This window comes from Serratia sp. PF-27 (assembly GCF_030053255.1).
In the GTDB taxonomy this organism is placed as follows: domain Bacteria; phylum Pseudomonadota; class Gammaproteobacteria; order Enterobacterales; family Enterobacteriaceae; genus Serratia; species Serratia bockelmannii.
Genome location: NZ_JASGBT010000023.1, coordinates 253,359 through 338,779 on the forward strand (window position 1 = coordinate 253,359; position 85,421 = coordinate 338,779).

At 57.4% G+C, this 85,421-nt stretch carries 100 protein-coding genes and 1 tRNA gene; 41 read left to right on the forward strand and 60 right to left on the reverse strand.

Annotation, left to right across the window (positions count from 1 at the left end; translation table 11 throughout):
* Nucleotides 1-394 precede the first annotated feature (394 nt).
* The 3 genes from mdtG to QMZ29_RS24355 all read right to left on the reverse strand — a co-directional run bounded on the left by mdtG (nt 395) and on the right by QMZ29_RS24355 (nt 3,139).
* On the reverse strand, nt 395-1,633 hold the full coding sequence (gene mdtG / locus QMZ29_RS24345) for a multidrug efflux MFS transporter MdtG (protein ID WP_025302395.1): 1,239 nt from the start codon (nt 1,631-1,633) through the stop codon (nt 395-397).
* Between the two features lie 199 nt (nt 1,634-1,832).
* Complete coding sequence (locus QMZ29_RS24350) at nt 1,833-2,117, reverse strand: YciI family protein (RefSeq protein ID WP_089180764.1); 285 nt, start codon at nt 2,115-2,117, stop codon at nt 1,833-1,835.
* Between the two features lie 101 nt (nt 2,118-2,218).
* Nucleotides 2,219-3,139 (reverse strand): Kdo(2)-lipid IV(A) acyltransferase, encoded by a 921-nt coding sequence (locus QMZ29_RS24355; protein WP_025302397.1) that lies wholly within the window; start codon nt 3,137-3,139, stop codon nt 2,219-2,221.
* A gap of 264 nt (nt 3,140-3,403) precedes the next feature.
* Between QMZ29_RS24355 and QMZ29_RS24360 the strand changes: the two genes are divergently transcribed.
* Together QMZ29_RS24360 and trhO are read left to right on the forward strand one after the other, a co-directional pair.
* Nucleotides 3,404-3,559: a histidine kinase gene (locus QMZ29_RS24360; protein ID WP_225735595.1), complete on the forward strand. Its 156-nt coding sequence runs from the start codon at nt 3,404-3,406 to the stop codon at nt 3,557-3,559.
* A gap of 119 nt (nt 3,560-3,678) precedes the next feature.
* Nucleotides 3,679-4,746: an oxygen-dependent tRNA uridine(34) hydroxylase TrhO gene (gene trhO / locus QMZ29_RS24365; RefSeq protein ID WP_025302399.1), complete on the forward strand. Its 1,068-nt coding sequence runs from the start codon at nt 3,679-3,681 to the stop codon at nt 4,744-4,746.
* 47 nt (nt 4,747-4,793) lie between these two features.
* Here trhO and QMZ29_RS24370 read toward each other — a convergent pair whose 3' ends face one another.
* Both QMZ29_RS24370 and QMZ29_RS24375 read right to left on the reverse strand, forming a co-directional pair.
* A complete protein-coding gene (locus QMZ29_RS24370; protein WP_016928208.1) occupies nt 4,794-5,372 on the reverse strand; it encodes a YceI family protein in 579 nt (192 codons plus the stop codon).
* 23 nt (nt 5,373-5,395) lie between these two features.
* Nucleotides 5,396-5,950 carry a cytochrome b gene (locus QMZ29_RS24375; RefSeq protein WP_004927830.1) on the reverse strand — a complete coding sequence of 185 codons (555 nt, stop codon included), beginning with the start codon at nt 5,948-5,950 and terminating at the stop codon, nt 5,396-5,398.
* A 442-nt stretch (nt 5,951-6,392) separates the two neighbouring features.
* Here QMZ29_RS24375 and QMZ29_RS24380 point away from each other — a divergent pair, with 442 nt between their 5' ends.
* Nucleotides 6,393-7,451, forward strand: a complete 1,059-nt coding sequence (locus tag QMZ29_RS24380) for an AI-2E family transporter (protein ID WP_049205122.1) — start codon at nt 6,393-6,395, stop codon at nt 7,449-7,451.
* Here the strand turns inward: QMZ29_RS24380 and QMZ29_RS24385 are convergent.
* From QMZ29_RS24385 to pyrC, 8 genes are all read right to left on the reverse strand, one after another.
* The gene (locus tag QMZ29_RS24385) at nt 7,399-8,403 is read right to left on the reverse strand and encodes a zinc-dependent alcohol dehydrogenase family protein (RefSeq protein WP_173889893.1); all 1,005 of its coding nucleotides are present in this window, start codon (nt 8,401-8,403) and stop codon (nt 7,399-7,401) included. The genes QMZ29_RS24380 and QMZ29_RS24385 overlap by 53 nt on opposite strands.
* A 3-nt stretch (nt 8,404-8,406) precedes the next feature.
* On the reverse strand, nt 8,407-8,523 hold the full coding sequence (locus QMZ29_RS24390) for a DUF2770 family protein (RefSeq protein ID WP_004927822.1): 117 nt from the start codon (nt 8,521-8,523) through the stop codon (nt 8,407-8,409).
* A 122-nt stretch (nt 8,524-8,645) separates the two neighbouring features.
* Complete coding sequence (locus QMZ29_RS24395) at nt 8,646-9,272, reverse strand: LuxR C-terminal-related transcriptional regulator (RefSeq protein ID WP_025302402.1); 627 nt, start codon at nt 9,270-9,272, stop codon at nt 8,646-8,648.
* A 216-nt stretch (nt 9,273-9,488) separates the two neighbouring features.
* A complete protein-coding gene (gene solA / locus QMZ29_RS24400) occupies nt 9,489-10,604 on the reverse strand; it encodes an N-methyl-L-tryptophan oxidase (RefSeq protein ID WP_049205124.1) in 1,116 nt (371 codons plus the stop codon).
* A gap of 140 nt (nt 10,605-10,744) precedes the next feature.
* A complete protein-coding gene (bssS, locus tag QMZ29_RS24405) occupies nt 10,745-10,999 on the reverse strand; it encodes a biofilm formation regulator BssS (RefSeq protein WP_004927812.1) in 255 nt (84 codons plus the stop codon).
* Between the two features lie 201 nt (nt 11,000-11,200).
* Nucleotides 11,201-11,479 carry a hypothetical protein gene (locus QMZ29_RS24410; protein WP_004927809.1) on the reverse strand — a complete coding sequence of 93 codons (279 nt, stop codon included), beginning with the start codon at nt 11,477-11,479 and terminating at the stop codon, nt 11,201-11,203.
* A 130-nt stretch (nt 11,480-11,609) separates the two neighbouring features.
* Nucleotides 11,610-11,849, reverse strand: a complete 240-nt coding sequence (gene dinI, locus QMZ29_RS24415; RefSeq protein ID WP_043141722.1) for a DNA damage-inducible protein I — start codon at nt 11,847-11,849, stop codon at nt 11,610-11,612.
* Between the two features lie 75 nt (nt 11,850-11,924).
* Nucleotides 11,925-12,971 (reverse strand): dihydroorotase, encoded by a 1,047-nt coding sequence (gene pyrC, locus QMZ29_RS24420; protein WP_043141719.1) that lies wholly within the window; start codon nt 12,969-12,971, stop codon nt 11,925-11,927.
* 213 nt (nt 12,972-13,184) lie between these two features.
* On the opposite strand from pyrC, the gene QMZ29_RS24425 reads away from it, so the two are divergent.
* On the forward strand, nt 13,185-13,472 hold the full coding sequence (locus QMZ29_RS24425; protein WP_025302406.1) for a putative quinol monooxygenase: 288 nt from the start codon (nt 13,185-13,187) through the stop codon (nt 13,470-13,472).
* 60 nt (nt 13,473-13,532) lie between these two features.
* Here the strand turns inward: QMZ29_RS24425 and rne are convergent, their stop codons facing one another.
* Nucleotides 13,533-16,946, reverse strand: a complete 3,414-nt coding sequence (rne, locus tag QMZ29_RS24430) for a ribonuclease E (protein ID WP_173890342.1) — start codon at nt 16,944-16,946, stop codon at nt 13,533-13,535.
* A 552-nt stretch (nt 16,947-17,498) separates the two neighbouring features.
* On the opposite strand from rne, the gene rluC reads away from it, so the two are divergent.
* A complete protein-coding gene (gene rluC / locus QMZ29_RS24435; protein ID WP_261423659.1) occupies nt 17,499-18,458 on the forward strand; it encodes a 23S rRNA pseudouridine(955/2504/2580) synthase RluC in 960 nt (319 codons plus the stop codon).
* Nucleotides 18,459-18,464: 6 nt separating this feature from the next.
* On the opposite strand, the gene QMZ29_RS24440 is transcribed toward rluC, so the two are convergent.
* Entirely contained in the window at nt 18,465-19,046 is a 582-nt protein-coding gene (locus tag QMZ29_RS24440) for a Maf family protein (RefSeq protein ID WP_062826731.1), read from the reverse strand.
* Nucleotides 19,047-19,187: 141 nt separating this feature from the next.
* Here QMZ29_RS24440 and yceD point away from each other — a divergent pair, with 141 nt between their 5' ends.
* The 14 genes from yceD (at nt 19,188) to ptsG (ending at nt 31,499) form a co-directional block, all read left to right on the forward strand.
* Nucleotides 19,188-19,709: a 23S rRNA accumulation protein YceD gene (gene yceD / locus QMZ29_RS24445; RefSeq protein ID WP_004927780.1), complete on the forward strand. Its 522-nt coding sequence runs from the start codon at nt 19,188-19,190 to the stop codon at nt 19,707-19,709.
* 16 nt (nt 19,710-19,725) lie between these two features.
* Nucleotides 19,726-19,893, forward strand: coding sequence for a 50S ribosomal protein L32 (rpmF, locus tag QMZ29_RS24450; protein WP_004927778.1), 168 nt, complete (start codon nt 19,726-19,728; stop codon nt 19,891-19,893).
* 11 nt (nt 19,894-19,904) lie between these two features.
* Nucleotides 19,905-20,939 carry a phosphate acyltransferase PlsX gene (gene plsX / locus QMZ29_RS24455; protein ID WP_025302410.1) on the forward strand — a complete coding sequence of 345 codons (1,035 nt, stop codon included), beginning with the start codon at nt 19,905-19,907 and terminating at the stop codon, nt 20,937-20,939.
* A 6-nt stretch (nt 20,940-20,945) separates the two neighbouring features.
* Nucleotides 20,946-21,899, forward strand: coding sequence for a beta-ketoacyl-ACP synthase III (locus QMZ29_RS24460; RefSeq protein WP_043141705.1), 954 nt, complete (start codon nt 20,946-20,948; stop codon nt 21,897-21,899).
* 18 nt (nt 21,900-21,917) lie between these two features.
* The gene (gene fabD, locus QMZ29_RS24465) at nt 21,918-22,847 is read left to right on the forward strand and encodes an ACP S-malonyltransferase (protein ID WP_015377451.1); all 930 of its coding nucleotides are present in this window, start codon (nt 21,918-21,920) and stop codon (nt 22,845-22,847) included.
* 11 nt (nt 22,848-22,858) lie between these two features.
* Entirely contained in the window at nt 22,859-23,593 is a 735-nt protein-coding gene (fabG, locus tag QMZ29_RS24470; protein WP_016928193.1) for a 3-oxoacyl-ACP reductase FabG, read from the forward strand.
* Between the two features lie 154 nt (nt 23,594-23,747).
* Nucleotides 23,748-23,984 (forward strand): acyl carrier protein, encoded by a 237-nt coding sequence (acpP, locus tag QMZ29_RS24475; RefSeq protein WP_004719003.1) that lies wholly within the window; start codon nt 23,748-23,750, stop codon nt 23,982-23,984.
* An 82-nt stretch (nt 23,985-24,066) separates the two neighbouring features.
* Nucleotides 24,067-25,308, forward strand: coding sequence for a beta-ketoacyl-ACP synthase II (gene fabF / locus QMZ29_RS24480; RefSeq protein WP_261423658.1), 1,242 nt, complete (start codon nt 24,067-24,069; stop codon nt 25,306-25,308).
* A 145-nt stretch (nt 25,309-25,453) separates the two neighbouring features.
* The gene (gene pabC / locus QMZ29_RS24485; RefSeq protein ID WP_049208453.1) at nt 25,454-26,251 is read left to right on the forward strand and encodes an aminodeoxychorismate lyase; all 798 of its coding nucleotides are present in this window, start codon (nt 25,454-25,456) and stop codon (nt 26,249-26,251) included.
* Between the two features lie 13 nt (nt 26,252-26,264).
* Nucleotides 26,265-27,290 carry an endolytic transglycosylase MltG gene (gene mltG / locus QMZ29_RS24490; protein WP_025302414.1) on the forward strand — a complete coding sequence of 342 codons (1,026 nt, stop codon included), beginning with the start codon at nt 26,265-26,267 and terminating at the stop codon, nt 27,288-27,290.
* Nucleotides 27,280-27,918: a dTMP kinase gene (gene tmk, locus QMZ29_RS24495; protein WP_025302415.1), complete on the forward strand. Its 639-nt coding sequence runs from the start codon at nt 27,280-27,282 to the stop codon at nt 27,916-27,918. The genes mltG and tmk overlap by 11 nt, the downstream gene beginning before the upstream one ends.
* A complete protein-coding gene (gene holB / locus QMZ29_RS24500; RefSeq protein WP_261423657.1) occupies nt 27,918-28,925 on the forward strand; it encodes a DNA polymerase III subunit delta' in 1,008 nt (335 codons plus the stop codon). The genes tmk and holB overlap by 1 nt, the downstream gene beginning before the upstream one ends.
* A gap of 19 nt (nt 28,926-28,944) precedes the next feature.
* The gene (locus tag QMZ29_RS24505) at nt 28,945-29,721 is read left to right on the forward strand and encodes a metal-dependent hydrolase (RefSeq protein ID WP_043141693.1); all 777 of its coding nucleotides are present in this window, start codon (nt 28,945-28,947) and stop codon (nt 29,719-29,721) included.
* Between the two features lie 344 nt (nt 29,722-30,065).
* A complete protein-coding gene (gene ptsG, locus QMZ29_RS24510) occupies nt 30,066-31,499 on the forward strand; it encodes a PTS glucose transporter subunit IIBC (RefSeq protein WP_049205136.1) in 1,434 nt (477 codons plus the stop codon).
* A gap of 658 nt (nt 31,500-32,157) precedes the next feature.
* Here ptsG and QMZ29_RS24515 read toward each other — a convergent pair.
* The 22 genes from QMZ29_RS24515 to QMZ29_RS24615 all read right to left on the reverse strand — a co-directional run bounded on the left by QMZ29_RS24515 (nt 32,158) and on the right by QMZ29_RS24615 (nt 48,912).
* Complete coding sequence (locus tag QMZ29_RS24515; protein ID WP_261423656.1) at nt 32,158-33,825, reverse strand: hypothetical protein; 1,668 nt, start codon at nt 33,823-33,825, stop codon at nt 32,158-32,160.
* Nucleotides 33,822-34,376, reverse strand: coding sequence for a baseplate complex protein (locus tag QMZ29_RS24520; RefSeq protein ID WP_261423655.1), 555 nt, complete (start codon nt 34,374-34,376; stop codon nt 33,822-33,824). The genes QMZ29_RS24515 and QMZ29_RS24520 overlap by 4 nt, the downstream gene beginning before the upstream one ends.
* Nucleotides 34,373-35,074, reverse strand: coding sequence for a hypothetical protein (locus tag QMZ29_RS24525; RefSeq protein ID WP_261423654.1), 702 nt, complete (start codon nt 35,072-35,074; stop codon nt 34,373-34,375). Before QMZ29_RS24525 ends, QMZ29_RS24520 begins: the two co-directional genes overlap by 4 nt.
* Entirely contained in the window at nt 35,074-35,574 is a 501-nt protein-coding gene (locus QMZ29_RS24530; protein WP_261423653.1) for a tail fiber assembly protein, read from the reverse strand. Before QMZ29_RS24530 ends, QMZ29_RS24525 begins: the two co-directional genes overlap by 1 nt.
* Nucleotides 35,575-35,576: 2 nt before the next feature.
* Nucleotides 35,577-37,148, reverse strand: coding sequence for a phage tail-collar fiber domain-containing protein (locus QMZ29_RS24535; RefSeq protein ID WP_261423652.1), 1,572 nt, complete (start codon nt 37,146-37,148; stop codon nt 35,577-35,579).
* 90 nt (nt 37,149-37,238) lie between these two features.
* Nucleotides 37,239-37,841 carry a hypothetical protein gene (locus QMZ29_RS24540; protein WP_060433223.1) on the reverse strand — a complete coding sequence of 201 codons (603 nt, stop codon included), beginning with the start codon at nt 37,839-37,841 and terminating at the stop codon, nt 37,239-37,241.
* Complete coding sequence (locus QMZ29_RS24545; RefSeq protein WP_261423651.1) at nt 37,834-39,018, reverse strand: baseplate J/gp47 family protein; 1,185 nt, start codon at nt 39,016-39,018, stop codon at nt 37,834-37,836. The genes QMZ29_RS24540 and QMZ29_RS24545 overlap by 8 nt, the downstream gene beginning before the upstream one ends.
* Entirely contained in the window at nt 39,008-39,346 is a 339-nt protein-coding gene (locus QMZ29_RS24550) for a DUF2590 family protein (protein ID WP_261423650.1), read from the reverse strand. Before QMZ29_RS24550 ends, QMZ29_RS24545 begins: the two co-directional genes overlap by 11 nt.
* Entirely contained in the window at nt 39,339-41,252 is a 1,914-nt protein-coding gene (locus QMZ29_RS24555) for a phage tail tape measure protein (RefSeq protein WP_261423649.1), read from the reverse strand. Before QMZ29_RS24555 ends, QMZ29_RS24550 begins: the two co-directional genes overlap by 8 nt.
* Nucleotides 41,252-41,422, reverse strand: coding sequence for a DUF6890 family protein (locus tag QMZ29_RS25900; protein WP_372913229.1), 171 nt, complete (start codon nt 41,420-41,422; stop codon nt 41,252-41,254). The genes QMZ29_RS24555 and QMZ29_RS25900 overlap by 1 nt, the downstream gene beginning before the upstream one ends.
* A 17-nt stretch (nt 41,423-41,439) precedes the next feature.
* Nucleotides 41,440-41,706: a putative phage tail assembly chaperone gene (locus QMZ29_RS24560; protein ID WP_261423648.1), complete on the reverse strand. Its 267-nt coding sequence runs from the start codon at nt 41,704-41,706 to the stop codon at nt 41,440-41,442.
* Between the two features lie 116 nt (nt 41,707-41,822).
* Nucleotides 41,823-42,212: a hypothetical protein gene (locus QMZ29_RS24565; RefSeq protein WP_261423647.1), complete on the reverse strand. Its 390-nt coding sequence runs from the start codon at nt 42,210-42,212 to the stop codon at nt 41,823-41,825.
* Complete coding sequence (locus QMZ29_RS24570; protein WP_060422324.1) at nt 42,212-42,553, reverse strand: M15 family metallopeptidase; 342 nt, start codon at nt 42,551-42,553, stop codon at nt 42,212-42,214. Before QMZ29_RS24570 ends, QMZ29_RS24565 begins: the two co-directional genes overlap by 1 nt.
* A complete protein-coding gene (locus QMZ29_RS24575) occupies nt 42,540-42,839 on the reverse strand; it encodes a phage holin family protein (protein ID WP_060387966.1) in 300 nt (99 codons plus the stop codon). Before QMZ29_RS24575 ends, QMZ29_RS24570 begins: the two co-directional genes overlap by 14 nt.
* 9 nt (nt 42,840-42,848) lie before the next feature.
* Nucleotides 42,849-43,304 carry a phage protein gene (locus tag QMZ29_RS24580; RefSeq protein ID WP_060387965.1) on the reverse strand — a complete coding sequence of 152 codons (456 nt, stop codon included), beginning with the start codon at nt 43,302-43,304 and terminating at the stop codon, nt 42,849-42,851.
* Between the two features lie 6 nt (nt 43,305-43,310).
* Nucleotides 43,311-44,432 (reverse strand): DUF2586 domain-containing protein, encoded by a 1,122-nt coding sequence (locus QMZ29_RS24585; protein WP_261423646.1) that lies wholly within the window; start codon nt 44,430-44,432, stop codon nt 43,311-43,313.
* Nucleotides 44,429-45,142, reverse strand: coding sequence for a phage virion morphogenesis family protein (locus QMZ29_RS24590; RefSeq protein ID WP_060422317.1), 714 nt, complete (start codon nt 45,140-45,142; stop codon nt 44,429-44,431). Before QMZ29_RS24590 ends, QMZ29_RS24585 begins: the two co-directional genes overlap by 4 nt.
* Nucleotides 45,126-45,623 (reverse strand): phage tail protein, encoded by a 498-nt coding sequence (locus QMZ29_RS24595; protein ID WP_261423645.1) that lies wholly within the window; start codon nt 45,621-45,623, stop codon nt 45,126-45,128. Before QMZ29_RS24595 ends, QMZ29_RS24590 begins: the two co-directional genes overlap by 17 nt.
* Nucleotides 45,620-46,111, reverse strand: coding sequence for a head completion/stabilization protein (locus QMZ29_RS24600; RefSeq protein ID WP_261423644.1), 492 nt, complete (start codon nt 46,109-46,111; stop codon nt 45,620-45,622). Before QMZ29_RS24600 ends, QMZ29_RS24595 begins: the two co-directional genes overlap by 4 nt.
* Nucleotides 46,108-46,911 (reverse strand): phage terminase small subunit, encoded by an 804-nt coding sequence (gene gpM / locus QMZ29_RS24605; protein ID WP_147881855.1) that lies wholly within the window; start codon nt 46,909-46,911, stop codon nt 46,108-46,110. The genes QMZ29_RS24600 and gpM overlap by 4 nt, the downstream gene beginning before the upstream one ends.
* A gap of 2 nt (nt 46,912-46,913) precedes the next feature.
* Complete coding sequence (locus QMZ29_RS24610) at nt 46,914-47,966, reverse strand: phage major capsid protein, P2 family (protein WP_392396784.1); 1,053 nt, start codon at nt 47,964-47,966, stop codon at nt 46,914-46,916.
* Nucleotides 47,967-48,024: 58 nt separating this feature from the next.
* Entirely contained in the window at nt 48,025-48,912 is an 888-nt protein-coding gene (locus QMZ29_RS24615; RefSeq protein ID WP_261423643.1) for a GPO family capsid scaffolding protein, read from the reverse strand.
* A gap of 172 nt (nt 48,913-49,084) precedes the next feature.
* Here QMZ29_RS24615 and QMZ29_RS24620 point away from each other — a divergent pair, with 172 nt between their 5' ends.
* From QMZ29_RS24620 to QMZ29_RS24640, 5 genes are read left to right on the forward strand one after another with little or no spacing between them, the layout of a single operon-like run.
* Entirely contained in the window at nt 49,085-50,884 is a 1,800-nt protein-coding gene (locus QMZ29_RS24620) for a terminase large subunit domain-containing protein (protein WP_261423642.1), read from the forward strand.
* Nucleotides 50,881-51,930 (forward strand): phage portal protein, encoded by a 1,050-nt coding sequence (locus tag QMZ29_RS24625; RefSeq protein WP_261423641.1) that lies wholly within the window; start codon nt 50,881-50,883, stop codon nt 51,928-51,930. The genes QMZ29_RS24620 and QMZ29_RS24625 overlap by 4 nt, the downstream gene beginning before the upstream one ends.
* A gap of 2 nt (nt 51,931-51,932) precedes the next feature.
* The gene (locus QMZ29_RS24630; protein WP_060460983.1) at nt 51,933-53,774 is read left to right on the forward strand and encodes a hypothetical protein; all 1,842 of its coding nucleotides are present in this window, start codon (nt 51,933-51,935) and stop codon (nt 53,772-53,774) included.
* Entirely contained in the window at nt 53,771-54,559 is a 789-nt protein-coding gene (locus tag QMZ29_RS24635; RefSeq protein ID WP_261423640.1) for a hypothetical protein, read from the forward strand. The genes QMZ29_RS24630 and QMZ29_RS24635 overlap by 4 nt, the downstream gene beginning before the upstream one ends.
* 55 nt (nt 54,560-54,614) lie before the next feature.
* Complete coding sequence (locus QMZ29_RS24640) at nt 54,615-54,884, forward strand: Ogr/Delta-like zinc finger protein (RefSeq protein WP_261423639.1); 270 nt, start codon at nt 54,615-54,617, stop codon at nt 54,882-54,884.
* A 30-nt stretch (nt 54,885-54,914) separates the two neighbouring features.
* Here the strand turns inward: QMZ29_RS24640 and QMZ29_RS24645 are convergent, their stop codons facing one another.
* The 14 genes from QMZ29_RS24645 to QMZ29_RS24715 form a co-directional block, all read right to left on the reverse strand.
* Nucleotides 54,915-55,940, reverse strand: coding sequence for a hypothetical protein (locus QMZ29_RS24645; RefSeq protein WP_261423638.1), 1,026 nt, complete (start codon nt 55,938-55,940; stop codon nt 54,915-54,917).
* 48 nt (nt 55,941-55,988) lie between these two features.
* Nucleotides 55,989-56,678 (reverse strand): hypothetical protein, encoded by a 690-nt coding sequence (locus QMZ29_RS24650; protein ID WP_261423637.1) that lies wholly within the window; start codon nt 56,676-56,678, stop codon nt 55,989-55,991.
* Between the two features lie 68 nt (nt 56,679-56,746).
* Nucleotides 56,747-59,110 carry a replication endonuclease gene (locus QMZ29_RS24660; protein ID WP_315901847.1) on the reverse strand — a complete coding sequence of 788 codons (2,364 nt, stop codon included), beginning with the start codon at nt 59,108-59,110 and terminating at the stop codon, nt 56,747-56,749.
* Nucleotides 59,111-59,123: 13 nt separating this feature from the next.
* Complete coding sequence (locus tag QMZ29_RS24665) at nt 59,124-59,411, reverse strand: hypothetical protein (RefSeq protein WP_086579638.1); 288 nt, start codon at nt 59,409-59,411, stop codon at nt 59,124-59,126.
* Nucleotides 59,408-60,217 carry a Dam family site-specific DNA-(adenine-N6)-methyltransferase gene (locus QMZ29_RS24670; protein WP_234722206.1) on the reverse strand — a complete coding sequence of 270 codons (810 nt, stop codon included), beginning with the start codon at nt 60,215-60,217 and terminating at the stop codon, nt 59,408-59,410. Before QMZ29_RS24670 ends, QMZ29_RS24665 begins: the two co-directional genes overlap by 4 nt.
* Nucleotides 60,214-60,780, reverse strand: coding sequence for a 3'-5' exonuclease family protein (locus tag QMZ29_RS24675; RefSeq protein ID WP_261423635.1), 567 nt, complete (start codon nt 60,778-60,780; stop codon nt 60,214-60,216). Before QMZ29_RS24675 ends, QMZ29_RS24670 begins: the two co-directional genes overlap by 4 nt.
* 18 nt (nt 60,781-60,798) lie before the next feature.
* On the reverse strand, nt 60,799-60,948 hold the full coding sequence (locus QMZ29_RS24680) for a hypothetical protein (RefSeq protein WP_234722208.1): 150 nt from the start codon (nt 60,946-60,948) through the stop codon (nt 60,799-60,801).
* Nucleotides 60,945-61,178: a hypothetical protein gene (locus QMZ29_RS24685; RefSeq protein WP_234722209.1), complete on the reverse strand. Its 234-nt coding sequence runs from the start codon at nt 61,176-61,178 to the stop codon at nt 60,945-60,947. Before QMZ29_RS24685 ends, QMZ29_RS24680 begins: the two co-directional genes overlap by 4 nt.
* A 90-nt stretch (nt 61,179-61,268) precedes the next feature.
* On the reverse strand, nt 61,269-61,580 hold the full coding sequence (locus tag QMZ29_RS24690) for a hypothetical protein (protein ID WP_283225794.1): 312 nt from the start codon (nt 61,578-61,580) through the stop codon (nt 61,269-61,271).
* Between the two features lie 102 nt (nt 61,581-61,682).
* Nucleotides 61,683-61,856, reverse strand: coding sequence for a DUF3927 family protein (locus tag QMZ29_RS24695; RefSeq protein WP_072265536.1), 174 nt, complete (start codon nt 61,854-61,856; stop codon nt 61,683-61,685).
* Nucleotides 61,856-62,314, reverse strand: a complete 459-nt coding sequence (locus tag QMZ29_RS24700) for a tellurite resistance TerB family protein (protein WP_373275218.1) — start codon at nt 62,312-62,314, stop codon at nt 61,856-61,858. Before QMZ29_RS24700 ends, QMZ29_RS24695 begins: the two co-directional genes overlap by 1 nt.
* Nucleotides 62,315-62,398: 84 nt before the next feature.
* On the reverse strand, nt 62,399-62,617 hold the full coding sequence (locus tag QMZ29_RS24705) for a phage filamentation protein Fil family protein (protein ID WP_072270979.1): 219 nt from the start codon (nt 62,615-62,617) through the stop codon (nt 62,399-62,401).
* Between the two features lie 3 nt (nt 62,618-62,620).
* On the reverse strand, nt 62,621-62,875 hold the full coding sequence (locus QMZ29_RS24710; RefSeq protein WP_234722211.1) for a hypothetical protein: 255 nt from the start codon (nt 62,873-62,875) through the stop codon (nt 62,621-62,623).
* Nucleotides 62,876-62,877: 2 nt separating this feature from the next.
* Complete coding sequence (locus tag QMZ29_RS24715; RefSeq protein ID WP_234722212.1) at nt 62,878-63,144, reverse strand: DNA-binding protein; 267 nt, start codon at nt 63,142-63,144, stop codon at nt 62,878-62,880.
* Nucleotides 63,145-63,231: 87 nt separating this feature from the next.
* Here QMZ29_RS24715 and QMZ29_RS24720 point away from each other — a divergent pair, with 87 nt between their 5' ends.
* The 4 genes from QMZ29_RS24720 to QMZ29_RS24735 all read left to right on the forward strand — a co-directional run bounded on the left by QMZ29_RS24720 (nt 63,232) and on the right by QMZ29_RS24735 (nt 65,485).
* The gene (locus QMZ29_RS24720; RefSeq protein ID WP_049300610.1) at nt 63,232-63,531 is read left to right on the forward strand and encodes a helix-turn-helix domain-containing protein; all 300 of its coding nucleotides are present in this window, start codon (nt 63,232-63,234) and stop codon (nt 63,529-63,531) included.
* Nucleotides 63,532-63,595: 64 nt separating this feature from the next.
* On the forward strand, nt 63,596-64,585 hold the full coding sequence (locus tag QMZ29_RS24725; protein ID WP_261423634.1) for a phage integrase: 990 nt from the start codon (nt 63,596-63,598) through the stop codon (nt 64,583-64,585).
* Complete coding sequence (locus QMZ29_RS24730; RefSeq protein ID WP_234722214.1) at nt 64,582-65,049, forward strand: hypothetical protein; 468 nt, start codon at nt 64,582-64,584, stop codon at nt 65,047-65,049. The genes QMZ29_RS24725 and QMZ29_RS24730 overlap by 4 nt, the downstream gene beginning before the upstream one ends.
* Nucleotides 65,042-65,485 (forward strand): hypothetical protein, encoded by a 444-nt coding sequence (locus QMZ29_RS24735; protein WP_234722215.1) that lies wholly within the window; start codon nt 65,042-65,044, stop codon nt 65,483-65,485. Before QMZ29_RS24730 ends, QMZ29_RS24735 begins: the two co-directional genes overlap by 8 nt.
* A 133-nt stretch (nt 65,486-65,618) precedes the next feature.
* Here QMZ29_RS24735 and QMZ29_RS24740 read toward each other — a convergent pair whose 3' ends face one another.
* A complete protein-coding gene (locus tag QMZ29_RS24740) occupies nt 65,619-65,933 on the reverse strand; it encodes a DUF4180 domain-containing protein (protein WP_238476095.1) in 315 nt (104 codons plus the stop codon).
* 14 nt (nt 65,934-65,947) lie between these two features.
* Entirely contained in the window at nt 65,948-66,418 is a 471-nt protein-coding gene (mntR, locus tag QMZ29_RS24745; protein WP_025302421.1) for a manganese-binding transcriptional regulator MntR, read from the reverse strand.
* Nucleotides 66,419-66,648: 230 nt separating this feature from the next.
* Between mntR and QMZ29_RS24750 the strand changes: the two genes are divergently transcribed.
* Complete coding sequence (locus QMZ29_RS24750) at nt 66,649-67,953, forward strand: Nramp family divalent metal transporter (protein WP_033642695.1); 1,305 nt, start codon at nt 66,649-66,651, stop codon at nt 67,951-67,953.
* On the opposite strand, the gene QMZ29_RS24755 is transcribed toward QMZ29_RS24750, so the two are convergent.
* On the reverse strand, nt 67,945-68,868 hold the full coding sequence (locus QMZ29_RS24755; protein WP_025302423.1) for a LysR family transcriptional regulator: 924 nt from the start codon (nt 68,866-68,868) through the stop codon (nt 67,945-67,947). The two genes, QMZ29_RS24750 and QMZ29_RS24755, sit on opposite strands and share 9 nt — an antisense overlap.
* Nucleotides 68,869-69,026: 158 nt before the next feature.
* On the opposite strand from QMZ29_RS24755, the gene QMZ29_RS24760 reads away from it, so the two are divergent.
* Nucleotides 69,027-69,545 (forward strand): YybH family protein, encoded by a 519-nt coding sequence (locus tag QMZ29_RS24760; protein ID WP_197769800.1) that lies wholly within the window; start codon nt 69,027-69,029, stop codon nt 69,543-69,545.
* 51 nt (nt 69,546-69,596) lie between these two features.
* On the opposite strand, the gene QMZ29_RS24765 is transcribed toward QMZ29_RS24760, so the two are convergent.
* Nucleotides 69,597-70,346 (reverse strand): SDR family oxidoreductase, encoded by a 750-nt coding sequence (locus QMZ29_RS24765; RefSeq protein ID WP_261127601.1) that lies wholly within the window; start codon nt 70,344-70,346, stop codon nt 69,597-69,599.
* Nucleotides 70,347-70,445: 99 nt separating this feature from the next.
* On the opposite strand from QMZ29_RS24765, the gene QMZ29_RS24770 reads away from it, so the two are divergent.
* On the forward strand, nt 70,446-70,823 hold the full coding sequence (locus tag QMZ29_RS24770) for a winged helix-turn-helix transcriptional regulator (protein ID WP_072271517.1): 378 nt from the start codon (nt 70,446-70,448) through the stop codon (nt 70,821-70,823).
* Here the strand turns inward: QMZ29_RS24770 and QMZ29_RS24775 are convergent.
* Nucleotides 70,820-71,725, reverse strand: coding sequence for a transporter substrate-binding domain-containing protein (locus QMZ29_RS24775; protein WP_025302427.1), 906 nt, complete (start codon nt 71,723-71,725; stop codon nt 70,820-70,822). The two genes, QMZ29_RS24770 and QMZ29_RS24775, sit on opposite strands and share 4 nt — an antisense overlap.
* Nucleotides 71,726-71,946: 221 nt before the next feature.
* On the opposite strand from QMZ29_RS24775, the gene hinT reads away from it, so the two are divergent.
* The 9 genes from hinT to QMZ29_RS24820 all read left to right on the forward strand — a co-directional run bounded on the left by hinT (nt 71,947) and on the right by QMZ29_RS24820 (nt 79,117).
* A complete protein-coding gene (gene hinT / locus QMZ29_RS24780; RefSeq protein ID WP_004928776.1) occupies nt 71,947-72,297 on the forward strand; it encodes a purine nucleoside phosphoramidase in 351 nt (116 codons plus the stop codon).
* 11 nt (nt 72,298-72,308) lie between these two features.
* A complete protein-coding gene (locus tag QMZ29_RS24785; protein ID WP_025302428.1) occupies nt 72,309-72,698 on the forward strand; it encodes a YcfL family putative periplasmic lipoprotein in 390 nt (129 codons plus the stop codon).
* A 26-nt stretch (nt 72,699-72,724) separates the two neighbouring features.
* The gene (gene lpoB, locus QMZ29_RS24790) at nt 72,725-73,315 is read left to right on the forward strand and encodes a penicillin-binding protein activator LpoB (RefSeq protein WP_261423633.1); all 591 of its coding nucleotides are present in this window, start codon (nt 72,725-72,727) and stop codon (nt 73,313-73,315) included.
* Nucleotides 73,296-74,162, forward strand: coding sequence for a thiamine kinase (gene thiK, locus QMZ29_RS24795; protein WP_261423632.1), 867 nt, complete (start codon nt 73,296-73,298; stop codon nt 74,160-74,162). The genes lpoB and thiK overlap by 20 nt, the downstream gene beginning before the upstream one ends.
* 38 nt (nt 74,163-74,200) lie before the next feature.
* Nucleotides 74,201-75,220, forward strand: a complete 1,020-nt coding sequence (gene nagZ, locus QMZ29_RS24800) for a beta-N-acetylhexosaminidase (RefSeq protein WP_049207136.1) — start codon at nt 74,201-74,203, stop codon at nt 75,218-75,220.
* Between the two features lie 79 nt (nt 75,221-75,299).
* Nucleotides 75,300-75,842, forward strand: coding sequence for an alpha/beta hydrolase YcfP (gene ycfP / locus QMZ29_RS24805; protein WP_049207138.1), 543 nt, complete (start codon nt 75,300-75,302; stop codon nt 75,840-75,842).
* Nucleotides 75,843-76,174: 332 nt separating this feature from the next.
* Nucleotides 76,175-77,479 (forward strand): NAD(P)/FAD-dependent oxidoreductase, encoded by a 1,305-nt coding sequence (locus QMZ29_RS24810; protein ID WP_004928794.1) that lies wholly within the window; start codon nt 76,175-76,177, stop codon nt 77,477-77,479.
* Nucleotides 77,480-77,836: 357 nt separating this feature from the next.
* Nucleotides 77,837-78,373, forward strand: a complete 537-nt coding sequence (locus tag QMZ29_RS24815; RefSeq protein ID WP_167325016.1) for a glycine zipper 2TM domain-containing protein — start codon at nt 77,837-77,839, stop codon at nt 78,371-78,373.
* A 264-nt stretch (nt 78,374-78,637) separates the two neighbouring features.
* Nucleotides 78,638-79,117: an RrF2 family transcriptional regulator gene (locus QMZ29_RS24820; RefSeq protein ID WP_025302433.1), complete on the forward strand. Its 480-nt coding sequence runs from the start codon at nt 78,638-78,640 to the stop codon at nt 79,115-79,117.
* 65 nt (nt 79,118-79,182) lie between these two features.
* On the opposite strand, the gene sdeB is transcribed toward QMZ29_RS24820, so the two are convergent.
* Together sdeB and sdeA are read right to left on the reverse strand one after the other, a co-directional pair.
* Entirely contained in the window at nt 79,183-82,326 is a 3,144-nt protein-coding gene (gene sdeB / locus QMZ29_RS24825) for a multidrug efflux RND transporter permease subunit SdeB (protein ID WP_043141659.1), read from the reverse strand.
* Between the two features lie 24 nt (nt 82,327-82,350).
* Nucleotides 82,351-83,538, reverse strand: coding sequence for a multidrug efflux RND transporter periplasmic adaptor subunit SdeA (sdeA, locus tag QMZ29_RS24830; protein ID WP_043141656.1), 1,188 nt, complete (start codon nt 83,536-83,538; stop codon nt 82,351-82,353).
* Nucleotides 83,539-83,837: 299 nt separating this feature from the next.
* Here sdeA and QMZ29_RS24835 point away from each other — a divergent pair, with 299 nt between their 5' ends.
* Nucleotides 83,838-84,194: a helix-turn-helix domain-containing protein gene (locus QMZ29_RS24835; RefSeq protein ID WP_025302436.1), complete on the forward strand. Its 357-nt coding sequence runs from the start codon at nt 83,838-83,840 to the stop codon at nt 84,192-84,194.
* Between the two features lie 70 nt (nt 84,195-84,264).
* On the opposite strand, the gene QMZ29_RS24840 is transcribed toward QMZ29_RS24835, so the two are convergent.
* Together QMZ29_RS24840 and QMZ29_RS24845 are read right to left on the reverse strand one after the other, a co-directional pair.
* The gene (locus tag QMZ29_RS24840) at nt 84,265-84,960 is read right to left on the reverse strand and encodes a hypothetical protein (protein WP_127146234.1); all 696 of its coding nucleotides are present in this window, start codon (nt 84,958-84,960) and stop codon (nt 84,265-84,267) included.
* Nucleotides 84,961-85,105: 145 nt separating this feature from the next.
* Nucleotides 85,106-85,195: transfer RNA gene (locus tag QMZ29_RS24845), tRNA-Ser, on the reverse strand.
* Between the last annotated feature and the right edge of the window lie 226 nt (nt 85,196-85,421).

The following is an 85,421-nucleotide window of genomic DNA, read 5'->3' on the forward strand; positions in this document are numbered from 1 at the left end:
AATGCGGATTACCCGACAAACACCGCGGCTGCAACGCTGATAAACCGTGGAAAGCGTGCTGACCTTTTCTTCACTTGGCCGATGCTTCACATCTGGCGTGATATTATTTAACCATTTGATAACTGGTCGTTGGTTTTGTCTAGTACCTGTATCCCATTTTTTAGACGAAAAGTCGACAAGCATCTCCTTTTCTGGTTTTTCTGTTGGTTATGACAGGAATATGATTGACAGCGGGTTTTATGCGCTGAAAGTTAATTAATTGTTGATAAACAAGATGTTGAGATAAGAATGTTCTGAGCGGGGCGAAAGTTCACAGGCCTGAAGGAAGCATTATTAAAAGTAGGGGAAACGCGCCGTTGATCTGAGCAACGGCGGAAAGTGGCGATAAATGCAGCTATGACTCTTCCTGCAGCGTGTCTTCCCGCCTATAGCCCGGCCGTCGCCGCAGACACCACCAGGAATAACCGGCGTTGAACAGCACCACCAGCGCGGTGACCGCGAAGACCGCGCGAAAACCGTAGCCGGCGGAGATTGCGGCGCCGAGCAGTGGGCCGCTGACGTTGCCAACATCGCGGAACGACTGGTTGTAGCTGAAAATACGGCCGGCCACCTGATTGGTGCAGTTGTAAATCAACAACGTCTGTACCGCCGGCAGCAGCGCGCCGTCGGCTGCCCCCAGCAGAAAACGCAGTACCCCGAGCTGCCACGGCGTCTGCACGAACGCCATCGGGATCAGCAACAGCACCGAGACGATCAGCATAAAGACCAGAATGCGCTCCGGGCCAATGCGATCGCCCAGCTTGCCCAGCCGCGGGGCGCTCATCAATGCCGCGACGCCGGGCACTGAGGCGATAAGCCCGCTGATAAACGCCAGATTGTGGGTGGCGCCGGCCAGATCGCGCACATACAGCGTCAGGATCGGCGCAATCGAGCCGGTGGCGATCTGGATGATCATGGTGGTCACAAACAGGCTGAGCACCAGTTTCGGGTTCTTCAGCGAGGCGAACACCTGTTTTGCGTGCAACATGTCGCGTTTTTGCACCGGGGTAAATTGTTCTTTGACATACAGCAGCGTCAGTACGAAGCAGACGAATAACACTGCGGCGGTGATATAAAACACCGGGCGCAGGCCGTACAGATCGGCTAACAAACCGCCGATCAATGGGCCTATCAGCGCACCGCCGACGCCGCCGGTAGACAGGGTGCCGAGCGCCCAGCCGCTGCGGTTGCGCGGCACCTGGGTGGCGATCAGCGCGTTGGCGTTGGGAATGAACCCGCCGAGCAGCCCCAGCACCGCACGCAGCGCGAGAAACTCCCAGACCGTTTGCGCCATGCCCATCAGCGCCATGACGATCGCCATACCGAGCGCTGAACGCAGCAGCATCAGTTTGCGGCCGCGTCGGTCTGCCAGGGCGCCCCAGAACGGCGCGGCGATAGCGGAAAACAGGAAGGTGATGCTGAACAGCAGACCGGACCACATGTTGAGCGCCTGATGGCCGGTAACGCCCAGCGTCTCTACGTACAGCGGCAGAAACGGCATCACCAGGCTGAAGGCGGCGCCGGTGAGAAAACATCCCAGCCAGGCGACGAAAAGGTTGCGTTTCCAGTTAACGGGTTCTGCTGCCGAAGCCATAAATGTCCACTGCCGAAAGGTGACGCGTTTTGCCAGCGGCAAGATGAAGGGGCAAAACGTGAAAGTTAGCCTGGTAAGTATGCGCCGCAAGCGCGGCGACGGCAAACGAGGGGACAAAGATTGGGCGAAAAATGAAATAAAGTTTTAAAAATGACGTTTAAACCTTATTCCGCGCTTAGCGCGCGGAATTTACAGCGTTTTATAGTCCGGTCAGCGCCTCGAAACCGGCGGCGGTGGTGGTGGCGCTAAAGTCGGTGACCTCGTAGTGGGCTACGGCGTTGAAGGGATCTTCGGCCAGGATGGCGTCTAACTGCGCACGGTCAATGCCCTTGGCCAGGATCACGCCGCCGGTGCGGGGATTCTTGCGGCCGGAGGCGACGAAGGTGCCATCCTGAAAATATTTCTTAAGCCAGGCGATGTGCCCGTCAAGGTGGCTGTCGACGTCGGCGATCGGGCGATGGTAGGTCAGGCTGACAATGTACATAACGGCTCCAGGGTGGGCGGCAAAGGCTTTACCATCCCACCCTCGCCGTCGATTCTCAAGAGGCGCGCAATAAAAAACCCGCCGGTGGCGGGTTGGCTTGATCAGTAGAGCGAAGGCTCGCCTTCCGGGCGGGTCTTGAAGCGGCGATGCAGCCACATGTATTGGTCCGGCGCCATCAGGATCTCTTTCTCCACCACTTTGTTCATAAAGGCGGCGGCCTCGAGTTCGTTATCCAGCGGGAAGTTTTCCACCGCCGGTTGCATAATCAGCTCATACCCTTTGCCGTCCGGCAGGCGGCGCGGGGTGAACGGAACGATCGCCGGTTTACCCATCCGCACCAGCACGTAGCTGCCGGTGGTGGTGGCAGCCTTGTCCACCGCGAACAGCGGCACGAAAACGCTGCTGCGCGGGCCGTAGTCGTGATCCGGCGCATACCAGATGATATCACCCTGTTTCAGGGCGCGGATCATGCCTTTGATGTCTTTGCGGTCCAGCATCGATTTGTTGGAACGCATGCGGCCCCAGGTTTGCAGCCAGTCCATCAGCTTGTTGTCGTGCGGGCGGTAAACGCCGATGCCCGGGTTGTGAATGCCGAAGATGCGCGCGCCCAGCTCCAGCGTCAAAAAGTGCAGGCCAATCAGCAACACGCCCTGCTGGTTGTCGCGCGCTTGTTGGATGTGCTCCAGGCCACTGACCTTGAACCAGCGCTCGATGCGCCAGTTGGGCCAGAACCACGCCATGCCGGTTTCAAACAGCCCCATGCCGACCGATTCGAAATTCTTTACCACCAGCGCATCGCGTTCGGCCTGCGGCATGTCGGGAAAACAGAGCTCGAGGTTGCGTTGGGCGATAGCGACGCGTCGCTTGAGAAAGCGCATGGAAAATCGCCCAATCGAGGTGCCGAGCCAGTAGATGACGGGGTAAGGCAGCAACACCAGCAGGTACAGCAAGCCGATGCCGACCCAGGTCAGCCAATAGCGCGGATGCAATAAGGAACGATTGAAAGTAGGAACTTGAGTCATGGGTTCTCTGTTTGAATACGGTTGTTTAAGTGTAATGACAGAGTCATCGCATGGTCTGGCAGCCGGGTGAGCTCGGCGGCAAGGTTCGTTTCTGCCGTTTGTTTGCGACTATTGTGGCATTTTTCTGGCGATCCGGGAAAACACAACGCATTAAAATCCCTCTTTGGGCGTTAAATATGCATCGAATGCCGAATTTTTCCACAATCTTTCCTGCCAAAGATAATGGCGATATTATTACTGGTAATTATTCAGAGGGTAAATATTTTGGCACCATGGATCAGTGCGGGGCTGCTGGTTTTGGGCGCGACGGTCGGCAGCGTTGGCGCGCATCTGCAGGTGAACGCGATATTGGCGCTCGCCGGCGTGATGATGGCGCTCGGCATAGTGGCTTCTGCGTTTACCGAAGGCGACGGACACTGAACGGGGCGCTGGCGCCAGGGCTGCGCGGCGGCGGTTTTTCGGGTATGATATGCGCCGCGCGCGGGCCGGCAGGCGGCGCGCGATAATCAGTCACCTCCCGAAAGACAGGAAAGTACACCATGCCAGTGTTACATAACCGAATTTCTAATGAGGAACTGAAGGCGCGCATGCTGGCGGAAACCGAGCCGCGCACCACAGTTTCTTTTTACAAATACTTCTCCATCGACGATCCCAAAGCGTTTCGCGACAGCCTGTACGTTCAGTTCGAAAAACTGAAGGTGTTCGGCCGCATCTACGTGGCGAAAGAGGGCATCAACGCGCAGATCAGCGTGCCGCAGCATCACTTCGACGCGTTCAAAGCCGCGCTGTTCGCCTCGCACCCGGCGCTGGATCAGGTACGCCTGAATATTGCGCTCGAAGACGATGGCAAATCCTTCTGGGTACTACGCCTCAAGGTGCGTGAGCGCATCGTGGCCGACGGCATCGATGACGAGAGCTTCGACCCAAGCAACGTCGGCGAGTATCTGCAGGCCGATCGCGTCAATCAGATGATAGACGATCCGAATACGGTATTCGTCGATATGCGCAACCACTATGAGTACGAAGTCGGCCATTTCGAAAACGCCATTGAGGTGCCGTCGGATACTTTCCGCGATCAGCTGCCGATGGCGGTGGAGATGCTGCAGGACAGTAAAGACAAGAATATTGTCATGTATTGCACCGGCGGCATTCGCTGTGAAAAAGCCAGCGCCTATATGCTGCACAAAGGCTTTAAAAACATCTACCACGTGGAAGGCGGGATTATCGAGTACACCCGCAAAGCGAAAGAACAGGGGTTGCCGCTGAAGTTTATCGGCAAAAACTTCGTGTTCGATGAGCGTATGGGTGAGCGCATCTCCGACGATGTGATCGCCAACTGCCACCAGTGTGGAGCGCCGTGCGACACCCATACCAACTGCAAGAACGACGGTTGCCATCTGCTGTTCATTCAGTGCCCGAGCTGCGCCGCTAAATTTGAAGGGTGCTGTAGCGAGATTTGCCGCGAAGAGCTGAAGCTGCCGCGCGAAGAGCAACGCGCGCGCCGTGCCGGCCGTGAAAACGGCGTCAAGATCTTCAATAAGTCAAAAGGCTTGTTGCAGACTACGATGCACATTCCGGCACCGGAAGAAGAAGGCCCAGCCCGCTGAGCCTGAGGAAATGAGAAGCCCGGCCGCCAAACCGGGCTTTTTTTTATTTATTTCTCGCGTACGCCTTCTACGGAGATGATCAGCTCAACGTCTTGCGACGCCGGGCCCAGATCGGTGGTGATGCCGAAATCTTTCAGCTTGATCTTACCGTTGGCCTCAAAGCCGGCGCGGTAGCCGCCCCACGGATCGTTGCCCTGGCCAATCAGTTTGGCGTCCAGCGTAACGGGCTTGGTCACGCCGTTCAGCGTCAGGTTGCCGACCACCGCATAACCGTCGCCGCTTTTTTTCACTTCGGTGGATTCAAACTTGGCTTGCTTGTTCTTCTCCACGTTGAGGAACTCGGCGCTGCGCAGGTGCTTGTCGCGCTCGGCGTGGTTGGTGTCGACGCTGGCGGTATTGATGGTCACGTTGACCTTGTCCTTGGACGGATCTTTTTCGTCGAAGGTGAAGCCGCCGTCGAAGTCTTTAAAGCTGCCATACAGCCAGCTGTAGCCCAGGTGCTGGATGCGGAACTCGATAAAGGCGTGCTGGCCCTGTTTGTCGATCTTGTAGTCCGCCGCCAGTGCGGAACCGGCGCTCAGCAGCAGGGCGCCTGCGGTCAGGCCCAATACGGTCTTTTTCAACATAGCAATCTCCATAAATCCAAAGGTTAATCGGCGCTGCTACCCAGCATCCGTTTCAAAGTGACATCACGATCGATAAAGTGATGTTTAAGCGCGGCCAGCCCGTGCAGTACCGAAAGCACTACCACGGCCCAGGCCAGGTAAAGGTGTATGGCGCCGGCGGTGTCGGCCTGTTCCGCCATGCCGGTGACGGTGGCGGGCACGTCGAACCAGCCGAATACGCTGATCGGTTGGCCGTCGGCGGTCGAGATCAGATAGCCGCTGATCAGAATGCCGAACAGCACGGCATACAGCGCCAGATGCGCGAGAATAGCGCTGACGCGAGTGAGGCGACCATAGCTGGCCAGCGGCTTGGGTGGCGGCGAGACAAAGCGCCAGATCACGCGGATCACCATCACGATGAACAGCAGCGTGCCAATGCTTTTGTGGATCTCCGGCGCCTGATGGTACCAGACGTCGTAATAGCCCAGCGTAACCATCCACAGACCGAGTGCGAACATGCCGTACACCGTCAGCGCCACCAGCCAGTGGATTAACACTGACACATGGCCGAAACGATCGGCGGTATTTTTCCAGAGCATCCTGTTTCCTTCGATTACCGATTGGCTGGCTGCAATAATTAAACTTTAGGAAACATAAAATCAATAATAAATTTAACTATGTTACTTCTTAGAAATATTAGTCAGTGAATTTGTTTGAGATGTTCGGGCTTCATCAGATAAATCGTTGAAGATGATATTATTTCCCTCATGGGGCGGTTGTGCTAGTTGTTGAAAATTAGGCTTATTATCTATTAATGTCAGCTTTTGTCATTTTACGTAAATCGTCCATGAGTTGCTCGGTGGAATTATTTGTTGGCAAACGTTATGACTATTTCTTGCGGCAAAGAGCAGGGCGGAAAGATTAATTTTTTCGAACGGTTAGGCGAAATCCTCTGCGGCGTGACGGTGGACTTTGCTACCATTAGCGCCAAGAGTCGGCTCTTGGTGGCCGGTTAACCCAGTGAAATAACAAGGAAACGTCATGGGCCGAACCCGTGTGACCGACAGTAGCCTGCGTCTGGCCGTCCTGCTGGCGATGTTGGTGATCATTTTGGCCGGGGTGAAAGCCGCCGCCGACATCGTGGTGCCGTTTTTGCTGGCGGTGTTCCTCGCCATGGTGCTGAACCCGCTGGTGGCGATGCTGGAACGCCGACGAGTGCCGCGTATCGTCGGGGTGACGCTGCTGGTGACGGCGGTGATCGTGGTCGTGATGCTGTTTATCGGCATGCTGGGTGCTTCGCTGAACGAGTTCGCCCGCTCGCTGCCCCAGTACCGCGGCATGATGATCGAGAAGCTGCGCGAGCTGCAGCATTACGCCGATCGCTTCAATATCAGTCTCTCCAGCGAAGCGATGCTGCAGTATGTCGATCCCAGCGCGGCGATGAATCTGGTCACCCGCATGCTGGGGCACCTGTCTGGCGCCATGACCAACGTCTTCCTGCTGCTGATGACCGTGGTGTTTATGCTGTTCGAAGTGCAACTGCTGCCGTATAAGCTGCAGCAGGCGCTGGATAAGCCGAACGAGGGGCTCGCCGCGGTGCGGCGGGCGCTGGACGGCGTGACACGTTATCTGGTGATTAAAACCATCATCAGCCTGGCCACTGGGGTGATCGTCTGGATCTTCCTGGCGGCGGTCGGCGTGCGTTTTGCCTTTATCTGGGGGCTGCTGGCGTTTCTGCTTAACTACATTCCCAACATTGGCTCGGTATTGGCCGCCATTCCGCCGCTGATTCAGGCGCTGTTGTTCAACGGATTGGGTGATGCGCTGGTGGTGGCGGGTGGCTTTATCGCTGTCAACATGGTGATCGGCAATATCCTCGAGCCGCGCGTGATGGGGCGCGGGCTGGGGCTGTCGACGCTGGTGGTGTTCCTGTCGCTGATCTTCTGGGGCTGGCTGCTCGGCCCGGTGGGCATGCTGCTGTCGGTGCCGCTGACGATCGTGGCGCGCATCGCGCTGGAGACCACCGAAGACGGCTATCGGCTGGCGGTTATCCTGGGGGACGGTCGCCCGCCGCGCCAGCCTCCAGCGGCGCCGGAGTGAGGAATATTTTGCCATTCACGCCGGGCTGGGCGGCGTGGTGCAGCGCCGCTGCGTACTGACGCAAAGGATAAATCGCGGCGGGTGGGCGCAGCGCCAGCTGGCCGCGTCGCAACAGCTGGAATAACTGATAAAACGCCGTCTGCCATTGCGCCGGTGCCGCCTGTGCGTTCCATTTGCGCAAGTGGAACAGCGAAGCCCGCAGCTTTAACTCGTCCACCACGCGCCGCCAGTCTACCTGGCGGCCGCTAAGCAGGCCCAGCGCCACAAAATCGCCGCCGGTGCGGACCGCCCGCGCCAACTGCAATCCGTCTTCGCCGCCGATGCAGTCGATGGCCGCACGGGCGCCAAAATTCGTCATTTCCACCAGCTGCGACGCTTCGATAACGCGCCAGGCGCCGGCGGCCAGTAACGCCTGGCGATGAGCGGTGTTGCGCACCACGACCGCCAGACGAATGCCGCGCAGCGCCGTCATCTGCGCCAACAGCAGGCTAACGGCGGAACCGCCGCCGTTGAGCAGCAGTAAGTCGCCGGCGTTGAGCGGCAGCCATTGCGTCAACAGCACCCAGCAGGTGAGCGGGTTGATATAGATTTGCGCTGCGCAGGCGTCGTCGATGTCGTCCGGCACCCAGATCACCCGATCTTCAGGCAGCGTGACGAACGTTTGCCAACTGCCGTTACCCGCTACCGCCAGCGCGCGGCGGCCCGTTGAATGCCCATTCTGCGGGTTGACGACGACGCCCACGCCTTCATATCCCGGCACCTGAGGAAGGGCGATGCGGTGCGCGTATTGGCCGTGGATCGGGATCAGATCGGAAGGGTTGATCGGGGCATAGCGCATCTGCAATAACCGCTGTCCGGGGCGCAGCAGCGGTCTGCTCATCTGCTGCAATTCCAGCACCTGGGCGGGATCGCCGAAGCGGTTGAAGCTCAATCGGGGAAATAACGGCGGCATGGATTACATGACGAAGAAGAAATAGACATCCAACGCCAGCAGCACTAGCCACAGACACAGGTACAGCACCAGGTGCTCACGCACGTTGTTGACGATAGCCGCCAGTATTCGGTTTAACATTTCAGCTGCCTGAAGAAAGGGACCTTTGATTATAGTCCTTTTCTCGGCGTCTTTTACAGCGCGCCGCGCGTGAGTGCGGGAAGAGAGGCGATAAAAAAGCCTGCGTTATCGCAGGCTTGAGGTTACACGGCCAGCAGCGCCAGCGGCGTCGAATTTGTTGGCGTGCTCGGCGGGTAGAAATAGCGCAGCACGTTATACAGCGAGTAGAACTCCAGCCGGTTGCGCGCGTTGATCTTCTCCGTGATGTGACGCTTGTGCACGTACACCGTATGCGAGCTGATTTGCAGCTTTTTCGCGATGCGGTAGTTGGGCATCTCCGCCATCCAATATTTCATCACCGTCAGTTCCTGCGGACTGAACAAGGAACGCTCTTCGCCGTCATCGGCCAGCGCCAGCGGATTTTCGCGCAGCGTGCGTAAAGTGAGTGGCAGAATGCTTTTATTGAACAGAAAGGCGTTATCGGCGATGCGCATTGGCGTTTCGCTGTAAGGGTAAGGCGTATCGAGATAGATAAACAGCAAGGCAGACTGGCTGGCTTCCATAAACGCCAGCAGCTGCGCGTCCGCTTCGTTATAACGGCACTGGTTGCTGAGGTTCACCAGAATGTGGCTCGGCTGAAAGCTGGCCAACAGCGGCGTAGCGTATTCAATGCTGTGGCAGCACTTGATCGTCGTAATCCCACTATCAGCAAAGTAGCTGGCTATACCGACCCGGGTGAAGCAGCATTCGTCCACGACAAGTAGTTTCATGGTGACGTCCTTGTTGAAAGCCGATGGAGCATATCTTCTGTAAAATAGGACTTACACTGCAAGTGTTCAATTCGGAAATTCAAATGCTGAATATAAGAAATTTCCGTTATCAGGATTTTTACTTGGTATTTAAAAGAGTTAGCAGGTTAATAAATTGTAACCGCTAAATTTTGCTGTCCAGGGCACGACGGCAACCTGGACAGAGAAATCCTTCGCTTAGCTAAATCGTTTCAGACCAAAGCTGGAGACGTCGACCGGCGGCGCTTTGTCCTGCGCGAACAGCGCGGCAATCTCACCCAACGCGCTGGCGAACTTGAAGCCGTGGCCGCTCAATCCGCTGATAACCATCAGGCGATCGCAATCCGGCAGCGTATCGATAATAAAGTCTTCGTCGGGGCTCATATCATAACTGCAGGCTTCGCCGTGTAAACATACGCCTACACCCGGTAAAAATTGCCGCAGGAAGGAGAAAACTTCCGTGCCGTCGCTGGCGTAGCTGCCGAAGGGTTTGCGCTGCTCGGGGGCATCCATCGGCTGGCCGCCGTCGTGCTTGCCTACTTTCAGGCCGTCGTTATCCGCCGGGAAACCGTAATAGTGCGTGCCGTCTTGCGCTTCGACGGTAAAGGCCGGGAAACGATTGTTCACGCTGTAGCGGCCATCTGCCTGATGCCAGGAGAAGACTTTGCGCAGTGGCGCGACGGGTAACTGCGGCAACAGCGCTTTGACCCAGGTACCGGCGGTGATCACCGCTTTTCGCGCCGTGAAACGCCCTTCGCCGGTGATGACCTCAACGCCGCCATCGATAGGCTCCACCGCGCTGACCGGGCAGTTGAACAACTGGCTGCAGCCGGCTTCTTTTGCCAGCTTGATCAGAGTGGCTATCGCCAGCTCAGCATGCAGGAAGCCGGCGTCGGGCTCGAACACGCCGACATAACCTTCCGGGGCCCGGAATTCCGGCCAGCGTTGAGCGATCTGTTCGGCGCTGAGGGTTTGCGCATTCAGACGGAATGTTTGCGCGCTCTGCTGAGCATTGCGAATGAAGTCGGAGTGCTGCGGCCCCAAATTGAGGACGCCGCACGACTGAAACAGTTCCTCGCCGGATTGTTGAATCAGCGCATTCCACAGCGCCTGGGCGCGTAGCACCAGCGGCACGTACTTTTCGCCTTCGCCGTAAGCGTGACGGATGATGCGGGTATCGCCGTGATGGCTGCCGTTGCGGTGCGGGGGAATGGCGCTGTCGATCATCAGCACTTTCAAGCCGGCCCGCGTGGCGTAATAGCCTGCCGCTGCGCCGACGGAACCGCTGCCCACCACAATCAAATCATATTCCACGTACCCACCCTCTCTGATAGCGATTTCTTATCGCCCCATGATAAAAGGTTGGCGGGCGCAATGCACTGATTGAACGATGAAAGGCAAAGAAAAAGGCGCCGGGAATGGTCACGGCGCCTTAGAGGTTAGGAGACGATAAATCAATGTTTTCTGCGATCAAGATCCTGGTAATCCGTAGCTTCAATCTTGGCGATGCCGGCTTCTAAGATATTGATTAATTGACGGGCGACATCTGTAGTCAGCCAAAGCGTTCGGTCTACTTGGGCTTCTTCGGGCGTTTGGTCTAGTGAAGACAGGTAATGAAGGCGTATCATCATGGCGTCGTAAACGTCGACAGTACTGATATCCCAACCGACAAGCGGGTGCGTCTGAATTACTTCATCATTTCTGTCCATAAAGACCCCTTATTGAGTAGTAACTACCGTGAGTGACTAACGAGGATCAATGCGGCTCATCATCATGAGAGCAATTACAGTATACGCATCCGCTTTCATCGGTGGAGGGGGTTGTCACCGAAATTTGCAAAATAAATATTTATTTGAACAATTATTCTACAAATTTGCAGGTGCAGCAGTGGACGAGTCAAGCGCAGCGCGTTATTCCGCGTCGGCAGGTGGCGATGCACCATGCAGACATTTTTCCAGCTCTTCGGCCAAATGGGCGAAATGCTTTTGCGTTTCGGCATCACGATTCTGGCTGTGCGATTCCAGCTTCAGGCTGTGGATCAGCCGTTGGTTGGCTTTGTCATCCAGGCTGAAGGCCAGATAAGAGAAAGCTACTTCCAGTACGTTCAAGCGCCTTTTCTGATCGGCAATCAGCGCCAGCAGTTCGCCAAACGTCATTGCGTCTTCGGATTTCACCTTGTCCGGGGCCATGCTTACTCCTTTGCGTTAAATACAGCGCTGAGGCAGATTTTGTTTCAGAGTAAGGGTAAGCGATGAATGGGCAGGGCGCCAGAAACAAAAAAGCCGGAGAGCGACCCCCGGCAAAAACAGCATTGCAGTGTTATTCTGCGCTAAACCATTCGTCCGCGCTTTCCCAGGTTTCCTGAAGGATTTCCTCGATCAGATCCCGATCGGTTTTGGCGCCCCCCAGCACGGAGAGCCCGTTGGCGCCGGCATAACGTACATGAACGACGGCGTCTGGAAACTGGCGATTGACCCGTTTGCCCAGTTCACCGGTCAGCGCCTCAATGGCGCCCGACGGCAGCGGCCGGGTTTTATCTAGAGTGACTTCAACACGCATAATTGCCCCCGAAGCGATTTACTGTTTATTTATACAGTTAACCGAGTGCGAGGGCAAGAGGGCGATGCAAAAATATCAGTCTTTCAGCGACCAGTTCAGGGTTTCACCCGCCAGGAAGGGGATCACGGATTCATTGCCGAGGGTAATCTCTTCCGGTTGGGTGGTTGGCACGCGCTGCAGTTCGATGAAGTCTTCGTTGAGCGGCAGGCCATAGAAGCGTGGGCCGTTGAGCGAGCAGAAAGCCTCGAAGTGCTCCAGTGCGCCGAGCTGTTCGAAGACCGCTGCGTAAGCCGGGATGGCATTCGGCGCATTGAAGCAGCCGGCACAGCCGCAGCTGGACTCTTTGCGATGCTTGAGGTGCGGCGCGGAGTCGGTGCCGAGGAAGAAACGGTCCGAGCCGCTGGCAACCGCCTGACGCAGCGCTTCCTGATGGACGTTGCGCTTGAGGATCGGTAGGCAGAACAGGTGTGGGCGAATGCCGCCGACCAGCATGTGGTTGCGGTTGAACATCAGGTGTTGCGGCGTGATGGTGGCGCCGAGGAAACGGTTGCCTGCCTGCACGTACTGTGCCGCTTCTTTGGTGGTGATGTGCTCGAAGACGATTTTCAGCTCCGGGAAGTGACGGCGGATAGGCTCCATCACCTGTTCGATAAAGCGCGCCTCGCGGTCGAAAATATCGACGGCAGGATCGGTCACTTCACCGTGGATCAGCAGCGGCATGCCGATTTTTTGCATCTGTTCGAACAGCGGATAAATGCCGGTCACATCGCTGACACCGTGGCTGGAGTTGGTGGTGGCGTTGGCCGGATACAGCTTGGCGGCGGTAAACACCCCTTGCTCGAAACCGCTGACCAGTTCACTGGCCGCCAGAGAGTTAGTCAGGTAACAGGTCATCAGCGGAGTGAAGTTGTGACCCTGCGGCACCGCCGCCAGAATGCGATCGCGGTAGGCGCGCGCGGCGGCCACGGTCGTCACGGGCGGAACCAGGTTCGGCATCACGATCGCCCGGCCAAATACCTGGCTGGTATAGGGCACCACCGTTTTCAGCATCTCATCGTCACGCAGGTGGATATGCCAGTCGTCTGGGCGGCGGATTTTCAGAACTTGAGGTTGTGCGGTCATCTAGCTAGGCTCCGGCGGTCAAATACGTCTAATGAAAAGCGAATAATGGGTTTATTCACGCCGGGGTGTAAGGATAAGCGGAAAGTGCCGCAGATGCATCTGTTTGTTGGCGACAAGTTGAAATCAACGGCGCAGCAGGCGCATAGTGACAAGGATTTCAACGATGCCGACGCCAATACCGTCGACTTTCATCAAGTGGAAAGGGAGAAAACAATGGAAGTACGCGTTATCGCCACCCTGCAAGCGAAAGCGGGATTTGAGGCCGCAGTCAGTGAAGCGGTGCACGACATTCTCGAGCCGAGCCGCCAGGAGCTGGGCAACCTGCAATATGATTTGCATCGCGATCTGGAAAAGCCGGGCACCTTCGTGTTCTTTGAGCGTTGGGCCAGCAGCGAGGCGCTGGATAAGCATAATGAGACGGCGCATTTTCAGCAGTTCGTCAGTCGACTTGACGGCAAGTTGGATGTTCTGGACATCAAGAAACTGAAAAAGATCGCCTGAGCTTTTTACAGGCAAGAAAAAACCCGCCGATGGCGGGTTTTTTTAGGGTTGCAGATTAACTTATTCGTTAACCGGCTGCGGCTTTGTGGCAGGCGCGGTGGCCTGGCTCACTGCCGAGTGACCACCGGCTGAACCTTTGCCTTCAAAGTTGAAGGAAGGGCGCTGCCAGTTGCTGTGCTTGCGTTCTTCCGGCACGTAGGCTGGCGCAGGCGCTTTAGTCATCGGCGCAGTGGCGATGTGTTTGTACAGCGCGTCCTGCACGGCTTTCACCGGCGCCGGCTGCTGCGCAACTGCAGGTGCAGGTTCTGCGGCGATTGGCGCTGGGGCTTTTTCGACCGGAGCAGCTTCCACGGAGGTTGCCGCAGGTGCGGCTTCTACCACTGGCGTTTCTTCCGCTGGCGTGGCTTCTACCACTGGCGTTTCTTCCGCTGGCGTGGCTTCTACAACCGGTACAACTTCGACCACAGGCTCGTCTTCCGTTGGCGCAGGTTCAACCACTGGCTCTACAGCTACGGTTTCAGCTACCGGCTCGGCTTCCACTGCAGGGGCAGTCTCTTCCACTTTCGGCTGTTCAACTGCAACAGCTGCTGGGGCGGTTTCCACCGGCGCCGGGATTTCCTCGGCCGGAGTGGCTACAACCGGTGCTACGACTGCAGCTTCTTCCGTTACGGTAACGCTAGCAGTTTCAACGGCGGCTTCGGGTGCCGGTCCGTTGACGCTGGCCGCGGTCTGAGTGTCTTCCACGGTAACGCTGTGCTGTTCAACCGCTGCGGTGACAACCGGCGCCTGCTCTACGGCTTCGGTTTGCACTTCGGCTTCTTCAACCTGAGCGACCGGGTAGCTTACCCATACTTTGCCTGATGCCATTTCCGGCGAAGCGAACGCGCCCGCCAACGGCATTGGGGATTGCAGCGGGTAACGCTCATCGCGGTAACGACGGCGACGCTGGCCGCTGACGCGCAGGTGACGCGGTGAACGACGGGAACGACGCGGCATGCCTTCGCCGTTGCCGCGGCTTTCGCCCTGGGCATCGTCTTCCTGCTGTGCGGCAACGGTTTCCGGCAACAGCTTGACGCTATCGTCGGCGGTCGGCTGCGCGTCTTCGGCTTTCGCTACCGGCGCTTTCGGCGCCAACAGCTCTTCCGCTGCACGCTGCAGCTCTTCTTCCGCAGACAGGATACGCACTTTCTGCGACAGAGGGCGGCGCTGACGGCGCTGCATGTTCTGCTGCTGGCGCTCTTCCTGCTCTTCGTCGGTACTCTCGACTGCGTCAACGCTTTCCAGCGCTTTCACTTCCTGCTGAGCCTGACGTTTCTCTTCCTGACGACGACGCTGGCGTTCAGCACGCTGCTCACGGCGTTGCTGCTGATCTTCGCGCGGCGCTTTAGCACCTTCTTCCGAAGCGGTTTCCTCCGCTACCGGCGCGTTCTGCTGCTGGTTGCGGCGGTTACGGCGCTGTTCATCGCGGGATTCACGCGATTCACGGCCTTCACGGTTCTCACGCGGTTCACGGTTATCGCGCTCGCGATTGTCACGGCCTTCACCGCGCTCTTTACGCTCGCCGCGTTCCGGGCGATCGCCACGGTCGCTACGCTCACCGCGCTCTTTACGGCCGGTGCCTTGACGGCGCTGACCGCGACGATCCTGACGACGGTTCTCACCGTTGCCTTCCGCCTTCGGCGTTTCGGCCGGTTTGGCTTCTTCGACGGCAGGTTGTTCTTCACCGGCGAACAAGTTCTTCAGACCACCGAACAGGCGGCCCAGGAAGCCCGGTTTAGCGGCGGCCGGCGCTGCGGCTTTAGCCTTGGCGGCTGCAGCGACAGGTTTGGCAACGGCGACGGGTTCTTCAGCCGGCGGCGGCACATCGGCGGACAGGGAGAAGGAAGCCAGGGCCGGTTGCTCCGGACGCTTGCGTTCCATCGGCGCATCTTCCAGCGGACGCTCCATGTCTTCTTCGTGCAGTTTCGGCAGCAGGTAGCTGAGGGTAGAGGTTTCCTCGCCCTTGCGCACGCGCAGCACCGAGTAGTGCGGGGTTTGCATTTCATCGTTCGGCACGATGACGGCTTTCACGCCACCCTGACGTTTTTCGATCGCGCTGACGGATTCGCGCTTTTCGTTCAGCAGGTACGAAGCGACCTGAACCGGCACGATAGCGTGAACTTCTTTGGTGTTTTCCTTCAGCGCTTCTTCTTCGATCAGGCGCAGGATGGACAGCGCCAGCGATTCGTTGTCGCGGATGGTACCGGTGCCGTTACAGCGTGGGCACACGTGGTGGCTGGACTCACCCAGCGACGGGCTGAGGCGCTGGCGTGACATTTCCAGCAGGCCGAAGCGGGAGATGCGGCCGATTTGGATGCGCGCGCGGTCTTGACGCACGGCGTCGCGCAAGCGGTTTTCCACTTCGCGCTGGTGGCGTACCGGCGTCATGTCGATGAAGTCGATGACGATCAGGCCGCCGAGGTCGCGCAGGCGCAGCTGGCGAGCGATCTCGTCCGCCGCTTCCAGGTTGGTGTTGAACGCCGTCTCTTCGATGTCGCCGCCGCGGGTTGCGCGTGCGGAGTTGATGTCGATGGCGGTCAGCGCTTCGGTGCTGTCGATGACGATCGAGCCGCCGGACGGCAGGCGCACTTCGCGCTGGAAGGCGGATTCGATCTGCGATTCGATCTGATAGTGGCTGAACAGAGGAATTTCACCGCTGTACAGTTTGATTTTGCTGCTGAAATCCGGGCGGCCCAGCGCAGCGATGTGCTCTTTGGCCAGATCGAGAATTTTCGGGTTGTCGATCAGGATTTCGCCGATGTCCGGGCGCAGATAATCGCGGAAGGCACGCACGATAACGTTGCTTTCCTGGTGGATCAGGAACGGTGCAGGGCGGCCTTCGGCGGCTTTTTTAATCGCTTCCCAGTGCTTCAGACGGAAGGAGAGATCCCACTGCAGCGCGTCGGCGGATTTGCCTACGCCCGCGGTGCGAACGATCAGGCCCATGCCGTCTGGCAGTTGCAGCGAAGAGAGTGCTTCTTTCAGCTCGGTACGATCGTCACCCTCGATGCGGCGAGAAATACCGCCGGCGCGCGGGTTGTTCGGCATCAGCACCAGATAGCTGCCCGCCAGGCTGATGAAGGTGGTCAAGGCGGCGCCTTTGTTGCCACGTTCTTCTTTGTCTACCTGAACGATGACTTCCTGGCCTTCGCGCAGCACATCTTTGATGTTCGGGCGGCCATGGGAAGAGTAATTGCTAGGGAAGTATTCGCGGGCGATTTCTTTAAGAGGGAGGAAACCATGTCGTTCTGCGCCGTAGTCCACGAACGCTGCTTCAAGACTTGGTTCAATGCGGGTGATTTTGCCTTTGTAAATATTCGCTTTTTTCTGCTCATGACCCGGACTTTCGATATCCAAATCATACAGCCGCTGTCCATCTACGAGGGCAACACGCAACTCTTCCTGCTGAGTTGCGTTAATCAACATTCTTTTCATCTTAACTTACTCGTTATTTTTACATTATCGACAAAGCTGCGGGCAAAATAACCTCATGGCCGGAGTTAAACCGAAAGCCCCGTGTCTTCTCGCAAAGCCGTCAACCTCACGGTTGTCGCCTGCATAGGGGCGCATTATCTCGGTAAGCCTGCTTTTCTTTGTGAAAGACAGCACTTTTACTAGGGGAATAGCCTCTGATTTACGTCGACAGATCTGATTCCATTTGCCGGCCAAGCTGCAACCCGCAGCCCGCTAATTGTTTGATTTCGCATTACGTCTTACGCCATTGCTGCGTTTTTGCGCAATCAGACAAATTTTATAATTCCACCGTTTTCCCTGTTTAACGAGAATCAACGCGGAAAGTGACTGCATTATTCCACTGCTGATGCCGTTATAGCAAGGTGACTTTTCCTTAACTGCGGAAGAAATCGCAAACGTTCAAATCGGCTTGCTGCCTTATTGTCCGCTGGGGTTTCGCCCGCCGTCAGAGAGACAGTTAAGCACAGAAAAAGATGTGGCGCTATTCACGCGCTCTATTTAGAATCCCGCACCATGAAAACGAACAATCCAGCAGTACAATTCATCACGATTTCCGACGACGAAGCCGGTCAGAGAATCGACAACTTTCTGCTCGCTCGCCTGAAAGGCGTGCCGAAGAGCATGATTTATCGCATCGTGCGTAAAGGCGAGGTGCGGGTCAATAAAGGACGCATCAAGGCCGAATACAAATTGGCGGCCGGCGACGTGGTGCGCGTACCGCCGGTGCGCGTAGCCGAGCGCGAAGAGGCGCCGGTGTCGGCGAAGCTGGATAAAGTGGCCGCACTGGCAGACTGCATCCTGTATGAAGACGACCACCTGCTGATCCTCAACAAACCTTCCGGCACCGCGGTGCACGGCGGCAGCGGCCTGAGCTTCGGCGTGATTGAAGGGCTGCGCGCGCTGCGCCCGGAAGCCCGCTTCCTGGAGCTGGTGCATCGCCTGGATCGCGACACCTCCGGCGTGTTGTTGGTCGCCAAAAAACGTTCCGCGCTGCGTTCGCTGCATGAGCAACTGCGCCTGAAAGGCATGCAGAAAGATTATCTGGCGCTGGTGCGCGGCCAATGGCAGTCCCACTGCAAGGCCGTACAGGCGCCGCTGTTGAAAAATATTCTGCAAAGCGGCGAACGTATCGTGCGTGTCAACAGCGAAGGCAAGCCCTCGGAAACCCGCTTCAAGGTGGAAGAGCGTTACGAATTTGCCACCTTGGTGAAGGCCAGCCCGATCACCGGGCGAACTCACCAGATCCGCGTGCACACTCTGCATGCCGGGCACCCGATCGCCTTTGACGATCGCTATGGCGACCGCGAGTTCGATCGCCAACTGGCGGGTACCGGCCTGAAGCGACTGTTCCTGCACGCCGCGGCGCTACGCTTCGAGCATCCGTCCACCGGCGAAACGATGCGCATCGAAGCGCCGATGGATGAAGAACTGCGTCACTGCCTGCAAGTGCTGCGCCGGCAGGCCGCCAAATAATCCGCGTCAGACCAGCGGGTTGATGCCTTCAGCCCGCAACATCTCCAACAGCGCGATCAACGGCAGGCCGATCAGGGCGTTCGGATCCCGGCCTTCCAGCCTGTCGAACAACGCGATCCCCAATCCCTCGCTCTTGAAACTGCCCGCGCAGTTCAGCGGTTGCTCTAGACGCACATAGGCGGCGATCTCCGCCTCGCTCAGCGCGCGAAAATGCACGTGGAAAGGCTCGCACAGGGCCTGCAGCTGCTTGCTGCGGCTGTTGTACAGCGCCAGGCCGGTATAGAAGGTCACGGCCTGGCCGCTGGCCTGGCGCAGCTGCGCCCGGGCGTTCACCTCGGTATGGGGCTTGCCGGTGATGCTGCCATCGATCACGCAGACCTGATCGGAACCGATGATCAGATGCTCGGGGTAGGCGAGGGCCAGCGCCTGAGCCTTCGCTGTCGCCAGGCGCAGCACCAACGCTTCGGCGCTTTCACCCGGCAGTGGGGTTTCATCCACCTGCGGCGCGGCGCAGTCGAACGGCAGTTGCAGCTTCTCCAGCAGCATTTTTCGATAGGGGGAGGTGGAGGCTAAAAGCAATCTCTGCATAATTTTTTTCGCAAACCGTAGCGTAAATGGGTACGGCATTTTAAACTGTCGGCCGCTGTGGAAGCGAATATTGGTGAAAGGAGCCGTTTTACGGCCTTTTTCTTTGACTCTATGTCGTTACAAAGTTAATATGCGCGCCCTATGCAAAAGGTAAAATTACCCTTGACCATTGATGCGGTACGTACCGCTCAGAAACGCCTGGACTATGCTGGTGTCTATGCGCCTGAGCAGGTTACTCGTGTTGCCGACTCCGTGGTCAGTGTGGACAGTGATGTTGAGGTGTCGTTGTCGTTTAATATCGACAATCAGCGCCTCGCGGTGATAACAGGGCATGCGGACGTCACGGTAACGTTGATGTGCCAACGCTGTGGAGTCCCGTTCGAACATCAGGTTCACACAACATATTGTTTTAGCCCGGTCGTCAATGATGAGCAGGCTGAGGCATTACCGGAAGCGTACGAACCGATCGAAGTTGACGAGTTTGGCGAAGTCGATCTGTTGGCAATGATTGAAGACGAAATTATTCTTTCACTGCCTGTCGTTCCGGTACATGAATCTGAACACTGTGAAGTGTCCGAAGCGGACATGGTATTTGGCCAACTGCCTCCCGAGGCGGAGAAACCGAATCCGTTTGCCGTATTAGCCAGTTTAAAGCGTAAGTAATTGAGGAGTAAGGTCCATGGCCGTACAACAGAATAAACCAACCCGTTCCAAGCGTGGCATGCGTCGTTCGCACGATGCTCTGACCACGACTACTCTGTCTGTAGACAAAGTATCCGGTGAAACTCACCGTCGTCACCACATCACTGCCGACGGTTTCTACCGCGGTCGCAAGGTTATCGGCTAAGTAGCGATACCTTGACTCGTCTAACCCTGGCGTTAGATGCAATGGGCGGGGACTTCGGTCCCTGCGTCACAGTGCCTGCTTCGTTGCAGGCACTGGCCTCTAATTTACAGCTTCATCTCCTGCTGGTCGGCAATCCCGACGTCATCTCCCCTTTGCTTGCCCATGCCGATCCGGTTCTTCTGGAGCGTCTGCAAGTCGTGCCCGCCGAGTCTGTGATCGCCGGCGACGCCAAACCTTCACAAGCGATACGCGCCAGCCGCGGCACGTCGATGCGCATTGCGCTCGAACAGCTCAGCAGCGGCAATGCGCAGGGTTGCGTCAGCGCCGGTAATACCGGTGCGCTGATGGGATTGGCGAAGCTGTTGGTCAAGCCGCTGGACGGCATCGAGCGCCCGGCGCTGATGACGGCGATCCCGAATCAGCAACGCAGTAAAACCGTGGTGCTGGATCTGGGCGCCAACGTCGAGTGCGACAGCACCATGCTGGTGCAGTTTGCCGTGATGGGCGCGGTGATGGCGGAAGAGGTGATCGGCATTGCGCAACCGCGGGTGGCGCTGCTGAATATTGGCGAAGAAGAGACCAAAGGCCTGGATAATATCCGCGAAGCGGCCGCTGTGCTAAAAAATACTCCGGCAATCAACTATATTGGTTACCTGGAAGGAAACGAACTGCTCACCGGCAAGACCGACGTGTTGGTCTGCGATGGCTTCGTGGGCAACGTCACCCTGAAAACCATGGAAGGGGTGGTCAGGGTATTCTTATCGCTGCTGAAATCGTCCGGCGACGGAAACAAGCAAGCGTGGTGGCTGAAATTGTTGGGCCGTTGGTTGCAAAAACGGGTGGTTAAGCGGTTCGGCCACCTGAACCCCGACCAGTATAATGGCGCATGTCTGTTAGGATTGCGCAGCACCGTAGTCAAGAGCCACGGCGCTGCGAACCCTCACGCGTTTGCAGTCGCAATCGAACAGGCTGTGCAGGCGGTGCAGCGGCAAGTCCCGGAAAGGATTGCTGCGCGCCTTGAGGCTGTATTACCTAAGAGTGACTGATCGTACATGTATACAAAGATTCTCGGTACGGGGAGTTATTTGCCCGTACAAGTGCGCACCAATGCTGATTTGGAAAAAATGGTGGATACCTCTGACGAGTGGATCGTCACGCGTACCGGTATCCGCGAACGTCGCATCGCTGCTGCGGATGAAACCGTCGCGACGATGAGCTTCCAGGCCGCTGAGAAAGCGCTGGAAATGGCAGGTGTGGCTAAAGAAGACATTGGGCTTATCGTCGTGGCGACCACCACAACGACTCACGCGTTCCCGAGCGCGGCGTGCCTGGTGCAGCAAATGCTGGGCATCAAAGACTGCGCGGCGTTCGATCTGGCTGCGGCCTGCGCCGGCTTTACTTATGCGCTCAGCGTGGCCGATCAGTACGTGAAAAACGGCGCGGTCAAACATGCGCTGGTTATCGGCGCGGACGTCTTGTCGCGCACGCTGGATCCTGAAGATCGCGGCACCATCATTCTGTTTGGCGATGGCGCGGGTGCGGTGGTGCTGGGGGCGTCTGAAGCGCCGGGCATTCTGTCTACCCATCTGCATGCCGACGGCAGCTACGGCAGCCTGCTGACGCTGCCGTACAAGGATCGTCAGAATCAGGACAAGCCGGCCTATGTCACCATGGCGGGCAACGAAGTCTTCAAGGTTGCGGTTACCGAACTGGCGCGCATCGTCGACGAGACGCTGCAGGCCAACAACATGGACCGCAGCGAGCTGGATTGGCTGGTGCCGCACCAGGCCAACCTGCGCATCATCAGCGCAACGGCGAAAAAGCTGGGCATGGGGATGGACAAAGTGGTGGTGACGCTCGATCGTCACGGCAACACGTCTGCCGCCTCGGTGCCTTCCGCACTGGACGAAGCGGTGCGTGACGGGCGAATTCAGCGTGGCCAACTGGTGCTGCTGGAAGCCTTTGGCGGCGGCTTTACCTGGGGCTCGGCGCTGGTTCGTTTCTGATTTGGACAGGAAGAAAAAATGACGCAATTTGCTTTTGTTTTCCCGGGCCAGGGGTCGCAGACCGTTGGCATGCTGGCCGAGTTGGCCGCACAGTTCCCGATCGTCGAAGAAACCTTCGGCGAGGCTTCCTCCGCCCTGGGTTACGACCTGTGGCAGCTGGTGCAGCAAGGCCCGGCGGAAGAACTGAACAAAACCTGGCAGACCCAACCGGCTCTGCTGGCTGCCTCGGTGGCGATTTTCCGCGTTTGGCAGCAGCAGGGCGGTAAAGCGCCTGCGCTGATGGCGGGTCACAGCCTGGGCGAATACTCGGCGCTGGTCTGCGCCGGCGTGCTGGACTTCAAGGCGGCGATCCGTCTGGTCGAGCTGCGCGGCAAGCTGATGCAGGAAGCAGTGCCGGAAGGTACCGGCGCGATGTACGCCATCATCGGTCTGGACAACGACGCGATCGCCAAGGCGTGCGAAGAGTCTGCGCAGGGGCAGGTGGTTTCTCCGGTCAACTTCAACTCGCCGGGCCAGGTGGTCATCGCCGGCAACAAAGAAGCGGTTGAACGCGCAGGCGCCGCCTGTAAAGCTGCCGGCGCCAAACGTGCGCTGCCGCTGCCGGTGAGCGTGCCTTCGCACTGTGCGCTGATGAAGCCGGCCGCCGACAAGCTGGCCGTGGCGCTGCAGGACATCACCTTCAACGCGCCGCAGGTGCCGGTGGTGAACAACGTCGACGTGCGCACCGAAAACGATCCGGAAGCGATCCGCAGCGCGCTGGTGCGTCAGCTGTACAGCCCGGTGCGTTGGACCGAAAGCGTAGAGTTTATCGCAGCACAGGGAGTGACGTCGCTGCTGGAAGTGGGGCCGGGCAAAGTGCTGACCGGTCTGACTAAACGTATTGTTGACACCCTGACGGCTGCGGCGGTGAACGACACCGCCAGCCTGTCGGCGGCGCTTGAACAATAAAGAGGAAAATGATGAGCTTCGAAGGTAAAATCGTTCTGGTCACCGGCGCAAGCCGCGGTATTGGCCGAGCTATTGCAGAAACGTTTGTGGCACGCGGCGCCAAAGTGATCGGTACCGCGACCAGCGAGAGCGGCGCTGAAGCGATCAGCAGCTACCTGGGCGCAAACGGCAAAGGGTTTATGTTGAACGTTGTTGATGCGCAATCTATCGACAGCGTGCTGGCATCGATTCGCGCCGAATTTGGCGAAATCGACATTTTAGTGAATAATGCCGGCATTACGCGTGATAACCTGCTGATGCGTATGAAGGATGACGAGTGGGAGGATATCCTCGACACCAACCTGACTTCCGTATTCCGCCTGTCAAAAGCGGTAATGCGCGCTATGATGAAAAAGCGGTTTGGCCGTATCATCACCATCGGTTCTGTAGTCGGCACCATGGGGAACGCAGGGCAGGCGAACTACGCGGCGGCTAAAGCCGGCCTGATTGGTTTTAGCAAATCTTTGGCACGTGAAGTTGCTTCACGTGGCATTACGGTCAACGTCGTGGCACCTGGCTTTATTGAGACGGACATGACACGGGCGTTGACAGATGATCAACGCGCAGGCATTTTGTCATCAGTTCCAGCCAACCGGCTGGGCGATGCTAAAGAAATCGCCAGCGCTGTTGCATTTTTGGCCTCTGATGAGGCCGGCTACATCACCGGTGAAACGTTACATGTCAATGGCGGCATGTACATGATTTAAAAAATGTGAAAACCATTTGCGTTATTTGAGGCAAAAACCGCAAAATAGCGTAAAATCGTGGTTTGACCAGCCGGGATTTAGTTGCATCTTTTTCAGCATTTTATACACTACGAAAACCATCGCGAAAGCGAGTTTTGATAGGAAATTTAAGAGTATGAGCACTATCGAAGAACGCGTTAAGAAAATCATTGTTGAGCAACTGGGTGTTAAACAGGAAGAAGTTTTGAACAACGCTTCTTTCGTTGAAGATCTGGGCGCTGATTCTCTTGACACCGTTGAGCTGGTAATGGCACTGGAAGAAGAATTCGACACCGAGATTCCAGACGAAGAAGCTGAGAAGATCACTACTGTTCAGGCAGCTATTGATTTCATCAACGCCAGCCAGCAGTAAGAGAACATATCTAGGCGGTCGTTCGACCGCCTAAGTTTTTTCTATCCCTAGTGTCATATTTTTCCCTCCCTGGAGGACAAACGTGTCTAAGCGTCGAGTAGTTGTGACCGGACTGGGCATGTTGTCTCCTGTCGGCAATACGGTAGAGTCCACGTGGAACGCTCTTCTTGCCGGTCAGAGTGGCATCAGCCTGATCGACCATTTCGATACCACTGCCTATGCGACCAAGTTTGCTGGCCTGGTAAAGAATTTTAATTCTGAGGATTTCATCTCCCGCAAAGATGCGCGCAAGATGGATGCCTTTATCCAGTACGGTATCGCTGCCGGCATGCAAGCCATGCAGGATGCAGGTCTGGACATCACCGAGGCTAACGCCAGCCGTATTGGAGCCGCGATCGGTTCCGGCATCGGCGGCCTGGGTTTGATCGAAGAAAACCACAGTTCACTGGTTAACGGTGGCCCACGGAAAATCAGTCCGTTCTTCGTGCCCTCCACCATCGTGAATATGATTGCAGGCCACCTGACAATCATGTACGGCATGCGTGGCCCAAGCATTTCCATCGCCACCGCCTGTACTTCAGGTGTGCACAACATCGGCCATGCAGCGCGTATCATTGCTTACAATGATGCTGACGTGATGCTGGCCGGTGGGGCAGAGAAAGCCAGCACCCCATTGGGCGTCGGCGGCTTTGGCGCAGCACGCGCCCTGTCCACCCGTAATGACAACCCGCAGGCGGCGAGCCGTCCGTGGGATAAAGACCGCGACGGCTTCGTGCTGGGCGACGGCGCCGGCATGATGGTGCTGGAAGAGTACGAACACGCGAAAAAACGCGGCGCGAAAATCTATGCCGAAGTGGTTGGCTTTGGGATGAGCAGCGATGCTTATCACATGACGTCACCACCGGAAAACGGCGCAGGCGCTGCGCTGGCGATGGAAAATGCCCTGCTTGACTCCGGTGTGACCCCGTCACAAATCGGTTACATCAACGCGCACGGCACCTCTACGCCGGCGGGCGACCAGGCGGAAGCGCAGGCGGTGAAATCCGTCTTCGGCGCTGATGCCCAGCGCGTGCTGGTGAGCTCGACCAAATCGATGACCGGCCACCTGTTGGGTGCGGCGGGCGCGATCGAGTCCATCTTCACCGTGCTGGCGCTGCGCGATCAGGCGGTACCGCCAACCATCAACCTGGATAACCCGGATGAAGGTTGCGATCTGGACTTCGTGCCTCACGAAGCGCGCCAGGTCAGCGATATGGAGTTCACCCTGTGCAACTCCTTCGGCTTCGGCGGCACCAATGGCTCGCTGATCTTCCGCCGAGTGTAACTCGCGCGGTTGTTCGCTGATGAAAAGCCCGGTTTTTTAACCGGGCTTTTTTACGCCTGGCGTCCGGCCGTCAGCAGGGCTGCGTATTGCCTCGTCGCCTGCTATTCTGCGAGCGTAATGAAATCACCCGGCAACAGGAGGAAGCATGTACTGGATTAACGGACAACGCCACGATGCGCTGGCGCCGAGCGATCGTGGCCTGCAGTTCGGCGATGGCTGCTTTACTACCGCCCGGGTTGTCGATGGCAAAATCGAGCTGCTGCCCTGGCACCTGGAGCGGCTGCAGCAAACGGCACAGAGGCTGATGCTGCCCACTACCGATTGGGCCGCTTTCGAGCGCGAGATGGCTCAGGCGGCCGAATCAATTCCGCTCGGCGTGGTCAAAGCGATACTGACGCGCGGCAGCGGCGGGCGGGGCTACAGCCCGACGGGGTGCGAAAATCCAACGCGCATCGTCGCCCGCAGCAGCTACCCTGCGCACTATTTGCAGTGGCGCGAGCAGGGCATCACGCTTGCGCTCAGCCCGGTGGCGCTGGCGCGCAATCCGCTGCTGGCGGGGTTGAAGCATTTGAACCGCCTGGAGCAGGTGCTGATCCGCGCGCATCTTGACCAGACGGCCGCCGACGAGGCACTGGTGCTTGACACTGCCGGTATGCTGGTGGAATGCTGTGCGGCTAATTTGTTCTGGCGTAAGGGAAAAGCGGTGTTTACCCCGGACCTGAGCCAGGCGGGCGTCGCGGGCCTGATGCGGCGGCGGGTGATCGCGCTGCTGGCGGGCTCGGAATACCGTCTGCACTGCGTCAGCGAACCGCTGGAGACGCTGGCCGATGCCGACGAAGTCCTGGTGAGCAACGCGCTGATGCCGCTGCTGCCGGTAAACGTTGCTCAATCATGGCGTTATCATTCGCGCCAGCTGTATGATTTTTTGCGTCCACACTGTTAACCATGGCTGATTGATGAAGAAAAGAAAGCTGAAGGTCCTGTCTGTTATTGTTGTTCTGGTATTGGCGCTGCTGTTTTGGGGCTACCAGAAGATCGAACGCTTTGCCGATACGCCGCTGGCTATCCAGCAAGAAACCATCTTCAAACTGCCTGCCGGCACCGGCCGGGTGGCGCTGGAAGGATTACTGGTGCGCGATAAACTGGTGCGCAACGGCCGCTGGTTCCAGTGGCTGCTGAAACTGGAGCCGGAGCTGGCGGAGTTTAAAGCCGGTACCTACCGGTTCACGCCGGGCATGACGGTGCGCCAGATGCTGAAACTGTTGGCCAGTGGCAAAGAGGCGCAGTTCACCGCACGCTTTATTGAAGGCTCACGACTGCGTGATTGGCAGCAGGTGCTGCAGCAGTCCAAATACCTGAAACACACCCTGGCGGGCAAGAGCGACGCGGAGATCGCCACCGCGCTCGGCATTGCGGCAGGAGAAACCCCGGAAGGGCATTTGTACCCGGATACCTATCAGTATACCGCCGGCATGAGCGACATCGCGCTGCTCAAACGCGCGCACGTGCGCATGAATAAAGCGCTGCAGGCCGCCTGGGCCGGCCGCGACACCAGCCTGCCGTATAAAACGCCGGAAGAGTTGCTGACCATGGCCTCGATCGTCGAGAAAGAGACCGCGGTGCCGGAAGAGCGTAGCAAGGTGGCGTCGGTGTTCGTCAACCGTTTGCGCATCGGCATGCGCCTGCAGACCGATCCGACGGTGATCTACGGCATGGGCGAAAGCTATAATGGCAACATCACGCGCAAGGATCTGGAGACGCCGACGCCTTACAACACCTATGTGATCGCCGGCCTGCCGCCAACGCCGATCGCCATGCCGGGCGAGGCCTCGCTGCAAGCGGCCGCCAATCCGGCCAAAACGCCATATCTCTATTTTGTCGCCGACGGCAAGGGTGGGCATACCTTCACCACCAATCTGGCGAGCCATAACCAGGCGGTGCGCGTGTACCGTCAGGCGTTAAAGGAAAAGAATGAAAAGTAAATTCGTTGTAATCGAAGGGCTGGAAGGCGCGGGCAAAACCACAGCGCGTGACACGGTAGTCAATGTGCTGCGCGAACATGGCATCAACGACATCGTTTTCACCCGCGAACCGGGCGGCACACCGCTGGCGGAGAAGCTGCGCGAACTGTTCAAACGCGGCATCGACGGCGAATTGCCGACCATCAAGGCCGAAGTCTTGATGCTGTACGCTGCGCGCGTGCAGCTGGTGGAAACCGTGATCAAACCCGCCCTGGCGCGTGGTGCCTGGGTGGTGGGCGACCGCCACGATCTCTCTTCACAGGCTTACCAGGGCGGCGGCCGCGGTGTGGACCCACAGCTGATGAGCTCGCTGCGCGACACCGTACTGGGGGATTTCCGCCCGGATTTGACGGTTTATCTCGATCTGCCTCCGCTGGTCGGCTTGCAACGCGCACAGGCGCGCGGCCAGCTGGATCGCATCGAACAGGAGGCGCTGCCGTTCTTCGAACGCACCCGCGCTCGCTATCTTGAGCTGGCGGCGCAGGATGAAACGATCGTTACCGTTGACGCCGCCCAGCCGCTGGAACAGGTGACCGCGGCGATCCGCGACTGCGTCGGCCACTGGCTGCGGCAGCAGGAAGGCGCATAATGAACTGGTACCCGTGGCTGAATGGCCCTTATCGCCAGCTGATTGGGCAGTACGCCGACGGTCGCGGCCACCATGCGCTGCTGCTGCATGCGGCGGCGGGCAATGGTGACGATGCGCTGGCCTACGGCCTGAGCCGTTGGTTGATCTGCCAACAGCGCAACGGCGAAAAAAGCTGCGGCGAGTGCCACAGCTGCCGGCTGATGCTGGCGGGGAATCACCCGGATTATCACGTGCTGGCGCCGGAAAAGGGCAAGAGCAACCTGGGTATCGAACCGATCCGCCAGGTGATTGAAACGCTGTACGCCCACGCGCAGCAGGGCGGCGCCAAGGTGATTTGGCTGCCGCAGGCGGAACAGTTGACCGAGGCGGCGGCCAACGCACTGCTTAAAACGCTGGAAGAGCCGCCGGAGAAAACCTATTTTCTGCTGGGTTGCCGTGAGCCGTCGCGGCTGATGGCGACGCTGCGCAGCCGCTGTCTTTATTGGCATTTGGCCAGCCCGGATGAGCAGCTCAGCCTGCAGTGGCTGGGCCGGCAGGCGGCCGGTTCTCAGACAGACCGCCTCACGGCGCTGCGCCTGCACGACGGCGCGCCGCTGGCCGCCGAACAGCTGTTGCAGCCGCAGCAGTGGCAACAGCGCAGCGCCCTGTGCACGGCGTTGAGCGCCGCGCTGCCGCAGCGCGATATGCTGTCGCTGTTGCCGGTGCTGAACTATGAAGATGTCGCCGAGCGCCTGCACTGGTTGTGCGCGCTGCTGGTGGACGCGATGAAGTGGCAGCAGGGCGCGCATCACTATGTATTGAATCAGGATCAGCAACCACTGGTGCATCAGCTGGCCAGCGTGCTGAGCAGCGCCTCGCTGCAGCAGATCGTGCAGCAGTGGCTGACCTGCCGCCATCAGCTGCTCAGCGTGGTGGGTGTCAATCGCGAGCTGCTGCTGACCGAACAGTTACTTCGCTGGGAACAGATGCTTGGCGCCGCCGGCTATTCCCACCCTCATTCGCTGTAAAGTAAAAGAGTTAAAAATTATGTTGTTAGTCGATTCTCATTGCCACCTTGACAGTCTGGATTATCAAACGCTGCATCAGAATGTGGACGATGCGCTGGCCAAAGCCAAAGCGCGCGACGTCGGCTATGTGCTGGCGGTCGCCACCACGTTGCCGGGTTACCGTTCCATGACCGAACTGATCGGCGAGCGCAACGATGTGGCTTTCTCCTGCGGGGTGCATCCGCTCAATCTGGAAGAGGGGTATGATTACGCCGAGCTGCGTCGCCTGGCGGCGGCGGAGCAGGTGGTAGCGCTGGGAGAGACCGGGCTCGATTACTTCTACCAGAAAGACAATCTTGAGCTGCAGCAGGACTCTTTCCGCGAACATATCCGCATTGGCCGGGATCTGAACAAGCCGGTGATCGTCCACACCCGCGAGGCGCGCGCGGACACGCTGGCGATCCTGCGTGAAGAGAACGCACAGGACTGCGGCGGCGTGCTGCACTGCTTCACTGAAGATTTGACCACTGCCGAAGCTTTGCTGGATCTGGGCTTCTACATCTCCTTCTCCGGCATCGTCACCTTCCGCAATGCCGAACAGCTGCGCGAAGTGGCACGCTATGTGCCGCTGGATCGCATCCTGGTGGAAACCGATTCGCCTTATCTGGCGCCGGTGCCGCATCGCGGCAAAGAAAACCAACCCGCCTATGTGCGTGATGTGGCTGAATACATGGCAGTATTGAAGGGCGTCAGCCTGGAACAACTGGCCGAAGCCACCACCGCCAACTTTTCACGCTTATTTCACCTCGATCTGTGATCTTTGACCTAGGCTATAGCGGTAGGTCATTGTCTGCGTAATTTTTTTTAAGCTCGTAATTAATCACTGAAACGGGTAAGGTTCCCTCCCGTTTCAGGGGGATTGATGCGTGTTTTTTGGCCTGTTTTGCCAAAAAACAGCCGGTTTATGCAAAGTTACCGTGGCTCGATCATCGAAACGTGATTGTCATCAAACATTGCGCAGGCTATTTATTTTACTCTGCGTAATAAATTCAAGGGGTGCTCAGACACCCTGAATTGCAGGGGTTTTTCTCCCCCCCCTTGCAGCGCGAATCATCGCGACAAGAAGTAGCAAAGCATTATTACTCAGGAGCACACTCAACTATGTTCAAGAACGCATTTGCAAACCTGCAAAAAGTAGGTAAATCGCTCATGCTGCCGGTGTCCGTGTTGCCTATCGCAGGTATCCTGCTGGGCGTCGGCTCCGCCAACTTTAGCTGGCTACCTGCGGTAGTCTCCCACGTGATGGCGGAGGCGGGCGGTTCGGTCTTCGCCAACATGCCGCTGATTTTCGCCATCGGCGTCGCTCTGGGCTTCACCAACAACGACGGCGTTTCCGCGCTGGCGGCGGTGGTGGCCTACGGCATCATGGTGAAAACCATGGCGGTGGTTGCGCCGCTGGTGCTGCACCTGCCGGCTGAAGAGATTGCGGCCAAACACCTGGCGGATACCGGTGTGCTCGGGGGGATTATCTCCGGCGCCATCGCGGCCTATATGTTCAACCGCTTCTTCCGCATTCAACTGCCGGAATACCTGGGCTTCTTTGCCGGTAAGCGTTTCGTGCCGATCATTTCCGGTCTGGCGGCGATCGTTCTGGGCGTAGTGCTGTCCTTCATCTGGCCGCCGATCGGTACGGCTATCCAGACCTTCTCGCAGTGGGCGGCTTATCAGAACCCGGTCGTGGCCTTCGGCATTTACGGCGTGGTTGAGCGTGCTCTGGTGCCGTTCGGTCTGCACCACATCTGGAACGTACCGTTCCAAATGCAAATTGGTGAATTCACCAACGCGGCGGGCCAGGTATTCCACGGCGACATCCCTCGCTACATGGCGGGTGACCCAACCGCGGGCAAACTGTCCGGCGGCTTCCTGTTCAAAATGTACGGTCTGCCTGCTGCGGCCATCGCCATCTGGCACTCGGCCAAGCCGGAAAACCGTGCGAAAGTTGGCGGCATCATGATCTCCGCCGCGCTGACCTCGTTCCTGACCGGTATCACCGAGCCGATCGAGTTCTCCTTCATGTTCGTCGCGCCGATCCTGTACGTGATCCACGCTATCCTGGCCGGCCTGGCGTTCCCAATCTGTATCCTGTTGGGCATGCGTGACGGCACCAGCTTCTCGCACGGCCTGATCGACTTTATCGTACTGAGCGGCAACAGCAGCAAAATCTGGCTGTTCCCAATCGTCGGTATCATCTACGGTCTGGTGTACTACACCATCTTCCGCGTGCTGATCGCCAAACTGGATCTGAAAACCCCTGGCCGTGAAGACAGCGCTGCCGAGCAGACTGCGCAGGGCGGTTCCGAAATGTCCGCCGCGCTGGTTCAGGCCTTCGGCGGTAAAGAAAATATCACTAACCTGGATGCTTGCATCACCCGTCTGCGCGTCAGTGTGGCCGACGTGTCCAAAGTTGACCAGGCGGGCCTGAAGAAACTGGGCGCAGCCGGCGTAGTCGTCGCTGGCTCCGGCGTGCAGGCCATCTTCGGCACCAAGTCCGACAACCTGAAAACCGATATGGACGAATACATCCGTAATCACTGATTCAGGCAGGGGAGTTATCAAGGGAGGCGATAGCCTCCCTTATTATTTGTGTTAATGATTGATTTATAAGTTTATTTTTATTTTATTGTCCACAATTTGACGTGTCCCTGTTTGATGTGGACACTCATCCATTGCTTGCCACTCTATAAAATCTCGGTAATCAGGCTACGCCCTCAAACGATCCTTTCGTTGCAACTTTGCAAAACGTCTACCTCTGCCAACATCACCCGCAAAGCCGCGCCGTGCCTGGCTTTACCGCGTTTTATCTACCGTGTGCCTCTTTTGTGCTTTGCCGCTTAGATCCTCACGGAAAGCAAAACAGATCCTTTTTATTCATTGAGTTAACTTTTCTCCGGTTAGCTTCTCGCGCCTCTGCTTTTGCAAATCGTTGAAAATCATTGCAATGCGTGCAACGGCGATCTGCGCGTAAAGCCCCAGGCGTGGCGCGGGCTGGCAATGGCAATTGCGGAAAAGATCCTTTGCAAAAATTTCTCAACACGAAACGGGCAGGCGGGTGCGGTGTAGCGCCGTTTCCGTGGCGCTGCGGCTCCGTGCCGTGGGTTTCCGTGCGCTCTGCGTGGCGTCGTGCTTCGTTCTCAGATTCAGCCGGTGCGGACGCGCAAAAGCATCAGCGCCCCGTGGTGGGGCGCTGGCTGCGTTAGCCGATGAGGTGACCGTATTTCCCTTTCAGGGCGGTGGCGGTCGAGGATGCTTGCGCTATCTCGCTGGCGTTGGTTGGGGTGCCGGTGTTGCTGTGGGTGTGCTCTGCGGTGCGCTGTGCCAGAGTGTTGATCAGGTCGAGGGTTTCCATTAACAACGTCAACAGGTTTGTGGTTCCGTCGCCGATCGTGGTTTTACCGGCCTGCAGCTGCAGTGCGGTGGAAATGCTCTGACGCAAACCGGCGATGCGTTCGGTCAGCGCGCCACCGATATCAACGCTTTTACTTTGGGCTATCTTCTCGTCGGCGGCCTTGGCTGCTGTCTTCAAGTTTGCGCTGGTGCCGACTGTGTAGTCGCCGCGGGCAATATGCGTCACGGCGCCGGCGGTGGTTCTCGCCGTTCCTAGCACGGTCTTGCTGTCGTCGGCTTGGACGGTGATCTCGCGATCGATAACCTTACGCGTTTCTTTGTCGGCCTCTACAGTGCGTGACGCTGAGACTTCCCTGATTGCCTGGTCAGTTTCACGATGCCAGTCACCCGGCGCTGTTACGCGCTGGAACACCTCGGCGCGCTGCTGCTGCAGTTGCTCGCCCGGCGCGATGGCGGGCAGACTGGCATTGCTGGGCAACACCTGGCGAATGAAGGGCTTGTCTTGCCTGCCGTCCTGGAATGCCAGCTCTACCAGCGTGCCAGGCGGTGGGTATTGCATGAAGCCGCTTTCGTCGCCGCCCATCGTCACCGGTAGCTGTACTGCAGGATAGGTTGGGGTGCCTTTGCTGTCCTGGCCGTTCTCGTCAAGCAGCTGCACGCCGACGGCATACTTTGGCCGGAATGGGTCGGCAATGTCGCCCAGCGCGGCCGGCTCGCTGTAGTTTTCCACGCGCGCCAGCTTCGGCAAGTGCAGCCCGGCGGCGATCTCAGGGTTCAACTGTTCAAGCTGGCGCTGGAATGTTGGCTTTATTTTAGGCTGGCCGCTGGTGTCAAGCGGTGTCCAGGTTAGCGTCATATCGCCGTCTTTGATAGCGACGCGGGTGATACGCTGGCCGTTGACCAGGGCGCCGGGGCGAACCGAAGGGATAAGCGGCACGGTCAACGAGTTACCCGCGCCGGTGCTCGATGCAAACTCGGCCGGGATGTCGACCGGCAAACCGGCAAAGCGCGAATCTTGCCAGCGGCCCAGCCAGACCGAACCGTCAGGCAACTGCTGCCAAATGTAATCATCGATCCCAAAGGCACGGCCCAGGGTGTTCAGCAACTGCCACCCGGTGCCGCTATGGACAAAATGCGGGATCGGTGTGTCGACATAATCCGCGACCGGTAAGACAAATTCTATCCCGCTCGCCTGATTTAGCGTCTGCGTGACCTGGCGCAGCGTTGGGTGCTGCATTGAAAGCGGCCAACGCTTTTCAAATATCCCCGTCATTTCCCGCACGAACAGCCGACGGAATCCGTTATCGGATACCTGATCGCGCTCAACATACCCGGTAAACCAGCGATACGAATTATCGTTGTACCCCAAATCGAGACGGACGATCGCGCCGGTGGCGTCGCCCTCGATTTTTGCCGTGACAAAACCGCGGCCGGTATCGTTCAGGTCGGTGACCACCTCGTAGGCCGACACGGTGGCATCGACGGCGCCAATTTTTAACGTAACGACGGGTTTCATAGCGCCCCCAACTGGTCATCAACACGTTTCAAGATTTTTTCAAATCCGGTCAGTTCCTTTTCCTGCTCGTCGGCGTCGTCTGACGGTGCGGCGGCGGTGCCGGCGGCCGTTTGGGTTTTCGTGGTGCTGGTTGGGGCGTTGGCGGCCTTGCGACCTTTGGCCTTCTCGGCGGTGCTGAGTTGTTCTGTCAGCGTAAAGCTGACCTGCCAGGCTAATTTATCGGTCTGCTCGGTGGCTTCAATCGTGCCGGTAAACATGCCTTGTTTCATGTTGATCGCCTGCGCCACCGGGCTGGCGATGCGATAGCGTCGCCCGGCGCCGCCGCTGTCCTTGGCTTCAGCCAGCGCGAAAATGCGCGATAGCAGGGCTTTATCCTTGAAGTCGATCAGGCCGGATACGCTCAGCTCTTTGGCCTTGATGCCGTTTTCTGATTGTGTAGTGCTGGATGATTGCCCCGATTTGTCCTTGGTTTCGATAGTCATTTTCGGGGAAACCTTGATTGACTTGAGCGGGATTCCTTCGCCATCGAGCGCCAGCATGATGATCGTCATGGTTTTACCATCCGTAATAACTCGCCGACATCGCCCACAAACAGCGCGCCGAGGGTGAAAATCGCGTCAGGTTCGGGGATGCCGTTCAGCATGTTGTTAGCGATGTTGGACGGATGCCCCTCATCGGTGAACATCCAGGCGTCGACACGGCGGCCTTTCAGGTCAGTTAGCGCTTGTTCTGCTGCCTGCTGCGCCTGGCTGGCGGCTTCGTCAAGGCTCTGCAGCGCGCTGGTGATGTCGTCAAATGACAGGCCGGCGGCGGCAGATTCGGCGGCCGCCTGGATGCGCTGGGCGTTCTGCGCTGTGCGGGTCGTGCTCAGCGAAAGCAGCGCGACGTCAGGTAAGCCAACGCCCTGCATCCCCGGCAGCTGCATTTTACTGACCGCAAGCTCAGCTTGCGCCACGGCTTTTCGTGTAGTCTTTTGCAAATCCGGCAGCGGCAGCAAGGCCGCAAACCCGGCCAGGTCATCCAGAAAACGGTCGCTTTGTGTTGCAGTGATCAGGAAGCCAACGGCGCCAGGCGTGCCGCCGGCGGCCTTTAACTTGCCTGCCAAAAACTTGACGGCGTTCTCCGGGCTGAGGTAATTCCCGGATGGTGTCACCTGGCCGGCGCCATAAGTCCACGGATTCACGGTCAGTAAAGAACAACTGATCGGCGCAAGGTTATCGGGAAAGCCCAGGGTGACTCGCCGCCACATTATGGAGCCTCCGGCCAGTCAATTACCGGGGCTGCGGCAATGTCGACACGCGACAACAGCACGCGATATGTGCGCCAGGCTTCAAGGGTGATTTTATCCTCTTCTGAAGCCATCCCCAGATCGACCGCATCGGCCAGTACCAGGATCTGATTGCTGGCTTGGGTCATCAGCGCGCCTTTTTGGGCGATAGCGGCACGGACATCGGCGGCGGCGTCTTTTCTAATGCTGCCGTTGTTGTAAACCCAATCACCTGAAATGTTGCAGCCGTCAGGCAATGTATCGATGTCGACGACGGTTAGCCCCTCGGGAAACAGTGCGGAAACATCTTGCGTGATGCTGCGGATCACGCCGGTTTCAGGCAAGATTGCCAGCTTGTATTTTTTGGTGAATTTGGCCTGTGCGCTATACCAGTCACGGCCTTTTTCGTCTTGCAGATAGAGCGCAAGCGCACCGAATGCCGGTTTATCAGGTGTATACCGGGTAAAGTTGTTCATGCGCATAATTACCCCCCTATAGTGATCCAATTGTCGCCGATGAGGTATTGTAGCGGCGCCGCATACCCGTAACCATCGGCGGCGCCAAAGTCCCCGATCCCGGTAACGACGTGACCAGCCGGGGCCATGACGTCACCGTCATAACCACCAATGTGAATATTGGCGCCGAGTCGCAACTGCTTAACAAATGTTCCATTGACATAATCCCAGGTGGCGCGAGTGGCGATGTTGTCATTAGCTTTGGTAAAATTGGTATTCAGCCAGCCGGATAGATATCCGCCCCAGATACTGCCTTCAATATTGCCATCTACATGAAGGTTGGCCGCGCCGGCGGTGATTTTTGCGCTGGCGGAAAAACTGCCATCATTGCGAAATTCATACCAGCCATCTGCGCCGCCATTGGCAACATGAATCCCCATGAAGTGGTATTGATTAACGCGCTCGCAGTGGTAAATATCCGTGAATAAATTACCGGCTCCCGTGATGTGAAGCCCGTTCGTCTGGCGCTCGTTATTGGCATCAATATCGCCTAGGCCATTTTTTACAATGAATCCCTTGCCGTTGATGGTAATTCCATCATCAACCTCCAGCCATTCGACGACGTCCCCCGTTTGTTTAACAAAGCGCCCATCAGCCTCATTCTGGCTAAATACGCTGATATTTTTACGGGCTTCCGCTTTGTCGACAATGTCATTCAGATTCTGGTCTTTGCGCAGAAATGTGCGGTTGGCTTCCTGCTCACCCTGGGAGCCTTTCGGGCGCAGATCGGTGACGCTGCCATCTTCGTTGATGCGGGCCAGTTGGGTGACGTGATGCGGGAAGCCTTGCGGGTCGATATAGTCTTGCAGCGCGTCAGCAGCAGTGAGTTTTACGACGGTTTCCCATCGGCTGGTCACCTGGCCCTGCAGGCTGATGTCAGCCCAGATCAGCGTCGGGGTATGGTCAACGGCGATCGGCGTTAGTGCTGGCAGCACGCCGCGCAAACCGCCGACATAGCCAATGCCTGCGGCAGCTTGGTAAGTGGCGCCGGTGCGAGTGACCAGAAAGGCATCACCAAAGAATGCGCCAGGGCCGTAAATGTCCAGACCGGCCAGGCGTTGACGTTCATCGATACCGGCCAGGCGGGCCGAGAAGTCGATCTGCCAGGTCTGAGGGGTAACATTAATCTGCGTGGTACCGGCGGCGCCGTTGAACTCCATCGCCAGCGTTCGGGTCAGCGTGTTTCCTTGCTCCTGCCCAATGGTCGCGATTTTTCGCTGGGTGCGGGTGTGCACAATCATGCATAGCGTGTTGCTGGCCTGGTCAACCAGCCCGATCCAGTTGTAATCAAAATCGCCGACAGAGGTGTCCAGCACCACAGAGAAAACCACCGCGTCAGTGTTGAGCATGCCGTATTGCATGACCGGTGCGGTGTGCACGATGTTGGCCGGCGCCGGCAATGGCTCGTCGCGGCCGATCTCGGCTTCAGGGTCTTGCCCTGGAATATAGGCAAAAACGAATGTATCCGGGCGCGCCGGCAGATTATTGGCCGCCTGGCTTGCCGCCCACTGCTCGTATTTTCTGGTGATAATGGCTGACATCTCGGCCCCTTTCAGTGTGCTGCAGCATCGCTGTGATTGTCTGTGCTCGATACGTTGGCCATAACAGACAAATCCAACCATGCCACCTGGTTAAACTGTCAAAATCTCGCCGGCTTCGGTCATGATATACAGCCGGCTTTCGGTGATAATTGCGGCGTCTTTGCCTGGCCGCGCGGCGATCAGCTGGTGATCGTTATCGAACCAACCGGCACGCATGCCCAGCGGTGCGACGTTAAGCACCTCGAACCGATACCGGCGGCAGGTGCGGCCGTATTTCCTGATGATCTCATTCATCAACGTGGCGTTAGCGGCCAGCTGGTTGTCGTTGACGCGAATAATGATGACGTCCCAATCGACGCCCGGCTGGCGCTCAAGCTGCTGCATATCGCCGATTTTCAGGCGTTCAAAAATGCGTTTGAAGCCAATAAAGCTACCGCTGTCCTGCGCGTTAACAAACGCGTGTTTTACTCGCAGGCGGTACAACCAAAGCGGCTCGCCCTCAAAGCGATCGATATCGCGCTGGTACGCCAGCAGGTTAAGGATCTGAACCGTGCAGGTTTCCGGGTCGCCCTGGGCCAGTGGAAACGAGATCCAGCCTTTGACCTTCTCCCAGAAGTTGACGCAGGCGGCCGCCAGTTTCTTCGGCTCGCCTTTGTTCATCCAACTGGGCAGGGTGATCAGCGGTTTATCCATTGGTCAGCACCACATTTAACGAGGCCAGGCGCGGGATAGATAATCCGCTGATGATGTCATCCAGCGAAAAGGTGACCGATTCCAGCGCCGAAAACTGCAGGTGCAGCTCTTCAGCCAGACGCGAGAAGCTAAAGCGACTGTGCGGCCAGGTTTTGGTTACCGTGTAGGTGGCGTTATCTCGGAAGGCGCAGCGGACAAAGTTTTCAATGTCCTGTTTCAAGTCCGCCTGTTCTTCGTCGCTCAGGTTCAGCGTGGCGAACATGTACGCGGTGACCGTTAAATCGTGCTGCGTCTCCGGCATGGCAAAACAGCGCATGTCATCGCCGTGCCCGTGGTAGCCCTGCACCATGATGTGATCATTAACCGCGGCGATGAAGGAGTCGGCCGGAATGCCGGTATCAAGCAACAAATAGGCGTTAGCGGTGCCCGGTCCGCGTGGGGCGTCGTGCTCGAAGTACACGCGATCGGTGCTCAACCCGGCGACGCTGGCGATCATGCTGCGATAGACTGCGTCGATATGGTATGAGCCGACGAGGTTGTATTGATTTCTGCAGCGGTCGCGCAGCTCGTCGTCTGACTCGCGATCGGCGCCGGGCTGCGTCAGCCAGTCGTCGAGGTTCTCAACGCGTGCAATGCCGGGAATGTCCGTCGGCAGTATGCGGAAGTAGCCCGGCGCGAGATTGTAGGCGGTGCCGCTCTGTTCGGCTTTTATTGCAATTGCCTGGCTGGCCGTTCCCACGGGGATCACCACCTCCGCAACGGTCATCACGCGATAAACCTTATCGTCGATGCGCTCAGTTTGGATCACGGTGCCGGCGGGAATGGTGATCAGCAGCGTCGGGTCAGCCTTGAAGAAAGTGATCGCGCCCTGGGTGAAGGTTGGGTCTTTACGCGACAGGTTGACCGCCCAGGCGAACAAGTCCAGATAAGCCCCTGAAGCGGTGGCGAGATACATATTCGCCATCACGACGTTAACGAGGATGTCTTTCAGCCAGATCACAGGCTTGGTCACGATAGCCGTTATCAGGCGCCAGAAAGGCGACATTTTCGAGGTGTTGGTGATCAAGCCCTCGGCGTCGACCACCTTCTGAAACTCGGCTTTGACCTCGGCTTCCGTGGTCGGCATGCCGCCGGCGCGCAGTGCGGCCTCAAAATCAACGGCTGGTTTATTGGTCATAGGTCACCCCGGTGTTGAGCGGGCCAAAATCATAGGTGTCGGCGGTGATCAGCAGGCGGCCGCGGGTTTCCTCAGCCACAAAGATGGTACTGGGAACCAGCCTCACGTCATCCTCGACCAGCAACGTAATTTGCAAGAGGATGTCAGCGCGCAGCGTCGGGCTGCGCTCGGCGACCAGCAACGTGGCGAGGCCGCTTTCCATGATCGCGTGTTTGATGTCCTGGCCGATACTGACCAGGTTGTCGCACAGCACCAGCTCAAAGCCGGCATTCAGCGTAAAATCGCGGTCGGTGATCAGCAGGTCGATATACAGTTTTTCGTCAGCCATGCCCGTATAGCTCCATGTTTTCTTGCAGCTGCTGCGGGGTTAACGGCTGCATCACGTTATATTGCACGGAGCCGATCGTCTGGGTTCTGGCGCTGCTGCTGTTGTTGGTTGACTGGTTCACCTGGCCCATGATGCCGCCGCGCCCGGTTGAAACGGTATTCGCGCCGGTCAGTAGCGGGGCGCTGCCGGGTTGGCTTCCGGCTGGGTTCGCTTCTGGCGCTACGCTTTTCATCTCGATGTCGACGCCGGGGATCATGTTCAGTTTTTCCACGATCCAGTTGTAGGTCTGCGCGAAGCTGTTTTTCAGGTAGTCCCATAGCCCCTTGAATACGTCGGTGATGGTGTTTTTGAAGTCGGTGAACGCCTGCACGGGCGACAGGCCGGTGAAGAAGTTGACCACGTTCTGCCAGCCCGCCTTAATCAGCGCCCAGGTGACGCGGAAAATGGCGCCGACCACCATCACGATCCCCATCAACCACTGAAATGCGGCGGTGTCCATGATGGCGGCTTTCAGTTCATCCCAATAGGCGACGACGGCCCAGACAGCCGCTACCAACAGCGCAATCAGTCCGATCACCAGCGTGATCGGCAGGCCCATGAAGTTGGCGGCGAGGCCGGTCAGGAAGAAGGCCAGGCGCAGCATCAACAGCACTGGGCGCAGCAGCTTGAGAATGATCAGGAAGCCCATCCACAGGAATTTACCGGCGGCGACGGCGATGTTTGCCAGCGCAAAGACAGCAACCAGCGACGTGAGGGCGATAGAGACGTAGCCTATCCAGCGCGCGATATTTTTAAATTTCAGCAGCCAGGCGGCGCCCTGGGTTCCCATGTCAGACATGCGTTCGATCAGCGGGTTGATGACAGGCAGCAGCGCGCCGCCCACGGCGATGCGCATGCCTTTCCAGACCTGCAGCAGCCGGTCAAATTGGTTTGTCATGTCGGCGGCCATCTTTTTGGCGTTGTCCATGCCGTTAATTTTTCCGATCTGATCGATGTTATTTTTCAGGCCGTCGACGTTCTGCGCCAGCAGCTTAATCAGGGAGACCGCCTCATCGGAGCCAAATGCTTTCTTAATCAAATCCGAGTCGGCAACTTTCTTGATATCGCCGTATTTTTGCTGGATCAGGCCCATGATGTCGGCGATGCCCTTCATTGAGCCGTCTTGCTTGACAAAATTCAGCCCTAGCACTGTCTGGGCTTTGCCGACGCCCTGCAGGAAGGCTTTGTATTTTGTCCCGGCTTCGCTGCCGCTCATGGTGGCCTGTAACTGGCCGAGTACGGCGAATTGCTCCGCCATGCCGATCCCTGCGGCGGTGGCGTTGGCGCCGATTGATGTGAACGCATCGGACATCTGTTTACCGTCCGATTTAAAAATCTTCACCGCTTCGGCCGTCTGCCCGGTCATCACCTCCACCCAGCTGGAACGGCCCATCGCGTCGGCCGTTTTCTGGAAAACGCCGTACATGGTGCCGATATAGTTGGTGATGGTGTCAGCGTCGGCACGGGTGCCTTTTGCCAGGATCGATCCCGCGGTGGTAAAGGTGCGCAGCTCTTTATCTGCCAGGCCATCGATCGCACCTGCGATAGAGGCGGCCGACGCCACGAACCCGGCGGCGGATTCACCGTATTTCATACTGAACAGGATCGCGGTGTTACTGAGGTTCTTCAGTGCGGTGTCGGCTACGCCGATGGATTTCACCTCGGCGAGCGCGCGCTGCAGTTCGTCAGCAGGGCCGAGAATGCCCATGATCGATTGCGCGACGCCCCATAATGTAGCGCCGCCGGCGACCATCTGCCCGAATGCAGCGCGTGATTTGCCGGCGAAATTTGTCAACTCGCCGCCGGCCATCTTGAGAGGGCGCGAGAACTTGTCGACCAGCGATAGCATCACTTCCAGCTGTTTCATCACGCACCCTTGAACGCCTTGGCGATGCCGTTATTCACCGCGATCGCCATGTTTTGCCAATATCGATTGTCTAGCCACAGTGCGCGGGCGAGCGATTCGTCATCGTCAGGCTCGCCCGGCAGGTATCGCCGGCGCAGGGTTAGCAGCTGTTCCAGCTGGTTGTCGTCGATCGCCTGCGCGCGGCGCGCTAGTTTTTTACTTCAAATTCCAGCTCTGGCGAGTAAATCTCGTTGACCTTGCCGGCCAGTTTTACCGCGCCGCCTGGTAGGGCGAGGATCTTGTCCAGCGCGTCTTTGCTGTCAGGGTGAACGATGCGGCGCAGGAAGTTGGACGCCGGCGCGACTTTGTTGTCGGTCGACATCTCGTTAATAAATTTGTTGAAGGCGATGACATTCGGCTCGAATACCATATCCAGACCGTTGACTTTAATATCGATTTTTACTTTATCGCTCATGGGGTGATCCTTTTTCTCTCTGCTCTATTTCAGCGGCCAGCTGGTTATGTCTGGCCGCGCACGGTGGGTAAATCTTGCGGTACTCTTCCAGCGCCGCGGCGAACGCTTCGCCGGTGTTACTGCGTAGCCTCGGCAGCGTTTCCGGGCAGCGGGCCAACAAATTGGCCTGATAGGGTACGCTCGGCGCGGTCGGTGGCGGCGTTGAACAGCCGGACATACTCAGCAGTAGCACACACGTTGCTGAAAACCGGCTTAACCACTTCGGTGCGAATGACCCGTTCGGTGTGCGTTTCATTTGCGCTTAGCTCCGCTAATTTGCTTTCCAGCAGCCTGGCCGACTCGCCCGCCATCTGCTCGGTATACCGGCGCGATTTCTCGGCGCCGGCGGTGGCGGCCCGCTCAATGATCAGCTGCTGGCTGTCGCTGTACAGCCCGGCAGTGAACCAGCCCGCCCAAAATATGACGGCCAGCAGCGCCAGCAGAATGAACGGTTTCGCCTGGCTCATCAGCGCACGCCTTCATGCTCAAGACTGAAGTGATTGCCGTCCGGCCGGTCGCGGAAACGCCCGCCCCAGCTGCCGCCGATGCTCTCCCAGTATTCCCCCAGGGGCAGGTATGCCGCGCTGTTGGTCTGGTACTGGCCGTTGATGAACAGATTCAGGTCGACGGCCAGGCGCTTGGTGTGCAGGCTGTTGCGGATACCGCTGCCTTTTTTGGCGTTGAGTGCGGCTTGTTCTGGCGTGCGGTACGCTTCACCGAACGTCAGGCGATAGCCTTTCTCATCGGCCCATAAAATCAGCTGGGCGATCAGCTTGGTAAACAGCTGCTGCTTTTCACTTAACGTCATTGTTTTCCCCTTGTACCCACTTGTTGCCGCGGCGGCGTAGCCAGCGCTCAACGAATTGATAACCGGCAATCCCCAGGGCGCACCCGATGCCATTGATAGCCACCGGGGACAGATCAGGGAACTGCACCAACGCGACGCCGGCCACCATCGAGACAGCAGATCCCAGGATGATGCGGCCAATCATCAGCCGCGGGGTGATCGGGTCTTTGCTGTTCAACACCTGCCCCAGGGCGATAACGGCGCCGATGGCGGCCAGAGTCAGGATTTTCTTTTCGTGGTCTTGCATGCCGTCCCCTTAGCCCAACAGATCGCGCGTATCGTCTGCGGACAGATACGGAATGCCGTTGATATGCACAAAGTTCGGCGACGTCACGATGTACTTGATTTTGTGCTTACTTTTGTCCGCGCTGGTCGGGTCGATGTTCAGCAGATCGGAGATCATGATCTTGCAGCCGAACGCCTCGACCTTCATTTCCTCGTCGCCGGCCTTGGCGTAGAACAGGAAATCTTTCGGCGGAATGCCGCGCCAGCTTCCGGCACTGCGTGCGGCGTTCTGGGCAACGATCAGGTTTTTGCTGTCCAGCTCGATCTCGCCGTCCGCCTCGACATCGCCGTCGGTGTAACCGTCCGGCACGCCGCGGGTTTTGGTTACGGCGGTGTTGTCAGTGATATTCAGCGAGATGCTTTCGGCATGGATGGCGGCGCCTTCCATATCGAAATCAAAGCTCATGCCTGAAATACGTTTACTCATGGGTCGTTACTCCGTCAGGCTGGTGTCGAGCAGGATGCCGATCGAAATTTCTTTCGGGCTGGCATACGGCCGCGCGGTCATGAAAATTTGCACCTTGGTGCTGTTCAGCCAGGTGATCGTTACGTCGCCGTCTTTTGGCGGTTTCACCTCGCCGGGGAACGTCACCCCGTTAATCTGGGATGAAATCGCCATTTCTCGCATCGGCTTGCTGAAATAGGTTTCATGTGCGGCGATGCTGCTGTCCGACGAGTTAAGCGACCGATCGGCGATTTTCGGGATGGCCAGCAGGCGAACCCGTCGCGCCGCTTTATCTACCGTGCGCAGGTACTCGATCACTGAGTAATCGCCGCCGTCAACTTCCAGCGTGCGGCCGTCCGACCAGTACAGGCCCGCGTAGTCGACATACCACATTGGCACGCTGTAGCGGTTGGCGTTCAGCGCCTGCAGCACAGACAGATCCAGCGGTACGTCGGCGCTGTCTGTTGGCAACTCGTCGCGCCCCAGATCGATAAGCGCGCCCGTGCGAACGCGGGCTGGGCTGTCGGCGATGGTTACCGAACGGTTGCACAGGCGGCCGGCCAGGACGCCCGGCTCATTCCCCCACAGGCGCGGCACAAGTTGCACGCTGGGGCCGGCGATGTCTTTTTGCAGGGCCGCCAGGCGGGTGCCGTATTGCGCCCACGTCTCGGCCTCGCCGGGGCCGCCCACGGACAAAATCGCCCACAGCCAGCGGCTGTTTTGCGCAATGAGATCGGCGCGCAGGGTGATCGCCGCGTTGATATCCGTCTTGTCGGCAATGTCCATGCACAGGACAAACCCCTCCACTGAGGCGGTTTGCTGGGCGCTTTTGACGGCGGCCACCCAGTCGGCAGTTTTGGCATCTGCGGCCAGGATGGCGACATAGGCAAACCAGTTATTGCCGGCGTTCCGGCGGGCGGCCGCGATGTTGCTTTTCAGCACGCTGTCGGCAGCGCCCAGCACGGTGTCCAGATTGGTGTTGCTGTTCAGCGGTTGCAGCGTGCCGGCATTGGTGGCGCCGATGCCGACGAACAGGACAACCCGCTCGATTTCGGTCGGCGTGCCCTGGTACTGGTTCAGCTGGTTAATATCTACACTCGGCCAGGTCATAGTTTCCCCTTGATATCCTGTGCTTTGACTTCCCAGCCGAACCCGATGCCTTGCAGCTGGCGGGCCAGGATCACGTTAAATTCATCGTCACTTACGCCGAGGAAGGCGCGGGCGGGTAGGTCAATCGTCCACGTTTGCTTGCTCGGTTTGCGCGCCAGCTTCTTAATCAGAAAGCCGGCTTTTTTCATCGACAGCTCTGCGGTGATGTAACTCACTGCCGGCTTGACGTACTTCCCGTTCCACCACACCTTGTAACCCAGGTCGCGCAGGCGCTTGGCCTGCCGCCGGGTTGCCGGTTTGCCTTCCTGGCTCGGCTGGCCCTGGTAGCTGCTCGCCCTGGCGGTTATCTGCGCGCCTTCGTGGTGAATGGCGCCGATCGTCCCTGCCGGCATACGCTTCGAACCACTGCGATAATTGCCGCCCTGCAGGTAGATGCGCACCGCTTCGATCTCCGGCATTTCCCGCACTTTCAGCAGCTTCGGCAGCTGGCGCAACATCTTGCGTCGCCCGCGTTTGCGCGGCGCCCAGGGCGTGCCGTCAGGCGCCTGTTGTTTGCGGGCATTGCGTTTTGATGCCGTGATGATCCCGCGTTTAGCGATGCGCCATAGCAGCCGCTGGCGCTTCGCTCTGGGCATCTCGTTGTCTTTCAGCGCCTGCTTTAGCGCGCGCAGCTGGTTTCTATTCAGCTCGCCATCAACGATCGTCGCCATCTTTCACCGGCGCGCCGGTGGCGTCCGCTCCGAAAATCACCGCCTCTTGCGCGTGGTCGTAAACCGCATCGACCACGCCCCACGCTTGCCCGTCCAGGGGGATCTCGCCGTCCTTGTTGGGCAACAGGACAATCTCATCGACCAACGGGATGGTGATCGTGACCAGAGCCGACTCTTCGTCGTACAGCTCGATGTCGACATCCGGATCGCTCAGGTTCAGATCGCCGCGGGCCTCGTTGGCGCCTTCCATCATCCAGGACAGCACCAGGGCGAACAGCACGGCCGGATCCAACTCGCGGTACGGATACTTGTCCCATTCCAGCACGCCGTCATAGGTGGTTATCCCGATCCGCCGCTGGCCTTTACCGAGGTTTTTCAGCGCTGGCGTCAGCTTCTGGTTGTCCATCCAGCTGGCGAAGGTCGGCACCCGTGTCGGCAGGTGCGCGGCCATGAATGCCGTCAATTCCGATAACTGGCTCATGACAAGGAAACCGTCGCGCGCCCCAATCCCAGGATCGCGCGCACCGCCTGGCTGGCCTCGGCCAGCAACCCGCTACGGGTAAAGGATTTGGCGGCATCGCTGCCGGTTCCTTCCGGCGCGGTGGCTTTGCTTACACGGCTGACGCTGGTCACTTCGCCGATCAGATCGGCCTTTGCCAGCGCATAGACCGCTTTTTTATATTGCGCTGTCGTCTGGTTCTCGTTGCCGGCTCGGGCGCCAGGCAAATTTTTGGCGGCGGCGAACCCTTCGGCCCGCTTGGTCGCCTCGAAATTGCTCAGGCGGCGGTTGATGTCGCCGATCGCAGTGAGCAGCGCTTGAATAGCGGTATCCCCCTGCAGCTGCGGCGGCACTTTCCGCTGCAGCTGGAACTCGCCCAGGTTCAGATCCGGCCAGAAGCTGCCCGGCGCCTGCGCAATGGTTTCGTCCTGATAGTCCAGGCTCTTGCCGCTGAAGCTGAGAGAACTCACAGCGCACCCCCTGTTAAAGAAGCGGACTGACCAGCATCCACGGCGTGATTAGCCAAATCGGCGTCACCCTCCGCTGCGTCCGCTCCGCCGTGCGGCAGTCGTTTGTTCAGCGCACGAATGCGCATCTCAATTTTTTCACGCAACGTCTTCACCCCCACGGGGGCGTGATAGGCATGCGCTTGCGCCAGCAGTTCTTCGGCGGCCTGCAGGATGTTGACGTCCTCGACCGCTGACGGCAGCGGCCGGCCGTTGCTGTCACGCAGCAGCAGCAGGGCGGCGAACTTGAACCACTTCGCGTTAATTTCTTCATGCAGTCGCCATTTCTCGCGCACATTCACAAAGGTGCGCGAGAAATACGGCTCAACGCTGTGACCGGCTTCGGCTTCACTTTCTGCCCAGGCCAGCACGGTGTCGGCGACAAAGGCCGAAAATGTGCGTTTGACGTTGTCCGGCGTGGGCTGGTGCTGCTCGATGGCGATGTCGGCCCAGTCCAGCGCCTGATCAAACTCGCCGATGTCGAACAGCCAGATCACGCAGTACGAAAACACCATGTTGGTGTAATGCTCGCCGCTGCTCAGATAGCGCTCGACGGTCGGCGCCCATTTAGGCAGCAGCTTGCGGCGCTTCATGTCTACCCGGTCGCGGATTGTCGGCAGCTGGCGCAGGCGCTCGACATCAAGCTGCAGCTCGCGCAACTGGATGTGCAGGCTGTCAGGATTGGCGCTCAGCGCCTGCCCCTGGCTTAGCGTTTGCTGTGCGGCAATCCGGGCGTTATGCCGCAGACCGGGCGACATGCTCATCGTTAGCCCCCAGCCGGCGGCGTGACGGCTTCTTCGCCCACGATGGTGACGGCTGACTCATCGATCGCGCCGTACAACTCGCGATAGCCCAGCGCGTAACCTTCGTTGCGCAGGTATTTGTTTTCGTACTGTGCGCGGTCTTCCACAAACTCAACCTTGCGCTGACGGGTGTTGCGTTGGGTCAGCACCTGCAGGTTGGCCGGAATGGTGACCGCTAAGCGCTTGCCAGGCATAAACGGCGGGATGGCAGCGCGGCGACCGGCGACAGAATCGGCCAGCAGCTGCGCGGCGATTTTCTCGGTCGGCTTGTCGGCCTTGCCATACAGGCGGAATTGCTCAGCAGCCACCAGGTCAGCACCAACCATGATCGTAAGGCGTGGGTCATTGCGGAATTCCTGCGGGATCTTGGTGTTGATGATGTCGGCCGCGGCGGCGTCCAGTGATTTGTAATCTCCGCTCGGCCCGATGGTGACCGGGTCAGTGATGATCTGAGAACCGCCGTTGAACTCTTTGGCAAGCTGGTGCCAGCCTTTGTTAACGTCCTGGCCCAGCGGGTTAGCATCCGGATCGGTGGTTGCGACCACGCTGATGCCGTTGAAGCCAATACGCAGGATGTCGAGGGCAAACGCCTGCATGGTGAACGCGTTCACCAGCGTCATGAACTCGTTGACGTCGCCGCTGTTGGCCCAGTTCGACAGGGTTTCCCAGTCCAGATCGACCGCAGAGTCGGTTTTCGCCAGGGTGTAAACGTTGCCGCTTACGCCAATGTTGCGATGGAATCGCCCGGTTGCGGAGCGGCCGGTATGCAGACGCGACGCGCCCACATCAACCACCTGGCCGCTCATCTGATCCACGTCTTTCATGGTGATGAACTGCAGGAAGTCGAGCGACTCCTGCAGCGTTTTGCGGATGGCGGTTTCCATCGGCGGCGTGACCGCGTAATACTTGGTGCGGTCGGAGTTTTCCGGTTGACCGAGATTTTTAAACAGCGTGCTGAAATAAGCGTCCATCGCCTTGCGGGCGCTATCGCTCAACACGGAGACTTGTTGCGACATAATCTATTTCCTTCTTCCCGCCGCCGTCGGCAGCTTTATGAGTTGATGCGATAAGCGATTAGCAAATCATTGAGGCGGTGGTTTTCTCTTTCTCGCCTGGGTTAGGGTCTGGCACTTTGCTGAACGTTTCATCCAGCTTTTTAAATTTCGGCAGCAGATCAGGCAGGGCGGTAAACAATTCCTTAACCTGTTCCTTGGCCTTTTCGGTATTAAACAACTGAGTGATTTCGGTGATCTGCTCTTTGATATCGCCGACGGTCTTTTCCAATTGGGCGATCTTTTCTTTGTCACCGCTCAGAGCATTATATTTTTGTTCCAGATCCACCACGGCTTGTGCCATGCCTTTCATCGCTTCAGTGAATTCTTTATTGTCTTGCTGCGCAGCAGGCGGAGGGGTTGCCGGCTCTTGTGGTTTTGCACCAAAAATACTTTGCCAAAGCGGTTTCTTTTCGTCAGACATATCTTTATCTCCCGGCCGTTTTGTGACCATATCGATTACAAACGGCACCGGAGCACCGTAGATTGCGTTGTTTTGTTCAGCAGCGAACCGCATGCGGTCAGTGCCAATACTGGCCGGGGTGTTCGTCACGCCCAGCCCTTTCAAGTAGGTTTTGCCAGAATTGCGGAAGTTCTCGACCGGCTCGATTGATGCAAACAGCAATTGATTGCGGCGGTTCGAGTAAATCAGGTCATCGGTTGGGCACAGGCGGGCATACAGTTTTGTCAGCCCGGCGTCGGTGGCTTCCGCTTTCAGCTCCAGCACTTCGCCGGAATTACCCCAGTAGCGCTCATGCTCAGGCCAGATTAATGCGGTATATAATGCCGTATCATAGGTTTCGGCCATTTCGGTTAGCCATGACGCTGGTATCTCGCGACCGTCGACGGTTTGGCCTTCGGTTGCAATGCAAATCCAGTCAGTCATTAATTGCGATGATTTGCCGCTCATGGAGTAAATCCCGGTTAAATATTTGCGCTCTAATAAAGTGATTTTGAGTATTGCGAATATTTTTTCATGCTGCGAATGGTTTTATTCTGATAATTTCGGATATAACCCGTTAGCCGAACCCAACCGATTATTAATTATCACTGCGCCATAATTTGCCCGGCATAATGCAAATATGGCTATATACCCCGACTCGATAAAAAAGGTGGCGCGTTCGCTTTATTTAAAAAGCTGGACGCCGAAAGAGATCGCCGCCGAATTGAAATTAACATCTGCCCGCATTGTTTATCATTGGGCGGAGAGATACGGCTGGAACCAATTATTAGTTGAGGAAACCCTCGAGGATTGCATTCAGCGCCGGATCAGGACACTGACGCACCGCGATAAAAAAAACGATCTGGAGATGCAGGAACTTGACCGGTTGATAGAACATCACGTCAAGTTAATTGCCCAGCGAAACAAGCACGCGGAAAAATTGGCGGCCGCGCAAGCAACTGCGGCGCCAGGTGATGGCGGGGCAGTCGGGTTTATGGCGGCTGGCGAGGATGCGCCAGCGCAGCGCAAGGGCCGCTGGCAAAAGAACGACGTCAGCACGATGACGAAAGAGCGTTTCGACGAATTCGCCGAGACGGGCCTGTTTACCTACCAAAAAACGCTGCGGGCCAACAAAGATCACTCAATCCGCAATTTGCTCAAATCCCGCCAAATCGGCGCGACCTGGTATTTTTCATGGGAAGCCCTGGAAGACGCTGCGCTGACCGGCGATAACCAGATTTTTGTTTCTGCATCGCGGCGCCAGGCTGAAATCTTCCGGCGCTACATCGTCAAGTTTGCCCGTGAAATGTTCAGCGTCACGCTGACCGGCAACCCGATCACGCTCAGCAACGGCGCCAACCTGATTTTCTTGTCGACCAACAAGAACACCGCGCAGGGCGAGACGGGGCATTTTTATTGCGATGAATATTTTTGGGTGCCGAAATTCCAGGTGTTCAAGGATGTCACCAGCGCGATCGCCACGCACGACAAATGGCGCCGGACGTTCTTCTCAACGCCGAGCGCGAAAACCCATGACGGTTACCCGTTCTGGACGGGCGACGAGTGGAAAGGCAGCGACAAAAAACGCCAGGCGCTGAAGTTCCCCGACTTCGACGAACTGCGCGACGGTGGGCGCCTGTGCCCTGATGGGCAATGGCGCTACGTCGTGACGCTGGTCGATGCCTGCGCGGGCGGTCTCGATAAGTACGTCACCGTCGAGCGGGTGCGCGGCGAGCACAGCGTCGACGCCTTCAACCTGCTGTACATGTGCATTTTTGTGGACAGCGGCGACAGCGTCTTCAAGTTCGACCAGCTATCACGCTGCGAGGTTGACCCTGCAACCTGGCAGGACTTCGACCCCAAAGCGAAACGCCCCTTTGGTGAGCGTGAAGTGTGGGGCGGCTTTGACCCGGCACGCAGCGGCGACACGTCCACCTTTGTGGTTATCGCGCCACCGCTGTATGACGGCGAGCGCTTCCGCGTGCTGGAAACCCACCACTGGCAGGGATACAGCTTCAAGTATCAGGCCGAGCAGATCAAAAAAATCATGCAGCGCTACCGGATGACCTACATCGGGATCGATGTGACCGGCATCGGGCGCGGCGTCTATGAGCGCGTGCAGTCCTTCGCCCCGCGTGAAGTGCGCGACATTCATTACAGCCTCGAAACCAAAACCCGTCTGGTGCTGAAAATGGTCGACCTGGTGGAAGGCGACCGCATCGAATGGGATGCCGAAAAGCGCGGCATCGCCGGCAGCTTCCTGGCTATTCGCAAGACCGTTACCGGCAGCGGCAACGCGATCACGTTTGTGGCGGAGCGCAGCGCCGAAACCGGCCACGCCGATGTTTTCTTCGCCATATCCCACGCAGCGATTAACGAACCCCTCAACTTTGACACCCGGCGTAAATCTACCTGGGCATTTTCACAGGCGGCCGCATGAGCAGAAAGAACAAAAAACCAGCCCAGAAACCGGCCCAGCCGGCGAAAGCCTTCTCGGCAGGGTTACCCATTCCCGGCGATCGCAGCACGATATTCATCGGGCCGCCCGAACTGGTGCTGACCAGCGGCACGGATTACCAGGATGTCTGGTATGACAACGATTACGACCACTGGACGCCACCGATCAGCCGCCTGGCGCTGGCGCGCCTGCCGAACGCCAACGCGCAGCATGACGGCATCCTTTACGCGCGCAAAAACATGATTGCGTCGAGCTATACCGGCGGCGGACTGACGCGCGAACAGATCGGCGCAATGGCGTTCGATTATCTGCTGTTCGGCGACCTGCCGTTACTGAAGGTGCGCAACGGCTGGGGCCAGGTGGTGCGCCTGCAGCCGCTGCCGTCGATGTATATGCGAATCCGCCGCAGCGGTGAATTCGTCATCCTGCAAAAGGGTGAGCCGCTGGTTTACGCCCCCGACGACATCATCTTTTTCTGTCAATACGATCCGCAACAGCAAATTTACGGGCTGCCCGACTATATCGGCGGCATCAATAGCGCGCTGCTGAACAGCGAGGCGACCATCTTCAGGCGCCGCTATTACAACAACGGCGCACACATGGGCGGCATTCTCTACACCACCGATCCGAACCTTTCGGAAGAAGTGGAAGCCGAGATCAAAAAGAAAATTGAAGGCACCAAGGGGCTGGGCAACTTCCGCAACATGTTTATCAACATCCCCGGCGGCGATAAAGAAGGGGTGAAGTTTATCCCGGTGGGCGATATCAGCGCCAAAGACGAATTTTCAAACGTCAAAAACATCAGCGCCCAGGACGTGCTTACCGCGCATCGATTCCCGGCCGGGCTGGCTGGCATCATTCCACAAAATACCGCCGGCCTTGGCGACCCGATCAAGGCGCGCGAAACCTATCGGCAGGATGAATCCATTCCCGTTCAGAAAATGTTTGCTGAACGCGTCGCCGCCGATCCTGAAGTCCCGGCGCATCTGCGCCTCAACTTCGATTTTTCAACACCTGCAGGGGAATAATAATGGCTGACGAATCGCTGCCAACCAAACGCATATCGGAATTGGCACCCGCTGAAAATCTGGGGGAAAAGGATATTTTGCCGGTGTCGGTAAACGACACTCAAGATCCCGCCGTTTTCCGAACGCAAGGGGTGAAAGTTTCCACCCTGTCGGAACATATTCTGGGGCAGGCATTTCGCCCTGAAGCTGGAGAGGTCGCGGCAGCACTGCGTGATGAAAGCCTCTTCGCTATTTTTGAAGTGGAAAAAACGGGGGGATTTGGCACCCCTGATGCTTTCGTCGGCGAACGTGATATCGAAAACAACGCGTTCTATATCACGACGAACACGGAAGGGCGCCGCATTGAGTGCGACCCTCAGGGGTTTGAATTTCAGGCCGAGGATGGTTTTACGCCAGCAACACCCACGCCGCCCACACCGCCGGATAACTCGTTACTTGAGCGCGACAACCGCAACAAGCTGACTGCGATGTTCAGAAAGTCGAGGGGGATAACGTATGACATCGCCGGAGCTATCTGGGATTACTGCATTATTTTGGTTTACGGCCAGTCGCTGGCATCGGCAATGGAGGGGTGGCCGGCGTTAACTAAAATCGCGCGCGAGATTGAAAATCTGCTGATGGTTGGCGACTCAACGCGTGGCAATTCGCGGAGCGGCACTTATGCCCCGCTGGGCGAAAATGTATTCACGCCCCTGCGTGCGGTAGTTCAGGGTACCAACGGACTGGGCCTTCCTGATGATCAGGTCGCTGCGTTACAACCAGGCAATACAAGCGAAGGCGAAGATAGTGCGGTGAGTGCGGTTCACTTTTGGCGTGCGCTGCAGCTGCAGCTTAATGGCATGACGGATAACCCCAATAGGAAAATCATCGTTGTGAATTGTGCCGTTGCCGGCCGTTCTATTGAGCAGCTGTCGAAAGGTGCTCCGTCTCGTCATTATGAAAACCGGGTACTGAAGGCGCTGAACAATATTAAGGCATTGGTCGATGCGAAATCTGCTGAAGTTGGCCGCACGCTGACCTGCGGGATCGCCGGATGCGTCTATAACGGCAACCAGTGGAACTATCTCGGCACGGATGGAACCACAGACAAAGACACATTTAAGGCGCTGTCGGGCAAGCTCTTTGATGATATTGCCTCTGAAAACCCGGCTATTTTCGGCGTATCCGAACGCCCGTTCTTTATCACCATGCAAACCGGCGATGTGTACACCCGCGACACGACAAACCTGTCTATTGGCATGGCTCAAATTGAAATGCAGAACGAACGCGATAATGTGTTCCTTGTCGGCCCGGAAGCCTTTGTCCCATCGAAACCCGGTGGCCATCGCGATCCGAACGGTTACCGCTGGCTCGGGCAGCAGATAGGGAAGGTGATACACCAGGTTGCCGATCGCCGGCTTGATTGGTTCCCCTTGCATCCCATCAGTGCCACGTATTCCGGCCGGGAGGTATTAACTGATCACCTTGTCTGGAACCCTCCCATGCAGTGGCGTGAAACGTTCAGCACGGTCACCCCAACGATGTTCCAGAATAAGGGCTATCGGCTCACCGATACGCTGGGCGATGTACCAATCGCAAGCGTCGAAATCGCGGCTGACACCATCACTCGGCTCATGGCTGCGCGCGACCTCGTGGCGCCTGTTTACGTGTGGTACGCAGGGCAGGCGACATACAGCGGGGACGGCAACCTGTTCGACTCCGACGCGACGCGGGCGCTTTACAACTATGAGTATCAGGAAGGCACGGGCCAGTATGCCGCCGCAAACCTGCCGAACTATGTCAATAAACCCTATCCGTTAAACAACGCGTGCGCCGCGTACCGTATTGAGGCAACCAAAAAATGAGTGACATTATCGACATCGGCATGACCATTGTTTCAAAAGGCGCACGGGCTATCCGCCGCTCAAACGGAATTCCGGCGCCGGTTGCCGGCTTGGAATACCTTAATTTCTTCTGCAAAAACCCCGACTACCCAGATCCGGCGCGCAATCTTAGCCGCAATCTGGTGCGTGGCAAACCGCGCGGCCGGATCATCGGCGTGCCAGTGCTCAACGATAAAAGCGCTACATTTCATAGCTTGGTCGATTACATTGATTCCGGGGTTGCGCATACGGATTCGATGACGCTGATCGCCATCGCCAAGGCGCCAGACCCGGCGGAAGAGTCCGCTATTCTGTCTAACTTTAATGGCACGAAACCGGGGGGCGGGACGTCCCAGGGAACCGGCATCATGTTCCGTCCGAACAGTTTTTATTACAACAATGCGCTGGTGAATAGTGACGGTAGCTTATCACTGGCTCAAATCAGTACCCCATACACCGCGGGGGAATGGGCCATCATTGAGGCGCGCTCAGCACCAGCGACTGGTCTTAATGGTGGCAATTTCTGGTTTACCCAACACGGCGTTACCACGTCCAAAGCATACGGATTACCTAACGGCACCCGGGTCGATATTGGTGGTAACATCATGATAGGCTCGCTGGGTGGGAGCCTTGGCAGTGTGAACGGCAAGCCTGCGGAGATCTCAGCAGCGGCGATTTTCAGCCGCGCATTATCCGCTGATGAGGTGCTTTTCTTCAGAAACTGGCTGAAGTCCATCTATCAGTATCAGTACGGCTGGGCGCTTTAGTTGCCCTTACCCCCGAAACGGTTAAAATATAACAAACAGTTGTTTCGGGGGTTCTATGTCACGCAATCTGAAAGTTATCTGCACCGAGTGCAACGCGCCGGCTATCATCAGTAAAACCAACCGAAAAACGGCTCAGTTTGCCGATCTTTACTGTCAGTGCACGGATGTAGAATGCGGCCATACTTTCGTGATGAATATGACCTTTTCGCATACCCTTAGTCCCAGCGCCCGAGGTGGCCGCGGTCTGGTCAAAACCTTGCTCAGTCTGTTGCGACCAGAAGATAAACAGATAGCCCTTGATTTACTGCAGGGGCAGAGTGGATAAAAATACAAATTTGTATTTTTATCCACTGATTTAATTGCCAGATAAAAATTGCTTAAATAAGATTGGCAACATTGTTTTTTCGTTATCTGTTAATTCTCTTTTGAAATGGAGAATTACCGAGTCTGGCATTGGGGTAGGTGTATAACCATTGGTTGGAAATCGATTGTCATTTAATAACTTAGTGATTGTTTCATAGTTGATGTTTTTAAGTGAGGTGATCTTTATATCACTGCCATCTTTTGTATACTCAATTATTAAATCTCTAAAATACTCTTCATCTATGCTTGCCATTTTCTCATCTATTAACTCCGTTGCCCATTTTAATGTATCTAGGTCACCACTAGACGGGGTTGTACGAAGGCTACCCCCATCTTTCAAAAGGTTCATTATTTTATGGTTTGCTTCTCTAAATATTATTAGGTGCCTTTTAAGCTGATTGTATGCTGAGCTTTTATTATAAACCAGTTGTTGTAGCTCATATATTGTCTGATTTGTAACTCTATATTCTGAAAGCATTGTTTTCAAGGAGTGTACTTCGCTATTTATTTGTATTTTTTCATTTTTTAATTTTGTGTCTTCCTCCCTTAACATTTCTACGATTTTATTTGATTCGGCAATTGATTTTTCTAACTTTGATTTTTGCGCTATCAATTCATTTATTTTTGAGTCCCTTTCTGTTATTTCTTGTTGCGTCTTTTTTAACTCTAAGTTTTTCTTCTCAATGAATCTTGCCAAATGGTTTTTTATTTCATGGTTTTTTTCATCTTCAAGTTGCCTTGCTATGCTCGTTATATATACTATAACCAATTTCAAAAATGGCGATACTACTGCTAGAAAACATCCCCAAAAGATAGGCCAGCCAAAACCCGGCAACTTCTCAAATCCAGTCATAACGGTAGATATTTTAACCTCTGCAGTTTTACTGCTAAATATCAGGAAATAAATCCATGACCAATTACACGCAATGAACGAGAATAAGATGTAGCCAATGGGGCCTGCAATCCTATCCTTTATTATGATAATCGCATCATCCTTAAGATCGCTAATATTGCTCATGTGATACCTTTAATATGTGTTAATTGAAAATATAATTATTTTAAATTTCTATATTATACGCTTACACATCCCTACAATTTCTGGACAAACGATGTCTAACTTTTCTAAAGTTATATATGGATCTTCCAGTGTCCATAAAAATCTAAATTCTTTTTGTTTTGCATAAGGTATCACAGGCTTTATAAAACCAATATGTCTACGTGGCCCTTGCAAGTCAATCCCTATTCGATCCATATAAGTAACATCATCATAATCGCCATGTACATTAACTCCTTTATGATGAATTGCTATTTTTTCACTTAATTGTAAACAGAATTCATGTGCATTAGATATTTCAACGCAATATTTCCCAAATGAATCTTGGAATGTTTTTGGCTCAAAGTGTTTAGTGCCACACAGTACATAAGCATTGGGTATTACATTCTCCTTCTTTGCACGGTTTATAATATTCCCTTTTGATTCTGGCGAAATATCTACACCTGCCAATTTTAACGCTGCGCGAATTTCCTTACTTGCATTTTTAATGCATAAAGTGTTTATATATTGCTTCCAACTCGCTTCACCTTTATCACCTTTCTCAGGGTGTTCGTATTTTCGGCATGCCTCCAGTGTACTTACCCTAATCAAACCATTGCAGAAATTATCGGCATATATCTGTTCGTCAAAAAATCTATAAACAGCTCCGCTATAACCCATCTTTTTAATTTCAGTGCTTACGTCTATTCTATTAGATCCCATTTTCGTAGCTCCAAAATAAATTTACCATAACTCTAATAGTTTAAAATAGTTGCATTAATTAGTACAAATTATGGCTGTAAATGTAGTTTTTTCAAAGAGAAAAGACGACTCATGATGGCGCTGCGCTTTTGTTCGTAACTGGCAGGCGCCGGATGAACTGAACCATCAGCACGGGCTCGCCAGCGCTGGCCGTTCAAAGACAATTCATCACCACCGGCCAACTTTTCATCCTCCAGCTCGGTAAACGTCAGCCCGATGGATGCTGCAAAGTCGGTAATTTTCTCGACCAGGTGCGCCGATTTTTGAGCGTGCCGATGCACCGCTGGCTGCTGGGTGCGCGTTTTCTTCGCTTCTGCTATCAAATACTCATTGAAGGCTCGCCGTTCTCGGCGTGTCATCCCCTCAAAATCGCCCACTGGCGGCCTGCTGACACAGCCATTTGCATCTATGCCAGGGATGAAAATACCGGGATTACTGCCCTGTCTGTCTTCTTCCTGCTGCGCTCCGCGTACAGTTATTGACAGAACTCCGAGGGGCGGCGCTGCCGCCTGAAGGTCAACGGCCGAACCCGGATCGGCGCTGGCCGGGACAATTTTGTAGGTGTTCAAGCGGGTGTAAATCATCGGTTGCGTCCTGGCGAACGGCGAGTAAACGCCGGCGATCTTGCTGATGTCGTCACCGTAATCGTTGCCGTTCTCGGTGATGTCGTAGCCGATGCGCACGCGAATGTGACGACGCTCGACTAACGGGCCGCCCTGGGCGTCGGTATACCCGGCCCAGTCGCCGGCATCTGCCGCGATATGCGCGGGCGAGATCTCCGGGTGCAGGAACAGGTCGCGATCGCGCAGCCGGCGCAGCTCGCGGTATACCGTGACCGGGGCACCGCCAATCTGTTGAAACTGACGAATACGCCAGCGCGACGCCCAGGCGTTTACGCGCTTGGCGATATCCTTCAGTGGTTCGCCGGTGTCGTGATCCAGCTCGTCGTCAAGGGCGTACCCGTCGATATTTTTCGAAATGTATTTCGCGATGTAGCCCGTGGCGGAGCCGAATTGCTCATCCATTGGCTTAACGCTGAAACGATATTCGGCGGCGCCTGGCTCATCGCCATCAACCTGCAGCGCATAGCGCCGGAAGATGTCGCGTGCCTGCTCGATGTGCTCAGGCTTGAGGAACAGCAACAAATGCCAGTGCGGGGTTTCGTCGTGGTGTGGCTCAGTGACGCGGAAGCCGAACACGCGAATGCCGGCGCGCTTCCACGATGCCCGTACCTTTGACCAGACCTTGCACAGGTAGCGCTGGGTTTCGCGCGGGCTGGCGCCGCGGTATTTGTTATTGCGGCGCCCAGTCTTGCTTTGCATCGCGTGATACTTCGATGGTGCCGTCAGCGTGTAAAACTCGCCAGCCAGATCGCGCGCCTTCGCCAAATCTTCAAAACCGCGCATACGGTTCATTAACTCTGCGCGGCGCACTGCCGGATTGGCGACGCTTCCGTCCACCTTATCGACCAGCGAAACGCGTTCGCCGGTGTCCACGTCTTCGAGTTCCCGCGACTTCAAAAACTCGCGGTTGGCTTTCTTCTGGGCGTGCCATTCTTTCAGGCATGGATCGCTGCAGTAGGGTGTTGCCTTATCGCTGACATAGCCGGCGGCGATCATGAGGTGCTCGCGCCACTGGTCATGGAGGCGGCGCAAACGGCGCAACCACCATGCCGGTGATTCGAGGCGCGCGACGGCGCGCGTTGCATCTTCCGCGCTCAACTGCCCGCTGCAATATTGCTGCCAGCTCGGAGCGAACATATTCAGGCTCTGGGTTAAATACCCGATGCGGCCATAGGCATAGATTACGGCAAAGGCCAGATCGTCAGCGGCGGCGGCCCAGTAATCGCAGAGGCGCACAAACTCGCCTGTCATGCAGTCGGCCAGCCGGTGCGCCAGGCGTTTGAGGTCTTTTTTCCCGCTGTACGGGATGCGGAAGAAATCATCGCGGAAGGCGATCAGCGCCGGCGGCACCTGACCGATCTGGTACTGTTCGTTGACTGCATCGATGCGCGGCAGGACGTGGCGCTCAAAGGTATTCACCAGCCATCCGTTAGCGGCCTTCATTCCTTTGCCTTGTTCGATGTTGTTCAGGCGCTGTGTGTAATAACGGCGGACATACTGTGGAAGGGCGGCCAGCCGCCGGCGCAAGCGACGCGGCGCTGGATCGGCAACGCGTGACTGACCGGCGATATCGAACAGGGGAACGCGCACCGGTTCGCCGGCGTGGTTGGTGGCACCGAATAACTGGATCGATGCCGGTTCGTCGGCGCGTTCGGTGAGGATGGCGTCGCGCTTGGCGTTCCAGGAGTACGCGTATTCAAAAGCAACTGCGCCGCTGCCCGGGTAGGGTAGCGGCGAGGAAGGTTGATACCGGCCGTGGTATTTGCTCATATGCTGCGCCGGCTTAGTAGAAGTAATTTTTTAGTGAGGTAAATGGGATCTCTAATTTTTCGGCTATCAACCTCAATTTCATGCCCGATTCATGCAGTCTGCGCGCTAGCTCAATATCCGCCTCTGGATACTTCCGACCGTGATATGCGTCACCACTTTTTTTCAGGCCAACGCCGATAAGGTTGGCACGGTTGCTAACCGCTTTTGGAGTCCTGCCGAGTAAGTGAGCAATCTGTTTTACGGCAAGGGTTTTGGCACTGTCTTTCAGTGTTTGGTCTTCATTTTTACTCCAGCGCTTCATGCGGATGCCCTCATAGTTGCGATGATCTCGCGCGCTGGCTGGCGGCCTTCGGCTTTGCAACTGACCGCGCGGGGCGCTTCGATATGGGTGATCTTGAAATCGCCGTAAATCTTCAGCGATTCCGCGGTGTCGCTGTTGGATGCGACGACGTGGCAACCGCGGCGGGTTGCTTTGCGTAGGGCATACATCAGCCGATATTGGTCGGAAGTGTTAAAGCCGCCGGTGTGGTAGTTGGTGAAATCGGCCGTTTTCGAGACGGGGACGTAGGGCGGATCGCAGTAAATGACGTCGCCGTCGTTTGCCATCTCGATGCACTCTTCAAAATCCAGGCACAGGAAAAGTGCCTTGTCGGCCTTCTCGGCGAAGGCGCGGATCTCGGCGGCGGGGAAGTAGGGCGCTTTGTATTTGCCGTATGGCACATTGAAGCCGCCGCGTTGGTTGTAGCGGCACATACCGTTGTAGCCGTGGCGGTTCAGGTACAGGAACAGCACTGCGCGATAGAACTGGTTGCCTGATTTGTTGAAGGCTTCGCGTAGCTGGTAATAGGAGGTCGGATCGTTCTCATCCCTAAACAGCGAGGCGGCATAGCTGATAAAGCGCGACGGGTTGCGCTTTATGGTGTTGAACATGTTGATCAGGTCAGGGTTGATATCGCCCAGCAGGTAGGCGTCATAGTCCGTATTCATAAACACGGTGGCGGAGCCGGTGAACGGCTCAACCAGACGTTTACCAGCTGGCAGGTGCTGGCGCAGGGTGTCGATGATGCCGGCCTTGCCGCCGGCCCATTTCAGGCAGGAGCGGATCATTTTGCCCCCTCAGCCATAGCCTTGATTATGCCAAGAGTGGTGAGACAATCCGAAAGCGCGCGGTGTGGCGTTCCTACAACAGTAATTCCTTGCTGTTCAGCAGCAGCAGTCAGCTTTTGCCATTTGTAGCCGCCGCGACTGCTTTCTTGTCCGTAATATTCTGCATAGGCCAACATGGCACAGCGGGAATACTCTTCGATAAATGAGCACAGACCATCATCGCCCAGCCCATGTAAGCGGGCTGATTGGATAATCATTCGAGCATCGAAAGCCGCGTTGTAGATAACAAAACGATATTCAAAAAATAATGCGCTAACAGCGCCATGCACATCGCGCCATGTAGGGGCATGCGCAACCATTTCATCGGTAATGCCATGAATTGCAGTAGCTTCGGTCGGGATTGGCTTTGTCGGTTTTATCAGCGTGTTGAGCATGATGAACCCGTTGTTATCGACCAGGCAGATCTCGACGATCTCGTCATCGTCACCTAATCCGGTCGATTCGGTATCAAGAATCAACATGTCTTTATCAAGCCATAACTGCGCATGCTGTTGTGGTGTCATGGTATTTCTCCGATTTAATTAATCGTAATTACGCAATTCAGGTGGAACGGATGCCGCGCGATTAAAGGCGCGGCAGAATTTGCACCAGCGGTAAGTAATCCAGGCCAGCAGGCAAATCCACACAACGCCGGTGAATGCAGTGGCGGCGATAGCGAAAGGGAACATCATGGCGTGACGTCCTGCGCGGTGGAGTCGGTCATCGCCTTGCGTGATGCAACCCAATGGCGCAGGCGGATCAGGATTTGCTCGCGCTGGTCGCCGTGCAGCTCCAGCTCGTCGAGGCGGCGATCCAGCTGTTCCAGCAAGGCGAGACGCTCAGAGCGGCGTTCATTGCCGATAATTCCCGCAGCCAGATCGAGGCCGATAAAGGTCGGTTGATTTACGGTTTTGTCTGTCATGGCATTACCTTTTTTCAGGATGAAGAAACCCCGGCACATATAAATGCGCCCGCATTTTGTTCAGTTGGATTAATTACTGTTCAGGTGTGGTTAGTCGCAGTCACCGATATTTGAAAGCGTCGGCACTCGTCGCCCCAGGCGTTGCAATTCTTTAATGCCGCGGTAAACCGCGCGCCGTTCTTCTTTGCTCATTTCCTCAAACCTCATTGATATATGTTTGGCGGAAAGCTTCACCCGGCTATCAATATTGCCCAGGGTGCATACGGCTTTTTTCTGGCTATCCATCAACCCGTCATAAAAAACGGCTGTCGGGTTGACGCATTTTGCTGAGGCAAGAAGCTGCTTAGCGGTTGTCAGGAACTTGCCAACTGATTGCACTTGCTCTGTTGTCATGCCGCCCATAGTCACCTCGCATACTCTGACCCATCAAAAAGCGCACAGGGTGACGCCCCGAAACGTGCGCTTTGTGTTGGGTGCCGGAGCCTATCCCGGCGCAAAGGCGGTTTATTCGGATGCTGCCTTGTTGTTCAGCGCCGGCCATGCCAGCGCAACCAGCGCGCCGACAAAGAACAGATCGCCAACGACCGAAAGCACATAACTGGTGAAGTCCACGGCCACAACCATGAATGCCAGGATCAGCACACCAATCAGGCGCAGGTTGCCGAGCAGAGCGCGCATTACAGGTAATCTTCCACGCGCAGGCCCAGACGGCGGCCAACGTCTTCAAGAACTTTCTGTTCTTCCGGTTCGATCTCGCCGTCGGCCTCGGCAATCGTCAGCATGTTGACGAAGACCTCTTCGGCTTCGGTCGGGGTGTTTTTGATGTCTTCGATTTCGCGCAGAATGTTCATGCGGCCAACGCGGAAACCGGCTTCCAGCTGTTCAGTAAAGCGGGTGATCAGCGCGGTGATCTCGTTGCCGTAGTGACCCAGGCGCGGGTTAGAACGCAGCAGCTGATCCAGCTTGGCGGTTTCTTCTTTCTCGATCTCGCCGTCAGCTGCAGCAACCAGCAGACAGCCGCCGACGATGGCTTCCATCAGATCGCGGTTCTCCACCTTCTTCAGCTCAACTTTCGCCGCGGCGACTTTCTTACCAAATCCCAGAAATCCCATATTGTTACCCTCAGTTGTTGCCATGATTAGCAACCGCCTGCCTCTGCCGCACACGGTCACCCGTTAAAAACCCTCTGTAAACGCTGGGTTTAGAGAGGGCTTTCACCCTCAGGCGAAGATCCCCATCAGGCGGGCGAACCAGCGCGGACGGGGGCGCGACATAAACGGCTTACGCATGCCGGGTATGAACTGCACATCGGTGGCCTTAGGTTGGAAGTGGCGACCGTCTGGCAGTTCCAGCCAGCCGCGAGTGTGGCGGCGGTGGGTAATTTGCTGGCCTTGGGTCAGCATGGCGGCCAGTGATGGGCACTGTGCTGTGATCGTCATGGGTTAAGCCTCGATTGTTTCGGGGAAAAAGTCGGGTTGTTTGCCGTAGCGCTTCCAGTATTCGGCGGCATCGCGTAGCGAAACGGCTTCTTTGCTGGCAGAAAATGCAGCCGCACCAGCCAGGCCCAACAGCAGATCGGCGGCCCACTCGATTTCTGTCTGTGAGTGTGGCGCCCTGCAAGTGATTTGCTGTTGGCGCAGCTCATACATGCGGAGCACTCGGTTAGCAGCGGCGAAGAATGGCGCTTGCGTTGACATATTCAGCCCATCCGCTCTACGTATTTTTCTGCGTGACGTTTGGCGTTCAGGTAGATGGCGTAAAGATTGACTCGACGCTTTGCACCTGGCTTTGTCTGCAGAATTGGCAGGGCGCCAGTGTCTGCCTGAGTGCGAATAGTCTGCGGGTTTTTGCCAATGCGACGCGCATACTCGGAGATCGATTCTTCCAGTAACTCACCAAATGGGTAGTCATCAGGAAGCTGGCTCCCCCTCGGCACAATCACCTTTTTTTGTCGGTTTTTGCTCATAGTGATAACCTCTAGGATCACGCAGATTTAAGTTATTTTAGGTTCATATATATGAACCAAGGTGATTTTAGTTCATAGGAATGAACCATGTCAAGCACTCTAGGCGACAAAGTGAAAGCGATCCGTAAAAGCGAGGGGGTCAGTCAGAGCGAATTTTGCGAAATAACAGGCATTTCAATCAGCACAGTGAAGAAGTATGAAACCGGATTGATAGAGCCCGGCGGTGCGACACTGATGAAGATCACAAGCAACCCGAGATTTAAAAAATACACAATGTGGTTAATGACAGGGGATGTCGCGCCGGAAATCGGACAGATCTCTCCTGCTCTCTCCCCTGATGGGCTCGACAGCACATCCAACCGCCAAAAAGGCCAGAAGGCTGGTTAACTGCTTGGCGTATAAAGAATTCATGGGGTAAAGGTGGGATTTGTGCTGAAAGGAGTCTTTGGGGATGAGTATTAAGTCTCTTGGCGCTGACGGTTACATGGTGGATGTGCGGCCCCAAGGTAGAGACGGGAAGCGCGTCCGCAAAAAGTTTAAAACGAAGTCTGAAGCGCAACAGTTCGAGCGCTGGGTGATTGCGACACAGAACAACAAAGAATGGCTCGATAAGCCCGCTGACCATCGCCCATTAACAGACCTGATCGATCTGTGGTGGAACCATCACGGCCAGCACCTGAAAGACGGAGTGAAGAGGGCGCAGAAATTGCGCGTCATGGCGGAGAAAATGGGGCAACCCAAAGCCAGCCAGATCACCCGCACTTTCTTCGCCGACTACCGGGCGCTGCGGTTTGCTGAAGGCAAGAAAGCCAAGACGGTCAACCTTGACCAGGAAATGCTGGGCGGCGTGTTTTCCGTTCTCATCGAGCTGGGGCATTACCACGGCGAGCACCCGCTCAAGGCCATGAAGAAAATGAAGCTGCCGGCGCAGGAAATGGGGTTTCTTACCCAAGCCGAAATCGTGGCGTTGCAGGAACGGCTCGAAGGTGATCATCTGAAAGCTGTCCGTCTTTGCCTGGCGACGGGCGCCCGCTGGGGTGAAGTGGCGAAGCTGCGAAAGGAAGAGGTGATCGGTAACAAGGTCACCTATCTGAACACCAAGAACAACAAGAACCGGACGGTGCCGATCTCGCCCGAACTCTGCAAAGAGATCACCAGCGGCGTGAAGTCGGGGCCGCTGTTCAACGATCTGAATTACCCCTATGTCCGTCTGTGCGTGAAGGAAGTCGCGCCCGGTCTGCCAGCGGGGCAGGCGGTGCATGTGCTGCGGCATACGTTCGCGAGTCATTTCATGATGAATGGCGGCAATATTCTTGCGCTGCAGCGGATTTTAGGACACTCAAGTATTTTACAAACAATGGTTTATGCGCATTTTGCGCCGGATTACTTGGAAGACGCGGTGAGATTTAATCCATTAAATACGGGGAGCTCAAGCAAATGAACGAACAAAAACCAAGCAGAGCGGAGATTAGAGGTAGGGTAGACGCCATGAGACGGCGTAAGCAACTCAAAGAACAAATGAACCCTGAAACGAAAGCCAGGCTTTTAAAAGTCACTCCGCAACTTTTTGGTTCATTTCTTGATGCTAAAGGTGTTAGCAGAAGATGCCTTGCATGTCGATCTCATGATCTGTTTGTTCCTATCAGCATGTGTAACAACCCAGATAAACCGATGACTTCCTTTGATCCGGCAGATTTAGGGACGATGGAAAATATGTATAACGGCACAATGATTTCCTACGTTACATTCACTGCCATTGATAGTAATGAACCCTATTCACTACCTAACTTGCAATATTGCGTCACCTGTCAGAACTGCGGTTTCATCAGCTCTTACCGAGTCGGCCCGGTTCTTAATTGGATTGCTCCTGAAGAAGATAAGGATGAGGTGACAGGGGATGAATAAAAAACGGTGGACGACTGTCGACGGCCTCGCCCGACTACATCAGAATGATGATAATATTGCTACTGAATACGGTGGTGGCGATGGTGGAGGTGGAGGTATGTTGGAGCGTCTTGAAAAGAAAGTTGAAAAACTTGAGAAAGATATCTCTGCGATGCAGATAGACCTCGCTGTCATCAAATCCAACTACGCAACGAAAGCTGATGTAGAGTCGATTCGTACAGGGCATCAGACTATGCGTGCAGAAACTGTCGGTGAGTTCGGTAAAGTACGCACTGAAAACCAAGCAACGCGAGCTGAGCTGATTTCTAAGATTGCAGACACTGAACACCGTATAGCAGTAAAGGTTGATGCACATTTTAAGTGGATATTACTAGCTATAGTTTCACCCTTCATTGCCACTGCAGTTCAATACGCTATTGCACACTGGTCTAAGTAGACGATCCACAAATTGCCCCAAACGCCCACGCTACACCCATTATAAGCACGCAGTTACAGGTATCTAACTTACTGATAATCCTGTAACTGCTTGTTTTCCTTACCCTCGAAATGGCGGCGAAAGCCTCCCTTTTTTATTGCCTGCCGTCAGGTACCAAGCCGCTGTTCGAGCTCGGCGAGAGAAGGAAGGAACCGGATCTGTTCGCCGCGATTGGCGTCACGCGCAGGCGGTAGTTGATGAATTTCTGCAATACGGCGCCGGCCACGCCGCTTCTTAGCTGGAAGAAGGCGGCGTCGAGGCGGTTGACGGGGAGGGCAATCATCCCGGCCTCGTGTTCAAAAGCGGGCGCGATAAACAGGCTGACGTCGTTTTCGTCTTTCAACAGCGGCCCGGCTTCGGCGAAAACCACCAGGCGCAGGCCATGAACGTGCTGCACGGCGTAGCTCATCGGCGCCCCGGGAGTCAGGGTTTGACGTGTTGCTGCAAATAATGCTCGAACACCGCCAGCGTTTCGTCCGAGATATGGTGTTCAATCCCTTCGCTGTCCAGCTCGGCAGTTTCGCTCGGCACCCCGAGGCACATCAGCAGATCGACCACAATGCGGTGACGGCGGCGCACCTTCTGCGCCAGCTGCTCGCCTTCCTCGGTTAAAAACACCCCGCGATAAGGGCGCGATTCCACCAGCCCGGCGCTTTTCAACCGCGCGATATTTTTGATCGCCGTCGGGTGAGAGACGCCGAAGCGGCGCGCGATATCGGTGGTTCTGGCTTCACGGGTGCTTTGCAGCAAATCGGCGATCAGCTCAACGTAATCTTCGATCAGCGCATTGGACTGCGCTTCGCGGGCGCGGCTAAAACGCAGGGCGTGCTCGGCCTCGTCCGGCATGTCGGTCTGGGCGGGGCGGTCGGCGTTATCTGGCGCGCGGGTAACCATAGCGTGGGGCGTCCTGTAAGCATAAAAATGGCGTCTCCCGGCAATGCGGGGAGGGTTGCCCTAAGTTAGTCCAAATAGCACACATTATCAATTCGATGCCACGCATTGTGGTAGTTAGAAATATCTCTACACAAAGCCCATTAATTTCGCCTGTTGCATAAAGTGTAGCCGATGCTACATTGTCAGCATGATCGGTGGAAAAATAACCAGCAAAAGATTAAGGGTACTTCATGCGAGACGCGGCAACTCCCTCATCGTTAACCGAACGGACCAACATCGCGATTGGCGCCGCCCTTGCCGGGCGCAAGCGCGGCGCTTTTACGCCGCTGCTGTTCGCCGGCCCGGCGGTGATTGCCTCTATTGCCTATATGGACCCCGGTAACTTCGCCACCAACATCCAGGCCGGGGCGAAATACGGCTACAGCCTGCTGTGGGTGGTGGTGATGGCCAACCTGATCGCCATGCTGTTCCAGGCGCTGTCGGCCAAGCTCGGCATCGTCACCAACCGCAATCTGGCGGAGATGTGCCGCGATCAGTTTTCGCGGCCGGTAGTGATCGGCATGTGGCTGCTTAGCGAAGTGGCGGCGATGGCCACCGATCTGGCGGAGTTTCTCGGCGGGGCGATCGCACTGGCGCTGCTGTTCCACATGCCGCTGCTGGCGGGGATGGGGGTGACGGCGGTGATCACCTATGCGCTGTTGATGGTGGAAAAGAAAGGTTTCCGCCCGGTCGAGCTGATGATCGGCGGCCTGGTAGGCATCATCGCGCTGTGCTACCTGGTGGAGATGTTCATTGTGCCGGTGGACTGGCAGGCGGCCGGGATCGGCATGGTGACGCCGCAACTGCCGGATGCCCAGGCGCTGACCATCGCCGTCGGCATTATCGGCGCCACCGTGATGCCGCACGCCATTTTCCTGCACTCGGGGCTGACCCAGCACCGCAGCCCGGCCAGCGACAACGGCGAGCGGCGCAAGCTGCTGCGTTTCTCCAATATTGAAGTGGTGATCGCGCTGGCGCTGGCAGGGCTGGTGAATATCGCGATGGTGATCATGGCCTCGAGCGCTTTCCACGCCGGTAACAGCGACGTGGCCGAAATTGGCACCGCCTACCATACGCTGACGCCGCTGTTCGGCGCGGCCGCCGCCGGTATCTTCCTGGCGTCGCTGATCGCCTCTGGCATTTCCAGTTCGGTGGTGGGCACCATGGCCGGGCAAATGATCATGCAGGGCTTCGTCGGTTTCCGTATTCCGGTGTGGGTGCGCCGCCTGGTCACCATGGTGCCGGCGTTTATCGTGGTGGCGATGGGCGTCAACGCCACCGACGCGCTGGTCTACAGCCAGGTGGTGCTGAGCCTGGCGCTGCCGGCGCCGATGATCGCGCTGGTGATGTTCACCCGTCGCCGTGACATCATGGGCGAGTTTGCCAACGGCCGCTGGACCAGCCTGGCGGCAGTGGTCGGCACGGTGGTGATCGTGCTGCTTAACGTGGTGTTGCTGTTGCAGACTTTCGGCGTCGATATCCCTGGGTTAGGGTGAGACGCGGGATCGGGGCCCGGCGAATTTGTTGGCGAACAGTTCGCTGATGAAGTCGACGAAGACCCGAATTTTATGGCTGCGATCCCGCAGGCGTGGATAGAGAATATTGATCGGTGCCCCTGTGGGCGCCCACTCCTGCAGTATCGGTTCCAGTTCGCCTGCCTTCAGATAGTTTTCCAGCGTGCAGTCCAGCAAGTAAACCAGGCCGAGGTGGTTCCTGGCCACCTCGCACAGCGATTGTGAATGGTTGAAACTCAGCAGCGGGCTGGGCGCCAGACGGTAGCGCTCGTCACCACGAATGAACTGCCAGTCGTCCGCCGCCGCCGCGCCTGAACGGATAAATCCCAGCCGCTGATGCTGTTGCAGCTGTTCCGGGTGTTCCGGTCGGCCATGGCGCGCAAAATAATCGGGAGACGCACAGCACAAATAGCGTGGTTGCAGCAATTGACGGCTGACCATCTCGGGTATGTGGCCGGCGCCGATGCGAATAAATACGTCGGCGCGATCTTCCGCCGGATTGACCAGGCGATCGCTAACCGACACGCTGAGCTGCAATTCCGGGTATTGCGCCAAAAAAGCCGGGAGCGCCGGAGCGATATGCATGCTGCTGAGCATCGTGGCTATCTCGACCCGCAGCGGTCCTCGCGGTTGTTCAAAATCGCCCGACATGTCGTTTTTCAGCCGGTCAAACTGCTGCAGGATGTCTTGTGCGGTGCGATAGCAACGCTCCCCGGCGCTGGTCAGCGAGAAGCGCCGGGTTGAACGCTTGAACAGGGGTTGCCCGAACTGTTTTTCAAGCTGATTGATGCTGTATGTGACGCTGGCCGGGGAGAGCCCCATTTTGGTTGCCGCCTGGCTGAACCCCTCCATTTCCACCACCTGGCAGAATACGCGCAGCGCGTGCAGTTCATTCATGTTAACGGCTTCCATTATTTAAATTATTAAAAGAGTATTTTTAAATATGCCGGCTGTCAATTTGACGCAGCATTGGATAGTTTATTTTCAGCATTTTTATTTATCTGAAATCGCATCCTGTATTGCCATAATGAAATAATGCCGAAGAGGATATTTATATGAAAAAATTAACTGCCGTATTGTTATTGGCGGGCACGGGCTTGTGCGGCCAAACTTATGCCGCAAGCAGCGAGGCCGCATCGCAAAGTTACAGGGTTTCCGCAGAGGCGGGCGTCGCGGCCGAACAGAAGGCGGTGTATGAGCTGATAAACCGCTACCAGACAGCGCTTAACGCCGGCGATACGCAAACGATTTTGTCACTTTTCGCGCCAGAAAGTTACTCACAATGGAACGAAAAACCGACGGCGGACAGCAATGAAAAGCGCCGCCAACAATATGATGACTTATTTAAAAACGAGAAATTTGAAACCGAGTTTGCTTATGACAGCGTCAGCGTGAGCGGTAATATGGCCTATGTGCGCACGCACCATCATCGCGGGGCAACGGTTACTCGAATAAGCGACGGTGCCACCCTGATCGATTTAAACCGTGAAGTATTTGTATTGGAGAAACAGCAGGGCCAATGGAAGATCGTGGTCTACACCTTTAATACCAACCCGATTCAAGGGGTGAGCTGAGAGGGACAGATAAAGGCCGCGCAAGCGGCCTTCTTAGGGTGTCGTGCGCAGTTACAGGTTGCCCACGCCGCCATCCATCTGCAGCTCCGCGCCGACCATAAACGCCGACTCATCCGCCGCCAGAAACACCGCCGCTTTGGCCAGCTCCAGTGCGCTGCCCATGCGGCCGATCGGCACTAGCGCGCGGATATCGTCGCGCAATGCCCGTTCATCCGCTTCCGCCAGCCCCAATTTTCCCAGCGCCGGGGTTTCGGTCGGGCCGGGGCTGAGGCCGTTGACGCGAATGCCGCGCGCGTGCAGCTCACCGGACAGCGTTCTGGCCAGAGATAACAAACCGGCTTTGCTGGCGGCGTAGGCGCTGCTTTGCGGCAGACCGATATGGGCGCTGACCGAACCGCACAGGATCACCGAGGAAGGGGTGGCCAGCAGCGGTAGCAGCGCCTGGATCAGAAAGAACGGCCCCTTCAGGTTGATGTCCATCAGCCGCTGGTAGCTCTGCTCATCCCACTCCTGCAGCGGGCGGTGCGTGACGTCGCCGGCGTTAACGTACAGCACGTCCAGCCGCGGCCACCGTTGCTCCAACTGCTGCGCCAGCGCACGTTGCTGTGGGATGTCGCCGGCGTCGCTCAGCAGCAACAGCGCGTTGCCCGCCAATGCCTGGCCCGCCGCGTCCAGGGCACGTTGGCTGCGGCCGGTGACCGCCACCGTTGCGCCCTCGGCGATGAATTGGCGGGCGGTTTCCAGCCCGATGCCGCTGGTGCCGCCGGTGATCAATGCGTATTTGCCTTGCAGTCGTGACATAACCGATTCCTCTTTAACGTCTGTTACGGCATTATTTGCGCTATAGTTCCTTTTGCATAGTAGGCACCTTTTGGATACTAAAGGGCGAGGTGGGATGAAATGACGGCGCGCGCGCCCTTAGCGGCGAAAAATAATTTGTCGGCGTTGCCGACGGCGGGCGAATCCTGCCCGATGGTGGACTTCGTCAATCTGGTGTCGGGCAAATGGGCGATACCGATCCTGTATCGGCTGATTATGATCGATGGCCCGGTGCGATTCAGCGAGCTGCAGCGGGCGGTGGCGCCCATTGCGCAAAAAGAGCTGACGCGCCAGCTGCGGCTGTTCGAGCAGCGCGGCCTGGTGACGCGGCAGGTGTATCCCGAAGTGCCGCCGCGGGTGGAGTACCAGGTCACCACGCTCGGCAAATCGCTGCGGCCGACGCTGGACTCGCTGGCCGAGTGGATGCGTCGGCATGCCCCGCAGCTGATCGGTAGCTAGTCGCCGATGCCCGGCGGGTTGATGGTTGAGCGCTCGACCTTTTCGTCGCCTTCGCCCCAGCGTTCCAGCACCTGCGCATATTCGCCGCTGACGATCGCGCCATTGATCGCGGCGTTGACGGCGTTCACCAACCCGTTGCCTTTTTTGGTGGTGACCGCGACGTAGGCCACGTTGGGGCCGATGCCGACCATTTTGGTTTTGCCGGTCAGCGCCGCCTTGTAGGCGCCGGTGGAGTGGGGGCCGAAGAACGCATCGGCGCGCCCGGACTGAATGCTGAGGTTGGTGGCGGCGTCGTCGGTCACGTAGATCGGCTGTACCGGCGGCAGCCCGGCGGCGCGATTCTGCTTATCCCATCCCAGCAGAATGTTTTCCTGATTGGTGCCGGATCCGACGATGATCCGCAGCCCGGCCACGTCCTGCGGGCGGTTGATCGAGGTGATGTGGCTGGTGGATTTGACGTAAAAGCCCAGCGTGTCCACCCGGTAAGTGGCGAAGTCGAATTTGGTTTTACGCTGTTTGGTGACGGCGATGTTGAAGATCGCCGCATCGTATTTGCCCGCGCTGATGCCCAAGGGCCAATCTTCCCAGGAGGTGGGCACCAGATTCAGCTCCAGCCCGAGGCTGTCGGCCACCAGGCGGGCGATGTCCGGATCGCTGCCGATCAGCGTTTTATTGTCTTCGGCGAACAGCGCCAGCGGCGGGGAGTTCTCGAATGCTACCGCCACCGTCAGCTTGCCGGGGACCGCGAAGTGAAAGTTCGCCGGGATCAGCGCGATAGCCGCCGGGTTTTTCTCCGTGCGTATCGGCTCTCGGTTAGCCTGCAGGTCGATACCGCCCGTCGTGGCCGCCTGCACGGCAGCGCTCAGCAACAGCGCGCACAGCGCCGCAATCTTCAGTGGCATAGTGCCCTCTATCCTTTGTTAATCATGGGGTTACTATTGGCGGCGGCGCGGGGCAAGTAAAGCAACAATAGTGAATAACCAAAGTGAAAAGATGCACAAGCGGGGCGACGGCCTGCGCGAATCTGCAGCACTCGACGTGGAAAGTGCGCAATCAGGTTGAAAGCAGTAGAATTTGTCACTCATACTGCGTACAGCTAATTGTGTAAAACAAGGAACGCCAGATGGCCGAAGAAACGATTTTCAGTAAAATTATCCGCCGCGAAATCCCTGCTGATGTGGTTTACCAGGATGAACTGGTCACCGCTTTCCGTGACATCTCCCCCCAGGCGCCTACCCATGTGCTGATCGTTCCCAACGTGCTGATCCCAACCGTCAACGACGTGACCGTCGAGCACGAAGCTGCGCTGGGCCGCATGATCACCGCCGCGGCGAAGATCGCCGAACAGGAAGGCATCGCCGAGGACGGCTACCGCCTGATCGTCAACTGTAACCGCCACGCCGGTCAGGAGGTCTATCATATTCATATGCACCTGGTCGGTGGCCGCTCGCTGGGGCCGCTGCTGTCACGTTAAGCGAGGAAATCATGCGCGGTAAAAAAACTCTGCGTTGTCTGATGGCGTTGGCGCTGCCCGCCGCGTTGCTGATGGGGTGCAGTTCGCCATCCGGCATCGCGGTTAACCGGGGGCAAACGGTGGTGATGGATCCTTCGGTGCTGACCGCCGGCATTTTTGCCGATACGCCCTCTGTCTCGAACGCTTCCGGCCGGGTGATGGCGACTTCGGTGCTCAATAACAGCCAACCGACGCCGGTCACCGTGCATTATCGTTTCTATTGGTACGACGCGCAGGGGCTGGATATTCGCCCCTTCGAGAAACCGCGTGAGATCGTCGTGGCGCCTAACTCGGACGCCAAAATCTACTCGATTAACGGTAATCTGGAAGCTAAAAGCGCGCGTCTGTATCTGTACCTGTAAGCGCTTGCCAGGTTTGGAGAAAAAGCATGAAAAAGTACGTCTTAGTGGCGCTGGCCGCATTCACCCTGAGCGGCTGTCTGTCGCGTCCGCCTGAGCCGGATCAGCCGTTGCCGCCGGTCACCGTCGAACCAGAACAGCCGACGCCGCCGGTCGAGCAGCCACAGCCGCCAACTACCGAGCCGGTGCCGCAGCCGCCGAAAATCCAGCAGCTCGACTGGCTGGGCAGCGTTCAGCCGCTGGTGAATCAGATGTTGAAGGCCGATGGCGTCACGGCCGGCAGCGTGCTGCTGCTGGACAGCGTCAAGAACAACACCAACGGCTCGCTGCAGATGGGCAAAGCCACCGCGGCGCTGTATAAGGCGCTGGCGTCGAACTCCACCTTCAGCGTGGTGCCGGAAGCGAAGCTGACCAGCGCCAGACAAACGCTGGGCCTGTCGGCGGATGACAGCTTCGGCTCGCGCAGCAAGGCGATTGGCCTGGCGCGCATCGTCGATGCGCAGTACGTGCTGTACAGCGACGTCAGCGGCGACGTGAAGTCGCCGGCGTTGGATATGCAGCTGATGCTGGTGCAAACCGGCGAGATCGTCTGGTCGGGCAATGGCGCCGTTAAACGCTGAGGCCGCGCTGCGACGATTGATGGAAACCAGACTGCCGGCGGTGAATACCGCCGGTTGTCATTTCAGCCCGGTGCAGGGGCTGACCGGCGAGAGCTGGCGTATCGACGGTTCGGGCATCACGCTGCTGGCGCGACAAAACAGCGCGGAGAAACGCGCGCTGGGCGTGAGCAGGCGGCGGGAGGCGCAGGTCCTGAGGCGCTGCGCGCCGGGGCTGGGGCCACGGGTTTTCGCGCAGAATAATCAGTGGCTTGTCCTCGAATGGCTCGAAGGTGACGTCGTCACAAATGCCGAGTTTGCGGCGCTGAATCAGCGCGGCGAGCTGGCGGCGATGGCGGCGACGCTGCACCGGCGGCCGCTCAGTGGTTACCGGTTGGATCTGCGGCGGCAGTTCCGCCGCTACTGGCAGCAGTTGGATACGCGGCGTTTAACCCCCGCCTGGCTGAGTTGGCAGCGTCATTTCTTACGCTGCGCGCCGCCGCGGCCATTACGCCTGGCGCCGCTACACATGGACATTCATCCGGGCAATTTGCTCGCGACCGGCGAGGGGCTGCGGCTGATCGACTGGGAGTATGCCGCCGACGGTGATGTGGCGTTGGATATCGCCGCGCTGTTTCGCGGCAACGGCTGGGCGGCCAAGCCGCAGCAGCGTTTTTTGCAGCACTACGCGTGTCAGGGCTATCACGACGTCGCCCGGCTGCAGGTGCAGGTGCAGCGCTGGCTGCCGTGGGTGGATTATCTGATGCTGCTGTGGTTTGAAGTGCGCTGGCAGCAGAGCGGCGACGCCGAATTTTTGCGCTGGGGCGCGGCGCTGCGCCGGCGATTCTGTTTATCATCATCCGAATTCTGAACGAACAATAATGAAGTGAGGTGCCCGTGGGCCCAGTAATGCTAGATGTCGCCGGCTACGAGCTGGATGCAGAAGAACGCGAGATTTTGAAACACCCGCTGGTTGGCGGATTGATCCTGTTCACCCGTAATTTCCACGATGCGGAGCAGCTGCGTGAGCTGGTGCGCCAAATCCGCGCCGAATCGCACGATCGGCTGGTGGTGGCGGTAGATCAGGAAGGCGGGCGCGTGCAGCGCTTCCGCGAGGGCTTCACCCGTCTGCCGGCGGCGCAGTCGTTTGCCGCGTTGCACGATGCGCAGGAAGGCGGCCGTCTGGCGCAGGAGGCCGGCTGGCTGATGGCGGCGGAAATGATCGCGCAGGATATCGACATCAGCTTTGCGCCGGTGCTGGACATCGGCCACGGCAGCGCGGCGATCGGCGAACGTTCGTTCCACAGCGATCCGCAGCAGGCGTTGGCGATGGCGGAACGCTTCATCCTCGGCATGCACAGCGCCGGCATGAAAACCACCGGTAAACACTTCCCGGGGCACGGCGCCGTCAGCGCCGATTCGCACAAGGAAACGCCGCGCGATCCGCGGCCGCTGGCGCAGATCCGCGAGCACGACATGGCGATCTTCCGCGAGCTGATCAACCGTCAGCTGTTGGACGCCGTCATGCCGGCTCACGTCATCTATACTGAAGCGGACCCGCGTCCGGCCAGCGGCTCGCCTTACTGGCTGCAGCAGATCCTGCGTCAGGAGTTGGGCTTCGACGGCGTGATTTTCTCCGACGATCTGTCGATGGAGGGCGCTGCGATCATGGGCAGCTACGCCGAGCGCGGCCAGGCGGCGCTGGATGCCGGTTGCGACATGATCCTGGTGTGCAACCACCGCGAAGGTGCGGTCAGCGTGTTGGATAACCTGTCCCCGGTCAAAGCAGAGAAGGTGAAGCGGTTATATCATCGCGGTCAGTTCACCCGTCAGGAACTGCGCGACTCCGAGCGCTGGCAGCAGGCGCACAAGGCGCTCAGCGCGCTGAGCGAACGCTGGGAGGAGCACAAGCAGCGTTCGCAAGGGTGAATCCAGGCGCCGCACCGCGGCGCAGAGCGGAAATGATGAGGGCCGCGCCCGCGGCCCTTGGCTTGTTGCGAGGATCCACATGATTATCTATTTGCACGGCTTCGATTCCACCAGCCCCGGCAATCATGAAAAGGTGTTACAGCTGCAGTTTATCGATCCGGACGTGCGCTTTATCAGCTACAGCACGCTGCATCCGCGTCACGACATGCAGCATCTGTTGAAAGAGGTGGACAAGGCGGTGCAGCAGGGTGGCGACACGCACCCGTTGATCTGCGGGGTCGGCCTCGGCGGCTTCTGGGCGGAGCGCATCGGCTTCCTGTGCGGCATTCGCCAGGCGATGTTCAATCCCAATCTGTACCCGGAAGAACACATGCACGGCAAGATAGACCGGCCGGAAGAGTATCGCGATATCGCCACCAAGTGCGTGGAGGATTTCCGCGAGAAAAATCGCGATCGCTGTCTGGTGGTGCTGTCGCGTCACGACGAGGTGCTGGATAACCGGCGCAGTGCCGAATTGCTGCATCACTACTACGAAATCGTCTGGGATGAACAGCAGACGCACAAGTTCAAAAACATCTCGCCGCATCTTCAGCGGCTCAAGGCGTTCAAGGCGCTGGGTTAACAGTTTCATAACGCTGCCGCGAGCCGCTCTCCCCGTTTTTCACCGACGGAAAGTGCGGCTTTTTTGTGCGTCAAAGCCAGATTTTGCGTGGCAATCGGCAAAATTTAAAACTGTGACTCAGCGCTAACTATTTGAATCGCAATCCCCAAAAAATCCCCTCGTCCAGCCTTTAACCAAAAAAAATTGATGTACGTCAATTTTGGTATGACCAAATAACCTCACATGCTATTCTGGCTTCAGAGAGCCGATTTATTTTACGCGAACCCTATGTATTCTAAGGATATTATTTATTTACCCTGGGATAACAAATGGTTCACATTTAGGGGGTTATTTTGACAACGCCAAAGAAGAAAATCGTTATTGTTGGCGGCGGCGCCGGTGGTCTGGAGCTGGCGACCAGCCTGGGCCATAAACTTGGCCGCAAGAACAAAGCGGAGATCACGCTGGTGGATCGCAACCACAGCCATTTGTGGAAACCGCTGTTGCACGAAGTGGCAACCGGTTCCCTCGATGACGGCGTGGATGCGCTCAGCTACCTGGCGCACGCGCGCAATCACCATTTCAGCTTCCAGCTGGGGTCGTTGACCAACATCAACCGCGAAACGCAAACGCTGCAGCTGGCGCAGATCTGCGACGAGCAGGGCGGCGAGCTGGTGCCGGCGCGTGAACTGCCGTACGACATCCTGGTGATGGCGCTGGGCAGCACCTCGAACGATTTCGGTACGCCGGGCGTGAAAGAGCACTGCATCTTCCTGGATAACCCACATCAGGCACGTCGTTTCCACAACGAAATGCTCAACCTGTTCCTGAAGTTCTCGGCGCAGCCGGGGCAAAAAGAGCGAGTCAACATCGCTATCGTCGGCGGCGGCGCCACCGGCGTTGAGCTGTCCGCCGAACTGCACAACGCGGTGAAGCAGTTGCACAGCTACGGTTTCGAAGGTCTGGACAACAGCGCGCTCAACGTGACGCTGGTGGAAGCCGGCGAGCGCATCCTGCCGGCGCTGCCGCCGCGCATTTCCGCCGCCGCGCACCAGGAGCTGATCAAACTGGGCGTGCGCGTGTTGACCAATACCATGGTGACCAGCGCGGACGCCAAAGGCCTGAACACCAAGGGCGGCGAGTTTATCGACGCCGATCTGATGGTGTGGGCGGCCGGCATCAAGGCGCCGGACTTCATGAAGGATATCGGCGGCCTGGAAACCAACCGCATCAACCAACTGGTGGTGGAGCCGACGCTGCAGACCACGCGCGATCCGAACATCTTCGCCATCGGCGACTGCGCCTCCTGCCCGAAAGAGGGCGGCGGTTTCGTGCCGCCGCGCGCCCAGTCGGCACACCAGATGGCCTCGCGCTGCGCCACCAATATCCTGGCGCTGATGAACGGCCAGACGCTGAAGCCATACGTGTATAAAGACCACGGCTCGCTGGTGTCGCTGTCGCGCTTCAGCACCGTCGGCAGCCTGATGGGCAACCTGATGCGCGGCTCGATGATGGTGGAAGGGCGCATCGCGCGCTTTGTTTACATCTCGCTGTACCGCATGCACCAGGTGGCGCTGCATGGCTACATCAAAACCGGCCTGATGATGCTGGTGGGCGGCATCAACCGGGTGATCCGCCCGCGTTTGAAGATGCACTGATCCTGCCTTTGTCGACCAACCCGCGCCGGTTCGCCCGCGCGGGTTTTTTTATGGCGGCGCGAGGCGATCGGCGGCGGTTGTTTGATTCTTCAGCATAAGCTGTCGTCGGTATGGGTAAAATTCTTAAGATTCCTCCTAAACAACGGGAAAACAGCCGTTTTCCCGCATTTTTGGTCCTCTTGTCTTATTGCGGGTCCTCAGATCATTGTGCAGACTTTATCTCGTTTACAGACGGCGCGTCGCGCACGCCGTAAACCGGGATACCGCAAGCCGCCCATGCGCAAAATAATAAGCGCGGTGCCATGCCGGTAACAGACCCCGGAAAAAATGCGTGGTAACACTTTCAGGAGGTTTCCTGTGAACAAGTCAATGTTAGCCGGTGTTGGAATTGGTGTCGCTGCCGCTCTGGGGATTGCCGCGGTAGCCAGCCTCGACGTCTTTTCTGCCGGTCCGCAATATGCGCAGGTGCTCGCCGCAACGCCGATTAAAGAAACCATCAAAACGCCGCGTCAGGAATGCCGCAACGTCACCGTTACGCACCGTGCACCGGTGCAGGATGAAAACCGCATCGCCGGTTCTGTGTTGGGCGCAGTGGCGGGCGGCGTGATTGGCCACCAGTTCGGCGGCGGTCGCGGACGCGATGTGGCGACCGTGGTCGGCGCACTGGGTGGCGGCTATGCCGGTAACCAGGTGCAAGGGGCGATGCAGAACAACGACGTCAGCACCAGCGTTCAGCAGCGTTGCAAAACGGTCTACGACAAGTCCCAGAAAATGCTGGGCTATGACGTGACCTACAAGATCGGCAATCAGCAGGGCAAGATCCGCATGGATCACGATCCGGGCACGCAAATCCCGTTGGACAAAAACGGTCAGCTGGTGCTGAACAGAGCCTGATCGCCACATTCAAATTAAACCCGCGGGCAGTGTTAGTTCTGATCGTTTAACCCGGTTAAGCGAGCGGCGTTAACATTGACGCGGGTTTCTGTTTTTTGCCTGTCTAAGAATTTGCGATCGTTCTAATGTCTGCGTGCGATATCACTGGGCAAAACTTCAAAAAAGCCCCCGCGTTTGTTATATTATTGTGCAATTAAGCGGTGTTATCGGCGCCAATCGCCACACCGGTCAAACCCGAGTATTTCGTCTCGCAGAGATAACGACATGTTAGATTTTCGCTTTCCGACAGCGTTGCAAATGGTCCTTAGCGTCGCCGTAGCTGAGAAGCAGGGCATGCGTTCGACAAGCGCCACCCTCGCCGCCGCTCTGGAAGCCAACCCCAGCTTTATCCGCAAACTGATGGTCCCGCTGACCAAAGACGGCATCATCGTTTCCACCCTGGGCCGAAACGGCTCTATCCACCTCGGCCGCCCGGCGGAAGAGATCACCCTGCGGGACATCTACCTGGCGGTGATCGACGACAAGCGCATCTGGGCTTCCCGTCCTGAAGTGCCGGCTCGCTGCCTGGTGAGCGCCAACGCCTGCTGGTATTTCAAGTCGGTGGTAAACGAGGCCGAACAGGCTTCGCTTGCGGTGCTGGCGCGCCACACCGTGGCCGATTCGCTGGCCGAACTGGAGCGGGGCGACAAGCGCGCCTGTGCGGAGTACGCCGCTGCGCAAGAGGCTGAAACCGCCGATAAATAATCGCGGTTCGCATGCATAAAAAAAGGTCGGGCAATGCCCGACCTTTTTGCATGTTAAGACGATGATTACGCCGTTTGCGGCTGTGCCTTGCGTGCCACCAGGCGGCGCAGGGTGACGTAGAACACCGGCGTCAGGAACAGCCCGAACAGCGTGACCCCCAGCATGCCGGAGAACACCGTGATGCCGGTGACGCCGCGCACTTCGGCGCCGGCGCCGTGGCCGAGGATCAGCGGGATGGTGCCGGCGATGAAGGCGATGGAGGTCATCACGATCGGGCGCAACCGCAGGCGACAGGCTTCCAACGCCGCTTCGACGATGCCTTTGCCCTGCATTTCCAGCTCGCGGGCGAACTCGACGATAAGAATGGCGTTCTTACAGGCCAGCCCCATCAGAACGACCAGACCGACCTGCACGAACACGTTGTTGTCGCCGCCGGTCAGCCACACGCCGAACAGCGCCGACAGCATGGTCATCGGCACGATCAGGATCACCGCCAGCGGCAGCGTCCAGCTTTCATACAGCGCCGCCAGCGCGAGGAACGCCAGCAGCACCGCTACCGGGAACACCACCAGCGCGGCGTTGCCCTGGGTCGATTGCTGATAGCTCAGATCGGTCCACTGAATGTTCATGCCGTTCGGCAACAGCTTATCGGCCATCTGCGTCAGCGCACCCATCGCCTGGGTAGAGGAGAGCACGCGCGGGTCGGCATCGCCGATCAGGTCCGCCGCCGGGAAGCCGTTATAACGGATCACCGGATCCGGGCCGTAGGTGGTGCCGATGCTGACCATGCTGCCGATCGGCACCATTTCGCCTTTGTCGTTGCGGGTACGCAGGTTGGCGATGTCTTCCACGCTGTCGCGGAACTGGCCGTCGGCCTGCGCCATCACCTTCCAGGTGCGGCCGTAACGGTTAAAGTCGTTGATGTAAGATGAACCGAGGTAGGTCTGCAGCGTGCTGAACAGCGCATTGAGCGGCACCCCCTGGGCCTTGGCCTTGTCGCGATCGATTTTGGCGTCCAGCTGCGGCACGTTGGCCTGATACGAGGAGATCGGGAACCCCATGCCTGGCGTTTGCATAATGGCGCCGGACATCGTGTTGATCGCGGTCTGCAGCGCGCCGTAACCCAGCCCGCCGCGATCCTGCACGTACAGCGAATAGCCGGAACCCTGGCCGATGCCGAGGATCGGCGGCGGCATGATCGAGAAGGCGAAACCTTCCTGGATCTGCGAAATGCGCGCGTTGATCTCGGCGTTGATCTGCGCCGCGGTGCGAGTACGGGTGCTCAATGACTCCAGCGCGAAGAATACCGTGCCGGTATTCGGCGTATTGGTGAACTGCAGCGCGTTCAGGCCGGGGAAGGCCACCGCATCGGTGACGCCGTCCACGCTCATACCGATGGCGCTCATCTTGCGGATCACCGCATCGGTGCGCTCCAGCGAGGCGCCTTCCGGCATCTTCACGCCGCCAATCAGATACAGCTTGTCCTGCGTCGGGATAAAGCCGCCGGGCACGGTCTTAAACATCACCCCGGCGGCGGCCAGCAGCAGCAGGTAAACGACGAACACCGCGCCGCGTCGGCCCAGCACGCGGGACACCCCGTGCTGGTAACGCTGCGAACCGCTGGCGAAGAAGCGGTTGAACGGCCGGAACAGCCAGCCGAACAGCCGGTCGATCAGGCGCGACGGCATATCTTTCGGCGCGCCGTGCGGTTTCAGCAAGCGCGCCGCCAGCGCCGGCGACAGGGTCAGCGAGTTGATGGCGGAGATCACCGTCGAGATGGCGATGGTGACGGCGAACTGCTTGTAGAACTGGCCGGTGACGCCGGAAAGGAACGCCATCGGTACGAACACCGCGCACAGCACCACGGCGATGGCGATGATAGGGCCGGAGACCTCGCGCATCGCCTGGTGCGCCGCCGCCAGCGGCGACAGCCCCTCTTCGATATTGCGCTCGACGTTCTCCACCACCACGATGGCGTCATCCACCACAATACCGATCGCCAGCACCAGCCCGAACAGGCTGAGGGTGTTGAGCGAGAAGCCGAGCAGATACAGTGCGGCGAAGGTGCCGACCACGGAGATCGGGACCGCCAACAGCGGAATGATCGACGCGCGCCAGGTCTGCAGGAACAGAATGACCACCAGCACCACTAGGATCACCGCTTCCAGCAGGGTATCCACCACCGCGCGGATCGAATCGCGCACGAACACCGTCGGATCGTATGGCGCTTTCCAGCTCATGCCGTCCGGGAAGCGGGTTGCCAGCTCGGCCATCTTGCCGCGCACCGCGTCCGACAGCTCGATGGCGTTGGCGCCCGGCGACTGGAAGATGCCGATACCAACTGCATCCTTGTTATTGAGCTGGGCGCGCAGCGCGTAGCTGCCGGAACCCATTTCGATGCGCGCCACGTCGCGCAGCCGCACAATCTCGCCGTTGTCGCCGCTTTTGAGGATGATGTTGCCGAACTCTTCTTCGGTTTGCAGGCGGCCCTGGGCGTTGATAGACAGCAGATAGTCGCTGCGCGTCGGCATCGGTTCCGCGCCCAGCTGGCCGGCGGAGACCTGCACGTTCTGCTCCTGCATGGCGCTCACCACGTCGGAGGCGGTCAGCCCGCGCGCGGCAACCTTGTTCGGATCGAGCCAGATGCGCATCGCGTATTCACCGGCGCCGAAGATCTGCACCTGGCCGACGCCCGGCAGACGGGCCAGCTCGTCCTTGACCTTCAGGGTGGCGTAGTTGCGCAGGTAGAGCGAATCGTACTTGCCGGAAGGCGAGACCAGATGCACCACCAGCGTCAGCGCCGGAGACTGTTTCTGAGTGGTGATGCCCTGGCGGCGTACGTCTTCCGGCAGGCGCGCTTCGGCCTGCGCCACGCGGTTTTGCACCTGCACCTGCGCCTGATCGGGATCGGTGCCGGGGCGGAAGGTGACGGTGGTCACCAGCACGCCGTCGGAGCCAGCGACCGATTTCATGTACATCATGTTTTCGACGCCGTTGATCGCTTCTTCCAGCGGCGTGGCCACCGTTTCAGCGATCTCTTTCGGGTTGGCGCCCGGGTATTCTGCGCGCACCTGCACGCTGGGCGGCACCACGTCCGGGTATTCGCTGATCGGCAGCAGCGGGATGGCGATCGCCCCGGCGACAAAAATCAGTATCGACAGCACCGCGGCAAAGATCGGTCGGTCGATGAAAAAACGGGAAAAGTCCATGGGTCAGAAGTCTCGGCTGGGAGCTTAGTTAAGTGCGGAAGCGGTAGTGGTCATCGCGACGCTTTTCGCGTCGACCGGCATGCCCGGCATAAACACTTTCTGCATGCCGTCGACGATCACCCGATCGCCGTTTGCTAACCCTTTCTGCACGATGCGCAATCCTTCGGCCATGCGGCCCACGTCGATGTCGCGGCGCTGTGCCTTACCGTCTTTATCGACGATGTAAACGAACTTGCGGTTTTGGTCGGTCATCACCGCTTTATCGTCGATCAGCATGGCGTTGAACTCGGCGCTGCCGGGCATCTGCACGCGGGCGAACAGCCCCGGCGTGAAGCGACGATCGCGGTTGTCGAGCAGGGCGCGCATGCGGATGGTGCCGGTACCGGCGTTCAGTTGGTTATCGGTGAAATCCACCAGCCCCTGATGCGGGGTGCCGTCTTCACCCACCAGGCCAACTTTCACCGGCAGGCGGGCATCGTGCCGGCCCTGCTGCTGATAGCGCAGGAAGGTGGCTTCATCCACGTCGAAATAGACGTAAACCTTATCGAGCGACACCAGCGTCGTCAGCACGCTGGCGCTGTCGCCAGCGGTGACCAGGTTGCCGGCGGTGATCATCGCGCGGCTGGCGCGTCCATCGATCGGCGCGGTGACGCGAGTAAAGTCGAGATTAAGCTGCGCCATATCGAGCTGAGCCTGCGCCGCCAGCACGTTGCTTTGCGCCTGTGCGGCGGACGAACGACGCTGTTCCCACACCTCTTGCGAGATGGCCTGGGTGCCGATCAGCTTCTCGGTGCGCGAAGATTCGCTGCGCGCCAGGGTTGCCTGATTGCGCGCTCGCACCAGCTCGGCCTGCGCCTGTTCGCGCGCGGCGCGGTAGGTGCGATCGTCAATGGTGAACAGCACCTGGCCTTTCTTCACCTCGTCGCCTTCGGTGTAGTTGACCCGCTCGATGTAGCCGGAAACTCGCGGGCGCAGCTGTACGCTTTGCACTGCTTCGACCCGGCCATTGAACGCATCCCACTGGCTGATCGGTTTGACCACCACGCTGGCGGCGCTGACCACCGGCGGCGGTGGCGGGGCGTTGTGCGCGACGCTGTTGTCACACCCGGCGAGCAGGGCGGCCAGCAGCGCCACCCCGGAGAGCCGCTGGCCCAGAGCGAAGGCGCGCGTGCGGCCGCCGGCGTTGAACGATGAGTTTGGTTGATTTGCCATTATTTTTATTCCGATAAGTAAGCGCTGTCTGGCCCCATACCCAGCCCTGTTTTCCGGGCTTTCCCTTCATGTATGCCTGCGTTCGGCGGAAGGGGCGTTGTGCCTTGTTATGGCCCAACGTTAGGTTTTGAAACATATTGGTGTCACATTAATGTATCAATATCGGTTACATTAATTGGGTGGAGTATAGAGGCGGCTTTCTGGTAAATGCAATAATAAAAATTGCATTTAAAGCGAAACTGTTGCAACGTATGTGCATCGGGCAGAGGGGGACCCTGCCGAATGATGGGAGCATCAGCATGAACACGACGGGTTTCATTACCGATTTGAAGACGTGGATCGACAACAATCTGGAAGAAAAACTGGATATCAACACCGTAGCGGACCGCGCGGGCTACTCCAAATGGCATCTGCAGCGCATGTTCAAGCGCCAGACCGGCTACGCGTTGGGGGAGTATATCCGTATGCAAAAATTGAAGGTGTCGGCGGAGCGTTTGGCCAACAGCGGCGAACCGATCGTCAGCGTGGCGATCTCACTCGGCTTCGACTCACAGCAGTCATTCAACCGCAGCTTCAAACGCCAGTTTGGCCAAACGCCGGGCGACTGGCGCCGTGCGTTGGCGCAGCCAACGTCGGTGAGATGCACGCACCACTGATCGGTTGGGCAGTGGGGATAAAAAAGCCTGAATTTGCGTTCGGGCTTTTTTGTCTTTACCTGTGGGGGATTCAAAAGTTGTCGCAACTGCCTGACTTTGCCACCGTGTCGCTGTCGCGGCAGAATATACGAATCGCCTCGTTGAGAGAGTTTGAACGTGAAGGCGTCCAGTAGTTCTCAATGACCAGGTAGCGAACGGTGTGCTGGCGGGTGTGGAGACCCAGGACGTTAAATACGCTTTCAATAGCGGCAAGCACAGGGTTTGACGAGTCGATTTCATAGCGAATGTCGACGATGGCTGCCTCCGGCGCCATCCAGGTGCGATTGGAAAGCGGCGGCACGCGAAACTTGAATGAGGAGTTCGCGGATAAGCGCTGGCCATCAAGCTCTTTAAATTCTGCGGCGGGAACATAACTCTGGTTACCGCCCGGCAAGGTGATCTGCCCTTTTTCGTCGCGGGTGGCATAGACATCCTCGGTGACTTTGTAGATCACTTGCTGGACGTCGGGGGGAATGATGCGAAAGGAGGCTACGGTACGATCCGAAGGCGTGTCATTCGTCAGTTGGAACTCATACGCTCTTCCGACAGGTTGAACGAAAGCTAATGAAACGCTGCCGGCGAAGTACTGATAGGTGGCGCCCAATATTGCCATGAGAATCCCTGAGCCTACCAAAAATGCCGATACTTTCGCCAAACGGTTATTCGATTTTTCTTTAACGGGGCCTGTCTTTGGCCGCGGGGCATTGCCTTTCTTCTTACGCGCCACGTTTCTCCCTTGCATTACGCATTGGCCTACCTTTATGAGGGCATTATGGTCGACAGCTTATGCCGCTGTCGAGGGGGCGCTCTCTGGCCGGTGCGCTATGCATACAAAAAAGCCTGAACGTGAGTTCAGGCTTCTTCGTAGAATATGGCGGTGAGGGAGGGATTCGAACCCTCGATACACTTTCGCGTATACACACTTTCCAGGCGTGCTCCTTCAGCCACTCGGACACCTCACCATATTTTTTGTTGCGAAATCATCGCTGCAACGGGGCGCTACTATAGGGAGTGGGGCCGATCCGGTCAAGAATAATTTCTGTGTTTTTGTTCGTCCGCTCAAGCCGTGTGCACTTTGCTGAAAACTGCGGCGAACGGTAGGGCAGAAGTCATGAAAGGGTGAGAAAATCAGAAGTAAGGCTCGTGGATAACCGGCGGAAATGGGAATCACGGTTGCTGAGGGGGGGG

Coding starts and splice junctions, on each gene's coding strand:
- rpmF (WP_004927778.1), top strand. CDS start 19,726: ATGGCCGTACAACAGAATAAACCAACCCGTTCCAAGCGTGGCATGCGT.
- yceD (WP_004927780.1), top strand. CDS start 19,188: ATGCAAAAGGTAAAATTACCCTTGACCATTGATGCGGTACGTACCGCT.
- QMZ29_RS24355 (WP_025302397.1), bottom strand. CDS start 3,139: ATGACTCAAGTTCCTACTTTCAATCGTTCCTTATTGCATCCGCGCTAT.
- rne (WP_173890342.1), bottom strand. CDS start 16,946: ATGAAAAGAATGTTGATTAACGCAACTCAGCAGGAAGAGTTGCGTGTT.
- sdeA (WP_043141656.1), bottom strand. CDS start 83,538: ATGGCAAATCAACCAAACTCATCGTTCAACGCCGGCGGCCGCACGCGC.
- QMZ29_RS24460 (WP_043141705.1), top strand. CDS start 20,946: ATGTATACAAAGATTCTCGGTACGGGGAGTTATTTGCCCGTACAAGTG.
- QMZ29_RS24715 (WP_234722212.1), bottom strand. CDS start 63,144: ATGAGCAAAAACCGACAAAAAAAGGTGATTGTGCCGAGGGGGAGCCAG.
- QMZ29_RS24410 (WP_004927809.1), bottom strand. CDS start 11,479: ATGGCCCCGGACAAGGTGAAATCCGAAGACGCAATGACGTTTGGCGAA.
- QMZ29_RS24530 (WP_261423653.1), bottom strand. CDS start 35,574: ATGCGCATGAACAACTTTACCCGGTATACACCTGATAAACCGGCATTC.
- QMZ29_RS24775 (WP_025302427.1), bottom strand. CDS start 71,725: ATGCCACTGAAGATTGCGGCGCTGTGCGCGCTGTTGCTGAGCGCTGCC.
- QMZ29_RS24750 (WP_033642695.1), top strand. CDS start 66,649: ATGCGAGACGCGGCAACTCCCTCATCGTTAACCGAACGGACCAACATC.
- hinT (WP_004928776.1), top strand. CDS start 71,947: ATGGCCGAAGAAACGATTTTCAGTAAAATTATCCGCCGCGAAATCCCT.
- mdtG (WP_025302395.1), bottom strand. CDS start 1,633: ATGGCTTCGGCAGCAGAACCCGTTAACTGGAAACGCAACCTTTTCGTC.
- QMZ29_RS24660 (WP_315901847.1), bottom strand. CDS start 59,110: ATGAGCAAATACCACGGCCGGTATCAACCTTCCTCGCCGCTACCCTAC.
- QMZ29_RS24645 (WP_261423638.1), bottom strand. CDS start 55,940: ATGAGCAATATTAGCGATCTTAAGGATGATGCGATTATCATAATAAAG.
- QMZ29_RS24385 (WP_173889893.1), bottom strand. CDS start 8,403: ATGCCGCCGTTATTTCCCCGATTGAGCTTCAACCGCTTCGGCGATCCC.
- QMZ29_RS24730 (WP_234722214.1), top strand. CDS start 64,582: ATGAACGAACAAAAACCAAGCAGAGCGGAGATTAGAGGTAGGGTAGAC.
- QMZ29_RS24615 (WP_261423643.1), bottom strand. CDS start 48,912: ATGAGCGGCAAATCATCGCAATTAATGACTGACTGGATTTGCATTGCA.
- QMZ29_RS24350 (WP_089180764.1), bottom strand. CDS start 2,117: ATGTACATTGTCAGCCTGACCTACCATCGCCCGATCGCCGACGTCGAC.
- pyrC (WP_043141719.1), bottom strand. CDS start 12,971: ATGACCGCACAACCTCAAGTTCTGAAAATCCGCCGCCCAGACGACTGG.
- QMZ29_RS24755 (WP_025302423.1), bottom strand. CDS start 68,868: ATGAATGAACTGCACGCGCTGCGCGTATTCTGCCAGGTGGTGGAAATG.
- QMZ29_RS24440 (WP_062826731.1), bottom strand. CDS start 19,046: ATGCAGAGATTGCTTTTAGCCTCCACCTCCCCCTATCGAAAAATGCTG.
- QMZ29_RS24720 (WP_049300610.1), top strand. CDS start 63,232: ATGTCAAGCACTCTAGGCGACAAAGTGAAAGCGATCCGTAAAAGCGAG.
- QMZ29_RS24760 (WP_197769800.1), top strand. CDS start 69,027: ATGAAAAAATTAACTGCCGTATTGTTATTGGCGGGCACGGGCTTGTGC.
- fabD (WP_015377451.1), top strand. CDS start 21,918: ATGACGCAATTTGCTTTTGTTTTCCCGGGCCAGGGGTCGCAGACCGTT.
- QMZ29_RS24535 (WP_261423652.1), bottom strand. CDS start 37,148: ATGTCAGCCATTATCACCAGAAAATACGAGCAGTGGGCGGCAAGCCAG.
- rluC (WP_261423659.1), top strand. CDS start 17,499: ATGAAAACGAACAATCCAGCAGTACAATTCATCACGATTTCCGACGAC.
- QMZ29_RS24395 (WP_025302402.1), bottom strand. CDS start 9,272: ATGAAACTACTTGTCGTGGACGAATGCTGCTTCACCCGGGTCGGTATA.
- mltG (WP_025302414.1), top strand. CDS start 26,265: ATGAAGAAAAGAAAGCTGAAGGTCCTGTCTGTTATTGTTGTTCTGGTA.
- QMZ29_RS24700 (WP_373275218.1), bottom strand. CDS start 62,314: ATGGCAACAACTGAGGGTAACAATATGGGATTTCTGGGATTTGGTAAG.
- QMZ29_RS24705 (WP_072270979.1), bottom strand. CDS start 62,617: ATGACGATCACAGCACAGTGCCCATCACTGGCCGCCATGCTGACCCAA.
- QMZ29_RS24520 (WP_261423655.1), bottom strand. CDS start 34,376: ATGACGATCATCATGCTGGCGCTCGATGGCGAAGGAATCCCGCTCAAG.
- gpM (WP_147881855.1), bottom strand. CDS start 46,911: ATGAGCATGTCGCCCGGTCTGCGGCATAACGCCCGGATTGCCGCACAG.
- sdeB (WP_043141659.1), bottom strand. CDS start 82,326: ATGGACTTTTCCCGTTTTTTCATCGACCGACCGATCTTTGCCGCGGTG.
- trhO (WP_025302399.1), top strand. CDS start 3,679: ATGCCAGTGTTACATAACCGAATTTCTAATGAGGAACTGAAGGCGCGC.
- QMZ29_RS24525 (WP_261423654.1), bottom strand. CDS start 35,074: ATGTGGCGGCGAGTCACCCTGGGCTTTCCCGATAACCTTGCGCCGATC.
- nagZ (WP_049207136.1), top strand. CDS start 74,201: ATGCTAGATGTCGCCGGCTACGAGCTGGATGCAGAAGAACGCGAGATT.
- mntR (WP_025302421.1), bottom strand. CDS start 66,418: ATGGTTACCCGCGCGCCAGATAACGCCGACCGCCCCGCCCAGACCGAC.
- QMZ29_RS24590 (WP_060422317.1), bottom strand. CDS start 45,142: ATGGCGACGATCGTTGATGGCGAGCTGAATAGAAACCAGCTGCGCGCG.
- QMZ29_RS24740 (WP_238476095.1), bottom strand. CDS start 65,933: ATGAGCTACGCCGTGCAGCACGTTCATGGCCTGCGCCTGGTGGTTTTC.
- QMZ29_RS24710 (WP_234722211.1), bottom strand. CDS start 62,875: ATGTCAACGCAAGCGCCATTCTTCGCCGCTGCTAACCGAGTGCTCCGC.
- QMZ29_RS24640 (WP_261423639.1), top strand. CDS start 54,615: ATGTCACGCAATCTGAAAGTTATCTGCACCGAGTGCAACGCGCCGGCT.
- fabG (WP_016928193.1), top strand. CDS start 22,859: ATGAGCTTCGAAGGTAAAATCGTTCTGGTCACCGGCGCAAGCCGCGGT.
- QMZ29_RS24505 (WP_043141693.1), top strand. CDS start 28,945: ATGTTGTTAGTCGATTCTCATTGCCACCTTGACAGTCTGGATTATCAA.
- QMZ29_RS24610 (WP_392396784.1), bottom strand. CDS start 47,966: ATGTCGCAACAAGTCTCCGTGTTGAGCGATAGCGCCCGCAAGGCGATG.
- pabC (WP_049208453.1), top strand. CDS start 25,454: ATGTACTGGATTAACGGACAACGCCACGATGCGCTGGCGCCGAGCGAT.
- QMZ29_RS24390 (WP_004927822.1), bottom strand. CDS start 8,523: ATGTTAAACCGAATACTGGCGGCTATCGTCAACAACGTGCGTGAGCAC.
- QMZ29_RS24765 (WP_261127601.1), bottom strand. CDS start 70,346: ATGTCACGACTGCAAGGCAAATACGCATTGATCACCGGCGGCACCAGC.
- QMZ29_RS24370 (WP_016928208.1), bottom strand. CDS start 5,372: ATGTTGAAAAAGACCGTATTGGGCCTGACCGCAGGCGCCCTGCTGCTG.
- QMZ29_RS24680 (WP_234722208.1), bottom strand. CDS start 60,948: ATGATGTTCCCTTTCGCTATCGCCGCCACTGCATTCACCGGCGTTGTG.
- QMZ29_RS24635 (WP_261423640.1), top strand. CDS start 53,771: ATGAGTGACATTATCGACATCGGCATGACCATTGTTTCAAAAGGCGCA.
- QMZ29_RS24555 (WP_261423649.1), bottom strand. CDS start 41,252: ATGAAACAGCTGGAAGTGATGCTATCGCTGGTCGACAAGTTCTCGCGC.
- QMZ29_RS24665 (WP_086579638.1), bottom strand. CDS start 59,411: ATGAAGCGCTGGAGTAAAAATGAAGACCAAACACTGAAAGACAGTGCC.
- QMZ29_RS24675 (WP_261423635.1), bottom strand. CDS start 60,780: ATGACACCACAACAGCATGCGCAGTTATGGCTTGATAAAGACATGTTG.
- tmk (WP_025302415.1), top strand. CDS start 27,280: ATGAAAAGTAAATTCGTTGTAATCGAAGGGCTGGAAGGCGCGGGCAAA.
- QMZ29_RS24515 (WP_261423656.1), bottom strand. CDS start 33,825: ATGAAACCCGTCGTTACGTTAAAAATTGGCGCCGTCGATGCCACCGTG.
- holB (WP_261423657.1), top strand. CDS start 27,918: ATGAACTGGTACCCGTGGCTGAATGGCCCTTATCGCCAGCTGATTGGG.
- QMZ29_RS24585 (WP_261423646.1), bottom strand. CDS start 44,432: ATGACCTGGCCGAGTGTAGATATTAACCAGCTGAACCAGTACCAGGGC.
- QMZ29_RS24580 (WP_060387965.1), bottom strand. CDS start 43,304: ATGAGTAAACGTATTTCAGGCATGAGCTTTGATTTCGATATGGAAGGC.
- QMZ29_RS24565 (WP_261423647.1), bottom strand. CDS start 42,212: ATGAGCCAGGCGAAACCGTTCATTCTGCTGGCGCTGCTGGCCGTCATA.
- QMZ29_RS24620 (WP_261423642.1), top strand. CDS start 49,085: ATGGCTATATACCCCGACTCGATAAAAAAGGTGGCGCGTTCGCTTTAT.
- QMZ29_RS24380 (WP_049205122.1), top strand. CDS start 6,393: ATGGGCCGAACCCGTGTGACCGACAGTAGCCTGCGTCTGGCCGTCCTG.
- QMZ29_RS24695 (WP_072265536.1), bottom strand. CDS start 61,856: ATGCGCGCTCTGCTCGGCAACCTGCGCCTGATTGGTGTGCTGATCCTG.
- QMZ29_RS24835 (WP_025302436.1), top strand. CDS start 83,838: ATGAACACGACGGGTTTCATTACCGATTTGAAGACGTGGATCGACAAC.
- QMZ29_RS24690 (WP_283225794.1), bottom strand. CDS start 61,580: ATGGGCGGCATGACAACAGAGCAAGTGCAATCAGTTGGCAAGTTCCTG.
- QMZ29_RS24625 (WP_261423641.1), top strand. CDS start 50,881: ATGAGCAGAAAGAACAAAAAACCAGCCCAGAAACCGGCCCAGCCGGCG.
- dinI (WP_043141722.1), bottom strand. CDS start 11,849: ATGCGTGTTGAAGTCACTCTAGATAAAACCCGGCCGCTGCCGTCGGGC.
- QMZ29_RS24820 (WP_025302433.1), top strand. CDS start 78,638: ATGTTAGATTTTCGCTTTCCGACAGCGTTGCAAATGGTCCTTAGCGTC.
- QMZ29_RS24545 (WP_261423651.1), bottom strand. CDS start 39,018: ATGACCAATAAACCAGCCGTTGATTTTGAGGCCGCACTGCGCGCCGGC.
- QMZ29_RS24650 (WP_261423637.1), bottom strand. CDS start 56,678: ATGGGATCTAATAGAATAGACGTAAGCACTGAAATTAAAAAGATGGGT.
- QMZ29_RS24770 (WP_072271517.1), top strand. CDS start 70,446: ATGACGGCGCGCGCGCCCTTAGCGGCGAAAAATAATTTGTCGGCGTTG.
- QMZ29_RS24540 (WP_060433223.1), bottom strand. CDS start 37,841: ATGGATAAACCGCTGATCACCCTGCCCAGTTGGATGAACAAAGGCGAG.
- QMZ29_RS24570 (WP_060422324.1), bottom strand. CDS start 42,553: ATGACGTTAAGTGAAAAGCAGCAGCTGTTTACCAAGCTGATCGCCCAG.
- QMZ29_RS24670 (WP_234722206.1), bottom strand. CDS start 60,217: ATGATCCGCTCCTGCCTGAAATGGGCCGGCGGCAAGGCCGGCATCATC.
- QMZ29_RS24375 (WP_004927830.1), bottom strand. CDS start 5,950: ATGCTCTGGAAAAATACCGCCGATCGTTTCGGCCATGTGTCAGTGTTA.
- thiK (WP_261423632.1), top strand. CDS start 73,296: ATGGCGCCGTTAAACGCTGAGGCCGCGCTGCGACGATTGATGGAAACC.
- ycfP (WP_049207138.1), top strand. CDS start 75,300: ATGATTATCTATTTGCACGGCTTCGATTCCACCAGCCCCGGCAATCAT.
- QMZ29_RS24630 (WP_060460983.1), top strand. CDS start 51,933: ATGGCTGACGAATCGCTGCCAACCAAACGCATATCGGAATTGGCACCC.
- QMZ29_RS24575 (WP_060387966.1), bottom strand. CDS start 42,839: ATGCAAGACCACGAAAAGAAAATCCTGACTCTGGCCGCCATCGGCGCC.
- QMZ29_RS24560 (WP_261423648.1), bottom strand. CDS start 41,706: ATGAGCGATAAAGTAAAAATCGATATTAAAGTCAACGGTCTGGATATG.
- QMZ29_RS24685 (WP_234722209.1), bottom strand. CDS start 61,178: ATGACAGACAAAACCGTAAATCAACCGACCTTTATCGGCCTCGATCTG.
- lpoB (WP_261423633.1), top strand. CDS start 72,725: ATGAAAAAGTACGTCTTAGTGGCGCTGGCCGCATTCACCCTGAGCGGC.
- QMZ29_RS24425 (WP_025302406.1), top strand. CDS start 13,185: ATGGAAGTACGCGTTATCGCCACCCTGCAAGCGAAAGCGGGATTTGAG.
- QMZ29_RS24725 (WP_261423634.1), top strand. CDS start 63,596: ATGAGTATTAAGTCTCTTGGCGCTGACGGTTACATGGTGGATGTGCGG.
- QMZ29_RS24785 (WP_025302428.1), top strand. CDS start 72,309: ATGCGCGGTAAAAAAACTCTGCGTTGTCTGATGGCGTTGGCGCTGCCC.
- QMZ29_RS24735 (WP_234722215.1), top strand. CDS start 65,042: ATGAATAAAAAACGGTGGACGACTGTCGACGGCCTCGCCCGACTACAT.
- ptsG (WP_049205136.1), top strand. CDS start 30,066: ATGTTCAAGAACGCATTTGCAAACCTGCAAAAAGTAGGTAAATCGCTC.
- acpP (WP_004719003.1), top strand. CDS start 23,748: ATGAGCACTATCGAAGAACGCGTTAAGAAAATCATTGTTGAGCAACTG.
- bssS (WP_004927812.1), bottom strand. CDS start 10,999: ATGGACAGAAATGATGAAGTAATTCAGACGCACCCGCTTGTCGGTTGG.
- QMZ29_RS24595 (WP_261423645.1), bottom strand. CDS start 45,623: ATGAGCCAGTTATCGGAATTGACGGCATTCATGGCCGCGCACCTGCCG.
- QMZ29_RS24550 (WP_261423650.1), bottom strand. CDS start 39,346: ATGGCTGACGAAAAACTGTATATCGACCTGCTGATCACCGACCGCGAT.